The sequence below is a fragment of the Arcticibacterium sp. genome, from assembly GCF_055134445.1.
The window spans coordinates 57,378-172,720 of record NZ_JBSRVI010000083.1; the positions used below are offsets into that span (position 1 = coordinate 57,378).

Here is a 115,343-nt window from a genome sequence, read left to right on the forward strand (position 1 = left end):
ATAATAAAAGCAAGAGGTTCTCGTGGTGGGCTAGCTTTATGGTCCACGACGAGTTCTTTATTTTTTAGAATTTTAATTAACCAGAAGAGAAAACATCAACAGATAGATAGGGGTTATGGATCCCCTTTACCCATTTTACGAAAGTGAGGTGGGTTTTTTTATGAGATGATGGACAAGGTGTTGCTATTTTCCGCAAACTTCAAATATCCTTTCCTGCCTCTTTTAGAGGAGTCTGCACAAACGTAAACCTTGTCAGAGGCATTTATCATCGCTCTGCTTATTTCGGCTTCGGTTTCAGAGTTTGCCCATAAATTGTCTTCAAGGTCTATGGCATCCGCACCTATGAAGGCTTTATCTGCATGATATTGCTGGATATGGTTTACCGCCATCTTTCCATGTACAGCTTGGCGTTTAGTGTCGAGTTCTCCGCCTATGAGGTTGACTTTGACATGCGTATTTTGTAAAGCACTCACTACAGGAAGTGAATTGGTAATAACTTTAATATTCAAGTTTTTAATGTGTGAACAAATATGCAAAGTAGTGCTACCGCAATCTATGAAAATCACATCACCGTCTTGAATGTGTTGGGCTGCGGTTTCGCCAATCTTCCGTTTCTCCTTCTCATTTTGAGGGGATTTGAGGTCAAAACTGATCATCGGGCTTTCGTCTATTCTGGTAGCTCCGCCATGTGTTCGCTTGAGTAGATGTTGTGTTTCTAACTGTGCCAGGTCCCTACGTATAGTGATATCAGACACGGCAAGAAGTTCCACAAGATTGGCGGCCGTGATAAATTCTTTTTCAGCCAACAGACTTAAAATTTCTTTCTTTCTTTTTTCAAATCCCATTCTTTGAATTACATTTGGTCAAAAATAAACAAAAACAATCAAATACGTTCAAAATGGCTGCAATTAATATTATTGAAAATAAACTTCTATCAGATAATTGGTACACGCTTAGAAAGCTAACCTTTGATTATACAACAGATAAAGGGGAAGTTCAGCGACAATCCAGAGAGTGTTATGATAGAGGAAACGGAGCAGTGATTTTGCTCTATAACTTGGAAAAGGAAACAGTAATACTTACACGTCAATTCAGAATGCCTACTTATCTCAATGGAAACCAAGATGGCATGCTTATAGAAGCCTGTGCGGGACTATTAGACAATCAAAGCCCAGAAGAGTGTATCAAAAGAGAAACGGAAGAAGAGACGGGTTTTAGGATAAATAAGGTGGAGAAAATATTTGAATCTTATATGTCGCCTGGTTCTGTCACCGAGATATTATATTTCTTCATAGCGGAATATGAGCCTAAGATGAAAGTAAGCGATGGCGGAGGTCATGAAGCCGAGCATGAGAATATAGAAGTATTAGAGATACCCTTTACTAAAGCCATGGAAATGATCAAGACAGGTGATATAAAAGATGGCAAAACCATCATGCTTTTGCAGCATTTGGCCTTGAATTAAATTGTGTTTTTTGATGTAATTGGCCGATAGTCTACCTAGTTATCCACATGATGTTTGTCTAAAACGCCAAGTGGTTTCGAGTATTCTTTGAAAGTTCTAAAATTAAAATTTCATATTTAGGTTTTTATCTAGTCTTATGAGGCTTTCTGACCTCATAATCTCAGTTTTTGTAGATGTGGGAAATTAAGAGGAAAAAAATGTGGATAACTTTAGAATAGTACTATTCTAATTTGTTTTCGATTTTAAACTACTGATAATTAGGTCTTATGAAAAAAGTCTTTTGTAATATAATGTAATTGATGAAAATCCAAACAAAAATGACACTTTTTTTTACCTCATAAGCTCTATACTTTTGTACCTCAGCTAGTTAGTTGACACAAAAAACCCCCATTGCTTGGACGCCTAGGGGTTTGGTGTAAATTTTTAACCTTTAAAGGAAAAAAATATGAAAGAATTTTTTGACCGAAACGGTCAACTTTTTCAGATTCTTATTTCATTAGCGACGTTAATTTATACGATCGCACAATGTACCTAAGATTCTGTTTTGGGTATCGTTCATAGCGGGCGGTACCCTTTTTATTTAAACAAAACTAGTTCATTTCGAATTTAAATGAAAATTATATCAAGCGGAATTCAGAAACAAATTGATTTACTTAAACAGTCCCATCGGGTCTGGCTTCTTTAGAAGAAGCTCAGAGAGTAAATCGAAATTAATACCGGTATGGTTTAGTTCATAACCCTTATGGAAGTTGATCCAAGCATCATCTATTTTTCCGTCTACAAGATTGGCATGGGCTAACTGCATGTAGGCATTTACATAAGTAGGCTCTATTTGAAGGGCTTTATCTAAAAGTTGGTAGGCCTTTGGCAAATCAACTTTATGACGATTTGTGTCGTAGCAGTGAATATAAACTGTAGCTAGGTCGGTTAAAAGAGGGGCGTTATTATCATCTGATTCTAAACCCATTGACATGAGCTTAATAGCCTCCTTATGTTCGCCTTTTTGGTATTCTATTACACCAAGTCCCCAGAAAACATCAATGTTTTGTGGGTCAAGCAGGTAGGCCAAATTATATCTGTAGGTAGCCATTTCTTTGCTTCCTTCAGAGAGATATTGCCAGCCCATATCAGAAAAGAAACGACTCGCGGCTTCTCTGCTTTCAAAGTTTTTGTCGCAGTTTTCTAAAAAGGATTTGTCCTCTTCTATTTGTTGAAGGTTTTTTTGGTATCCACCAAAAAGAGCAATCTCATAAATGTTTAGATCGGCAGGAGCCATTTTTCCGACTATCACTACTTCGTGATCCATCTGAATGATGCTATTGTCTAAACTCTTAAACATGGTGGGTTCAAAAGACCTTTTAGGTTTTTCTTTGTTCTCTTCATTAAGCGTAGAACCTGTTAGTCCTATAGAGCTTGAATTCGTAGATTCGGATTTAAGAATTACATGCTGGCCAGTGGTTGGACAGTAATTCATTACTAAAATTCCTATTATTAGACTTCTTAATATCATAGCGTAAGCACCTCAAATATTGCCCTAATATAACGGGTTATACGTCATATTATTTGATACGTTAATAAAGTTGTTAACGCTTCCTCCTTTTAAAGGATCTTTTTGGTTTTTTCTCTCTAGGAAGGTTTTTTTTCTTCTTTTCGTGGAATGCTCCTTGGAAGGTTGGGTCTTCTTTTTTCTTTTGGTCGTCAATCTCTCTTAGTATGACTTGCTGCTCCTCAAAAGGCGTTTCTACCAATTCTACTTCCTTCGGAATACTTAAAACCGGTATTTTTGCTCTGATGATTTCCTCTATCTTTTCTAAGTGATATTCCTCATTAGGCGTCATAAACGTAATAGCCACACCTTCAAGGTTGGCTCTACCGGTACGGCCTATTCTATGTACGTAGTCTTCATAAATAACCGGCACGTCAAAGTTTATGACATGACTAACCGCCTGTACGTCAATCCCTCTGGCTGCAACGTCCGTAGCTACCAGTACTCTTAGTTCACCGCCTTTGAAAGCATTGATAGAGTTAATCCTTGTATTTTGACCTTTATTGGCATGGATAACTTTTACGTTTTCTTTACCAATAATTCTCCTATCCAGAAACTTGAAAACTAAGTCGGCGACCGTTTTTGTTCTGCAAAAAACCAAGGCTCTTTTTATATCTTCATGGTCTCTGAAAAGATAGCCCAGCAGGTTTAACTTGGTTTGAAAGTTAGGAGCAGCATATACTCGCTGATCTATGGTTTTGGCTGCAGTGGCTTGAGGTGTTACTTCTATACGCACTGGAGCTTCTAAAAATTCCTGAGAAAACTTTTCTACTTTCTCTGGAAATGTAGCCGAGAAAAGTAAGTTCTTCCTTTTACGAGGAATGATTTCGAGGATTTTTCTGATTTGAGGCATAAAACCCATGTCCATCATTTTGTCTGCCTCGTCTAACACCATGTACTTAATTTCTTTGGTGACAATAACGCCTCTAAGATATAAATCCATGAACCTTCCGGGCGTGGCAACTATGATATCCAGACCAGCCTGTATTGTTTCAATCTGAGTCTTAGGACCAAGGCCACCGTAAACAGCAGCATGTCTAATGTCGGTATACTTTCCAAAATCCGCTATGGCATCATTTATTTGTATGGCCAGCTCTCTAGTGGGAGCTAAAATGACGCATCTAATATGGTTTCCTTGAGCATACTTAATCTTCATTAATATGGGAAGTAAGTACGCAGCCGTTTTCCCTGTACCCGTTTGAGCGATACCCAACACGTCATGACCATATAAAAGGGTCGGTATGGCCTGTTCTTGAATAGGAGTGGGCTCTTTATATCCCAGTTCTTCAATTGCCGTTAGCAACTGTTTATTGAGTGCGAAATCTGAGAATGAGGTAGACATTTTATTTTATTTGTTCTAAGGAGTAGTCAAAAGTTGACTTAAAACCCCAAGTATACTTACTCCAAAAAGTAAGGCTTTTAATTTTTTTATTGCTTCCATTGGTTACAAACCTAAGGAAGTCCTCTTCGGTAGTCACCTTTTGACTGACCAGAATCCCACCCTTTAAAATAGGAGGAGGAATTCTAAAATTATCTTCTGTATTATCTTCATATACGACTGTGCATCTTAAATAAGGAGGTTGGAAGAATAAGCGAGCAATTTTCCCTAAAATACTGTAATGTACGTCCGCATTAAGATAAAGAGCTCCTTCGCGGGAACTTGGAATCTTTATTTCAGTGGATAGGTGGCTCTCTTCTTTTTTAATTTCCTGATACTCTGGCAATGAGATATCCGAATCACGTTTAAAAAGAAATAAATTCTCCTGTGGCATGTTAATGGTATCTTGAAGAGAATAGTTCCTTTTAAGAGCAAGATAAGCTCCTTTGTCCATCCATAAAGGATGTTGTTCTCTATAGTCGTGTAGGTTGGCGAGCACAAAATCTGGAGCCGATTTACCGTTGTATTTTTCTTCGTTATTATAGGCAAGCCAATCGCTGTTTGCTTGGTAAGTTTGAATAATTGGTCTTGGGTTATAATTCAATTGATTAAAGAAAATATAAGAGATTTCCCAAGGCATAATATCTACAGAGGCACCGCCCATTTTATCAAGAATGTCTTGCGGTAGTATTCTTATTTTGTTCAGTTCTTCCTGTTGAAAGTTCTTTTGATAATCGTAGTTTAGAAACTTTGAAAAGTAATTGTAAGGGCTTTTATACTTTAGGGTATTGGCCAAGGCAAATACATTTTGACCTTGCTTAACTTCAGAAACGACACGGTTTGGAAAGTAAAAAAGGGCGTATTCTTTTAGGTTGTATTGCCCTATGGCCAATCGAATAAACTGCGTAGAAACTATTTGAAGCAGGAGTACCACAAATACCATTCTTGCTCCGTTTTTGAAGTGCTTCGCAAAAAGGAAAATCAAAACAGCAAGAACAGGCAAGAATAGGAAAAAACCAAAAACATTATAGTGCCCAGTGGCCGTATGGGCTTGTTTGAAACATAGAAACCAGGCTAAGGCACTTAGAATGTAGAGGTATAAATTGTCAACAAAATGGGCGAGGTTTTTAAAGATGTAAACGAAGACCACACCCAGAATGATAAATTCTAGAATGAGAAGTAAGCCCAGTTCTTTAATTTTTAAAATATTAACGGCTTGTCCGTCTTGGTAGGCATCTATAATTTTTAGGCTGGCCGCTAAATAATCAGGAATGGAGACATTAAGCAGTAATGAAAAGCTAGCCGTTAGTAGTATCAAAGAAACAAGCGTCAATAAAGCGACCTGCCATGAAATGATTTTTGAGAGCCAGAAATATAGGACGGATAGTAAGAGCACCGAATAGGCAATTAGACTCAGATTTACCTTAATATAGAAAATCAAAATGGCGAGTACTACGGCCAATATTAATCCTAAAGTGCTTCTTGTTTGCTGCACATAAAGCAGCCAAAAAAGCATAAGGTAAAAAAGTGTGAAAGTAACATCGGCAAAAAAACCCCAAGGTAATAGAATGAGCACGGCCACGACTGCCGCGTGCCACCATTTTTCTGCCATTTTTAGAAACGAAAGCTTAATTATCATGAAATAGTTAAGCAGTAAAAAGGCGTGAAAAAGAAAGAGCAACCAAGGGCTTACTTTTTCTGGTAAAAGGGCGGTATTCAAAAAGCCTAAAGGCCCATAATTGAATATAAAGTCTTTACCGAAAGTAAAGTTCTGATTAATGGCCATTACCAAAGACTCCGTCCAAGAGGGGTCAATATCAATGCTGGCGTATACAAAAGGCTCCGTCGTGGAAAAAAATAGTAAGCCGAAAATAAGATAGAATAGATTTTGTTTAGCCTTTGTACTCATGGATACCGTCTTTGTAAAAGAAATAAACCCTGACAAAAATAGGCATTGTCAGGGTTTAATATGATAAAAGAGCCTTAGCTCAAAGTAATTTATAAATGGATGACCTCGCCATAAGCCATCGCTGCAGCTTCCATAATGGCCTCAGACATAGTAGGGTGAGGATGAACAGACTTCACAATCTCCATTCCTGTAGTTTCAAGTTTTCTAGCTACAACTGCCTCGGCAATCATTTCGGTAACGTTAGAGCCAATCATATGACAACCTAACCACTCGCCGTATTTTGCATCGAAAATAACTTTCACAAAACCTTCAGGCACGCCACCTGCTTTTGCTTTTCCAGAAGCAGAGAAAGGGAATTTACCAACTTTGATTTCGTATCCAGCTTCTTTGGCTTGCTCTTCGGTATAACCTACGGAAGCAATTTCTGGAGAGCAATACGTACATCCAGGAATATTACCGTAATCTAAAGGCTGCGGATGGTGACCTGCCAATTGCTCAACGCAAATGATACCTTCTGCAGAAGCCACGTGAGCCAATGCTTGACCAGGAGTAACATCACCAATGGCGAAATACCCAGGCATGTTAGTTTCGTAAAACTCGTTTACTAAAATCTTGCCTTTATCCGTAGCAATGCCTACTTCTTCAAGACCGATATTCTCAATATTGGCAGCGATACCGGCAGCAGAAAGAACCACATCAGATTCTATCACCACTTCACCATCTTTGGTTTTGATGGTAGACTTACAACCTTTTCCAGAAATATCTACCTTCTCTACAGAAGAGTTGGTTAAGATATCGATACCCATTTTCTTGTATTGTTTCGCCAATTCCTTAGAAATATCAGCATCTTCTACAGGAACAATTCTTGGCATAAATTCTACGATAGTCACTTTAGTGCCCATGCTTGCGTAAACGTATGCAAACTCAACACCAATAGCACCAGAACCAATCACAAGCATTGATTTAGGTTGCTTTTTAAGACTCATCGCCTTTCTATATTCTATAACTTTCTCGCCATCGATAGGTACATTAGGAAGCTCACGTGCTCTAGCACCTGTAGCTATGATAATGCTTTTTCCTTCAACAGTAGAAACCGTGCCATCGGCAGCAGTAACTTCAACTTTTTTACCAGTTTGAACTTTCCCGTAGCCATCAATAACATCAATTTTATTCTTTTTCATCAAGAACTGAACGCCCTTGCTCATGCCGTCTGCTACGCCTCTAGACCTGTCAATAACCGCATTAAAGTCGGCCTCGGCCTTAGTAACTTTAATACCGTAGTCTTCTGCATGTTGTATATAGTTAAAAACTTGAGCAGACTTCAAAAGGGCTTTAGTAGGGATGCATCCCCAGTTTAAGCAAATTCCGCCAAGGTTTTCTTTTTCAATTACAGCCACTTTCATCCCTAATTGAGACGCTCTAATAGCTGTTACATATCCACCAGGGCCAGAACCCAAAATCACCACGTCATATTGTGCCATAGAATTTTATGCTTTTTAATCGTTCGAAATGTTCCGCAAAGGTAAGTAAAAATGAAGATTATTTAGCTACCATGTCTTGTAACGATAGTAATTAATAATTCTCCTTATGAGACTGGGTTTAAAATAGTTTCTAATGAACGAAGTAACTTTTGGGTTAACTTCAGGTTTTTTAGGGAGTGAAATTGTGCTAACATCAAGTTCAGTGTCATACTTTGACACCTTTTGCTTAAAGTTGGTGCCAGTGCCATCTGCTCCTATGTTTTTTACTTTTGAGAAACGAGGTACTAGACAATAAGCATTATTAATATAATGATGAAAAGTCCACCTGACAGCCCAAGAGTTAATTTCACCTCTCTTTTGTTTGACTAGCATGGGGAGTTGATCTATCCCAGCATCTCTAAAAGAAGACGTTTGCACTTTATCATTTATAAAGGAATCAAAGTCACTCATACTCCAGTCCACGGTATCCCACTTTTCTTTCCAGGTACCCCATCCCCAAGAAGAAGCTCGCTTAACTAAAACCACATCTTCAGCGATTTGTAAATCTTCTAATTTAAAGGAGTAACCTGAAATGGAATAGATATTTTCTTGTTCTGCATATTTATCCAAAGTATCATTCATGAAAGATAGGAAGTCTGTGCTTACCAAAATGTCGTCTTCTAGGATAATGGCCCTTGAGTGAATATCTAAGACGTGGCTCACGCCCTGAATAATAGAAGGTGCTAAACCTTTATTAGTTTCTGCTAGATGTATAACAACGGTTTTAAAACCATCAATTGTTCTAATCGTTTGTCGAACTTGATTAACAGCATCTTGGTCTCCCGGACCTTTTGCCGCATCAGAAAACACATATAAATCGGAATTTTTTGCTAAAGCATTACTTTTGAGTGCCTCCAACGTCTGTTGTAGATGATTGGCTCTGTTGTAGCAAAAGATGATTATTGGAGCAGGCAAGGATATTTTAGAATAGTTTATCCAAAATTATCATAACCCACTGAGAATTCTTTTTTTTTGCCTAAAAACTTAATCAGGAGTCATATTAACTGAAAACCATGCACCGCCATTATAAAGGTGCAATTTACCGTCAGTGCCAAAATATATGTCTCCTTTAGCCGGATTTGCTGGTGCGGTTGATTGTGGTTCTAATCGCATTACTTCTGAGATATGTAATTGTCTTGCTGGATGATTTATTCCAATACCTACATTACCACCTTGATATTGTAGAATCAAAGGTCTTGTTTGCATCAAATCCCAATCAAAAGCTCCAATTCTACCAATATTTGAGGTTTTTTCATAATCAATGAAGGTTCCTTTTCCAGAATAAATACCTACTGGAGAGTCGCTAAAAATACCTCTTCCTGCAACGTCGAGTAATGTTCTTGGGTTTATGGTGCCAATCCCAACGCTCCCTCCTTGATATTGTAAAACCAAAGGTCGTGTTTGCATCAAATCCCAATCAAAGGCTCCAATTCTGCCAATATTTGATGTTTTTTCATAATCAATGAAAGTTCCTTTACCAGAATAAACACCTACTGGAGAGTCACTAAAAATACCTCTACCCGCAACGTCGAGTAATGTTCTTGGGTTTATGGTGCCAATCCCAACGCTCCCTCCTTGATATTGTAAAACCAAAGGTCTTGCTTGCATCACATCCCAATCAAAAGCTCCAATTCTACCAATTTTTAAGACTCTTTCATAATCAATGAAGGTTCCTTTTCCAGAATGAATACTTGTTGGAGAAGAGCTGAAAATCCCTCTGCCCGAAACCTCAAATGGAGTCATTGATGATTCAGATTCAACTATTAGTTTTCCTGTGCGTAGATTCTCAAGACTATCAACTTCTGGAATAGTCAATTCCGTTAAGGAAGATTGGCCAAAAGCGTTAATACTTATTGCTAAAAAAACTAGTTGTGCAAGACCTAAATTCTTTAGTTCTAGACTAAATAGTGTTTTCGTCATAGTGGATATTTTTAGTAAGAATACCTTTAAAGCAGTGGGATGAATAAAATTAGGATTATTGTGAAGAAGCAAAGTACAAAGAGATTCGTAAAAAGTTAAAACCTTTTTTGAAATTAACTCTAGGAGTGAATGAAATGGGTATTTCAAGAATGGGTTAAACTTCACGATAGAAATGAATATTAGAAAATGTTTTACGTCCTTTAAGATCTGATAAAGAAATAGTTTTAAACATTATTTATTAACTACTTTCTAGTTAGCACGTAAAATATAATATATCCGATTCAGTTCGAATGACAATTATTAAAAGACAAACTATTCTAGGTACCATTTATTCTTATGCTGGTGTCTTAGTAGGAACTTTTACACAGGCCTTTCTTATTCCGAATTTTTTAACGGTAGAGCAAAATGGCCTTTTGGCCATGTTAATGAGCTGGATGTTCATTCTAGTGTTTGTCGCCAGTTTGGGTTACAATAGTTCTGGTATCAAATATTTTGGGTTTTTCAGAAATGCTGAAAGAAAACATCATGGGTATTTGTTCAATGGATTGGTCGTTTTTTTTATAGGAATGCTACTGTGTTCTTTGATTTTATATCTTTTTAAAGAGCAAATCGTAAAGTCTTCTGTAGGAGATAACACCCTTTTTAAGAAGTACTTCTATTATATTATTCCTATTACCGCTTTTGTGGCTTTGTTTAATCTTTTTGACAATTACGCCAAGGGCCTTTATGATACTGTTCGGGGGAATGTTCTAAGCCAGTTTCTGCAGCGATTTCTAATTCTGTTGGCCGTTATCATATTTATTTTTGAATGGGTTGACTTCGATCGTTTTGTTCTTTTATGGGTTATTGGTATTTCATTGCCTACAGTGCTGATGTTTGTTCACATAACCAATTTGGATGGCTTCTCTTTGAAGCCTGATAAGCATTTCTTAAAGTCTGATTTTAAAGCGGAGTTTTTTCGTTTCGCAGGCTTTAGTGTGGTTACGGGTTTGTCTTCTATCGTCATTACAAAGTTAGACACTCTGATGGTTTATGATTATTTGGGTCTAGGTCAAACAGGAATCTATAACACCTGTTTGCTTTTCGGAAGCGTGATGACCATTTCTTATAACGTGAGCATGAAAGCATCTACCGCCATTGTTTTGGATGCCATGAAAGCAAACGATTTCAATAAAATCCAACAGATATTTACAAAAAGTAGTATGACCCAGCTTATTTTTGGAACCGGGCTTTTGATGCTGGTTTGGGTAAATGTGGATCTCTTATTCTCTTTTATCAAGCCAGAGTATGCGGCAGGAAAATATGTACTATTAATTATTGGACTCGCTAAACTTTACGATTTAGCTTCTGGAATAAATTCTTTAATACTGGCATATTCCAAGCATTACAAATTGGATTCTTTGTTGGTTTTAACTTTTGTAGGATTGCTATTCCTACTTAACCACGTCTTGATACCTAAATATGGACTTAATGGAGCTGCAGCGGCTGCTTTTTTGTCCATCGTTTACTATAACTCGGCCAGGAACTACCTTATTTGGCGTTTTTTCAAGGTTCACCCTTATAATTTACGATTGCTTTATATCGTGTTAATTGGTACTTGTTTGACGCTTATAGGTTACTTTTTGCCAGTTTTTACTGGCAATGTCTTTGAAAAGTTTTTAACCCTAGTTTATAGCTCTGTGATATTGGGTGGAGCCTATATCTTACTGATCTATAAGATGAACTTTTCACCAGATCTAAACAGTATAGTGGATAAGTTACTAAAGAAAGTATCATAACTTTTTAAGCTCAAAAATACCACAGCCTAATTTACAGTTGAAACTATTGGCCAAACCTTGTTCAGTCAATTCTACTTTCTGATGGAATACGTCATTATCATCAATGTATGAAAAGCTGAGAAGCTCATATTTTGTCTCAAATAGAGATAAGAGATATGATACGCTGAAAACGCGATGAGCATTAAAGGCCACCATAGACGGGCCAATTTGAGTAGAAAAGTAAAACGTACCACCCTTTTGTAAGATTTGATACATACTTTCAAGTCCTTTCAAATGACCATCAGGGTCAATGTCGTCTCCATACCTTCCAAGCCCAAAATGTTCTATGGTATGTAAACAAGAAAGAGAATCTGTGCTGTCTTTTAAGTCGGCAGCAGGTTTCATTAAGTCGGCCTGTATAAAATCAACATTTTGAATATTGGAGTTCAGCGGCCTTATATCCATGACGTCTACGTGTCTAAAACATGCAAGATGTGCAATGAAACCATCTATTCTAGAACCAATATCAATGTGTCTTTTGGGCTCAGCCTTATAAATTAAGCTTGCTACAAATAAATCTTGGTAGAAGTACTGGCCTCTGGCTTTACCGCTTTGGTCTTTTTTGTCTATAAGAATAGGGTAGTAGCTAAATTTCCAATCGGTGTATTTGCCTTTGAAACTTTTTTTAAAATCGCCTAAGTCTTTTATAAAAGAGGGAAATTGTTTTATATTTTCGAAGAGTTGATCGGGATAGAATCCTAAGTAGGCTAAAGCGAATTTGGTAAGTTTTATTATTCTTTTCATACTTCTATTATTTCTTTGGTGTCGCCAATTCGCTGTGCGGTCACCACAAAACTACTTTTTGAATTGCAGATTAGTGTGGTGCATTTCGACAATGCCAAAATATCTATTAAGGCATTTTCTATTCCAGTTTCCGAACTTCTGGATAGTTCAAAGTCTTGCGTGATGAGCTTATTTTTGAGTTTATTTTTAAAATAACCTTTTACTTCGTAGTCGTCTGTTGCCAAGTAAAAGAAGCTATCGTTATTTTTTAAGGTCTCCATTTCTATTGCTTTAGCATAGGCATCCAGGGAAGAGCTTTTAATGATTTCTACGTGGTCTGTTCTTCTTATATGAATTCCAATAAGATTTTTGGGCAGACTTAATGAATTGAGTTTCTGAAGGACATTTTCTGAAGGAACAAAATTATCGAAAGAAGGAAAAGTGAAAAACGGAAAGCAAGTGCCAATCAGAATTCGTCTCTTATTTTCCACTAGGCTTAGTAACTCTGTCTCGGAAATGTTTAAAAGGTCTTCATCGAATAAAACCAAGTCGTAAAACAGACCAAGGATAGACCTGTAAAGGGGCGTATATCTTTCTATAAAAATATGCTTTACAAATTTTAAAAAGAGTTGATACTTGATACCACTGGCAAGAGTAAATGGAAAGCCGGCACTCTTAAACAAACTAAAAAACGGTGCGTTAAGCTCTGCTTTAACCAGCCAGATGAGTTCAATCTGACATGCTGTTTTCTTCTGTAGACTTCCTACAGAATTTAAGACTCGCATTCTATTGCCCAAGCCACCAAAAGGCACAACATCAATTTTTTTAGATTTCATTTTTTAAAATGGCGAGGTAGTTGGAGTAGTTGAAATTCTCTAAACGCTCATTATATTCTCCAATTGGCTCTAGGCCGTCTTTTAAAATTCGGAACAAATTATAATTAGGAGAGAGTAAAGCATGAAAATCTTTTATAAAAATTCTAGGCTGGATTTGTGTTCCGCCGAATTCAAATTGTATTGTTTTAATTTTTCTGTTTTTAATAGTTTCAGAGGCACCTTTAAAAACATTCATTTCATAGCCCTCTACATCCACTTTCATAAAGTCTATTTTACCTATGCTGTTGTCTTTACAAAAGTCGTCTAGTGTAATGATTTCTATTTTTTCAATATTAACGGTTTTGTTTTGATCAGTTTCTCTTTGATAAGCGGACGCTAATGTTGTATTGTCACCAACAGAATACAAGTTAATCTTTTCGTTTTTGTCTCCTAATCCAACGTTAAATAGGCTCACTCTTTTGGAATTAACGTTCTTTTTGAGTGCTAGGAAGGTTTTTGGAGAGGGTTCAAAACTGAATATTCTGGCATTTTCAGGAAATTTTTTCAAGAGCGTTAAGGCATATTTTCCTACATTGGCACCTATGTCAAAAAGAACTAAGGGCTCTCTTGAATTGGACATTTCCAGGGATAGTTTTCGCAATACATTCTCTTCTCCACTGTCAACAATACCATAGTTTAAACCACGTAAACTTAGACTATAAAGTTTTTTATATAAACCTTGGTATTTTTTTTTGCCAAAGCTAAAGGAGAGAAGTTTCATTATAGTTTCAGACAGCATTTTTATAAGCGTTTAAAGTTTCTGTAGAAACCGAATTGTAATTGTAATTGTCGAGATTAACCTTATCGGTTTCAAGAGATTCTTCGTTCTCAAAAAACCACTGAAAAGCCTCCTGAAATCCATTTATGGAATAATGGTTTACTAGAAACCCATTAAGCTTATGCTTTATGAAAACAGGGATTTCACCAGTTTTATAAGCAATCACTGGTGTGCCACAAAAGGCCGCTTCAAGACAGGTGTAGGAGAAAGACTCGCTTTTGGAGGCCGAAACAAACACGTCGGCTTTATTATATGCTGCGGCCATTTCAATTTCGGAATTTATGACGCCCAGTAGCTCATATTTAAAAGGAAGGGACCTTAGGTTTTCTTCCGAAACTTTTCCTGCTATCATAACTATAATTTCTTTGTTCGGATGCTTTAGCTGAGATACGACCTCCATAAATAGAGGAAACCCCTTGAAATAGTTCTCAATGCTCACGGCAGCAAAGAGTATTCTTAATGTACCCGATTCTTTTTCAATCTTTTCAGGTTTGAAAACTTGATCATTTACGGTATTTGGTATTTGGAAATAAGGGTTTTCTTTGAAAAGAGAGCTCTTTTTAATTCTTTGTTCCATCCAGAAACTGGGAGAAATAACGTTGATTTTGTTTCTGTTTTGCCATTTTAGTTTTTGGGTCAGAATAGCATTTGACAAGTCATTTGCAGCAGGTTTTCTTAAGAAAGCGTCACAGTTGCCGCAAGAGTTCATATAGTTTTGGCATTCATAAGAATGATGGCAGCCGCCAGTCATGGGCCACATATCATGAAATGTCCAGAAAACCCTTTTCCCCTGTGATAGTAAATTCTCGATGCTTCTTAAAGAGAGAAACCCTTGATTTATCCAATGCAAGTGAATGATATCAGCCTCTAAAACAAGAGGATGCTTTGAAATGTCCGTTCCAAATTTAGCGGTGGAAAAAGCAAAACGCTCTTTTTTCGATTTCTCATAAAACAAGAAATGTGCTTTTTCTAGTAGGAAGTTCAAATAACGACCTGTTTTAAAAACGTTGGGTTTATTTTCCTTCGTTTTATGAAGTACCAGAAGGCTAATTTCTACTTCATTTTGGTATTCTTCGAAAGCTTCAATTAACCTACGACAAGCTATGGCAGCACCTCCTTGGGAGTCGCTTGTGTTTATCATTAAAACTTTCAGAGGTTTCATAAATTAAACCCAGCAGATAAATTATTCTTTTTTGAAAGTGGCAAATAGACACGCTCCAAACAATAAGACCAAACCGACAGAGGCCACAAGGTCAATCATCTTTCCAGATTCCACAGACTTAGGCTTGAACTCAAAAGTGATTTCATGTTTTCCTGCAGGAATTTCCAAACCTCTTAAAACATAATCTACTTTTAAATGTTCTACGGGCTTACCATCTATATAAGAAAACCAGTCTTTGTTACCTCTGTAGAAGATTTCAGAAAACACAGCAAATGCCTCACTACTAGAATTGGAAGCGTAAACCAATTTATTGGGAGCATAGGAAGTCAATGTTATAGAGCTGCTAGAATCTCTTTGATAAGTCTTAGTTTCTGGCATGTAATGCTCTTGTGTTACGGCTTCTTGGCCAGGCTTAAAGCCTTCTCCTAAAGCGGCAAGCTCTTCGTCTGCATTTGGAACTACTTTTAAGGTATCTACAAGCCAAGCATTACCTAAAGCGTCAGGGTTTTGCTGAGCTATTGGCGAATTTTCTGGTCCATTATTAATGAAATATTTTGTGTTCAGCATGTTTAAGACAGGCATGTTTAATCTACCATCCTTAATCATTTGATACTCATAGAGCTCTTGTATTTTCTTAAGTTTTGCTCCATGATATCCACCAATTGACTTATGAAAATAAGAGTCGCGAGCGTCAGACCAGAAGCCTGTAGTTAAGTTTATAACACGGAAATTCGGGTCTTTGTCGGCTAAAATTTGTTGATCAGCGGGTGTAGGTTGAAATATTTGTGTGTTAAACCTTTTCGTCTCAAAATCAGCATTATTGAAATAGCGTTTGTCGACAGAAATGAAATCAAACATCACAAGTACCACGGCAATAATTCCAAAAATCAAACCATTGATTTTGTTTTTCTTCCGTAAAAATACGGCTCCAATAGTTAATGCTAAAAGAATGACGCCTCTAAAGATGTCGTTTAGTGCCATGGAACTACGGTCTTCCCTTAAAGCATTTAATAGCCTTTGAGCAAAATCATTTCCTAGAGATTGCGACAGCCCAGCAACAAAGTTTTGGTCTCTTGGAGAATTGAAATCAACCATGAAATAACCCAAAAACATCAAGCCCACAATTACCCCAAATGTGGTGTAAATAGGCTTTTTTAGATTTTCCCAAGTGAATTCTATTTTTAGTAAATCAGACAGGGTGTTAGCCGCTCCCCAAACTAAAAGAAAGTGAACAAGGGTAAGAATCATGGTCACCGCCCTAAATTTATTATAACCCGGGAAGGTGTCAAAAAAGAGGTTGTTAAAGATAGGGAAATTGCTACCCCAGGATAAAATAATAAACAGGCCAGTTAAGCCAGCGATAAGCCATTTCTGTTTTCCTTTTGAGATGAAAAGTCCTAATAAGAATAGGAAAAAGACGATAATACCAGAATACGAAGGGCCGCTGGTAACGGATTGATCGCCATGATATAGTGGTAATTGCTGTATAAATTGCTTGGCGGCATTCACATCTACACCTCCAGAATTTAAGGTTTTGAAAACTTCAGAGCTTTCTGTAAGAGCCCCTGCAGAGCCACCACCCATTAAGTTGGGTACAATTAAGTTAAATGTTTCATCAATACCGTAACTCCAGCCAAATGCGTAGCTTCTATCCAGACCATCGTTTCCGGCGGTTGAAGTCTGAAGTTCTGTTTTACCTCTGGTGGTTTCCGCCGAATACGTAAGGTTATTCCAAAGCCTCATGGAGTTCATACCCACACCCACAAATAAGGCAACAGCGAAGCTCAGGATAATTTTTGGGAGAACATTAATCTTCTTTTCTTGAATAAGCTTTATAACTTCATAGATAGCATAAGCTACCAAGATGAGCATGAAGTAATAGGTAATCTGAAGGTGATTGGCATATAGTTCCAAACTAAGAAACAAAGCCGTTAAAAATGTTCCTAATATGTATTTTCCTCTGAAAACATAGATAAAACCAGCCATCAGTGCTGGGCCATAAGCCAATGCTAAAATTTTAGAAACATGTCCTGCTTCCAAAAAAAGCATATTGTATGTGCCAAAGGCATAAGCTACAGAAGCAATCACCGATACCCAGATGTTTCTTTTAAGACTTATCATAAAAATGAAAAAGCCCACCATCATCAAGAAAATAGGACTGGCAGGTAAAGGCAATAATTGATAAAAGAAACTACCAATTTTTGAAGATAGGCTGTTAGGGTAGGCACCTGCTATCATAAAACCTGGCATACCACCAAACATGGAGTTGGTCCACCATGCCCATTCGCCTGTTAGTTCATGATAATCGTTCAGTTCCTTTGCTGCTCCGCCGGCCATATTGGTGTCGTGCATAGAAAGTGTTTTCCCGTTTAGCAATGGGCTAAAGTAGCTCATTGTTAGGATTAGGAAAAAAAGGATAGCTAAAGCGTACGGGAGAGAGGAGCGAAAATCAAACTTTTTTTTCATTAGGAAAATTATTGTTGTCGGGCTGTATTAAGCCATTTCATGTATATAGCTCATATCGTGCCATTCTTTCGTTAAATAAAACCAACATCACTTGTTGAGAAATCAGTTATATTTATCCAAAGCTATGAAATTGATTTTATTTATCAATTCAGAGCAGTGCTATCGAGCCAATATTATTCAAAAACAACCCTAATGAAACAGTTTCTTCTTTTTACTTCAGCTCTTTTACTTTTCGGTTCTTGTGAAAATACAGATTACGCTAAGTGGGAAAATTATGGAGGGACCAAGGATGCATCCCGATATTCTTCATTGGAAGAGATTAATATAGAAAATGTTAAAAATTTAGATGTAGCATGGGAATATCACACAGGCGATGCCACAGAAAAGTCGCAGATTCAATGTCAACCCATCATTGTCGATAGCATTTTATATGCCACCACACCAAAACTAAGCTTAGTAGCTCTTCATGTAGCAACAGGAAAAGAGATTTGGCGTTTTGACCCTTTTGAGGTTTTGGGCGGAGAAAACTCTTGGGCAGGCACCAACCGAGGTGTCACTTATTTTAAGGAAGGCGTTACACAACGAATTCTTTTTAGTGCAGGAAGTTTTTTGATGTCCGTAGATGCTTTAACGGGTAAGCCTGATTTGAGTTTTGGAGACAAAGGAAAAGTAGACTTGCAAATAGGTTTATCTGATGACCCAGAAGAGCAATTTTTGGTGGTCTCTAACACACCAGGAATTATTTATGGAGATAAGATCATTATGGGAATGCGTCTTTCTGAAGGTCTGGATGCAGCACCTGGGCACATTAGAGCATATAATGTAAAAACGGGTAAGCAAGAATGGATTTTTCATACCATTCCTCGGAAAGGAGAGCTAGGTTTTGACACTTGGGACGAGAAGTTTGTGGATAAAATAGGTGGAGCAAACAACTGGGCGGGTTTGACACTGGATGAGGAGCGAGGCATTGTGTATGTGCCCACGGGTTCGGCCACCTATGATTTTTGGGGTGGATTCAGAAAAGGAGATAACCTTTTTGCCAATAGTTTAATAGCTTTAAATGCTACTACGGGAGAGCGAGTTTGGCATTATCAAATTGTTCATCATGATGTTTGGGACAGAGATATTCCTTCAAACCCTAATTTGGTTACCATAAATAAGGATGGTAAAAAGATTGATGCCATAGCACAAATCACAAAACACGGTTTTGTTTTCGTTTTTGATAGAGCAACTGGAGAGCCTGTTTTTCCGATTCAAGAAAAGAAAATAGTAGCAAATACAATGGATGGAGAGTTCCCTTCGCAAACGCAACCTATTCCTACGTTGCCAATGGCTTTTATGCGTCAACGTTTAGAGAAATCCGATTTGCTTAGTCTTACGCCAGAGCTAGCTGCCGAAACCAAAGAAATGATTAAGGGAGTTGAGTATGGCAATATGTGGTTGGCACCAAGCCAGCAAAGGCCCTTTTTGCTTTTCCCGGGTTTTGATGGCGGCGGAGAATGGGGGGGGGCTGCCGTTGACCCAGAAAGTGGCATTATGTATGTCAATGCCAATGAAATGCCATGGCTCATAGAAATGATTCCTAATGAGGCGGCAAAACTTAAAAAAGGGGAGATTAACGGAAGTAGCATTTATGCAAACAACTGTGCAAACTGTCATGGAGCCGATAGAAGCGGAAATGTTCCCGCTTTTCCTAGGCTTATTGGTATTTCGGGGAAATATTCGGAAGAGGGAATTCATAAGATCTTAAAAAGTGGAAAGGGTGGCATGCCAGCGTTTAGACATTTGCCGCAGCATGAAAGAGACGCCATTGTGAATTTTTTATTGGACAAAGAGGAGAAAGGCGTCAAAAAGGAAATGAGTGGAGGGAAAGAAAAGTTGATAACGCCTTATCTGATGAACGGCTATAAGAGGTTTTTGACCAAAGACGGTTACCCAGGAATAAACCCGCCATGGGGTACTTTAAACGCCATTGATTTAAACTCAGGTAAGATTCTCTGGAAAACGCCTTTAGGCGAATTTCCAGAGCTAACTGCCAAAGGAATTCCTATTACAGGAAGAGAAAACTATGGTGGCCCAGTGGTCACTAAAGGAGGTTTAATTTTTATAGGAGCTACAGAAGACGAAATGTTTAGGGCCTTTGACAAGAAAACAGGAAAGGTGCTTTGGGAAACAAAATTACCTGCGGGCGGTCATGCCACGCCAGCTGTTTACGAATGGAAAGGCAAGCAATACGTGGTGATTGCCTGTGGAGGAGGAAAAGGAGATAAAAGTGGAGATTCTTATGTGGCGTTTGCTTTGCCGGATTGATTGTCCTTTCAGTCTTAAAGTTTTGTTTTGGATAAACAAATATTGATAGTATTCTAAAACTAACAAAAACCCCTAAAGCCTGTTCCAAATATTGGAACTTTTGTTAGCTTTGTATGTTTATGAGAATAATCGCAAAGAGTACTTTAAAGAACTGTTGGGAAACGCATCCTGATTCAAAAACTGGTTTACTTTCTTGGTACGAAAAAATGAGTTCTTTTAACTACAATACGCCACAGGAGGTGATTGCTGATTTTAAAGGTGCTGATTATGTAGGAAATGAAAGAATAGTTTTTAACATCGCCAAGAACAAATTTAGGCTAATTGTTGCCTTCAATTATGAGTTTAGAGCGTGTTGGGTAAAGTTCGTAGGCACACATAAAGAGTACGACAAAATAGATGCAAAAACGATAGAACGTTACTAATATGGAAGACTTTAAAATAAAGCCAATAAAAAACGAAGTTGAGTATAAAGCAACTTTAAAGGCACTTGAAAAAGTTTGGGACGCAAAACCTAATACCAAAGAGGGTGATGTTTTTGAGTTACTTGTATTAGTGATTGAAAAATATGAAGCGGAACACTATCCAATGCCACAGCTGGATCCAATAGAGGCGATCAAGTACAAGATGGAAGAAAACAACTTGACCCAGAAAGATTTAGTGAAATATTTCGGTACAAAATCAAGGGTTTCAGAGGTTTTAAATAGGAAGAAACCATTGACGCTAAAAATGATAAAATCACTTTATAAAAACTTCGGTATTCCTGCAGAAACCTTATTGGCTTCTTGATTAAAATAAAGAGTAGTTTTTTTGAATCTGCTGAGGAGGAAAGAGCGACAAGTCGGGAGATTCTTATGTGGCGTTTGCGACGCCTAATTAGTCCTCCGGAAAAAACTTCTTAAAGCCAATTCTGCGAAGCATCTTCTTTTCAAAAGCCCAAAAGAATTTAAATTGACCAAATACCCATCCTACAAGCGGTAAGGTTAGTTGATAAATTGGGAAGATTAAGAGGATTCTAAAGAACAAATAAAGAATGTATGGCTCCGTAGTTTCTGGACTTAGGCCAAAAAATGCGGTAACAGGTTTGGCTACCCAAGTGGCAAAAGAGCCGTTAATAGAAAATACGACTATAATGGCCAATACCTGCCAGTTTGATGTTAAGCCCCAACGTTCCTTAAGTTTCTCCATGATCATAATTGTGGGGCAAAAGTACAATTTCAAAAGAAAACTAGGCTTATTTACTTTGGTTTTGTTAGAACATCATTAATTGCATTCAGAATATGATGAACAGAATACATAAACCGGGTTAAAGCATTCTGTTAAAAATTAAACCACATTCTTAATTTCTCTATTTTTGCAAAGCATCTTTAATAGCATATAATGATTTCTATCGTAATTCCGATTTTTAATGAGGAGGAAAACATCCCTAACCTCTATGCACGACTAACCGCCGCAGCACCTTCCTGGAAGGAAGATTATGAGATTGTGTTGGTGGATGATGGTTCATCTGATGGTTCGCTAGAAATCATAATAGACCTGATAGAGAAAGATGCCCGTGTGCGTTTAATCAAGCTTTCTAGAAATTTTGGACATCAGCCGGCTATTTCGGCAGGTATTCAGGAGGCCAAAGGCGACGCCGTGGTTATTATGGATGGCGATTTACAAGACCCGCCAGAAGAGCTTTATAGGTTTTTGAATAAATGGCGTGAAGGCTATCACGTGGTTTATGCCATAAGAACCAAAAGGAAAGAGGGCTTTTTCAAAAGACTGGCTTACGCGGCTTTTTATAGAATGTTGGCGGCTATTTCAGACATTGACATTCCACTTGATTCAGGTGATTTCTGTGTGATGGATAGAAAAGTCGTCAATGCGATTGTCAAAGAAATGCCGGAGCAAATCCGTTTTGTTAGAGGTTTGCGTGCCTACGCAGGTTTTAAACAGATTGGCGTTAAATACGAAAGAGCCGAAAGAGCTGCAGGAGAAGTGAAATATACTTTCAAAAAGCTACTAGAATTAGCCTTGGATGGTCTTTTTGGTTTCTCAAATGTGCCATTAAGATTGGCCACATACTTTGGTTTTATCATAGCCATACCATCGTTTATAGTAGGTTTTTTCTTCGTGCTTCACAGAATGATAGGCTTTAAAGTTTTGGGTCATACACCAGCGGAAATTCCAGGAACCACTACTTTGACCGTAGGAATGTACTTTTTAGGAGGGGTTACTTTGATTATTCTTGGAATCCTTGGAGAGTATATTGGCAGAATTTACATTGAAGTAAAAAGAAGGCCATTTTTTGTGATTGATGAAATCCTTGAGAAAAAGTAACATCGTTTTTTAATAACATGTTGTAAATGCTAAGAGTACCGTCAGAAATAGCGGCAAACCAGTTTGAGTCCCTGAAAATTCAGGAGTTGACTTTTGTGGCTTATAGAAGTGACGTGTACCCTTCTAAAAATGAAGTTTTTTTTGAGGAAAACGCGGTAATATATGTATTGGAAGGCGTAAAGAAGTTTGCCAATTCCGAATCGGACGTCACCGTAAGAAAAGGTGATGTATTTTTTATTAGGAGAGGTTATTACCTCATGTCAGAATCTATAGATGAGTCGTACAAAAGCTTAGTTTTCTTTATTGAAGATAAGCTTATCAAAGACTTTGTGGATCAAAACATTGAGCTTTTTCCAGAAGATGGCAAAACTCATTTTGACAATTCCGCCTTATTAGTACTTCATTCAGACGAAAAATTCGGGAAGTTTGCGGAGTCTGTTTTACCTTATTTTAAATCTAAAACGAAATACCTGAATCAGTTTCTGAAGCTTAAGCTACATGAGCTTTTGCTTCACCTTTTGGAGTTTGATAACAGCAATAGACTAAGAGGTTTGTTGAAGCTTATTTATAGAGGAGAAAAAGAGGATTTGGGGTATTTAATGCAGAATTACTATTTGAAACCTTTTACCATAGGCGAGTTGTCAAAACTATCTGGCAGAAGTCTTTCAGGGTTTAAAAGAGATTTTCAAGAGCAATTTCATATGTCTCCAGCTTCTTGGATTCGAAATAAAAGATTAAGCAGAGCCGCGTTTTTACTAAAAAATAGCGACAAAAATGTTTCTGAAATAGCCGAGGAGGTGGGTTTTGAGAGCATCTCTCATTTTATAAAAGTCTTTAAAGAGACGTACGGAAAAACGCCCTCCAAATATTAACTTTTCAGATAAAGTTCGTCTCCAACCAAATGAACCACCACCTTAAATTGGTCTTTTTCCAAGCAAAAAGGAATATCTTCTCCGCCTAGGCTCTTCAGTCTTTTCAAATGGCTGGCTCTTTGGAGGTATTCTAACAAATCGTTTTCTGCTGCTTTATAAGAATCTAAAGCCAAATAGGTAGAGTCCTCTTCGTTTTGGTGACTGTCTGCCAAAGATTTCACTAGTGCTCCCGCAAAAAGAATATCCTCTAAACCAGGTCTTCCTTTCCAGCCTGCACATATAACTAAAACATCTTTATCCTGACTTTTTAGATAATCAGAGGTGGGGCTTAAATTAGAAAACGAAGCGACTAAAACCTCGGCGGCAGTGGGTTTTGCCCTGTTAATGGCTAATGTCCCATTGGTAGTGGTCATCGCTATTTTTTTACCTTTAGCATCTTCGGTCATATAGCTAAAAGGAGAGTTGTCAAGGTCAAATCCTGCTATCTTTTGAGCATGTCTTTCACCACCTGCCAAGTAGCCATTTTTTTGATATTGCAGACATTCCGCTACTTCTAGAACTGGTCTAATGCACGCTACACCATTGGCGAGTCCTGCCACCATACAAGATGTGGCTCGAAATACATCCACCACAACGGCTATTTTTCCCGTTAAGTCGTGTTGGTTAATTAACTCAGGCGTAAGGCAAACATCAATGGTTCTTTTCATAGCCGCAAAAATACAAAAGCACTTTAATTTAAAACGCTAATTACCTCTGCATAACACGCGGGTTTTTCAATTCCTTGAATTTCTATGGTGGCTTCTACTATCATTTTTAAACCGCCGTTTTTAGAAATGGAGGCATATTTTAGCTGTCCAGAAAGCCTTATGTAACTATTGGCGGGAACAGGATGAAGGAATCTCACCTTTTCTGTGCCATAATTTATACCCATCTTGGAAAATGGAGCACTGTATATTCCGGCCATTAATTTAGGAATAAGGGATAGCGTTAAGTAGCCATGGGCAATCGTGCTGCCAAAAACAGAAGATTGAGCTCTGTCTTCATCGATGTGAATCCATTGTTTATCTAATGTGGCTTCCGCAAATTCATTTATCATGCTTTGAGTCACTTTTAACCATGGGCTTTTCCCAAGTGGATTGCCTACCCAAGCCAGAACCGATTGCGGACTTTGGAATGCTAGTATTTCAGTTTTTTCTTGTGATTTAGACTGCTGAGGTATAATGCTTTCGCTTTCGGTAGCTTCTTTTGGCGAGCAGGTAATTACTACCGCCTTGCCCGTCACCTTTCGGTTCATTAGGTCATTAAGGGCGTCTATTCCGTTTTCAAGAGGGTAAAGTTTGTAGATATGCGGTTTGATTTTTCCTTTCATGTAGAATACGCCCAACTCCTGAATGTTTTTTATAGAAAGAGCGGGTTGCTCTGAGGTGAATCTGCCCCAGAAAACCCCCATAATAGAGCATCCTTTAAGTAGAGGAAGGTTTAGCGGAATTTTAGGGATATTGCCTCCGGCAAATCCAACGACAAGGTAACGACCGTTCCAAGCGGTGGATCTTACTGCGGTTTCGGTCCATTTATCACCAACAGGGTCGTAAACAACATCCGCCCCTTTTCCGTTGGTTAGCTCCTGTACACGATCTTTTAGGTCTTCTTCTGTGTAATTTATAAGTTCGTCGGCTCCTTTTTCTTTACATACTTGAAGTTTTTCTGCAGTGGAAGCCGCGGCTATTACTCTTGCCCCCATTACTTTTCCTAACTCCACCGCTGCTAGTCCCACGCCACCAGCGGCTCCCAAAACCAAAAGCGTTTCTCCCTCTTGGAGTTTGGCTCTGTCTTTTAGGGCATGGTAAGAAGTACCATAATTATACATGAGAGAAGACGCCGTTACGTAGTCCATACCTTTAGGCATTGGAAAGACTCTTTTAAAATCTACTGCCACTTCTTCTGCAAAACCACCCCAGCCACATAGGGAAAGTACTTTATCTCCCTTTTTGAAACCTTTTACATCATGGCCTACTTCTTTTACAATTCCAGAAACCTCTGCTCCTGGAGAAAATGGTAATTCTGGCTTAAACTGATAAAGGTTTTGAATAATAAGCGTGTCTGGGAAATTGGCACTACAGGCCTTAACGGTAACAAGTATTTCGTTGGCTTTAGCCGTGGGTGCTTCAGTCTCTGTAAAGGTTAAGGAGTCAGGCTTACCATGTTTCTCGCATAAAATGGCTTTCATATTATTCAGGGGTTTTTGATAAAAGTGAGTTCTAGATACGAAAAATTGAACAAAATCTTCAAAGAATTCAAAAAAGGAGAGGTTTTTGTAAATAATAAAATGTTAAGAATCGTTTATAATTTCGGGATGTTATATATTTTGGGCTTTTTGGCAGTACATATAGCAGAGAACCCTAATTGTTTAAACACAATTTTGAGGTATTGAATTTTTAATTGAAAGTTAGATGTTACTTTTAATATAGCTTTCCGCTTGTTAAACCAATGGAATAGAAAATGAAGAAGAATATATTTATAGCATGTTTTGCACTGTTGATAGGTGCTTTCGGGACCTACTTTTTTAAACAGGCTAAGGCCAAAGAAGTAAAACTTGAGGCTTTAGGTTTGCTAGGTCCGCAGCAGTCTGGCTATGCTGTTGGAGATGAAGCCATCGATTTTAAATTGAAAAATGTGGATGGTAGAATGGTGTCTTTAAGTGATTTTAGCTCTGCAAAAGGCTTTATTCTTGTTTTTACGTGTAATCATTGTCCTTTTTCAAAGGCTTATGAGGAAAGGTTGGTGGCTTTAAACTCAAAGTATACACCCTTGGGTTTTCAGCTTATTGCTATCAATCCTAACGACCCAGAGGCTTATGAAGAAGACAATTATGAAAACATGAAAAAGAGAGCTACTGAAAGGGGATATGCCTTTCCTTATCTGGTAGATGACAAGGGTGTGGGTCAAAAATATGGCGTTCAGAGAAATCCACATGCGTATGTTTTACAGAAAAGTGCTGGAAAGTATATTGTGAGATACATTGGAGCTATTGACGACAGTCCGAAAAATGAAGGTTTGGTAGGGAATAAATATGTGGAGCAAGCCGTGGATAACATACTTGTTAACAAGCCTGTGGTTACACAAAATACCCGTCCTATTGGCTGTGCCATGAGCTGGAGAAATAATTTGTAATCATAGTAAAATATGTGATTTGAAAGAGGGTTGTCCATACGGGCGACCCTTTTTTATTAGATTTGAATCAAAAAAAGAGTAATATGTCAATTCCGTCTTCTCCAAAGTTATTTTCGCCAGAAAGAATGAACCAGCTAGTGGCTTTTGATAGGCTGTTAACTATCATGGACGAGCTAAGGGAGCAGTGTCCTTGGGATAAGAAACAAACGTTGGAGAGTCTTCGCCACTTAACCATTGAAGAAACCTATGAGCTTTCCGATGCTATTTTGGAGGGTGATTTGGAAGAAGTGAAAAAGGAATTGGGAGACATTATGCTCCATCTGGTGTTTTATGCCAAAATTGGCTCTGAGAAAAATGCGTTTGATATTTCAGATGTGCTTCACGGAATTTGTGAAAAACTTGTTTCAAGGCATCCCCATATTTATGGTGATGTAAAAGTAGCAAATGAGGAGGAGGTAAAACAAAATTGGGAGAAACTGAAACTAAAAGAAAAGGGCAATAAGTCTGTTTTAGGTGGGGTTCCTACTTCTTTGCCTGCCTTAGTCAAGGCCATGAGAATTCAAGAAAAGGCTAGAGGTATAGGTTTCGACTGGGAAGAAAAAGCTCAAGTTTGGGCTAAGGTAGAAGAAGAGCTTCAAGAGTTTAAAGAGCAGTTTGACACCGAAAAGTCAGAGAAAATAAATGTAGAGGAGGCGGAAGCCGAATTTGGAGATGTGCTTTTTTCATTGGTAAATTATGCTCGATTTATAGAAATAAACCCTGAAACGGCTTTAGAAAGAACCAATAAGAAGTTTATAAAGCGTTTTCAATATTTAGAATCTAAAGCCAAGGGGTCTAACAAAGAATTATCTGATATGACTTTAGCAGAAATGGACGTTTATTGGGAGGAAGCCAAGACCTTGGGTTAAAATCCAATTATTTCCTGTTACAGGAAATAGGTGATTCTCGTAGAATTGGATTGTACCTAATATACCAATACCGCTAACAGTGTGTCGTTTATCTTAAAAGACCATCCATAGCTATGAGCAACACTAAACCTTCTTTTATATTTGGTGTATTTACCCTTTCGCTCCTGTTGTTGTTATTGAACGACTTTTATTTTAAGCCGATTTTCCATAACACTTTTACCGGGAAGCTATCAGACTTTGTGGGACTTCTAATATTTCCTTGGTTTTGAAGTTTGCTCTTTAGAAAGTATGAAAAATGGATATACATCGGCACCGCCTTATTATTTGTTTTTTGGAAGTTGGAGCACTCATCTGCCCTTATTTATGCTATTAATCAGCTCTTCGGTCTAGGTTTGGGTAGGGTTTTAGATTGGACAGATTTGTTTGCTTTGTTGGTTTCACCTATTTCGTATAAGTGTTATATCATTTCTCAAAAAAGTGTTGGTGGTTTAGGCAATTTCATGAAATATGCCTTTTCTTTCTTGTCCGTTTTTGCATTTTTCGCAACTTCCCAACCCCAAATATATGTGGAACCCAATTGGGAATTTAATACGATCTATACGCTACCTTTTTCAAAAGAAGAACTGTTGACAAAAGAAATGAGATATCAAGGCATCGATACACTCGATGTTAATCCATTAGACCATAATGAATTTAGGATAAGATATGATGGTGAATTTGTTCTTGTTTTCAATGCTACCATCCAAGAGAAAGATAGCATTACTTCAGAATTGACCTTGAATAAACTTTTAAGTTATACTAAAAGAGGCGTTTCTAGTGAAAAGAAAGATGGACTGAACAAACAGCAGTTTTTGGGGTATTTCGAAAACGAGGTTATACCGTTGCTAAGCAGAGGGTTTGTGGATTATCCTAGTTTTACTTATTTAATTGTAGAGCCTTAGGCTCTCATTCTTCGATTCATACGCCTATACCTTGTTTCATTTTTACCATCTACCCTAGAAGCTACGGCCCAAAGTGCCGCTGGAAGCCACCCTATTAGGGTGAGTTGAAGAAATAAACACAGTATACCTCTGAGAATTTTACCTCTTAAGAAGAAGGAGAGCCAAGGCAAAAGAACAGCAATTAATATCATAGCTTTATAATTATAAGTCAATATTAACAGCTGTTCTTTAAATTATGGACAAGATTTTGATGAACGGTTGATTAGAGTTTTACTTCACAGCCGCCATTAGCTCCAGATTTCAAAACGGCTTCCACCACCCTGATGTCTGCCAAACCTTCCTCTCCGGGGCATAAGTAGTCAGTTTTATTTATGATGGCTAGAGCGTCGTCATCCATTTGCAAGGGTTGCTGGCGATCTATAGGCGTATAGATTTGAGTACCGTCAGACATGCTTCCTTTGTTTCCGCCATAGCCAGACTGTGGTTCCATTTTAAGCCAGCCTTTCTCGTAATTAACTTGTAGGTAATTCATGCTGACACCAAAACTAGAATGACAAGTAGCCATAGCCCCGCTTGGAAACTCTAATACATAAACGGCTGTTTCTTCTACTTCGTGATAAATGTCTGGTCTGGTGGTCATGATATGTGCCTTAACAGAAATAGGCTCTTCACCAGAAGCGAGTCTGGCTCCTTGGATGGCATAAACGCCCATGTCACCCATAACACCACCACCCATGGCTTTTTTCTGTTTCCAATGGTCTGTTCTTCCCTCAAAATATCCAGCGGCCGAGTTAATCATTCTTACTTTACCAAACTTTCCTTCCCTCATTACTTTTTGGTAAGCCTGAATATTAGGATCGTGCTGGCATCTATAACCTATGGATAAACCCACCTTGTTTTTTTTACATGCGTCTATCATGGCTTGACAATCTTTTTCAGAAGGAGCCATTGGTTTTTCACACCATATGTGTTTGCCTGTTTCGGCACCTCTTACGGTATATTCTCTATGCATGGAAGGTGGAAGAACCACATAAATAATGTCAATGTCTGGGTTGTTGGCTATTTGGTCATAGTTGTCGTAACTGTAGATGTTTTTATCAACGATACCATATTTTTGTTGCCATTCGGGTATCTTGGAGGGGGTTCCTGTTACTATTCCCTTTAGTTCACAATGTTTAGTGTTTAACAAGCCAGGGGCGATCAGATCTTTACTGTAGTATCCTAGACCCACTAAAGCTACACCGAGCTTTTCCTTTTTAGGTCTGGTGGCGGCTAGAAGTACATTGGGAGAAAAGGCGGTGGCAGATGCTGCAATGATTGTATTCCTTACGAATGAGCGACGACTTGAATTCATGTTTTTTTTTGTTTCAATTGAGTTACACTTATTTAAAGATACTGTCTATTACGCCTAATTTCAAAATTGAAACGGGAGAGGAAAAAATATTTATAAGAAAAAAGAGACAGAGGCAGACGAATTGATAAAAGTGAACTACTTTTCGATCTGAAACGAAAGAAGGATTGAAAACCATAGGAAGAAATGAATGGATAGACCTACCAGAATTAGGTCTATTTCATGTAAAAGCTAAAATAGATACAGGGGCATATACCTCTAGCATGCACTGCGAAAATATAGAAGAAAAGGAGAACAGTATTTCTTGTGAATTTCTTAATCCAGATAATCCTGAAAATGGAATTCAAAACATCATTTTTACTGAGTTTAGTAAAAAAAGAGTTAAAAGTTCAAATGGTATAGAGGAAGAAAGATATTTGGTTTCGACAGAAATAACTATTGGCTCTGAAACTTCAAAAATTAAACTCACTTTAACAAACAGAAAAGATATGAGATCGCCACTTTTGCTCGGAAGGAAATTTTTGAGAAAAAAGTACATTGTTGACGTATCTCATAAAAATATTTTAAATAAATGAAGATTGTAATTCTTTCTAGAAATGCGAATTTATATTCTACCAAGAGATTAAAAGAGGCGGGCGAACAACGGGGTCATGAGGTCTTGATTATTAGTCCGCTAAAGTGCGATCTAGTTATAGAAAAAAAGAAACCTCAAGTTTTTTATAATGGGGCTTTTATAAGCGATGTGGATGCTATTATTCCTAGAATTGGGGCTTCGGTTACTTTTTATGGTACAGCAGTGGTAAGGCAGTTTGAAATGATGAAAGTCTTTACTACCATTGAGTCTCAGGCCTTGGTAAGAAGTAGAGATAAACTACGAAGCCTTCAAGTATTGGCAAGAGCGGGATTGGGCTTGCCTAAAACTGTTTTTACGAATTACTCTAAAGACACTGAGCGGATTATTGATAAAGTAGGAGGAGCTCCGTGTATTATTAAGTTATTGGAAGGTACCCAAGGTGTAGGCGTGGTTTTGGCGGAAACCAAAAGTGCTGCTACTTCTGTTTTGGACGCTTTTCAAGGTTTACAGGCCAGGGTTATTGTCCAAGAGTTTATTAAGGAGGCCAATGGCTCAGACATTAGGGCTTTTGTGGTTGATGGCGTAATAGTTGGAGCAATGAAACGCCAAGGAAAAGAAGGTGAGTTTAGATCTAACCTTCACAGAGGAGGTACGGCAGAAGTCGTGGAACTTACCGATGAAGAAGAGAATACAGCTTTAAAGGCCGCTAGGGTTTTAGGGCTTGGAGTCGCTGGAGTAGATATGTTAAGATCAAACAGTGGTCCTAAGATTATGGAGGTTAATTCTTCTCCGGGCTTAGAGGGCATTGAAAGAGCTACAGGTAAGGATATTGCAAAATCTATTATACGTTATATAGAAAGAAACGTTGAGTAAATTACCCAAGAGCTACATCTAAAAACATCATGACGGCAAAACCTATCATAGCTCCTATGGTAGAAAGGTCTGTTTGATCTCCTGTTTGGGAAGTAGGAACAAGTTCTTCTACCACAACGAATATCATGGCACCGGCAGCAAAAGCTAGAGCATATGGAAGTATTGGTGTAACATGAAGCACTAGTAAAGCTCCTAAAACGCCAGCAATGGGTTCTACCATGCCCGACATCTGACCATAGTTGAATGCTTTTAGTCTAGAAAAACCTTCTCTTCTTAATGGAACAGAAACGGCAGCTCCCTCAGGGAAGTTTTGTATACCAATGCCTATGGTTAAGGCTATAGCACCAGTGAGAAGACCCATGTCTGGGTTAAGGGCTAATGCACCAAAAGCAACGCCCACCGCCAAGCCTTCGGGAATGTTATGAAGTGTAATGGCTAACACCAATAGAACACTCCTTTGCCATGATGTTTTTATGCCTTCTGCCTTATCCATGGAACGGTTAAGATGAAGGTGAGGAAGTGTTTTGTCTATGCCATAAAGAAATGCTCCTCCTAGTAAGAATCCCACCACTGCAGGTATCCACCCATCGGTTCCGTTTTCTTCTGCCATTTCAATAGCTGGAGCCAATAATGACCAGAAACTGGCCGCTATCATGACGCCTGCGGCAAACCCAAGCATCAGATTTAAGGCTCTTTGATCAATTTTTTTAAAGAAAAAAACGAGACTCGCTCCAAGGGCAGTAAGAGCCCAAGTGAAAAGTGTGGCGATGAGTGCCAGAAGAACGGGGTTATAATCTAGAAGGAAGGATAACTTGTCCATTAATTTAGATAAATCTAAAAATATTATTTGAAAACCCGAAGATACAAACTATTTAGAGAACTTTCATTAAAACAGCATTATAACGATATTTGAGCAACATTTAATGATATATGAAAACAATAATAACACTCTCTTTTATCTCTTTTTTAAGCCTTAATCTATCCGCACAAAACATCTTATCTCAGAATTGGTTGACGCAATCTAGACATTCAGATGTAGACATTAGTGTAGGAGGAAGAACGGCAATGTATGGTTTGACCAGTGGTGGGTCAGATGTCAATTCTAAGTACTTTTGGGAAGAAGAATTCCAAAAGGGTGCTGTTTATTTTTACCAGCAACAATATAGCGTTCCGGGTGGAGAAACGGTTGAGCTTGATAGCTTGCTTGGAGTGGAAATGAGGTTTGACCTCTGGAATAACAATGTGGAGTTCAAGTTCGGTGAAGAAATTAAAATTATTGAAACCAGCAAGGTTTCTAATATACTTAGCTTGAATGACGATGATGAGGTATCTCAATTTATTAATCCTAAAGAGTTTGAGAGCAAGAATGTGAAAGGCTTTTTCGAGCTTTTAGGTGCAAAAGATGATATTGCGTTTCTTAAGTCTAAGGAAATCACTGTGCAAAGAGGTGATTATAACGCCGCTCTGGATATTGGTAGCAAAGATCCTATTATTAACCAAAAAGAACATTTTCACTTTTGGGATGGCAAGTCTAAAACGTTAGTGCCTATTGATTCTAAAAAGGAAGCAATGGCTTTAGTGAGCTCTTTAGGGATTGATGGAAAACACTATTTCAAGAATTCGAAAAATAGGCTAAAAGAAGACGAAGACTATAAGAAGCTAGCTCATTTCATTTTTGAAACGAGTCGTTAGTAGAAAAACACTTTCTCCTTAAATAAAATTATTCGCCGCATCTCTTTAGAGTTGCGGCGTTTTTGTAGTGGTCTTACCAACCGCTTATTGGTAGATTTGACCACTTTGTCTTATTTGTTTAAGGAGAAAGTGTTCCGTAAATGGCATTCTGCTAACTTTGTCTCTCTTTATTCAAAAACGCATAAGATGAAACACTTTATAAAGCCTTCAGATGTTCCAAATATCCAAGATTTAGTAAATGAAGGAATTGCCCAGAAGGCAAATCCTTTAGCAAATCGAACTTTGGGTAAGGATAAGACATTGGTTCTTTTATTTTTTAACTCGAGCTTGAGAACACGTCTCAGTACGCAAAAGGCTGGAATTAATTTGGGCATGAATGTCATTGTGATGAACGTGGGTTCAGACAGTTGGCAATTAGAGTTTGAAGATGGCGTAAGAATGAACGGTAACAAAGCAGAGCATATTAAAGAGGCTGCTGCGGTTATTGGTCAATATGCAGACATTATAGGGGTGAGGGCATTTGCGGGTCTTACAGACGCCGAGGAGGACTATAAAGAGTTGGTTTTGGAAAGCTTTCGAGCGTTGTCAGGAGTGCCTATTGTGAACTTGGAATCTGCCACCAGACACCCATGCCAGTCATTGGCAGATTTAATTACAATAGAAGAGTTAAAAAGTAAGACAAGACCTAAGGTGGTGTTGACTTGGGCTCCACATATTAAGCCTTTGCCACAGGCGGTAGGGAACTCGTTTGCCGAGTGGCTTAACCAGACAGAATACGATTTCGTGATTGCCAACCCTGAAGGATATGACTTAGCTCCGGAGTTTGTTGGAAATGCCAGGGTAACACATAACCAAGTGGAGGCTTTTGAGGGTGCAGACTTTATCTATGCTAAAAACTGGTCTTCTTTCACAGCTTACGGTAAGGTGCTTCCAGGAAATGAGGATTGGATTATCTCTGAGGAGAAGATGGCATTGACAGATAATGCCAAATTTATGCATTGTTTACCAGTGCGTAGAGGTCTGATAGTGGAAGATGCCGTTATTGATTCCGTAAACTCTGTGGTCATTCAGCAGGCAGGAAACAGGGTTTGGTCTGTTCAAGCTGCCTTGAAGAAGATTTTGGAGGATTTGTAGAACGTTTGATTTTTTTTATAGCTATAAAACTAAAGAATCCCCTTTCTAATTTATTTAGGAAGGGGATTCTTTTATGAAAACTGGTTCGCTTTAACCCGCTTTATGCATTAGGCAATCTCCCGATTTTATCGGGACCGTAGCTAAATTGGTTCAAATCAGTACGTAAACCTATTTAAACTCAATCACCATAGCGGTGCTATGCTAATTTCCTTTAATTATCTGATTTATTGTACTTTAAAACTCATAACGATAACCCAGCATAATTCGGGTTTAAAGCTCCACAGCCACTTTATAAGTAGGATCTTCAATAATGTTTACATCGATGATGTCCTCAGCATTGGCTAAAAGCTTTCTACAGTCAGGGCTCAAATGTTTTAAATGAACTTCTTTTCCTGCTTTTTGATAGCGTTCTGTTAGTTTATTTAAAGCTTCAATGCCAGACATGTCGTTTACACGGCTTTCTTTAAAGTCTATAATCACTTGGTCCGGGTCGGAGTGAACCTCAAATTTATCGGTGAAGGCCTGGGTGGATGCAAAGAAAAGCGGGCCATAAATTTCGTAATGTTTTACGCCGTCATTATCGGTATATTTTCTAGCTCTAATTCTTTTTGCATTTTCCCAAGAAAATACCAAAGCAGAGATAACCACACCTATAAGAACTGCCAAGGCTAGATTGTGTAAAAGAACGGTAATCGCTGCTACCAGCATTCCTACCAGAATGTCATGATTTGGCATTTTACCTATCACTTTAAAGCTGGCCCATTCAAATGTACCTATGGCCACCATAAACATAAGACCAACTAGAGCTGCCATAGGCATTTGCTCAATATATTCTGCTCCAAACATTACAAACACCAATAGCATTACAGATGCCACAATCCCGGAAAGCCTAGCCCTGGCTCCTGAAGAAATGTTGATAAGACTTTGTCCAATCATAGCACAGCCACCCATTCCAGAGAAAAAGCCAGTGACCGTATTTGCTAATCCCTGAGCAATAGCCTCTTTGTTACTTCGTCCTCTTGTCTCTGTAATTTCATCAATTAGATTTAACGTCAACAAACTTTCGATAAGACCAACACCTGCCACTATCAGAGCGAAAGGGAATATGATGCTAAGCGTTTCTAGGTTATAAGGTACTTCTGGAATATGGAAAGGAGGGAAGCCTCCGCTTATAGAACTGATGTCTCCCACGGTTTTCGTCTGTAATCCAAAACCAATCACAATGGCTGTTATGACCAAAATAGCCGTAAGGCCTGAAGGGACTACTTTAGTTAGTTTAGGAAGTCCCCAAATAATCAACATCGTTAAGAGTACTAAACCCACCATTTGATACAGCTGAACCCCTTGCATCCATTCTAATGTGCCATCTAATGCTGGAACCTTAAAAGAGCTCAGTTGAGCCATAAAAATGACAATAGCCAGACCGTTTACAAAACCGAACATCACAGGATGTGGTACTAATCGGATAAATTTTCCTAGCTTAAAGAGACCGGCTGCCATTTGAATAATACCCGCAAGGATTACCGTAGCAAAAATATATTCTACGCCGTGCATTTTGGCTAAGCCCACAATGACCACCGCTATCGCCCCTGTAGCCCCAGAAATCATTCCAGGTCTTCCACCAAATACTGAGGTTATTATTCCTATGGTAAATGCGGCGTAAAGTCCTGTAAGAGGATGTAACCCTGCAATTAAGGCAAAAGCAATAGCTTCGGGAATTAAGGCCAAGGCTACAGTTAGTCCCGATAATATTTCGTTTTTATAATCAACCTTCTGTTTCAGGTCGAAAAGAGCAAATACTTGACTCATTTATTATGGTTTGTTATTTTCTATTAAGAATCTATAATTAAAATTGGCAGTTTCCATTTCACAACTTCGCACCCTGACGGACGAAAAGCTGCAAAATGAAAACTGCCAAGCTTATACTTTTTTCCTGCTATTACGCTTTTTCTATCTCTACTACCCAGTCGTCTTGCTCCACCACAGAACCTTGTTCTAGCTGTACAGAAGCTATCACTCCTTCAAAAGGAGAAGCTACAATAGACTCCATTTTCATGGCTTCGATAACAAATAGCGGCGTATTTTTAGCCACCTCATCACCTTTTTTAACCAGTATTCTAGAGATTCGACCTTGAAGCGGAGCTCCAATATCACCTTCTTTACCGATTTTCTTATTGGTAGGTTTTGTAACTTTAAGAGCTCTGTCTCTCACTCGGATTTTTCTTGCTTGTCCGTTAAGGTCAAAACTTACATTTCTTTTACCTTCTTCATCTGGTTCAGAGGTATAAAGGTATCTTACTAGAATAGTTTTACCCTCTTCTATTTTCACCATGATCTCCTGATTCTGATGCAAGCCATACCAGAATGCATGAGAAGGAATTAGACTAACGTCACCAAACTTCTCTCTGTTTTCGTGAAAGTCTTCGTATACCTTATCATAAAGTTTGTAAGATAAGAAGTCTAAGTATCCGTCACTGTTTGGGAAATCTATCTGAAATTGTTTGAACTCCCCTTCTAAGTCTAAAGGCTCCAAATGAGCGTTTGGTCTCTCTGTGTAAGGTTTTACATCCTTAAGGATAATTTTTTGTAGTTTTTCTGGGAAGCCACCATAGGGCTGACCTAGATCTCCTTTGAAAAATCCTTTGACAGATTCTGGGAAAGACATGGTATCACCTTTTTTGAAGATGTCGTCTGCGTCTATGCTATTAGAAGTCATAAACAAGGCCATATCACCCACAACTTTAGAAGAAGGCGTTACTTTAACGATATCTCCTAGAAGGTCATTTACAGTGCTATAATTTTGTTTCAATAAGTCAAACTTGTCTCCTAAACCCAATGAGATAGATTGTGATTTTAAATTTGAATACTGACCTCCTGGCATTTGATGGGTATAAACCTCCGCACTTCCAGACTTTAAACCAGATTCAAACGGATAGTACATTTCTCTTACATCTTCCCAGTAATTAGAGTACTGATTTAACTTTGCAAGATCTATCTCACACTCACGCTCGCTGCCTTTTAACATGGCCACAACAGAGTTAAAGTTTGGCTGAGAAGTAAGTCCAGAAAGACCACCAAGAGCACAGTCAATAATATCTACGCCAGATTCGGTAGCTTTTAAATAAGTAGCAGGCTGAATAGAAGCGGTATCGTGCGTATGCAAATGTATTGGCAAATTCACGGCCTTTTTCATTTCTCTAACCAGAACCTCTGCGGTATAAGGTTTTAAAAGCCCAGCCATATCTTTAATGGCAATAATATGAGCTCCTTCATCTTCTAGCTGGCGAGCCATGTCTAGATAGTATTGAAGGGTATATTTTTTCTGGTTTGGATCCAGCATTTCACCCGTGTAGCAAATTGCTGCTTCTGCCAGAGAGTTGGTTCTTTCTCTTACCGTTCTGATACTCAACTTCATGGATTCAATCCAGTTCAGCGAATCAAAAATTCTGAAAACGTCTATGCCGTTTTCAGCAGATTTCTCAATAAAGCTTTCTACCAAATTGTCTGGATATGCGGTATATCCTACGGCATTAGAACCTCTTAAAAGCATTTGAAGAAGCATGTTTGGCATGGCCTCTCTAAACTCCTGAAGACGTCTCCATGGACTTTCGTAAAGAAAACGCATGGCTACATCAAAAGTGGCTCCACCCCAAACTTCCATAGAAAATAGCTGAGGGAAGTTTTTTGCAAAACCTTCTGCCACGGCCATCATATCTGTAGTTCTAACTCTTGTAGCTAGTAAGGACTGATGCCCATCTCTAAAAGTGGTATCTGTATATAAAATAGACTTCTGCTCTTTTACCCATTGTGCAAATTTATCTGCACCCATGCTTTCTAGCCTTTGCTTATTACCGTTTGGATAGGGCTCAAAAGGATCAATTAAAGGAACCTTAGGAAGTTCAAAGTCTCTTTTTTCAACTTTCCCTAAAGTTGGATTTCCGTTCACAATCACATCTGCCAATAGGCTCATAGCTCTTGTTGAACGATCTTTAGGTTTACGAAATTCTAATAAATCTGGGCGATTCGCTATAAAAGTGACCCTTGCATTTCCTTTTTGGAATTCTAAGTCGTTGATAACATTGCTCAGGAAAGGAATATTGGTTTTAACACCCCTGATTCTGAATTCTACTAAAGCTCTTGAAAGTCTTTGAGCCGCACCTTTAAGGGTTCTTCCTCTAGCGGTCACTTTCACAATCATAGAGTCAAAGTAAGGAGAAATTTTCATGCCAGGGTAGGCACTTCCTTCGTCCAGTCTTATTCCAAAACCAGCTGCATTTCTGTAGGCTATGATAGTACCAAAGTCTGGTTTGAACCCGTTAGCAGGGTCTTCTGTGGTAATTCTACACTGGATGGCGTACCCTTTAAGAGGAACTTCATCCTGGTTGTGTATGTATATGCCGTTATCAGAAAGTTTGTAGCCCATGGCTATCAACAACTGAGTTCTTACGATATCAACGCCTGTAATTTCTTCTGTAATGGTATGCTCTACCTGAATACGAGGATTAACTTCAATGAAATATACGTTTTCCTCTTTGTCTACTAGAAATTCTACTGTACCCGCATTAGAATAGTTTACGGCCTTACCCATTTTAATGGCGTATTCGTAAAGTTTTTCACGCGTTTCTTTCTTTAGCCCTATAGAGGGAGCTATTTCAATAACCTTTTGGAACCTACGCTGAACAGAGCAGTCCCTTTCATAAAGGTGTATGAGGTTCCCGTGTTTATCACCTAAAAGCTGTACTTCAAGGTGTTTAGGGTCTATGACAAATTTCTCAAGGAATACTACGTCGTTTCCGAAAGCCGTCTTGGCTTCGTTTTTTGCTTCTGAGTAGGCTTTTGGGAATTCTTCTTCGCTGTGTACTACACGCATTCCTCTTCCTCCTCCACCAGCCACGGCTTTTACCATCATAGGGAAGCCTATTTCTTTTGCTTTTTCTAAAGCAAACTCTGGGGAAGGAATGTCTCCTCTATAATCAGGAATCAAAGGAACTCCTGCTTTTACCGCCATGTTTTTTGCAGCAACCTTGTCACCTAAAGCATCCATAGCTTCTGGTTCTGGGCCTACAAAGATGATACCCTCAGCTTGGCATTTTCTTACCAATTCCACGTTTTCCGACAAAAAGCCATAACCTGGATGAATGGCATCGATTTTTTTCAACTTGGCCAGTTGAATAATACCGTCAATATCTAAATAAGGTTGCAAAGCCTCTTCGTTTGCACCTATTTGATACGCTTCATCCGCTTTATAACGGTGCAAAGAATACCTATCTTCATAAGTATATAGTGCAACAGTGGTTATACCTAACTCTGAGGCCGCCCGCATGATACGAATGGCAATCTCTCCTCGGTTAGCAATTAATAATCTCTTTATTGGTTGTACGTAATCTTTCATCTAAGAGGATGGGGTAAAATCGAAATATATTGACGTTAATTATAGGAATTAACATTATAAAAACTAACGAAGTTAGCAGTAGCTACTAATTCTATCAATTTTTGTGTCTATAATCTAAAAGAAATCTTTAAATAATTCAATTTTGGTGAAAATTAGTTTAATCTATCCAAGAACCTTAGCGGGGTTGCCAAAAACGGTTGCGTTTTCAGGTACATTTTCAATAACCACCGAGCCCGCACCTACCCTGGCGTTTTTGCCTACGATGACACCGGATACCACAGTTACATTTGAGCCAATAAAAGCACCCTCTTCTATTTTAGCGTCGCTATTTATGACAGATCCACTTCCTATTTCCACATAATTTTCAACAATGGCTTCGGCATCAATGGTAACGGATGACCCTAAAATGTTTAAATTACCTATGGTAGCAAAGGGGCCCACCACAGCGTTTGCAGCTATCAGGTTTCCATGTCCGATGACCGCTTCCTCGGAGATAATACTGCCTTTATGAATGGCATTTATAGGCATGGTCTTGCTCTTTGTGGCAAGCATTTCTGTTAATCGCTTTCTGTCCTTTTGGTTTTTTACCGCTAAAAACGCCTCTGTCTTTTTACCAATTATTTTAATAATATTTTCGTCTTCTGTAGATCCCATCACCATCACATTTCCTACTTCGGTGTTGTGAATTTCGACTTTGTCGTCCAAAATGCCATATATAAGTACATTATTTTCATTGAAAATATCTAAGGCTATTTTACCTAAAGTTCCTGCACCGAAAATAATTACTGGATTTTCCATATTGCTAACTGTTATGATTTTTTAAGCTGGTTTTTATAAATAAGTACCCTTCCTCGGTAGCGGTCTTTGCTGTGTGAGAAAAGGATTTGTAAAGCTACTGGGATTCTTTCGGAGTTTTGCCCGCCAAACAGGCTGGTTTCTATTTCTCTTACGGCTTGACCTACGGTTTCACCAGAGGCCTTTTCTATTTCTACCGAAGAAAGCGTGTCAAAGGGTTTGTCTTCCACCCATGTCATTTGATTTCTCCACAGCGACATCACCTTTTGAAGGTTTTCTGGGCTCTGTTCAGATTTCATTAAGTGTAGAAACTTTTTATTAAAGAGCTTCTGCTTTTCCTTAAATCTGTAAAGTAGCACCTGTTTTTTTATCTTATCTTGAAAAATTAAAGTCAAGAGTCCAAGTGCTAAAAGCGAAGCTAGAATAATGGTATTAGCCACAGAGACATTGACATCTTTCTCTTTTTCTATAAACTTAATACCCGAAACGACTTCCATATTTTGTAAAAGGCTATCTGGAACAAGTTCTGAAAATGATAGGGTGTCCACATTTGACCAGAACACCGTACTATCTGAGCCAGAAATGGTCCAAACGGGTAAGGAAAGGGTTTGGTTTTTCTCTACTTGAAAGGTTCTTAAGGTGTAAACGAGGCTATCTGTACTAACGGTGTCTTTTGTGTACGTAGGAAAAAAATCGGACTTTATTAATTCAAAAGGCCTAAAGGAGTTGGAGGTATTTGGAAAGAAGACATCTTTGTTTGAGGCATGTTCATATACCAAAGAGATCTTAATGTCTTGCCCCACGGTTGCTCTTTTAGTAAGAAAGCTCAAGCGAGGGTTTTGTGCATAAGAGGCCATTGGAAATAAATACCCAAGGAGAACCAAGATTAATATGGGGCGATATTTTTGAGTCAGTACTATCATTTTCTTATTCTGAAAAGCTCAATAAGACGTGGTACAAAGTCTTCTGTAGAGGAGATGGAAAGATAAGAGGCTTTGTACTGTTTGCAGACTTTTTCAAGACTCTTTTTGTTGTCTTCAAAAGTATCTTTCATCCCTTTTCTAAAGCTCTTAGAGGAGGTATTTATCCATTGAAAGGTATCATTTTCAGCGTCTCTGATTGGAATTAGTCCCAGCTGAGGAAGGTTTACTTCTCTTTGGTCAAATAAATGAAGAACTACTAAATCGTGCTTTTTGGCTAATGCCCTTAGATTATCCTGATAATTTTCATCTTGGAAATCAGAAATCATGATGATCACACTTTTCTTTCTAAGGATATTTAGGGTGAAGCCTATAGCTTCGGCAATATTCGTTTTGTTTGAAACAGGAATGTTTTGAAATAGCTTTAAAATAAACTTGTAGGCATATTTCATTCCAGTGTTGGGCTTCAGGTAAAGCTCCTTTTGATCAGAAAAGGCATACAAGCCCACTTGACTGGATTCTTTAATGGCAGAAAGAGCCAAAACGCCACAAATTTCTTTTGCTCGGTCTATTTTTGCTCGACCCATTTCTCCTATCTTTTGCGAAGCACTCACATCTAAAAGAAAGAAAACGGTCTGCTCTTTTTCTTCTTTAAAGATTTTGACATAGGCTCCGTGACCTTTTGCGGTGGTTATCCAATCTATGGTTCTTACATCATCCCCGTATTGGTAGGTTCTTAAATCAGCAAATTCCAGTCCAGTACCTTTGAATATAGAGCTGAAGTTGCCGTGCATCTGAGAGTTGACGGCTTTTCTAATTCTAATTTCAAATTTATCCAGTCTGGAAAATATTTTTTTCACAATGCGTTAAGCTTTTTTATAAACTGCGGTACAATGAAGAACGTGGGCAATGATTACTTTTGTTTGGCAAAGTTAGTTTGTTTCTCTGATAATAATTTCCAGAGCCTATTTTAGGTTCAGCTTATCAGTCGAAAGTTTTTTTGAACCTGATTATTAAAATATTATGGTTTCGACGTTTTTGAAAATATTTTCTGTTTTTGTTATGGCATCATTTTTAGGTGCATGTGGTAATAGTGATGCTCCTGATAACCTTATCTCTGAAGATGTGATGGTGGAGTTGGTGAGTGAAAGTCATCTGATAGAGTCTCGGGTGGGCAGATTGAACTTAAACAGTTATGATTCTGCAACGGTGGCTTTTGAGTATCTCCAAAAAGAACTTTGGGAAAAATATGGGGTGGACAGCACACAGTATAATGACAGTTACGAGTATTATGCCAAATACCCCAAGTTGTTTACAGAAATATATGACAAGGTAGAGGCGAAGTTGGAAAAGGAGGAAGCAGATGCAAAGGAAATAGAAATGGCAGAACCAATAACTAGAGAATAAAGAAGGAAATGGCGGAAGAGAACCTGGTAATTATACCCACCTATAACGAGAAAGAGAATATTGAAGCTATCATTAGAAAGGTGATGAGTCTTCCTGTTGTTTTTCATGTTCTTATAGTAGATGACGGCTCTCCAGATGGAACGGCTCATATTGTAAAAGCATTGCAGGGCGAATTTGAAGGACGGTTACATATAGAAGAAAGACTTGGAAAGCTGGGGTTGGGAACCGCCTACATTCATGGTTTTAGATGGGCTTTAAAAAGAGCTTATCAGTTTGTTTTTGAAATGGATGCAGATTTTTCTCATAACCCAGATGATTTGGTAAGGCTCTATGATTCTTGCAAGAATGGAGGAAATGACATGTCGATAGGTTCCAGATATATCTCAGGGGTTAATGTCGTGAACTGGCCCATTGGTAGGGTATTGATGTCTTATTTTGCAGGTGTTTATGTTAGAATGCTTACTCGTATGCCTTTTATGGATCCAACAGGAGGCTTTGTTTGTTACTCCAGAAAAGTCTTAGAAACCATTCCGTTAGATAAGATCACTTTTGTAGGATATGCTTTTCAGATAGAAATGAAATTCAATGCCTACCTCTACAAGTTCAAAGTAGAAGAGGTGCCAATTATTTTTACAGACCGCACAAAAGGGGTATCAAAGATGTCTTCTGGCATCTTTAAAGAAGCGGTATTTGGTGTCGTGATTATGAAAATATGGAGTTGGTTTAAGAAGTTTGAAAGATAGTTCTCTTTAAAGAGAACCATCTGTTTTATATCTTATCCCAGCGTTCATTCTGGTTTCATCTAGGAGTTGTATCAGTTTAAGGCTCTGCGATAGCGGCCATAAATCAGACTCCTTTTTGCCATTCCTTAGGCACTCGTTCACTTCCTCTATTTCGTAATTATATCCCCAAGTCTCTCTTGGAAACTTAAATGTTTGTGCTTCTCCATCCTCTGGAGTAAAGACAATTTCTTTGCTTTGATGAAACATGCTCTTTATGACTATTTTTCCTTTGGTGCCATAAATAAAGGCTTCGGTATTGGTTCGGGCTCCAAAAGTGCAGCTCAGGTTTGCCATAGCTTTATTTTCGTATTGGTAGATAAACGCTGTGGTTTCATCAACACCCGTAGGTCCCATAGTGCTGGCGGCTAGAATAGATGAGGGATAATCTAATAAAAGTAAGGAGAGGAATGCGGGATATATCCCAATATCCAGGAATGCACCACCACCGAAGTCGGCATTTAAAACCCTTCTTTCTGGTTTAAATGGCGGGATAAAGCCAAAGTCTGCTTGTAAACTTTTAATATCACCTATGCCTCCAGAAGCTATTATTTCTAAAACCTTTTTGGTGCTAGGAAGGAATCTTGTCCAAAGAGCCTCCATCAAAAAAGTATCTTTAGACCTCGCAAGATCTATCATTTCTTTCACCTCTAACTCATTCATCGCAAATGGCTTTTCACAAAGAACAGCTATGCCTTTGTTTAAGCATAATTTAGTAGATACGGCATGGCTAGTATGCGGAGTGGCTATGTATATGGCGTCTAAATCCGAAACACTGAAGATTTCGTCATAAGCACTAAAGGCGTGAGGTGCCCCATATCTATCTGCAAAATCTTTTGCTCGTTCTTCGGACCGAGAAGCCACGGCTACCAGTTTTGCGTTTTTAACAGTGGCTAAATCTGTTGCGAATTTTTCGGCTATTCGCCCTATTCCAATAATACCCCAATGGATGGTTTTGCTCATAATTTTTACTTTGAGCTTCTAATTTATAAGAAAAGGGTCAATTAATTATCAGTTTTTAATAATGCGTTTAGATTGAGTTTGCTCTTTTGAAACCATTTTCAGGATATAAGAGCCTGATTTTAACTGTTTCATATTGAAAACCCACCCCGAGTTTTCTGAATAAGTAGGTGCTAAATTAATTTTCACCCCTCTTATGTCAAATAGGGAAACCTGTGCGAGTGGGTCAAATACCGAAACAAAAAGTCTATCGTTCGTTGGGTTTGGATATACAGAAAGTTCTAAGCTTTTGAGCTCAGGAGTGACTGCCAGAGGAGAAAAGTCAATGAGCAGACTAGGCCCTGAATAGGCTTTTCCATCGGTGCCAGTATATTTTAGTCTGTAATAATTAGTGCCATAGCGTAGCTGAGGGTCTACGTAGGTATAAGACTTTTTGGAAGTACTGTTTCCTGAAATGCTAAAAGTTTTAAGACTTACAAAATTTACATTATCTGCACTTTTTTCTAGTATGATTGATTTAGCCCCGTTTTCATAATTGGTTTTCCAGCTTATATCTCCTTCGTTTGCGTTATTTTTAAAACCTCTAAAGTCGGTTATGTCAATAGGAGTGGGGTTGCCAAGCTTTAAAAGCCAAAAGTCATTTTCACCATTGTTTTTATTTAAGTCGGTAGAGGAAGATCTGCTAACCCCTGCAATGGCCCAGGTCGTATCTGTTAAAATGATACCTCCGCGACCTACATCTAAATCTTCTCCGCCGTATTGGCCAGCATTTTCAATGACACCAGTACTGGTGATGGTTAGCGTTAAAACATCAGTTAAGGGGCCCTTAGAAGTTACGCCAGTGAGTCTAGAGTCACTGGTTCCAAATGCCAAATACCTGGAACTTCCGTTATAAACGATATTATAAAGGTTGTCGTTACTATCTCCACCATAAGGTTTTTTCCATTTTATGTTGCCACTGGCATCAATTTCAAGGATATAGGCATCTTTACCTCCTGCGGTCGTTGATATGTTTCCTTGAGCTGAACTCGTTTCTCCTACTAAAACGAAACCATTTTTTTGATGATTTTCAATAATGCCATGTAAGGCGTCTATGTTATTTCCGCCGTAGGCTTTTTGCCATATCATGATTCCGTTGTTGTCTACCCTCATTGCTAAAAAATCTAAGTTCCCGTTTCCGGCTCCAGGAATTTGTGCGGCGGAAGAAGTGGTACTTCCAACCATAATAATGTCTCCATTTGAGGCAATTTCTAGATTCGACATTTGTTCATCGAAGTCGCTACCGAAATATTTCTGCCAAAGCGTATCACCTGTGGGTGTCAATTTTGTAAGATAAAACTGTTTTGCTTTATAAGGAGATGAACCTATTTCATGTGTGCCTCCAATAAAAATAAAGCCGTCGTTAGAGACTTTTACGGTTGGTTTAGAAAATGAGTCGGCGTAATGATAGGTGTCTTGAGTAAACCTGCGTCCACCGGGGATAATTCTTTTTGAAACCACAGTGCCATCTTCTTTGATTCTAATCATAAGGATACCGCCGTTTGTGCCATTATAGTTGGCATCTCCATCTGTAGAGTTTGTGGAGCCCACAATAATATATTCGCCGTTTGAAGCTTTGGCGATACTGGTGGCCTCGTCATTTTCAGAACCTCCAAAGGTTTTGGACCACATCACTTTTCCATCTTTATTGATTTTTATAACCCAAAAATCACTACCGCCATTTCCTCTGAAAGCCTGGGATTCCCCTACATCGAAACTGTTTTTAGAGTTGGTTGAGCCCACCATGATAATGCCATTGTCGGCAGTTTTGATGAGATCATATGCACCATCATCTTCATCACCACCAAAGGAATATTGCCCCGCTATACTATAGGTTTGGGAAAGTGCTTTAGTGCTTATGGATATAGACAATAAAGCGAAAAGAAGCTTATATAAATTCATAGGAAAGGTCATATATCTTGAGGTATACAAAATCCATGCCTACAAAAAAAGCCCTGATTGACGAGCAATCAGGGCTTGGTTTTAAGCTGAAAATATAGCTTAAAGAGCAGCTATAATGCCATTTAAGGTCGCAGATGGTCTCATAGCAGCAGACGTTTTTTCGTCAGATGGTTGGAAGTATCCACCCATATCTACAGGCTTGCCTTGTACCTTATTAAGTTCATTAACTATTTGGTCTTCATTCTTAGTAAGCTTGGCAGAAATGTCGGTAAACAACGCTTGAAGATCTTTGTCTTCCGTTTGTTTTGCCAATTCTTGAGCCCAGTACATGGCTACGTAGAAGTGGCTTCCTCTGTTATCCAATTCATTCACTTTTCTAGAAGGAGATTTTCTGTTTAAAAGAAGCGTCTCTGTAGCCGCATCTAAGGTTTCGCCTAAGATTCTAGCTTTTGCGTTATGATCTTTTTCACCTAGGTGTTCTAAAGAAACACCAATGGCTAAAAACTCTCCAAGAGAGTCCCAACGTAAGTGATTTTCACTTGTAAATTGTTCTACATGCTTAGGGGCAGAACCTCCAGCACCAGTTTCAAAAAGACCGCCACCGTTCATTAAAGGAACAATAGAAAGCATTTTGGCAGAAGTACCTACTTCTAATATTGGGAATAAATCGGTTAAATAATCTCTTAAAACATTACCGGTTACAGAAATGGTATCTTCCCCTTTTTTTAATCTTTCAAGAGAAAAACGAGTCGCATCTTTAGGAGACATTATAGATATCTCTAAACCTTTGGTGTCGTAGTCTAGTAAGTATTTGTTTACTTTTTCAATTATCTGAGCATCGTGTGCTCTGTTTTTATCTAGCCAGAAAACGGTTGGAGTTCCAGTAGCCTTAGCTCTATTAACGGCTAGTTTAACCCAGTCTTGAATTGGAGCGTCTTTTGCTTGACAAGCTCTCCAAATATCTCCCGCTTCTACATTATGTTGTATTAAAACAGTTCCGTTAGCATCTACCACGCGAACAATTCCGTCGCTAGCTATTTGGAAAGTTTTGTCGTGAGAGCCGTACTCTTCTGCTTTTTGAGCCATAAGACCTACGTTAGAAACACTTCCCATTGTGGTTGGGTCAAAAGCACCGTGCTCTTTACAGAAGTTGATGGTTTCTTCGTAAACAGAGGCGTAGCTGCTATCTGGAATTACGGCTTTAGTGTCATGTTGCTGCCCTGCGGCATTCCACATCTGGCCAGAAGTTCTGATCATGGCAGGCATAGAGGCATCAATAATGACATCACTAGGCACATTAAGGTTAGTAATTCCTTTGTCAGAATTTACCATGGCTAAGGCTGGCCCGTTCTCGTAGCAAGCTTGAATGTCTGCTTTTATGGCTGCTTTTTCGTTTTCTGGTAGCGTTTCTATTTTATTAAGAAGGTCTCCGAAACCATTATTAACATCTATACCTAATTTAGAAATGGTGCTTGCATACTTTTCAAAAACTGGTTTGAAGAATACTTTAACCGCAAAACCAAAGATGATAGGGTCAGAAACCTTCATCATAGTGGCTTTCATATGAAGGGAAAAAAGAACGTTTTTGCTTTTTGCATCGGCAATTTGATCTTCTAAGAAAGTGATAAGAGCTTTTTTGCTCAAGACTGTGCCATCAATAATCTCACCTTCTAATAATGCAAACTTGTCTTTTAGGACCGTCACGGTTCCGTCAGTAGCTACGTGCTCTATTTTTATATCCGTAGCGGCAGAAACGGTTACTGACTTTTCATTAGAACAGAAATCGCCAGAACTCATCGTAGATACGTGCGTAGCAGAGTCTTTAGACCATGCTCCCATGCTATGAGGATTATTTTTAGCGTAGTTTTTTACAGCTTTAGGTGCTCTACGGTCAGAGTTTCCTTCACGTAAAACAGGGTTTACTGCACTGCCTTTAATCTTATTGTATTTGGCTAGTGTTGCCTTTTCTTTATCTGTCTGAGGATCTTCTGGATAATCAGGGATAGCAAATCCGTGAGATTGTAATTCTTTAATGGCTGCTTCTAACTGAGGTACAGAAGCAGAGATGTTTGGAAGTTTTATAATATTGGCTTCTGGAGATTTTGCTAATTCGCCCAATTCAGCCAAATCATCACTTTGCTTTTGGCCATCAGATAGGTATTCAGGAAAAACAGAAAGAATTCTAGCTGCTAAAGAAATATCTCTGGTTTCTACATCTACTCCAGCCTTTGAAGTAAAAGCTTTGATGATAGGAAGTAGAGAATAAGTAGCTAATGCCGGAGCTTCGTCCGTAATGGTATAAATTATTTTTGACATGAATTGTTAGTTTTAAAATCTGTTATGGGTTCTGGCCATATAAAATAATAGAATCTATTTCTTTTTTCAAAGAGCTGCAAAGGTAAGAAATTTTGGTTCAATCTAGATCCAAAAAGAGTTCTTGGAAACCAAGAACTCTTTATTTATTACCATCTGAAAAAATTGTCAATTAGTATCTTATCAATTCAGTAATTCATCAAAGGTTATAGACACATAATACATAGAACCTACTGATGGACTTCCGAAGGCTTGGATGTATGGCTTACCACCAATGTTAGAACCACCTAGTTTAACAATAGACTTAATAGAAGAAAGCTTGTAGCTCACTTGTGCATCTATGTTGTTCACCTTAGGAACAGTAGTGTTTTGGTATGGACTTAAGTTGGCATTGGTAGGAACCACAAAACTAGATTGCCACAAGAATGCGTCTTGATGTCTGAAATTCACATTAAATCCAAAATCGTTTCCTGGAGCTATTCTTCTTCCGAAGCTTAAATTATAACGATATTCTGGTGTGTTAAAACCAGCGTATTGTAATTCAGGAGACGGCGTAAATCCTTTTAATTGGTTAAAGGCAATATTACCGCCAACAGTAAATCTGTTTGGCAACGAATAGTCTAATTGAGCAGCCCAACCTTGCACCGTGATGTCTTGGTTGGTATTTGCGGGTCTAGAATACCCTAATCTTGTACTAGCACTGGCAACGCCAGATTCAATTGGAAGACCTGGGCCTGCAGCAGCAGTAGGAACAACTACAGATACACCACCAATGAAGTTAGTATACTTACTGAAGTAGTAGTAAGTGTCTAGAATTAATTTTTTGCCAATAACTCCTTTATATCCAACTTCGTATGAAAGTATTTTTTCTGGTTGTAGTTTTTTTGGCTGGTATTTTGGAAGGGCTGCAGTGGCATAGGCTGGAGCAACTTGTGCTACCACTGCTGGGGCTCTTTCTCCCACTGCGGAGGCCACTTGACTTGCTATCGTTGCTTGAATTTGCGGACTTGACATTTGGGCTGTTACTCCTGCGGTTATGGCAGCTTGAGCATCTTCTGGTTTTATCTGACCAGCCTGTACGGCCTGCTGAACTTGGGCGGTAACACCTGCTGTCACTTGCTGTTGAACTCCTTGAATAACTAATGGCGTAATAATAGGAGTAAGAGCAGCAATGGCATAATTAGTAGCATTTTGAATAATAGAACCTTGTTCTGCTGGCGAGAAGTAAGCAAGTCCTTTAGACGCAAATTCATTTAGTGTTACTAAAGAAATTCCGTTAGTAAGATTGTATCTACCTTCAAATTCAGGTAAACCACCAATAAGTGTTCCTGCTGGAGTTCTTAAATCAATGTACTGATTCTGTGTAGTTGGGATTCTAAATCCTTGCTGTACAGAAAGACGAATGTTTGAGTTTCCAAATGAAGTTACAGCAGAAGCTCTCGGGCTAAATTGACCTTCAAAATTCTCGTTTTTGTCATAACGCATGGAAGCAGTCAATTTTAAATGACCATCAAATACTTCTTTGGCCGCTTGAGCAAAACCACCCCACTCGTTAATCGGAATCGAACCAGTTCTGCCGTCTTTAGTATCCGCGAAAAGCGTTCCGTTTGAACGAAGTTGGTATTGACGAACATTGGCACCCACTAAAAGATCCATAAATGTAATCTGGTTCTTGAAGTTAAAAACGCCTTCTCCATGGTACATGTTGGTTTTCTCTAAAAAGGCTCCACCGCCGTTAACAATGTCTTTATCTCTATTGGCATCAAGTAATGTTGAAAATTCTGCAGTACCAGGTGTAGGCAGATTTCTATCCGCATAAGATCTTGCGGTTGCATGTGCAGTTGCATCAGGTGCTCCAGCAAGTTTACCGCCTAAAAACCCTTGAAGGTATTCTCCAAACCAGTTGGCATGTGGGCTTACGCTATTAAGCATGGCTACAGCGGCAAGACCTGCAGTATAAGATTGACCAGAACGCTCTTGCGTAGTATATCCTCTCAAGCTAAAATTGTCTCCTCTTAGTTCTAATTTATACTGAGCCAAATTGAAGTTTCTTAAAGAGTATCTACCAGTTCCTGTATAAACAGTTGTACCATATCCGTAATTGAACTGGCCAATAGCTTCCATTCTATCATTAAGTCTGTAGTGTAAAGCGACGTTGGTTTTAAAACTTTTTGTGTTATAGTCCACTAAGTCTCTCTCAATAAACCCTGTTCTACTAACATTGGAATTTGGCACTAAACCAGCATCTAACGCTCCTTTTAGCTGACCTTTTAAAGCATCTGGAACGGCAGGGCTAGCCAAAAGACCATTGGCCACTGTGGTTAAGTTAGCCTGTACTTCGTCTCCGTAGATGTTTGTGCCATCTGTTTCGTATGGATTGCCAGAGGCTGCATTTAGGTTGGTGTAATCCGTGGCTTGCCAGTCATCTGCCGCCAAGTAAGATAAGTTGACTTTAAAGGCGAATTTGTTATTAAATGCCTTTGCATACCTAATGGTAGCATCATAAAAAGGCGTTGTAACCTTGTCTCTATTATCTGCTACCATAACCCCTGTTTTTACATTGGCACTAAGACCTTGATACAAAAACGGACTTTTTGAATTCATTAAAATAAGGCCGTTTATGGCGTTTGGGCCATAAAGAGCAGAAGCTGCTCCTGGTAGCACCTCAACACTTTCTAGGTCTAGCTCTGGAATTCCCACGATGTTATCCATAGGGAAATTAAGACCTGGAGCGGAGTTGTCCATTCCGTCAATCATCTGAACGGTTCTTGGGTTTCCAGTAGCACCAAAGCCTCTCATGTTTAAGGAGCGGAAAAGAAGACCTTGGGTGGTCACATCAATTCCTTTCATGTTGGCTAGGCCTTCGTAAAAGCTAGCAGATGCGTTTTGTTGAATGGCTCTGATGTCCATTTTTTCTACCGTTACCGGAGATTTCATCACACTTTCTTCAACCCTTGAGGCGGCCACCACAATTTCTTGTCCTAAAATAGCCTGCTCGTCTAAAGAAATTTGAAGGTTTGTGTTGTTGCTGGTTATGTCAATTTCTTGACCTTGGTAACCAATATAAGTTATGGAAATCTGAAAAGGTGTAGGTGTTGAGGTGTTCAGCTCGAACTCCCCCTTGACATCCGTTACTGTTCCTATAATTTTGCCCTTTACTTGAATACTTACACCGATTAAAGGTTCTTTTGTGTCAGAATCTGAAATGGTTCCAGTTATCTTCGTTTGAGCATTAGAAATAAAGACTGCCAGAAATAGTAAAAGGGTTACTGGCAAAAACTTTCTTATGTTTAGTTTATACATCGTTTTGGTTTGTTAATTATTGATAAAGTTTCTTGCGGTTATAATTATGTGCAAATCAAATGTTATTATTATTCAATTCAAACTATAAATTATGATAAATATTCATTTGCGACAACTTTCTGTCTTATTATTTCTTTTTTCAGTTCTATTTACAAAAAGTACCGCTGCCCAGAAATTTTTTAGTCTTGAAATTGGCTTCGATCAGTCACCAATTCCACCTGAACCAGACTATTCCTTAGATGCTCATTGGTCCGCATTGCCGACTTTAAAAGACATGGCAGATAAGGTTCCAAAACGGTCTGGTTTAAAGGATGGTCAAGCAGATGCCAAGGCGGATGTTTTTTTTATTTATCCTACCATTTATACCTATGAGCCATCAAATGAATATAAATGGAATGCCTCTGTAGAAGATGAAGAATTGAATTTAAAAATTGATCAATTGCCAGTTTTGAATCAGTGTACGGCATTCAATGGCTCTTGTAAAATTTATGTTCCTCGTTATAGGCAAGCACATTATTCGGCTTTTACATCATCCGATGAATTTTCAACGGAAAAGGCTCTTGATTTGGCTTATGAAGATGTAAAAAGAGCCTTTGAATATTATTTAGAGCATTATAATAAAGACAGACCAATAGTAATCGCATCTCATTCTCAGGGTACAATTCATGCCGTTAGGCTTTTAAAAGACTATTTTGATGGGAAACCGCTTCAAGAAAAATTGGTAGAGGCCTATTTAATAGGTATGCCATTGAAGCCAGATGTGTTTGAGGGGATTGAAGCCAGTTCTAGTGCAGCGTCTTTTGGAGGTTTTGTGACATGGAACACTTTTTCTACCGGTTATTATCCTTCTTATTATGAGGATGGTTTGAATAAAGCCATATGTACCAATCCGCTCACATGGAAAACAGACGATTCTTATGCCGACTATAAATTGAATAGTGGAGGTGTGGGTTTGAAATTTAAATTTGTAAAAAGCCCAGTGGATGCTCAGGTTAAAGACGGACTGCTTTGGATCGGGAAGCCGAATATTTTAGGAAGTGGCTTGATCAAGTCCAAAATATGGCATAGGGCGGATATAAATTTATATTGGATGAATATCCGAGAAAATGTAGATTTGCGTATAGCTAGTTACATACATAAAAACAGAACGAATGAAAGATAATTATTTGGTTATAATGGCAGGCGGAGTTGGAACAAGATTTTGGCCTTTCAGCCGCCAGACTTTCCCTAAACAATTTCATGATGTTCTCGGAACAGGACGCACACTTATACAACAGACAGCGGACAGATTTGAAGGCGTTTGTCCAAAAGAACACATATACGTCGTTACGGGGCATGAGTACAAAGAATTAACTTTAGAGCAGTTGCCATTTTTGTCGGAAGACCAAATATTATGCGAGCCTGGCAGAAGGAATACAGCACCATGTATAGGATATGCCTGTTATAAGATTCAGAAGATGAATCCTCACGCCAACATCGTAGTGGCACCTGCCGACCATATTATTCTAAAAGAAGAAGAGTTTAAGAAGAAAATAAACGTAGCCATAGATTACGCTAAAAATAACGATGCTCTGGTAACGCTAGGCATAAAACCGACGCATCCGAATACAGGTTACGGTTACATACAATTTAACGATGCAGAGGAAGAGGTAAAAAAAGTCAAGGCCTTTACGGAAAAGCCAAATTTAGAATTGGCAACCATGTTTATTGAAAGCGGTGATTATACTTGGAATGCAGGGATTTTTGTATGGTCTGCGGCCTCTATAACCTTGGCTTTTGCTAAGTATTTGCCAGAAATGGCGGACGCCTTTAATGCGGCCCAAAAGGATTTTTACACCACCAAGGAGAAAACATCTTTAGAGGGAGCCTATTCTAGATGTAGAAGTATTTCCATAGATAACGCCATTATGGAAAAAGCCGACAACGTCTTCGTGGTTAAAAGTGACATTGGCTGGTCAGATCTAGGGACGTGGCGTTCGGTTTACGATAACTCTAACTTAGATGAAGAGTCCAATTCTATTGACGGAAACGTCCTTATATATGATACGGAAGGGTGTGTTGTTAAAACGCCAAAAAATAAATTAGTGGTGATAAATGGACTGAAAGGGTTTATCGTTTCCGAGTTTGACAATGTTTTGATGATTTGCAAATTGGAAGACGAGCAAAAAGTGAAGCAGTTTGTGTCGGATGCTAAAAACGTGGGAGAGGAGTTTATTTAGGAGTATATTCTAATAAATATCTTCCCAGCTCTCCAAGGAAAGGAAGCCCTAAACTGTCGTACTCATAAGTGTCGTCGTTTAGGGTTTCGTTTTTATTGACATATATCACTGCAGATAGTATCATGGCTTTGCCTGAGTTTTTATCCTTTATAAGTGCGTTATCCATCAAAAAACCATATGCCCCACCTATTTTATTAAAGATTTTAATATTATCTGGAATCCTTCCATTCTGGTCTCCAAAAACAAAAAACTTACCGAAGTTATCTGGAAAGTTGGTTTCGTTATAACCAGCATTTCGTGGCATTCTGCTCATATAGTCTTTCACGAAGCTAAGTTGGGGTTCTGTGAGATCAAAGTGGGCTTTTGCTTCAATAGATTCCGGGAAAAATATGGAGAGGAGCATTCGGTGCTGGTCCAGTAAGTCAAACTGATTTTTAGCAGCGAAGTCCATGGGTTCATGAATGGTTTCGTCCCCTTTGATGTACATTTTTCCAAGAGGTATTTTTTTGGAGCTCTGATAGGAATGAGTGGATATTTTAGGTTCTTGATAATAATGCTGACCTAAGCCTACTTTAGGGGTAGCTTGGTTTTCTTCTTGACTTAGACTGACCGAAAGTCTGTGATTAATTCGGGTATTTAAGTAGCCCTTTTTAGCCAATTTGTCATTGAAATCATTCGTTCCTAAAAAATCATAAAGTCTATTGAAGGCATCGTTGTCACTTACCAAGAGTATTTTTTTGATGTAATTAGATATACTTTCCTTGGCTGAAGTTTCTACAGAAGGGTAATTCTCAATGTTTGAGAAACTGGTGTAAGTTGCTTTCCTGTCAATTTTTAATTCATTTAATTTTTCGAGACTTAGCAGTACGGCAGGCAGTTTCACGGTACTTGCAGGGTAGAAGTAATGATGGGGCGAATAATGGAAGTATTTTGTTTTACCTATCTTATTTCCATTTATGGGAGTGTATATTATCTGTATCCTGTAATTTTGAGCATCCTTTAATAAAGGCCTTAGTTTATCATTCTTAAAAAGGGCTCTCTTAAAGGAAGCGTGGGTCTTTTGACCTTTTAAAGAAAAAGAGCAGATTAAAAGAAATAGAATCGTTACAGATTTAATATTCATGTTACATCAATTAGTCAAATTCCTCCTGGTTTTTTCTGCATGGTCACTGGTTTCTTGCAATGGAAATATTGAGCGTCTAGATACCTCTAGCTTAAAAGAGGAAATGGAAAACAGAAAAATAAAGAAAATTTCTGAGTCGGATATTACTTTGTCGGTTAATAAGAAAGGTTCTGAAATAGAAAAGATGCTATCGATAGAAGATTGCAAGAGGATGACCGAGAGATTGGATTCTTTAAAGGCCATAACAAGCTTTAGCTTGGAGTCTTTAGATATGATGACCTATAGCTCTGACATAGAAAAAGAAAAGGAAATTTTGGAGGCCCTCAATTATGCTATGGAGAACGGGGGTACTTTTCCTTCCACCTATCAAAAACTCTCGGATACACTATATGCGTTTTATTTTCCTTTAAACAGTGCTAATTGCCAACTCTCTTCTGAAAAGGAGAATGGGAGTTTAGGTAAAGTAAGTTTCAAAAAAGGCGATATTATTAGAGCTTTTTAAACTCATTTTTGGTCATCTAAAAGTTGTCGACAACGAAATATGGCATATTTATTGATTTTTTTTGATAAAAGATTGTAGATTTGCCGCTTATATATGAAACAAAACCGTCTTATTATTAGAGCGTTTGGCGTTATCATGAGCATTTTTATGCTCAGTGCCGTGCTATCTAAAGACCTGATAAAACATCAGGTTGTGACGGAATCTACTGTTCAAACAGGGCAAGGAGATGATGATTCTGGAGATAAGCAAACTTACTTAAGTGAGTTTTCGTCTCAAGTAGTTATTCCTTCCCATGCTTTTAGTTTTACAAATGACATTCTATTTCTGGTAAGCCCGGAAATTAAAATTTTGCCTTTGGCAGAATGGGCTAATAGTTTCATTCAGCCTGTTTTTAGGCATTCCTATTTCGATAAGCTTTTCGAACTACACATAGCCATTAATGCACCCTGATAGTGCTTCTTAAACGATTGTTTATTCTAACAATTCGTTTTCAGTCCAGATTTTATTAAAAAACATTCATTCCAGGAATCCGAATGCCCCGTGGTTTCCTAAACAAAAAAAAGTCTTTCAAATGGGGCGAGACAATTTAACAATATGAGAAATAAAGGTGGAGTATTGACGCTGGTGGCCATATTCATGGCGGTTAGTATCTATTATTTGGTGAGGACCTACAAGGCCAACAGCATAAGAAACGACGCAGAGGCGTATGCAATGGACGCGGACGGTAATGTAAACAGACAAGAGAAACAAAGATATTTGGATTCTCTTTGGAAGCAGCCAGTATTTTTTGGAACTACTTTAGAGGATCTTACAAAGCAGGAATTAGGTTTAGGTCTTGACCTTCAAGGTGGAATGCACGTTATTCTTGAAGTTTCTCCTAATGATATCGTGAAGTCATTGGCTAGTGGTTCAAGAGACCCACGAGTGGCTCAGGCTATTGAAAATGCCACGGTGAAGGCAGTGACAAGTTCAGATCACTTTGTAAATATTTTTGCTAGTGAGTTCAAAGCTTTAGCACCTAATGTTTCTTTAGCGAGAGTATTTTCAAATTCTTCTAATAGAGGCGAACTTGGCCTTAACTCTTCAGACGGGGAAGTTATCAGATACATTAGAGATGAGGTGGACGGTGCTTTTGACAGAGCATTTAATATTATTCAAACGCGTGTAGATAAGTTTGGTGTAGCTAACCCAAATCTTCAGAGACTTCCAGGAACAAACAGAATTCAAGTAGAGCTTCCTGGTATTGATAACCCGCAACGTGTAAGAAAATTATTATCTGGTGCTGCTAAATTAGAGTTTTGCGAAGTTTACGAGCCACAAGAAATTGGATCTTCTTTTGAGGCATTCTCTGCTTACTTATCTCAATTAGACTTAGAAGCACAAACAAGCAAACTTTCTGAGTTCGTAAATAAAAAATCTGCCAAGGCTGCTAGCACAGACACTACAAGTGGAAATGATCTAGCTTCTCAGTTATCGGGAAGTGCAGATAGCACAGGATTGCCTTCAGACTCTTTATTGGCAAATAGTACTTTCAGTAACTTGTTTATTGGAGGTCAAGGTGGCTTAATGATTAGAACTAAAGATACCACAAGAGTTAATGAGATTTTGCACAGACCGGTGGTTCGTCAGTTATTTCCTGCGGATTTAAGTTTCTTATATGATGTGAAGCCATTTATGAATGAGGGCACTAACGAGGAGTTGGTAAGCCTTTATATGGTGAAAGACTTAGGTAATGCACCTTTAGAAGGAGATGTGATTTCAAATGCTCGTCAGGATTATGATCCTACTACAGGTCAGCCAGATGTAAGCATGCAAATGAACGCTACGGGTTCTAGAAAATGGAGAGATTTGACCGCAGCAAATGTGGGTCAGCGAGTAGCCATTATTTTAGATAACTATGTATATTCTGCACCAAATGTGAATCAGGAAATTACGGGTGGAAACTCAAGTATTTCTGGAAACTTCACGCTAGAAGAAGCAAGTGACTTGGCCAACGTTTTGAAAGCCGGTAAGCTTCCTGCACCTACACATATCATTGAAGAAGCTATTGTAGGAGCTTCTGTTGGAGAGAGTGCCGTAAATGCTGGTGTTATTTCTTCTTTGGTAGGTTTGTTGGCAGTTTTGGTTTTTGTAATGATTTATTACAACAAAGCTGGCTGGATTGCTAACCTTGCATTGATCATTAACCTTATTTTATTATTAGGTGTGATGGCCTCTTTTGGTGCGACGTTAACCTTACCGGGTATTGCCGGTATCGTACTTTCTGTGGGTATGGCCGTGGATGCCAACGTACTTATATATGAGCGAATAAAAGAGGAACTGGACGAAGGAAAGCCATTTGCTACTGCGGTAAGAAACGGTTTCAAATTTGCGATGCCATCTATTATTGACTCAAACGTTACCACTTTAATTACCGGTGTTATCTTATTTATCTTCGGTACTGGTTTGGTTTTAGGTTTCGCTACAACCTTGTTGATAGGTATTTTCACTTCTCTTTTCTGTGCCATTTTCATCTCTAGATTGGTGTTTGAGCATTATATCAAGAAAGGTAAAACCATTAGCTTCTTTACTTCTTGGACAGAAAAGATGTTTAAAGACACTAACATTGATTTCGTGAACAAGCGTAAAATCTTCTACATGATTTCTGGTGGTATTATTATTGCGGGTGCTATCTCTATCGGAATTAGAGGTTTTGGTTTAGGAGTAGATTTTAAAGGAGGTAGAACATACGTAGCCAAGTTTGAAAATTCTGTAAAAACAGAAGACGTAAGACAGGCGATGGAAAATGCAGGCTTTAACGCAGAAGTGAAAACTTTTGGAGGCTTTGATCAAGTTAAGGTTACTACAGCTTACGAGATTGACAATACAGACCCAAATGTGGAGCTTCAAATTCAGGAGCAAATAGCTTCGATAGTTGCGGATATTGACGGTAATAAAGGTGAAGTAGTAAGCTCTTCTAAAGTTGGGCCTACTATTGCTAACGATACCATCTGGAACTCTTTAAAAGCCATTCTGTACTCATTGATATTGACCTTTATATATATCTATTTGAGATTCCGAAGTGTGGCCTTTAGTTTTGGAGCCGTTGTTGCGGTATTCCATGACGTTTTGGTAATACTTGGTATCTTCTCTATCTTCAATGGTATCCTTCCTTTCTCTTTAGATGTTGATCAGGCTTTTGTGGGTGCGGTATTAACACTTATGGGTTATTCAATGAATGATACGGTCGTTGTTTTTGACCGTGTTCGTGAGTACCTAAATGATAAGAGCAAAGCCAAAGAGGATATTGTTAAAGTTATCAATAACGCCTTGAATAGCACTTTGAGTAGAACGGCCGTAACGGGTATTGCTACTTTGTTAGTATTGCTTATTCTTTTGATTTTTGGTGGAGAAACTATCCGTGGATTTATCTTCGCCATGTTCTTAGGCGTAATTGTAGGAACATATTCTTCACTATATATTGCTGCTCCTATCGTAGTTGATGCGATGCAAAGACAGCTTTTAAGAGAAAAAGATGCGGGACTTAAAGCTGCGGAAGTAGCTGTAGTTGGTAAGAAATAAGAAGAATTCGTATTTGATATTAGGCGGCCTGTGTTGATATTATCAATGCAGGTCGCTTTTTTATTGGAGCAAAACCTTATGAGCACACTTTCTAAAAAGGTATCTTTGTAGCTCAACGAAAATAAAAAATCCCTATGAGCGAGTTTCCACCATGTCCTAAATGTAAATGCGAGTATACGTATCCTATGGACAGTTTATTAGTTTGTCCAGAGTGTTTTCATGAGTGGAATCCCTCAGAGCCGTCAGAGGAAGAGTTGGCGAGTCAGATTCTTGATTCCAATGGGAATGTTCTTCAAAATGGAGATAGCGTGGTGGTAATCAAAGATTTGCCAGTAAAAGGTGCTCCAAAGCCTGTAAAGGCGGGAACTAAGGTTAAAAATATTCGTATTACAGATGGCGACCATAACATTGCTTGTAAGATAGATGGTTTTGGTGCTATGGGACTGAAATCAGAGTTTGTAAGGAAAGCTTAGAAAAGCCTATAAATAAAAGACTCCCTTCCATGCAGGAAAGGAGTCTTTTGTGTTTTGTTGAGTTCTGACTTATTCGGCAGTATGGAACGATTTGGTTTCAGACCAGTCGCTCCAGTTAAGGCTTTGGTCTCTGTATCTTACTCGCCAAAAATACTTTTTATTAGGACTAAGTCTTTTGGTTTTTTCATCTGTTAAATCATCATTTTTCTGACGATTCTCTAAATAATACCAGTTCTCAGATTGTTTCCAGCTGTCAAAAATTGGGTTTTCGAAGTTTTCGTTGTCGGCTATTTGCCAATTGGAAGCGGCATGTGTGGCGGTTTCAAAAGTGCTTTTAAAAGGGCCTGCTTTTAGCAATGTTCCTGTAATGGCTACGGTCTCATTATTTGGAGATAAGGCCATAGGTGCTGAAGGTTTTCTTTCTTTCTTGTAGATCGTTATTTGATCTGTTTTCTCATTGTCTCTTAGCAGATCTTCGTTTCCTCTACTAATTCTTTTAATGGTGAATTTTGGATTTTCTTTATCTCCGTCTATTTCCACCATTACAAAGCCGTATTCGTCTTGAGTGACGGTAAATTCATCATAATCTCTACCTTCAAATTCACCCCAATTGTCAATGGCACCGCCGGCGGATGCTACGTTTATCCAAAGGTGTTTGTGATCTTTAGATTGCCCTCTAGAATAACCATGCGTATGCCCAAAAAAGTGAATACTTGGCTTACCCGTTTTGGTTGAAAAGTTTTCTAGCATTTTAACCACTTTGCCACTAAAATCTTCTTCACCAGGAATCCAAAGTTCAGATTTGAACGGATGGTGCAGCTGGGCGAAAACAAAGTCAATAGCCTCGTTTTTGGCGGTTTCTTCTAATAGTTTCTGCAGCCATTCATATTGCTCTTTACTATCTCTGTAGCCGTCGTTGGAGTTTAACCCTATTATTCTTGTGTTACCATAATCTTTAAACCACCAGTGTTCTGAATATCCAGGGGTGCCGTTTTCCGGAAGACTAAAATATTTGAAGTAGAATGTGGCGTTTCTTTCATGATTTCCTAGGACTGGATAAACCGGAACTTCGGAAAAAAGCTTTTCCGCGGGGTTAAAGAAATCATTTTTCCATTGCTCGTAGACTGTTCCCCTATCCACCAGATCTCCAGGTATTAAAACCATGGCCAGGTTATTTGGAAGGCTGCCATCAAATTCTTTGTTGAGATATTGAAGGATACCATCGTTAACCACTTCTAAAAACTTGTCTGGGTTCTGGTTGTCTTTTTGCATATCGCTCATGGCAATGATATTGAAGGACTCATTGTCAGAAGGGAATGGAGGTGTTTTGAACTGGTATATATCCGATACCAGTTTTCCCGTTTTCACTCGGTAATAATAGGTGGTAAAACGCTTGAGTTCTTTTAACTTGACTTCATGTATTCTGGATTCACCAAAATTCACATCGAAGGCTATTCCTGTGGCTTTGCTGCCCAGTTTAGGAGTGATCCCATATTCTACGATGCTTTCTTCGCCCGAAGACGTTTCCCACATTATTTTTATGGAGTTGGGCTCTGCATCTTGCAAAAATGGTTTTACCAGAAAACTAGGATTGTTTGTTTGGGATATCCCTAAAAAGGGAATAAGTAGAAGGAGTATTAAAAAGCTTTTTGTCTTCATGAAGGTTTTGGGTCTTGTATATATGAGCCCAATTTACAGCTTTCTGTCCTTAAAATCGAAGTAGAGATGTGCTAGGGTGTTAAATTTAGGTAAAGAAACTACACGAGCTAATCTTCTTAGCGTAAATAATACTGATTCACAAGCACCATGTACCTGTGAATCAGTATGTTAGGATTAGTTAACAGGGAAACTAAGCCCAAGGTTCAAACCAAGGTTTTGGTTTTTAATATTGATAATATCCGTTTTGTAAATATTAGCAAAACTACCACCGAAATAGAATTCTGTATTTAACCACATTTTAGGATTAAGCTTCCAGTTAAAACCTGCAGCGGCTTTACCTCCAATATCTACGCTCTTAAAGTTTTCTTTAGAGAAGTTGTTTCCACTGGTGTTTGAGCCAGAAGCTCCTGCTAAAAAGCCTAAATATGGACCAACCATAATTTTAGGACGGAAGTCGTTTCCTTTATCATTTAGATACCAGACACCATAAACAGGTACTTGAAAGTAATGCATCTCTATTTGATCTACTTTGTTTTCAAAATTAGATCCCATTTGCGAATAGAATGCCTCCACTTTAAGTCCTAAGTGTTCGTGTTTAGAATGATTCAAAAAAACCCCTAGGTTGGCTCCTGTTTTGAATGAGCTAAGCGGAAAGTTGGGAATACTAGATCCATTAACACCTATCATTGGCCCCCACGAGGTGTCTTGTGCTACAGCATATTTTGGTAAAGAAATTAGCGTTATCAGAACGGCAGCCATAGAAAATAGCGTTTTCATAATATGTTTTATTTTAGTTTGAAAAGAATCCCTAAATGTTTGTTCCCAGCCCAAAAAGCAGGGAAGTGTAGAAATTGTGACACAACTATCAACTTTTTTGAGATGCCAAAGCTTTAAGAAACCTTAGTGCACTCAAGCGTATTTGGCTTTGCACTAAATAAATCTCATCATAGCAGACTAAACAATTAAAACTTACCTTCGCCTTTTCAGGAAAATATTGAAGTGTTTTTTTGCATACAACATGAATATCTACCTCAATTATAATAATTGTTACACCGTATTCTTGAAGCGGAATTATCCCGTCATTAAGGGTTCTTAATACCAAGTCAAGCTTTTAAAATTACTAATGGAGAAAGAAAGGGTTTTCACTCGCTATCAGGTATTCATGATTGCTATTTTGGCCTTTATACAGTTTACTGTCATTTTAGATTTTATGGTATTGTCGCCTTTGGGTGCCATTCTTATACCAGAAATGAATATTACTACTGCTCAGTTCGGTTGGGTAGTATCTGGTTACGCTTTTAGTGCAGGTATTTCAGGTATTTTAGCCGCAGGTTTTGCTGATAAATTTGACCGGAAAAAGTTACTTCTCTTCTTTTATGTCGGCTTTTTGATTGGAACAGCTTTATGTGCCTCTGCAAATACCTATCCCATGCTTCTTGCCGCTCGCATTTTCACCGGAATTTTTGGTGGTGTAATTGGCTCCATAGGTTTCGCTATCATCACCGATATATTCGAGCTTAAAGTACGTGGAAGAGTAATGGGTTTTACCCAAATGGCTTTTGCAGCTTCGCAAATTCTAGGCTTACCCATAGGGCTATATTTAGCAAACAATTATGGCTGGCATTCTAGCTTTTGGATGATTGTTATAGTGGGAATTTTGGTAGGAATAGTCATGGTTTGGAAAATTAGACCAATAAACACACACTTAGAAGCCAATAAAGGTCAAAACCCAATTAAGCATTTATTCAATACCATTTCAAACCCAGATTATATCAAAGTCTTTTTGGCTACTACTTTGCTAGCCACAGGTGGCTTTATGCTCATGCCTTTCGGCTCTACTTACGGAATTAATAATCTCGGAATCACTTTGGAAGAGCTGCCTTTGCTTTACGGAGTAACAGGCGTTTTTACCATAGTTTTTGGCCCAATTCTAGGCAAAATGTCAGACAAGTACGGAAGACTCAAAGTCTTTATATTTGGGACGGTTTTAGGCATTATCTTGGTGGGAATTTACACCAACTTAGGGGTGACATCTTTCTGGGTAATTTTAGTGCTAAACATCATTCTGTTTTTAGGCATTAACGCCCGAATGATAGCATCATCATCACTTATAACCGCCATTCCAGATTTAAAAGATAGGGGAGCATTTATGAGTATTAACTCATCCGTTTCTCAAATTTCTGGAGGAATAGCTTCCGCCATAGCAGGTATGATAGTGGTTCAGCGTGCCGATGGTTTTGTAGAAAACTATCCCTTGTTGGGCGGCGTAGTGATAGTATCCATGATAGCCTCGGGAGCTCTAATGTTTGGTATTAATAAGTTAGCTGAGAAACGTACTAAGGAGCAGTTGTAGGTTATACTTCTCTAAAGAGACGGAATTTGTTCCGTTCTCGGATTATGCAAGTATTTCTTTTGTTTCATTTAGTATATCAATTTAGCCTTTAGTTAGATATTCTATTGCAGTAAGTAGGCGGTCTAAATCATTAATGCTGGTATAAACATGAGGTGTTACTCGTGAGCCATTGATGTCAATCTTTGTTCTTTGCGTGGTATGTATTTTATACTTGTCAAAGAAGGTTTTTGCTATTACTCGACCCATTAGCCCTTCAATACCAACTACGGCCAAAGCACAGGAAAATTCTTTGGAAAGTGAGGTTTGAATGGAAACGCGGTCACTAATGGCTAAAGCATTTTTAGCCCAATAATCTCTCAAATATCTAAGCCTAGCTTCTTTTCTTTCATTGCCAAGGGCATATTGAAAATTCAGAGCCTCACCTATGGACTGCTCTATCATGAAAGATCTTGTTCCTAGGTTTTCAAATTTTCTGATGTTGTCGGTTTTTGGGTCAGGGTTTGGCAAAAGAGGATATACATTGGCTATTTTCTCTTTTTTCATCCACAGAAGACCATTACCAATAGGAGCCCCTAACCATTTATGTAAACTAGTGCCAAAATAGTCGCATCCTAAATCGGGGATTTTAAAGTCTATGTGGGCAAATGTGTGTGCCCCATCACAAACTACTTCAATTCCTTTTTTGTGAGCCAAATCCGAAATTTCTTTCACAGGCATTATTTGACCATTATAATTAATCATGTGGGTAACATGAATAACCTTGGTTTTGTCGGTGATTGCATCAATGTAAGGTTGAGTCAAAGCTTTTTTGTCGTCCGAAGGCAATTTGAGGTCAATCCATTTCAGGACTATTCCATCTCGCATTTCTCTTTGTCGCCATGCATTTAACATGTTTGGGTAATCATATTCACACAAAATAACTTCGTCACCTTTCTGTAGAGGCATGCCCAAAATTATAGTATCTAGTGCCTCTGTGGTATTTCTGTTAAAGGCAATTTCTTCAGGGGAGACCCCAGCAAATTTTGCAATGTTTTCGCGAAGGGGCTCTCTTCCTTGGTCCATAATGCCCCACATATAGTAGGAAGGGCACTCATTAGCATAATGATTTAGCCTTTCCAGAGAATCTTGAACGGGTTTTGGTGATGGACTTACCCCGCCATTGTTTAGGTTGATTATTTGCGGAGATACGGTATAAGATTGTTTGATGAAAGACCAAAAGTCTTCGTCTTCTGCTAGTTCAGTGGGCGACTTCTTCAAAGCTTCTTTTTGAATTTCTTCAAGCCTTGGTTGTGTCAGACTAACAAAGGAACTAAGCGTTGGGATAGCACTTATGGCGGTGGCTTTTCTAATAAACGATCTTCTTGAATTCATGGCGATAGTTTTTTTGTAAGCTAATTTACACGAATGTGACAACTTTTCAACTGCAGAGTTAAAAGTCTACAGAATTTTGTTTTTAAAATGCTATTTGTTTGAGTAATAAATTTGGTAAGGTTTTTTATGAGCTTGTTAAAGCTCCCTCAAATAAACCCCAGGATTCTCCAAAAAGCTCTTAGTCAATTGATAATGCTCTGTCTCCTCGTATGCAATAGGAGCTATTTTACCATCTTTAAAATGTAGTATTTCGGCTTCTGGGGTGGCCATGATGATGGGGCTTTTTTATGTTATTGAGGATGGCACATCTTTTGTTTTAATAATTCTTTGAAATGTCTATCATTTTTTTTGAATTAACATTTTAGTGTCAAAGGGGTGTTTATTTAATCCAATGTTGTCTGAAAAAACTAATCGATTAACTTTGTGAAACAGAAATGCATAATAAATATCCACAAACCACTTTTCAGTAGAAAAATAAATTCTGGACAGCAAATGTTTAGATAAAGCACTCCCCGAAACTTTAATGAATCATTATGACAACCCAAGTTTACCCCATTTTCCTTTAAGGCTATATGGGATTGTTGACATGTTTTAGTAGGCATCTAGGCCTTTCTTTAAAATTTAGTATCCTTTTTAATAAAATAATAATAAATGAAATTCAGATTTTTAACTGTAGTTGTTATACTGACTTTTTTAACTTCAGTAAATGCTCAAAAGAGAATAGGCGTATTGAGAGTTCAAGGCTATTCTTCGTCACTGAAGATGTATAAAAATTTAGCCTTAGCTGGAATCTCAACGCAGGGCATGGTGTCTAAAATAGTAGACTTTTATTCTAGTAATCCAGCTTTTATAACAATTGATAGACAAAACTTACAATTAATTAATGATGAAATGGAACTTCAAAAAAGTGAAGATTTCATGGATGGTTATGTGGTGTCTCAGAGTAAGAAAGAAGGCCTTGATTATATCGTGGCGAGCAAGTATGATATTGCAGAAAGTGTGTTGACTATTGGGATATTTGATGTTCAGGAGGCAAAAAATATTGGCTCAGTATCGAGAAAACTTGATGCAAACTTTTGGGGAGTTAAAAATATGGATTTGCAGCTTTTGGTTCTGCTGTTAGACTTGAATGCAAAAAGTTTTGATGAGCAGATTCCAGTACTAAGAGCTACTAAATTGAAAAAAGATAAGGCAAAGGAGCTATTGGTGGCAGCGGGTAAAAACTTAAATGTGAGAGAAGGGTATCTTTTTGAGATTTATGAAAATGTAGAGGAAAAAGTTGGTGCAAAAGTACTTCAAAGGCAAAACGTAATTGGCTTAGCTCAAGTGATAAGTGTGGAGGACGACAATTTTTGCACAATGGAGGTGGAAGAAGGAGAAGAATCAATAATGAAATCGTTAAATGACAAGACTGCTGTTTTTGGAAGATTAATAATAGACTAATGATGAAGAAATATATACAAACATCCCTACTCCTTTTTTTGATAAGCTTTACTTCAATTGCTCAGAAGCAAGGTTTGGCCGTTTTAATTTCGGCAAACGAAAATTCAAGTTTTAATTCCATTATTACAGATGATTTTAAAGCTTTTAAACGTCTTAATTCTAATCAAGAAATGTTTTATTATGATTGGGAAGAAGGCAAGAAACTTACACCAGTAGGGAATGACGGAACTAACCCTGTAGACAAATTAATGTTTATTGAACTTTACTCTGAAGTAGAAAGCCGTCCTAATTTACAGTTGGTTACAGACTCAACAGGAAAAACCGTTTCTGCTTTCTACCCAATAAGGCCAGAGCTTGACTTGAAGCTTAAAATAGTTGATTTAAAATCAACCGAAATTCTATACTTAACGCAATTTGCTTTAAATACATCGTCGGATGAGCTTATGGCTTCCAATAGAGGGAGCGGAAGATTTGATGTTTCGATTAACTTTAAAGAGGCTTTTAGTGCAGACCCATCATTTATGCGTCTTAATAACAAGGGTTTTGAAGAAGCTGAGAAAAAAGCGTTTGAGAAATATAAGCAGAAAATTTATGAGAGAAAGGTTGCTGCTTTTAAAGAGTATTCTTCGTACTGCGTAAGAAGGTTTTATTATGCTCAGGAGGTTCTTGACCACAAATACTTCACTATTAAAAAGGATGGTATTGTTGAAGATAAAGTAAAATTCGTTAAGTCGGATTTAAGTACAAAGGATGGCTATTCGACTAGTGATTATATCGACTTTTATGAAATACAAAAATTTGGAGAACATGTTTCTTATGATAAAGGATATACTTTTAAAGTTGAAAGCATTGATTCTACTGGCTCAGAACTTAAGTTGGCAATGTTTGGGAATCAAAAAAGACTTGCAGAATTAATATTGAACGACGCCCAAGTCATTATTACGAATAATGAGTCGGTCTTAAATAATAAAGTTAGGGAAATTGGAAATGCGGAAATTCAAACTGTAGCGGTAAAAAAGAAATGCATTAACTGCTTTATGAACTTAGAATTAAATTTAGCAGCGGTACCTTCAATTAGAGTTTTGGAAAGAGCAGACTTTGAATTTCGTTATTTCAGAGAGTTGTTGAAATCAGAAAAGAACATCGACAATTTTTCAAACGACGATTATTATAAAATGCTTGGAGTGAGATATTTATTTTCAATTGAGGACGATAAGTTAACCAGCACAGATATTGAGACCGGAAGGATAATTGGGGCAGAGTCTAAAGAAGGTAAAATATTAGGGTTTAAGTTTTCAGCGTCAACTTCGCCAGTTGTCATAAAAACTATTTTTTTAAACACGTTTAATAAAGAGATGGAAATCTTTGAGTATACCAATGTAAAAAAGAAGACTGTCAAAGAAGTTCGTGTTTACAACCCTTTTGGGGTGATTCTAGGAGAAAGAATTTTAATTTATAAGCAGCAAGAAGAGACGGTGGGTGGCAAAAAAATGTTGAGAAATATTTTAGTAGGAGAAGGATATATTAGGTCAGAAGTAAACAAGCACCTAGGCAACCTTTATGTTCAAAAAGGAAACAAAGAGTTATTGGAAATGAAAAATTCTGGAGCTAAGGTAGTTCTGGAGTATAATTTATAAGAGGAATGAAAAAAGAAATAATCTCATTTTGGTTTGTCCTTTTTTTGCTAAATATGTCTTGCTCGAAAAAAGTTACATCGCAAAAAAGTATTGAGTACAGTAGAAATGGGAAGGTAAGCTATGTGGCGTCTAAAGGGTTGTTGCAAAGCTTTAATAGCCAGAATTTTGGTTCGAGTACGCAAGACGCAGCTTACTTTGCGACAGTATCTGCGATTGAAAATTTGTTATATAAAGGAGTCGCAAATTCGCCATCAGAGAATCCTTTAATAAAAAACGAATTAGAGAGTAAACTTGCTTTTGAAAATACCCTAAATGATCTAGCTTTTCATTTAGGGCCAGAGAGGTTTATCACTAAGTCTTTAATTGTTGACGACGAAAGTGGTTCTGGAGGGCATTTAGTAACGGTCGAGGTAGAGGTTGATGTGAAAGCACTTAGGAAATATTTAGAAGAGAATGAAATTATTAAAAAATTCGGATTATGAGATTTAAAATATTCCTTGCTTTAGTTTTATGTGTAGCAAGTGTTGGGTTTGCCCAAGATGACAGTCAAAGTAATTTACAACCAACAATAATGGTAATTCCCTTTACTCCTAAGGGGTCAGATCTTAGAGTAAATTATGAGCACAATGAGTGGCTGAGGGTGGCCATTACCAAGGTGAAGGATGCTTTTGATCAACGAGGTGTAAATACGATAGATTTCAGAGCTAAATTAAAGCAATTGGGTAATGCAGAGGCTTTACAGTCCGAACAGAAAACGTCTCTTAAAGATGATATAATTGCAATTTCTGGAGCAGATATTTACATAGAAGTAGAAGCAAACATAAACAGAAGTAATTCTGGAAATAGTGTAACCGTTTTGATGTCAGCTTTTAATGCTTTTTCTGGTGAATCCTACGCAAATAAGGTCTCAATTTCTCCAAAATTTTATACCGAAAATTATGAAAAGCTTATTGTCAAGGCTGTAGATGAAGAGGTGCCAAATCTTTTGACTACTATATCAGAGAAGTTTGAAGACATAAGGGAGAATGGACTTACTATTACTTTAAATGGAGGAGTGAGTGAAGAGTCTGACTTAAAAATGGACACAGAAGTGGATGACATGGGAAGTCTTTTAAGTGACCTACTAGAGGAGTACATTGCCGATAATGCTTATAAAGGAAACTATCATCTACAAGGTGTAAGTGACACAAGAATAACCTTCGATCAAATAAAAGTACCTTACAAAGACGATAATGGAAACTCTTTTCGTAGCACCAAATTTGCTTTGGATTTGAGAAGGTTTTTGAGAACTAATGAAATTAAAGCCTCAACTACCGTTGTAGGAAATAGCATTACTTTAACAATACAATAATGACTAGACTTTTAACTCTTTCTTTATTTTTATTATTGTCAACAGCAAATGCCCAGAAGACTATAGACTATGTCAAAATGGCAACAAATACAGAATTTTACGATGGGTATGTCAATACATTTTTAAATACGGAGATAGCGAAGGAATACAAGCTAGACTCTAAATCAACGGTTGAGATAAAACCCACGATGGATTACTCGAAAGTTTATAGTATTGAAGGTATAAACTTGCTATATAAAGGAGTGGTAAAAGTGTCCTTTGAATTTGGACTTCGCTCTTCGAAAAAAGACACAATTGTTACTTATGAAATTCCTGTATCTGCTTCTAATAAGTATGAAATAGTAAAAGACCTGATTTTAGAGATGGCAGAAATGGGTGTGGTAGGTATGGCTTTAGAAGAGCTGACGGTATTTAGTGAGAGATATTCTGGATTAAATTGTGATGTTATTCTCACTAGGTATCAAGATGAGGTAACCATAGAAGGGATTATGAGGCTTAATGAAGCTATATCTCAAACAAGTGATAAAAGTTGCAAAATAAAATTGGAGGCCGCAAAAGAGAAAATCCTAGTTGAATACGGCAATAAGTACTGTGATGAAAATTTTAATAAGTTAAAAGTATTAAGCGTTTCTGGTGTTGAATTTCAGATGATTAAGGCAGTAAACATTTTATCTAAAATACCTCCAAATTGCAAATGTAGTGAGGAAGCAATAATGATATCGAAGGGTATTGGTGAATACTTTTTAAAGAGGTCTAATAAGGAACTTAATATAAAGGCCGAAAGAATTAATCACTTCTTACTCGTAGGTGATTACGACTCTTGGAGTCAACTGAATAATCATTGATTTCACAACTCCCTAAAATAAACCTCAGGATTATCCAAAAAACTTTTAGTTAACTGATAATGCTCCGTTTCTAGATAAGCAATAGGAGCTATTTTCCCATCTTTAAAATGTAATATTTCGGCTTCTGGGATGGCCATGATGATGGGGGAATGTGTGGCTATTATAAATTGAGCATCCACATCATTTACTTTTTGACGGATAAGTGAAATTAAAGATAGTAATCGCGTAGGAGAGAGAGCAGCTTCTGGCTCATCTATGAGGTAAACACAGGTTCCGGTTATTCTAGAAAGGAAAAATTTAAGGAAACCTTCGCCATGGCTCATGGCATCTAAGTTTTCACCGTAGCGGTCTATAAGTTCTTGGCGTTCTTCTTTGATGTATTTGGTTGCTAAGTTGATGTCCCCGACGGTCCAAGTATCTTCTATTTCTGTTATTTCGGAAGTAAGCTCGGCTATTTGTCGCTGGATACTTTTAACAAAGCCTATGAAGTCTTCGGCCCTAAGAAAGAATCCTCTGGATGATTTTGTAGTTTGTCTAATGCTGAGGTATTTACCCAGTTTTCTGGCATTTTCCAGCATGGGGTCTAGTTCCACGCTCGCAGTACCTGCTACGGGCACATTAAGTTTATAGGCTATGGCCTCTAGTATGGTAGATTTTCCAGCACCATTTTCTCCGACAAAAAACGTGATGTTTTTGTTGAATATTATAGGCTCCAAATCTTTGATAAGTGGGAGTGTAAAAGGAAATTCTTCTTCTTCTGGGAGGTTTCTTAAACTTACAGACTGTAAGTGTGGCATTTTAATCTAGACTGCCGTTTTTACAGTTTCCATTTCAAGGCAAGCTCTTTTGATCCCGTCTTGGTCAAAACCACATTCGGCTTGAAGTTCTTCTTGCTCTCCATGCTCCACTAGTCTATCAGGAATACCTAGTCTTTTTACCTGAGCAGTATAACCATGGTCTATCATAAACTCCAGTACCGCAGAGCCCATGCCTCCTTGTAAGCAGCCATCTTCTACAGTGATCACTTTTGAGAACCTACTGAACACTTCGTGTAAAAGGGCTTCGTCAAGCGGTTTAACAAAACGTAAGTCGTAATGAGCGACAGACAGTCCTTCTTTTTCCAATTCATTGGCAGCAGCTAAAGCTTCATTACCAATATGACCTATACTTAAAACAGCGATATCTTCACCATCTTTTACTTTTCTACCTTTTCCCACTGCTATTTCTTGCATTGGAAGTTTCCAGTCTACCATCACTCCTTTACCTCTTGGATATCTGATGGTGAAGGCCTCTTTACCAGACTGAATCTTGTCAGACTGAGCCGTAAACATTAGGTTTCTCAGCTCTTCTTCGTTCATAGGAGCAGATACTATCATGTTTGGTATACAACGCATGAAAGCCAAATCATAAGCTCCATGGTGTGTAGGGCCATCTGCACCCGCAAATCCAGCTCTATCTAAACAGAAAATAACGGGTAAGCCTTGTAAACATACATCGTGTATGACTTGGTCATAGGCACGCTGCATGAATGTAGAATATATATTACAGAAGACCGTCAGTCCTTTTGTGGCCATTCCGGCAGAAAAAGTAACGGCGTGCTGTTCTGCTATAGCGACATCAAAAGCCCTATCAGGCATGGCGTCCATCATGATGTTCAGGGAAGAACCCGATGGCATAGCAGGTGTAACACCTACAATTTTACTGTTCTTTTCGGCTAGTTCCACTATTGTTTTACCAAAAACCACTTGATATTTCGGCGGTTGAGGTGTAGGAGAATTTACTTGTTTTATTTCACCTGTCAGCTTATCAAAAAGACCTGGAGCGTGCCATTTTGTTTGGTCTTTCTCCGCTGGCTCGTAGCCTTTGCCTTTTTTGGTGATACAATGTAAAATTTTAGGACCTGGAATGTTTTTTAGGTCTTCCAGAACATGCACCATGTGGTCAATGTCATGACCATCTATTGGCCCAAAATATCTTAAATTTAATGCTTCAAAAAAGTTGCTGTTGCCTAGAACAGCTCCTTTCATGGCATTTTCTATTTTCTTTACGATTTCTCTGGCACTCTTACCAAAGTGGCTCATTTTACCTAATAGATTCCAGACCTCTTCTTTGACTTTGTTATAAGACTTAGAGGTGGTAATGTCTGTCAAATACTCCCTAAGAGCACCCACGTTGGGGTCAATTGACATGCAATTATCATTTAGGATAATGAGTATGTTGGCATCTTTTAAAGAGCCAGCATGGTTCATGCCTTCAAAAGCCAAACCCGCAGTTAGGGCTCCATCTCCAATTACCGCAATGTGCTGAGCATTTTTATCGCCATTGAGATTAGATCCTACAGCCATACCTAAGGCAGCAGAAATAGAGGTAGAAGAGTGGCCTACGCCGAAAGCGTCGTATCTACTTTCTGAGATTTTAGGAAAACCAGATAAGCCTCCATACACACGGTTGGAATAAAATTTATCTCTTCTTTCTGTAATGATTTTGTGGCCATAAGCCTGGTGACCAACGTCCCAAACGAGTTTGTCGTCAGGGGTATTGAATACATAGTGTAAGGCTGCGGTAAGTTCTACCACGCCCAGACTCGCACCAAAGTGTCCTCCGTTTATAGAGACCGTATCAATAATGTATTGACGAAGTTCATCACAAAATTGTGGTAACTGGTCTTTGCTTAGCTTCCTGAGTTCCTCAGGGCTATTTACGGTAGATAGTAATTTGCCGGGTTTAATAAACATAAGGGGTCTTAAACCTTGTAACCGTTTTTATGGCTACATTTTAGTTGTGCCAAATGTACGAAGAAACCCTAGTATTTGGATGTCATAGAATAAAAAAGGCTAAAGCTTGTCGCTTTGTGACGCTTTGTAAAGCCTTTCTTTCTCTTCTAAGGTTAAGCTTTTGTAGCCAGAGATGCCAATTTTATCTAGTAGAGCGTCTACCTCTTCTTGTTCTGTGCTGAAATCTCTCTCTTCGTTTTCGTAAGACAGAAAAGTGCCTACAGTAGAATGGCTGAATTTTTTTGCCGTAAATGGCTTTTGTGGTTTTGGTTTTGAAAGTCTATTAAACCAGTCTTGAACCGCCTCAAACGGAGAGCCTAAGTCTATACCTGTTCTTAGTAGTTTAATATAAAGGTAGCCCAAAAAAGCTCCTCCTAAATTCATGAAGCCATTGGCGGGGTTTATAAAAGAGAAAATTAAGAAGATAACCGCCAGATATTTTATTTTAATACTGAGCCTTCGGAATAAGAACAGTTCATAGTCGGGGATGAGTGTGATGGTGGCAAACATTACGGCGTAAACGGCGGCGGTGGCACCTGAGGCTAATGGAGCCATGTTTACGGAAGCCTTTGTCATGCCTACGAGGTTAAAAATGCTTATGTATGAAATTCCAGCAAAAATATAGCCTAACAAATAGATATTGATAAGCTTTCTATTTCCCAGAAAGTCTTGAATTAAAAAGCCAAACCAATAAAGTGCAATACAATTAAATAAGAAACTGAAAAACGAACCGTTTACAAAACCAAATGTAAAAAGACTCCAAGGGTGAAGAACTAACTCAGGGAGATTGGCATTTAAGTAAATGTTTTGGTCAATAGTAGCGACAATACCACTGGTTTCATCGGACATAGACAGGATAAGCTTTACTGCGAAGTAAGCCACAAACACGAACAGATTTATCAGTATAAGCTGTACACTGGAGCTGTTTCCTTTGCCAAAAGCTTGTCTTATATCATCCTTGATGCTTCCCATTTCTTGTCATAAATCGCTTTATTACCACCTACGAAAATTTTGCCCTTCCTTTTCATCGAATCCAAAAAGTTTCAACAGGACTAAACCTGTAATCAATCCACCGATATGGGCAAAGTGAGCCACTCCCTGCTGAAGTCCGGCAGTACCGGCATATAGTTCGTAGAGACCATATAAAATTACAAAATATTTTGCTTTAATAGGCACTGGGAAAAATAAAAGCATTAATTCCACATTTGGGAAGAGTACGCCGAAGGCCACAAGGATTCCGAATATGGCACCAGAGGCCCCAACCATCGGTGTTACGGCTTGTCTCCAGTAGGGCTCTGAGTTAGCCAATAATTGAGACATTTCGTATGTGTTTAGCATGGAATTTAAAACCGCCGCTCCTATTCCTGTAATGAGGTAGTAGATTAAAAATTTCTTGGAGCCCATGAATGTTTCAAGTGTAGACCCAAAAATAAAAAGACCAAACATGTTACTAAACAAGTGACCAAGACCACCATGCATAAACATATAGGTCAATACCTGCCAAGGTTTGAAGTTTGGATTGAAAAGCTGTTCGTTGTTTGGAAGTATGGGGTTAAAAAAAGCGAAGTTGGAGTAAAAAAACTGCTCCGCCAGATTTGATATAATAAATACAACTATGTTAATTATGAGTAGCTGTTTTACTATCGGTGTAATTCTATCAAACATATTTTTTTCTTTTTTTAAAAACCATCAGAGCTAGAAATGAGTTCGCTTAGTCGCTCTAGTGTAATTACATTCATTATTTTTTGCCCATCTGGGGTGTAAGATGGCATAGATGTTTCAAAAAGACGATTTATAAGCACATTTATTTCTTTTTTGTCCATTTTTTTTAGGTTCCTGCCAGCAGTTCTTTTGGCCAGTGTTTTGGCTAGATTTTTAGTTTTATCAAGCTTAAGTTCCGTGTCATGTTCTATAGATTCCTTGAGTAAATCTTGTAAAAGAGCAGAGCCTTCATCGTCGGTCGTTTCCATTGGAATTCCGTTGATAATAAGACTGCTGGTACCAAAGACCTCAAAGCCAAAACCCAGGGCATGTATTTCGCTTTTAAGCGTGAGGGCCAGCTCAAATTCCTCTGGTCTAAGGTTCAGCGTTTTTTGAAATAGCAGCTGCTGCGAAGCCCCAGATTTGTTCGCCAAATTTTTCTCAAATTTCTCGAACAAAATACGCTCCCACGCCGCTTTTTGGTCGATGAGTAGCATACCGCTTTTGACTTGTAAAGCGATGTACTTCAAGTGAATTTGAATGGCGTCTACTTCATCTAAATCAGGTTTTAATTTACTTTCTAATCCAGCGTTTACCTTGGAGCCCATAGATACCACCTCTTCTGAGGTAGAAAAATTGGCGGCACTTTCTAAACCCTCATATAGCTTACGCCAATCTTTATTTTCAGGTTTTTGGCCGTCAAATGACCTTCTGGATTGTTCAAAGTTCGAAATAGAAGAGCCGGCCCTTTCAAATGCGGAAGGTTGCTTTTCTGGCATTTGATGATTGGTAAGGTTGCCAAAATTAATATCCGATTCAAAGTCAATGGTTGGCGTTAAATTGTAAACACCTATGGCTTGCCTTACGGCCGAACGCAGAATACTATAGACGGCTTTTTCATCGTCAAATTTAATTTCAGTTTTCTGAGGATGAATGTTAATATCTACGTTAGATGGGTCTATAGAGATGTTAAGCACATAGAAAGGATAATGCTTTTCTGGAATAGTACCCTCAAAGGCCATGGTGACGGCATGGTGTAAATAGGGGCTTTTGATAAATCTATTATTGATAAAGAAGTATTGGTCTCCCCTCGATTTTTTTGCCGATTCTGGTTTACCAACATAGCCTTGTATATTTACATATGGTGTGTTTTCTTCACATGCAGCCAACTGTTCGCGATAGCTTTTCCCAAAAAGGTCAACAATTCTTTTAGAAAGTTTGGCAGAAGGTAGTTTATAAACTTCGATGTCATTATGATAGAGTTCAAATCCAACCGCTGGGTTTGCCAAAGAGATCCTTTGAAATTCATCCAGAATATGTTTCATTTCCACTGGGTTAGACTTTAAGAATTTGCGTCTAGCAGGAATGTTATAGAAAAGGTTTTTAACAATGAAACTTGTTCCAGTTGGCGTAGAAATAGGTTCTTGGCTTTTTACTTCCGACCCTTCTATAATGAGGTGTGTGCCCAGCTCGTCTTCCTCTCGTTTGGTTTTTACCTCTACTTGGGCCACTGCTGCTATCGACGCCAGTGCCTCTCCTCTAAAACCCATTGTTCTGATGGCAAAAAGGTCTTCCGATTTGCTTATTTTAGAGGTGGCGTGCCGTTCAAAGCTCATTCTACAGTCTGTGACAGACATGCCTTTGCCATTATCAACTACTTGAACTAATGTCTTTCCAGAGTCTTTGATAATAAGCTTAATCTCTGTAGCTCTAGCATCTATGGCGTTTTCCATGAGCTCCTTTACTGCTGAAGCGGGTCTTTGTACCACTTCACCAGCGGCAATTTGATTTGCGATGGCGTCAGATAGAAGATGTATAATGTCCATAGAAAGTAGAATAATGTGCCCTACAAAGGTGACTATTCCATTATGCAAATCCGATTGAATGGAGTTTGAATTTTTTCAACAATAAAGATGTTGATAAGGTGTTCACTAAAATATACCTAAAACTTTAGCTTATGAAGAAATTTATAAAAATTACCCTACTCGTATTTGTTGTTTTGGCAGTATTGTATGTTGTGTTTAAGAATTGGACTAAGAGCCATAGCCCAACAGATACGGCCGAGATGACTTCTGGAGAATTGACGGTTTCGGTAACCTATTGCCAGCCTGCTGTAAAAGGGAGGGTTATTTTTGGAGAGCTCGTTCCATTTGACAAGGTTTGGAGAACGGGAGCTAATGAAGCCACCATAATTAAATTTAATAAAGACGTTAAAATAGCTGGAAAGTCTTTGGCTGCAGGAGAATATTCATTGTGGACTATTCCTAGAGAGGGAGATTGGAGTGTGATTTTTAACTCACAGACCGGTCAGTGGGGAACGAGTTATGATGAAGAAGGCGATGTATTAAAAGTAGAAGTGCCCGCAATTCAAACCACAGAGACTACTGAATTACTAAAGATTAGCTTTGCAGATGTAGATTCTGCTGGCGTTGTGATGAGCATTAATTGGGATAAAACTTTGATAGAAGTACCGATAGACTAAAAGTTTCACGGAAAAAGAAAGACCTCATTTCTAGTTTAGAGATGAGGTCTTTTTTATGGGTATTAATTAATTTCTGCTAAATAATCCTCCATTCTCTCACTCTTAGAAAATCCAATTAAAAGTTCTTTTTTAGGAATAAAATAGTCTTCTTCCTCTTCAGAGTCAGCTACCAAGCCTTCTTCTTCTGCTTCGACGTCCATATATTTCCAGTCTTCACAAGTAACATCAAAAAGGTCTAAAAGTGATTTGACATTTTTTTCGTTACGTTCATTGATTAAAAACTCAGAGGAGTTTTTGAAGTAAATTACAATACGCTCATCTTCTATCCATGAGAGGTCATTTAGGACCTCATCTAGAGAGTCCATGTTGGCTTCAAAATAATCGGGGAAGTGTAGCTTTTCGCCTAGGGTCTCATAAAACTGAGCCATTGACTTACATAATTTAGCATCTACAGTTATTAAGGAATAGTCAGTCAATTCCTCGGGACTTTCAGTGATAAAAAGGTTGTTCATTAGTGAAACAAAAGAGATTTCATGTTTAGATTGTTTATAAAAATAAGAAAATTAAGGCTCTAATTTAGTAAAACTAACATAGTGATCCGCAGTATAGTAGGCATTTCCGTCAGAACTAGTCACTAGTCTTTCGGCTCCTCTATTTTGCCCCTTCTTTTTAGGGTAAATATACCACTCACGGTATCTTAATGTTTTTTGGTCTGCGGTCTTTTTAGGTAATAGTTGTTCATAATTGCCAAAACGTCTGCCGCCTACATATCCCTTTGGAGCTTTATCGTTTTTTTGGATATAATCCCAAGTTTCATAAGCAGCCTTAGGAACCGTTTCTTTTTGATTGTCTGTAAACCTACAGGATAAAAAGCTAAAGGAAAATAGGGTTATGAAAATAAATGAACGAAGCATCCCTAATTTAAGGAGAAGCCGGGCACGTGGATAGCCCCAGCATGGTTAAACATAAGTTCTGTAATAACGTAAGGCATCTGTTCAATCAACGGAAATTCATTAATAACATCTAAAACACCAAAGTCACTTTCTGCATTAATGATTGCCCAAAATCTTCCCCTGTCTATAGAAAGAGCATACGAAGCTATTCTGCCGTCTTCCATGAGCTCGTCTACCATTATTTTTTGCATAGGTATTTTAGCCACGAAACTAGGTGGAAACGGAATTGGAAGGTCAAACTCTACCATGAACTGAGCCATAGGTTCTTGTTTAAATTAAACGGATTAAAAGAATTGTACAATTTGTGTGCCAATTACTATTAATATACTAACAAATTAACGTAAACGATTCGGAATCCGTTTACCTTTATGAGATAATTATCAAAAGGGGTGCCTTTTTATTTGAAAAGGCTGAGATTATACCCATAGAACCTGATGCGGCTAGTACCGACGAAGGGATTTGAGCCCAGCTTTCTGCTGTTCAGCCGAAAGTTCTCTGTCTATGGACATTTAAATGAACCAATCATAGGTGATTTTTACCCCTTATTTGCCTCTGTACAAATAAGTAGAAACTTGAAAAAAGTAGTCCAAACTTCCGTATTAATTTTTCTTTTTTGCTCCTTGCAATTAGCTTTTGCTCAGTCAGATACGCTTGATTTAAGTGAAGTAGTAGTAAAGGCGACAAGGGCCAGCCAAAAGACAGGGATGGCTTACAGCACGCTTGGTGAAGCTGCGATTGCGAAGCAAAACCTAGGACAGGATATCCCTTTTTTACTCAATCAAATGCCTTCCGTTGTAGTTACTTCAGACGCAGGGGCAGGGGTAGGTTATACGGGTATTAGAGTAAGAGGCTCTGATGCCACCAGAGTGAACGTTACCATAAACGGCATTCCTTATAATGATTCTGAATCTCAAGGCGTGTTTTGGGTAAATATGCCAGATTTCGGCTCATCTGTAAGCAGTATACAGCTACAAAGAGGCGTGGGTACTTCCACAAACGGTGCAGGAGCTTTTGGAGCTAGTATTAATGTGAGTACTTTAAAATATTCTCAAGAGCCTTTTGCTGAAATAAACACCTCTTTAGGTTCTTTTAATACCGTAAAAACGAACGTCATGGTATCCACAGGTATGATGAATAATCATTTTGTGTTGGATGCACGTCTTTCTAGAATAGCGTCAGATGGCTTTGTAGATAGGGCTTCTTCAGACCTAAAGTCTTTCTATGTCTCTGGCGGATTTTACGACAAACAGAATTTCATCAGATTCAATGTTTTTTCCGGAAAGGAAAAGACCTACCAGTCGTGGTATGGTATTCCACAAAGCTTAGCAGAGGGTGACGAGAAAGGGTTTCAAGACTTTATTGATAGAAATTACTACGACGACGCTTTTAAAAACGAACTATTGGCTGGAGGTAGAAGATACAACTGGTATCAGTACGAAAACGAAGTAGATAATTATCAGCAAGACCATTATCAATTGGTGACATCATTTAAATTGGGCAATAACTGGCGTTTCAACCCGACCTTGCATTATACGTATGGAAGAGGTTATTATGAGCAATATAAAGATGGTAGGGCCTTTGCAGATTACGGTCTAGAAAACGTAACCGTAGGAGCAGAAGTGATAGAAGAAACTGATTTGATTCAAAGGAAGTGGTTGAACAATCATTTTTATGGAGGCGTATGGTCTTTAGACTATGAAGGTGCTGGTAAATTGACAGGTTCTTTTGGCGGTGGACTGAACAAATATTACGGAGACCACTATGGGGAGGTTGTTTGGGCTCAATACGCATCTAATGGAAATATCAGACAACGGTGGTATGACAACACAGGTATCAAGACCGATTTCAATATTTATGGAAAGGGTTTTTATCAGTTCACCGAAAGCTTTAATGCTTATTTAGATGTACAATACAGAAATGTCGGTGTTGAAATTGACGGAACCACAGAAATACTTCAAAGTTTAAAAACAGACGATAATTATAGTTTCTTTAATCCAAAATTGGGTTTTAATCTAGCTATAGATAAAGCAAACTCTGCGTACGTTTCTTATGCGGTGGGTAATAAAGAGCCAAGCAGGCAAGATATCGTGGATGCCACCTTTTCTTCTAGAGCGAAGCCAAATGCTGAAAACCTTCAAGACATAGAGCTGGGCTATAGATTTTTGGCGAAAAATACCCAGTTTCAAGCCAACGGTTATTTCATGTCTTATAAAGACCAATTGGTGCTAACGGGTGCTATCAATAATGTAGGTGAAGCCATAAGAATTAATGTGCCAGATAGCTATAGAGCAGGTTTGGAACTACAAGTAGCACAGCAATTGGGAAGTAAGTTTTTGTTAAGTGCCAATGCCACAGTAAGTAGTAATAAGGTGAAGTCTTTTACAGAGTTTATTCCTAGCTACGACGGCGAAACGCCAGATGCTCTTAATGAGTTTAAAGACACAGACATTGCTTTTTCTCCAAATATGATTGCCGGAGGTAGCTTGAGCTTTACCCCTCTAGATGGATTAGAGTTGGCATTATTGCCAAAATATGTAGGGAAACAATATTTGGATAACACCGCTAACGAGGAAAGGTCTTTGGACGCCTTTTTCGTTAATGATTTAAGAATTAATTACAGCTTAAAGCCAAAGGGTTTGAAGAATTTGACAGTGAGTTTGCTGGTCAATAACTTGTTCAATACAGCGTATTCATCTAACGGTTATACTTACAGCTATTTATATTATGGCTTAATAACAGAAAACTTTGTTTATCCACAGGCCGGAACTAATTTCTTGGCGGCTTTGAAGGTGAGAATGTAATCCGTGAAAAGTCTTAAGAAGAAAAAAATATAGCTTTTTGAAACAGAAAGCTATATTTTTGAATCAAAATTCACTATTAATTAATGTTTGGATTTCCGAAAATAGAAAGAACAAATTCTAAAGCGTATAAACACAATTTTTTACGCAGTGTAATATTTCAATTTAAATTCAAGAGCAATAATGAGGTGGTTCTTCAAAAGGAACTTTTAAAAGAACTGTTTATTTCTGTTCTTCCTCGATATAGCGAGAGGAAAGAACAGGGTGTTGAGTTGAAGTTCTCTGGCAATAATCAGACCCCTATGGTTCAATCTATACCGTCTGATAATTTAGGTTTTGAATTTAAATCAAATGATGGGAAATCAGTTTTAGTTTGTCTAACTGACTCGATAACCTATACGGTTTCAGGAGATATATATAAGGATTTTAGAAGTCAACACGAGATACTTGAAAAGATTCTACATTTTTTGAAAAGTTGCAATGCGGATGTCTTAGAAAAAGTTGCGATTCGAAAAGTTAACTTGGTGGAGTATGAAATGGTGGAGAACACCTCTGAAGAGCCATTTGATATTTTATCAAATTTGATAAATCAAAATATTTTAAGTAATAAATCGTATTTCCCAAGTAGCAACTCTGTAGCTCAACATATGTACAACACAAGCTATAGTGTTACAAATTATTACTTGAATTTAATTTATGGTTTAATTGTTTCAAAAACGGAAAAAGGAAAAGGACAGGTCGTTTTAGATATTGATGTTATTAGAAACTTTAATATTGAATTGGATTTGGTGCAAGATGAATTGAACAAAATTAATGATGAGGTTTTTAATATATTTAATTGGGCAATTTCGGAAAATGCAAAGGAAATGTTAAAGAGTTAATTACCATGAATAAAGAAAATTCTTTGAATAATTTTAAGGTAAACACCAATTTCGAGTTGGATGCGGTATATGATATTACCAATTCAATAGGAACTTCTTTTCGTTTAGATTATCTAGATACTGAAGAGAATCTTCCTTCTCAGAAGAAAACAAAAAAGTCCCTTTACTCGGCAGCGGGGGCAACAGTTTGTGTCTTGTTTTTTGCAGGTAATCTGAGTGCTTCACCTTCTTTTAATATATCAAAGGGAGGAGGACTTGTGGGAAGTGATAGTTATTGCTATTCTACTCATGCTACCATAGAAGATGTTAGGTCCAAATACTCTAGGGCTATAAAAAGTGCTGATTTTCATGGCCCAAGTTTAAGTGATTTGATAAGGAAAATTATTTCTTTTAAAGCATTAGAATATAGCTGGGATGGTTATGGAGCAGTTCCACTTGAAGTAGAATCAGCGTCAAATGCAATAAAGGTGCTTACAATATTAGGGGATAAAATGGTTGAATCAATTTCTGATATTTATCCCAACCCAAATGGTACGGTTTCCATAGACTTTGAAAATGATAGCAATGAACGCATTGCTGTTGAAATTGGTAATCTATCATTTTCGTATTACGTTAAGTTTAATTCCCAATCCCCCATTTTTTATGAAAATATTGAAATTCGGGAAAAAGATCTTTCACAACTTATTTCGGAGATTGGAGCACTCTATTGAAAATACTATACTTCCTACTCACGTTGAGGATGACGAAAAAATTGTTCGAGCAATTTTTAGCCCTGCAAATATTTCTAAAAAAGAAAATACTTTAAAATATACAGCATTTCGAAGTCCCGCTGATATTGATGAGGTTTCCGTTACAAGGCTTAAGTATTCCAATGCTAATTTTTGTAAATCCCACGCTCAACGTATTAAGAGAAATAACGATAAATACTTCGGTCTTGCAGTATTGGATGTGTTTGAAGTCAGGAGCGAAGATGTCAAAGGTGATGTTTTGGCGTCTCCTCAAGAAAATAATCCAGCCCATGCAGATATTGTGATTGGGTTTAAAAGTGTGAAAGGAGTTCAACTGCCCCCACAAATAAAGTTTCGCTTAGATCAACTTGCCGAAAAGGCTCGTCTTTATAAGGATTCCAATCCAGACAGTAAGTCTTGGGGTAGTAGCTTAGATTAAAATGAGTTTTATCTCCCCAGCATCATTCCTGCCCAAATAGCTACCAGACAAACCACCATATTAAGCCCTACATTCATCATGGCACTGCCATATTCGGCGTTTTGAAGCATTTTAAAAGTTTCAAAACTAAAAGTAGAAAATGTGCTAAAACCACCGCAGAAGCCAATGGCCAGCATGGGTTTCCATATGTGTTCCGATTGGAAAGACTTGGCGGCTAGGTAACCTAAGATAAGGCTGGCCAAAATATTCGCTAAAAAGGTACCGTACGGAAAGCCTGATCCGAAAGTGTTTATACTGAATTTGCCAATGAGATAACGAGCGATGCTTCCAAAGCCTCCGCCCAAAAAGATATAAAGGAGTGTTTTCGCCAATGTTTTTATACGATATTTGTCATCAAAGATACACCATTCCAAATTTTGACAAACAAAGGCTCTAAACAAAACGAACTGCTAAAAATCCTCGGCGTGGGTTTTGGTATTGCTGTGACCGTAGGTGGGACCATCGGCACAGGTATTTTACGAACTCCAGGAACGATAGCTGCTGAATTAGGAGACCCTGTTTTGATTATGGGGGTATGGATAGCGGTCAGCTTGTATGCCTTCTTGGGCGTTTTGTGTGCTATTGAGCTAGGTGTTTCTGTTCCCAAAGCCGGTTCTTGGTATGTGTACGCTCAGCGTGCATTTGGAGATTATTTAGGTTTTCTAACGGGCATTACCAGCTGGCTTGGTACGGTTGCTTCTTTGGGATTTGGTGCTTATACTATCTCAGAATATCTGACTCTTATTTTTCCTTTCCTTGAATCATATGTTGTTGTCATCGCTATTGTTTTTTTAGTTATTCTTACTGGTTTTCACTTGGTTGGTACAGCCGTTGGTGGTCGTTCTCAAGAAATAATGTCGGTTATTAAGGGGTTAGGTCTTCTTGCTTTTGTGCTCGTTTGTTTTTCATATGGAAGCGAAAATTCGGGGCAGTTAAGTTCAGGCGGAATCAGAAGGTTGACTGAAGGTTCGCTACTCATAGGGATTATTGCGGCATTGCAGGGTATTTTCTATACTTTTGATGGCTGGCACACCGCTGCATATTTTACCGAGGAAAATACCGATGCTACCAAGAATTTGCCCAAGGCCATGATTTCTGGAGTGATAAGTATTATTGTGATTTATCTGTTGGTAAATCTGGCCATTTTGTATGTTTTACCTATGGAGGAGTTGCAGGTTTCTAAATTAGCCGCAGCAGATGCCATGGCTCATATTTTTGGAGAAAAGTCGGGTAAGGTTATTACGATCTTCCTTTTGGTGTCTATCATGGGAATTATGAATACCCAAGTGATGATGACGCCTAGAACGTTATACTCCATGTCTAGAGATGGACTCTTTTTCAAAGGTGCCCAAATCGTAAATAAAGGTGGTTCTCCGGCATTTGCTCTGTTATTGACTTGCTCACTTTCTGTCATGTTGATTTTTATTGGCAAAGAAACCTCAAGTAGATTATTAGATATAGCTACATTTTATTTTGTTTTTGCCTATGCTATGGGTTTTGCCTCTTTATTGATGCTTCGCAAAAAAGAACCCAATTTACCTAGACCTTATAAAGTGCCGTTATATCCTTTCTTGCCCTGGTTAATGCTTATTTTATCTATCGCTTTTTTGGTGGGAGCTGTATATAGCGACAGTCAAAATAGCCTATACGCGGTCATTGTTTTGGCGTTAACTTACCCTGTTTATCGTTTTATAAAAGTTAAGAACAAGTCTTAAATGTTAAATAAATTCCTTGCTCATATTCAATCCGAAGTAGCTCTTTTATCCTACGGCGAAAAGCCTAAAGAGCTTTACGAACCCATTTCTTACTTGATGAATTTGGGAGGAAAAAGACTTCGTCCGGCTTTAACGCTGATGGCGTATAACCTTTTCAAGGAAGACTGGCAAATAGCCACTAAGCCAGCACTGGCGGTAGAGGTTTTTCATAATTTCACACTCATGCATGACGATATTATGGATGAGGCTCCTATTAGGAGAGGCCAGCCTACGGTTCATGAAAAATGGAATAGAGATGTGGCTATTCTTTCGGGAGATGTGATGTTGGTGGCAGCGTATGAGTTGTTATCAGAGGTGCCAGATGCTCGACTGAAAACGGTTTTAAAAAGGTTTAATAGAACTGCAGCCGAGGTTTGTGAAGGTCAACAGTATGATATGAATTTTGCGACTCGTGACGATGTGACCGAAGAAGAATACATAGAGATGATTCGTTTGAAAACCTCAGTTTTGTTAGGTTTTGCATTAGAGTTGGGAGGTTTGGCGGCAAATCAAGATGTCGTAATTACCAATCAACTATTTGAGATAGGTGAGAATTTTGGATTAGGCTTTCAGCTCAAAGACGATATGCTAGACGTGTATGGCGACCCCGAGAAGTTTGGCAAGCAAGTAGGAGGAGATATTATTGAGAATAAGAAAACGTGGCTCATGCTAAAGGCCATAGAAAAAAGTATTGGCAAGCCAGAGGAAGCAGAACTAAAGGATTGGCTGACGAAGAAAGTTTTTAAATCAGAGAAGAAGGTAGCTGCCGTTACCGCCATATATGATAAGCTAGGCATACAAGAATTGGCAGAAGCAGAAATGAATGCCTATTTCAAAAAGGGCTTTGACGGCATAGATGGTTTCCCTGTAGCAGAAGAAAGAAAGACTACCCTTAGGGAGTTTGGGGAGTATTTATTGGCCAGGGATAGGTAGGATTGACTTTTGAAGTTTAAATCATTTTCTTAAATGGTGAATATCACTTAAATCCTTCAATCCTTTTCGTGATTTTTATATGAACCAAACTCATGAAAAAAAAAGAGCTTCGTATTTTTCATAATGTTTTATTCTTTGATCGAACATTTCTTTTTGATGGCTAGGAATATTTTTTTGATGTGCGTACAAATATTTACCTATTAGGTTTAAGAATCCCTTGAATATCTTATCCCATTTTTCTAAATCATTTTCTATTCGTGTTAAGAAATCATCAAGATTTACACTAGCCTTTGAATTTATGCATTCCCTGCTAAGATGATGAATAAAGGTGTTTCTGTCTTGTAAAAAATTATCTAGACCTTCAAACTCCCCTAAATCAATGTCCCTTTTTAGAACTTCAAATAGTTCGCCCAAGGTTTGTCTTCTTTTAGACTTATCTTCAGGTTTAATTGATACCATTACCTCTGGAGTAAGATGTTTGAATTTCTTAAATTTAGAAATTTTGCTTTTATCTACAAAGGAAACACAACCCTGAATAAGGAATTCTAAGTTTTGCAAAAGCAATAAAATCTTGCCAATTCGTGCTAGTGTCTGGTTTTCTAAACTATTCATATATGGGGTTAATAACAATCTGAACTAATATTGATGTGAGAATACTACTTTGAGGTTTATGATAACTTTCTAAAAGAGTTAAAATAGGTTGGGATATCAAAATAGGGTAAAAAATATTACTTAATACTATTTAGAAAATTAGGTAGGAGTATTTGTGGTGAGTATGTCACATAAAAAGCCCCACCGAAGGCAGGGCTTTTTGATTCATATTGGAATTGTTGTAATTTCTAAGCGTAAAGCTCAGCTCTTTGCTTCTTAACTGTGGCATCTGTAAGATATTCGTCAAAGCTCATTAATTTATCTAAACAGCCATTTGGCGTTAACTCTATAACCCTATTGGCTACCGAGTGTGTTAATTGATGATCATGGCAAGTGAAAAGGATATTGCTATCATACTCTTCCATTCCTTTGTTCAGAGCTTGAATAGACTCCAAGTCAAGGTGGTTGGTAGGTTCGTCAAATAATAAAACGTTCGAGTTAGAAAGCATCATTTTTGAGAACATACAACGCTGCTTTTCTCCTCCAGAAAGAACCGTACATTTTTTCAAGGCTTCTTCCCCTGCAAAAAGCATTCTTCCTAAGAAACTTCTTACAAAAGTCTCGTCTTTATCTTCAGAGTACTGACGAAGCCAGTCTACCAAGTTCAAGTCTGGATCTGAGAAATACTCGGTATTGTCGTTAGGCAGGTAGTCTTTCGTAATGGTTACACCCCATTTGAATGAACCAGAAGTCGGTTGTTTCTTACCCATCAAGATGTCAAAAAAGGCAGAAACAGCCAGACCGTCTTTGCTTAAGAAAGCAATCTTGTCTTTTTTCATCACTTGGAAAGAAAGGTCTTTGAAAAGATACTCGCCTTCGTCGTTTTTGAAGCTTAAGTCTTCCACCATTAGCATCTGATCTCCCACTTCTCTTTCTGGTTTAAAACCAATATAAGGGTATCTTCTCGAAGATGGCTGAATGGCCGTGATGTCTAGTTTGTCAATCATTTTCTGACGAGCCGTGGCCTGCTTAGACTTGGCTACGTTGGCAGAGAAACGACGAATAAAGTCTTCCAACTCTTTCTTTTTCTCTTCTGCTTTTTTGTTCTGGTCGGTACGCTGACGTGCAGCTAATTGGCTAGACTCATACCAGAAGGTATAGTTACCACCGTAAAGATTGATTTTCTTGAAATCTAAATCGGCGATGTAAGTACAAACGTTATCTAAAAAGTGTCTATCGTGAGAAACCACTATTACGGTGTTCTTGAAGTTCATCAAGAAGTTCTCAAGCCATAAGATAGACTCAATGTCCAAGTTGTTGGTAGGCTCATCTAATAAGAGAACATCAGGATTACCAAAAAGTGCTTGAGCCAAAAGAACTTTCACCTTTTCAGATAAATTCAAATCGGCCATCAATGTATGGTGATACTGCTCTTTTACACCAAGACCTGAAAGTAAAGAAGCGGCGTCTGATTCGGCTTCCCAACCATTCATTTCAGCGAATTCTGCCTCTAAGTCGGCTGCACGGTTTCCGTCATCTTCTGTGAAATCTTCCTTCATATAGATGGCATCTTTCTCATGCATCACCTCTATAAGACGTTCGTTGCCACGCATGACAGTTTCTAAAACAGGATACTCATCAAAAGCATTTTGATTCTGACTCAAAACCGACATCCTTTCTCCCGGGTCTAAGCTAAATGAACCTGAGGTAGCATCAATTTCGCCGGAAAGAATCTTTACGAAAGTAGACTTACCTGCTCCATTAGCACCTATTAGGCCATATACGTTACCAGGGACAAACTTAAGATTGACATTGTCAAAAAGTACCCTTTTACCAAACTGAAGAGAAATATTAGAAACTGTTAACATAACTGTATTATTATTCTGCTGAAATCGGCTGCAAAGGTAAGGTTTTTTGATGGCAAAGTGAAGCCTTATATTTTTCCTGTGAATCTAATTCAATTTAGCCTTGAAATAGAACAATTTAAATAAGCCAAATGACTTAACTATTTGATAATGACCGTAATTAAATCATGCTTGTTTTCAAAGAAACTTCCGGGCTTATGTTTTTCAATGAAATCGCTTAATTCTGGAACAGTTGGGTAGTCGTTTGTGCCATTAAAATATCTTGCGTCATCTATTAATAATACATGATTAAACGGTGAGCGGAAAATGGCTCTAAGTTCTCCAAAAATGGGACAATCTTTTTCTCCTTGGGCAGTTTCTCCAGAAGAAAAATGTCCATCCAGCCAAAAAAGAGCTACACCTTTCAGTTTGTCAATTATCTCTGGCATCAGTTCTCCACTATCACCAAAATGCAAGTGGACGTTTGTTTCGTTTTTAAATTTATTAACCGCCTTTTTATAATATAGGGGAGACAGCTCCACGCTAATGAGGTTTTTGAAATAACTCTTTAGGGCAAAAACCATATCTCCTTTATAAGTCCCTGTCTCTATGAAAGTATCGCAATGGTATGCTTTCTGGAGCTCATGAATTTTGAAAAGCTTTACCACTTGCGGTGGCGGTATTGGCTGACTATTTCTGGCCCAACTATCGAACTGCCTTTTTCTGAAGGCATGTTGAATTTGCTCTGGAAGTAAATGAAAACAGTCCTTGATGAAATCTCTTAACATGTGTATATATGGATATGAAAATCAAAATTAGGACTTTTTGTGCTTTTAGAAAACTGATACTATTTAAGCATATTTTGAGCCCTGTTAAATGGATTTAAGAAGCATGTATTTTCTGTTTTAAACCATTGAGGACGTGATGATATCGAAGTGCATTTATGTCGTATATTTCTAATTTGGCAGGGTAAGAAAGAGCTTGGCCAAAATCACCAAAAGTACTTTTGAGGCAAAAAGGGGGCATTTGTTACTATAAAATGATAGGATAGGAGCATTCTTAGAATGCAGCAGTTTTCGGGCAAAACTTAACCATTGCTTAACCTAGAGTCAACAAAGACGTAACATGAGATTCGTTCTTTTGCGGCTTCAAACCGATCACTTATACTACATTTAAACTTATGCTAAAAAACTATTATTTGAAATTGAAATACATCGTTGGTTTTTTGTTTTTGAGTTCTTTGTTTATTCAACAAAACTCATTTGCAAGCACATCGATTAATGAGAATGTTCGCCAAGTTATGGGAACAGTAAACGACGAAACGGGTTCACCTCTTCCAGGAGTATCTATTGTGATAAAGGGTTCTGCTATCGGAACTATTTCTGATGGAGACGGTGCATTTTCCTTAAATGTTCAAAACGAGAATGCCGTTTTGGTTTTCTCTTTTGTAGGTTATTTTAACCAGGAGGTACTGGTAGGGAACCAATCGGACATCAAAGTACAATTAGTGCCTAACGCCACGGCCCTAGAAGAAATGGTGGTGATTGGTTATGGAACGGAGCGTAGAAGAAACATTACGGCGGCCGTAGCTTCTATTGACCCCGACGAGATCAAGTCTTTGCCAAAATCTAATGTTGTAGAAATGTTGGATGGTAGACTGCCTGGTGTGCAGGTGATGAGTGATAACATTCCTGGTGGCGGAACATCTTTAAGAGTAAGGGGTTTCAGTACCATTAATGATAACGACCCATTGGTGATAGTGGATGGACTTCCTGTATCTAATGGCATGAATAGCATTAATCCAACGGATATCGCTACCATGCAAGTATTAAAGGATGCGGCTTCTGCATCTGTTTATGGCTCTAGAGCGGCAAATGGTGTGGTGATAATTACCACTAAAACTGGCGGAACAAAAGACGTATTCAATGTGAGCTTAGATGCCTATTCTGGTGTACAGGCACCATTTAACCAGCCAAGAATGCTGAACGCACAGGAATATGGTGACGCTTTATGGCAAGCGACTAAAAATGACGGTCAAGTTCCTGCCAGCGATATTTATGGCAATGACCCAAACCATCCGACGATACCGGCTTTCTTAGATGCGGCACAAACTATCCCTAGTGCAGATACGGACTGGGTGAAAGAAATAATGCAAACGGCTCCAATTAATTCTTATAACCTTACGCTTTCAAAAGGTGGGAAGAAAGTTCAAAACTCTTTGAGTCTTGGATACTTTAACCAAGAAGGTATTATTAGGAATACTGGTTTTGAGCGTTACTCGGCAAGATTCAACTCAACTTACAAGCTGACAAACTTCTTAACTATTGGAGAGAACTTAGGTTTATCTTATAGAGACCAAGTTTCTGTAAACACAAATTCTGCTTTGGGTAGCATTATTTACAATGCATACAAATTTCCTTCTATCGTTCCTGTTAAGAATACCAACGGTGAATTTGCTGGAAACCCATTGAACGATATTGGAAACCCATTAGGTTCTTTGGACAGAGGGAAAGGAAACAATCAAAAAAGAATTCAGGCTCTTGGTAGTGCTTTTGCCAGTGTAAACGTTGACAACTTTGTTTTCAAATCTGTCATTGGTCTTGATTTTCAGAATTATAATATCAGAAGTTTCTCTCCAATTTATGATGAGATTTTGGCAAGCAACGCCACCAACTCTTTAAGTACCTCAAATAGCTTTAATTATCAGTCGACGTTCTCTAATACCTTGACATATAATAATAGTTTCGGAAAGCATAACTTTGACGTCTTATTAGGTCAAGAGGCCATTAAATATTATGGAGAAAGCTTTTCTGCCTCTAGAAGTACTTTCGCTTATGAAGATGATAGTTTCAAGTATCTTTCTTTTGGTTCTGAAAATCAGTTGAACTCAGGTTCTGCCAATGGCTGGGCTCTTAATTCTTATTTCGGAAGGGTTAATTATAACTATGATTTGAAGTATCTTTTTAGTGCAACGGTAAGAAGAGACGGTACTTCAAGATTGGCCAATAATAAGTATGGCACTTTCCCTGCTTTTTCTGCGGGTTGGAGATTGGATAGAGAAGCCTTTTTTGACTTTGGAAACACGTTAACTTCGTTCTTATTAAGAGGTAGCTGGGGACAAACAGGTAACCAGAGTATTTCCTCTTATGCTACGGTAGATAGTTATACAAATAATAACGCCAATTCAAATTACGCTATTGACGGTTCTCAAGGCTCGGTTTATCCAGGTTTGACGCAGTCCAGAGTTCCAAACCCTAATTTAAAATGGGAAACGACGAATCAACTTTCTATCGGTGTTGACTTGGGTTTCTTTAATGACAAGTTGAGTATCACGGCAGATTACTTCGATAAAGTAACCAAAGACATTTTGGTTTATAACTCTGTGCCTTTGACTTATGGTGGAACCAACGACGGCCAGTGGATTAACGATGGTAAAATGAGAAACCATGGTGTGGAAATAGATTTGAGCTATGCCGACCAAATAAATGAACTAGGTTACCGTGTTGGCTTTAACTTGACAGGCTTGAAAAATGAATTGACAGAGCTTAATAATGTTACTTATTTAGGTATTCCTAGTTCGGCCCTACACGCTGTAAACTTTGACCAAGAGGTTACAAGAAGTACCGTGGGTCAGCCTATTGGTTCGTTCTTTGGTTATGAAGCAGATGGCCTTTTTAGAAATGTGGGTGAGGTAGAAAGCCATGGTATTCAGCCCAATGCCGTTCCTGGTGATATCCGTTTCAAAGACGTCAACAATGATGGCGTTTTAGATGATAATGACAGAACTTACATTGGCTCGCCTCATCCTTCTCTGCTAATGGGTTTAAACCTAAACTTCAATTACAAGGATTTTGACTTAGGGCTTTTCTTCAATGCAAGCTTGGGCAACGACATCTATAATTTGACGAAGTTTAACAGCGAGTTTTTTAACCAAGCAGCTTATAACAAAGATGTAAGTGTTTTGAATGCATGGACAGAAAGTAATGTGGATGCTACTATTCCAAGACTTTCTTTGGATGATGCCAATAATAACATCAGACCTTCTTCTTATTTCCTAGAAGACGGTTCTTATCTAAAACTTAATAATCTTCAACTAGGATACACAATTTCGGCATTGAAACAAAAAGGCACAAGCCTTAGGGTTTATACCCAAGTGAGTAATGTGTTTACCATTACAAAATACTCAGGACTTAATCCTCAGATTGGTCTTCAGAGTTATTCTTCTAGCAATAGAAACTTGGATATCGGTGTAGACAGAGGTCTTTATCCTCCATCAAGAACCATCATGCTAGGTGTTAATTTGAACTTCTAATAAACAGAAAAATGAATTTTAAAATAAAGAACTTAATAAAAACCGCAGGTCTTTTTTCTTTGGCTGTCATGAGTATTTCATGTAGCGAAGATTTCTTGACAGAAGTGCCTTACGGAGAAGTTTCTCCATCAGAAATTACAAAACCTGAGAACATAGAGCGTGCCATCATTTCTGCTTATAGTGTTCTTAACGGCCAGATAGATGGGTCAAGTAATGCTTATAACTCTCCTGCTTCTAACTGGAGCTTTGGAGATGTGGTGTCTGACGACAGCTACAAAGGTGGCGGAGGTACTGGTGACCAAAACAACATTCACCAGATGGAAATCTTTAATACTGCCGCTACCACCATTGACATCAAGCGTAAATGGATGGCTTTATATGAAGGCGTAAAGCGTACCAATGAGGCCATGAAGTTGCTTAAAAACACAGAAGATTTTGACGCCACTTTAAAAGCTAAACGTGAAGCAGAGTTACATTTTTTACGCGGCCACTTTTACTTTGAACTTAAGAAAATATATAACAAAATTCCTTATATAGACGAGACCGCAGAAACAGCAGAAGACTACGCTAAGTCTAATGTAGAATTTACTTCAGAAGAGCTTTGGGGTAAGATTGAGAAGGATTTTGAGTTGGCCATTAGTGGATTGCCAGAAACACAAGTAGACCGTGGAAGACCAACAAAAACGGCGGCAAGAGCATATTTGGCTAAAACGGCTTTGTTTCAAAAGAAGTGGCAGCAGGTGTATGATTTGAGTTCGGAAGTAATGGCGGGTAACCATGCTTTATTACCAGACTTTCAAAGTGTGTTTCTTCCTGAAAACGACAACAGCGAAGAGGTTATTTTTGCGGTACAATATTCTGTTTTAGATGGCCAGCCAAGTAACTATAACGGCAGTATTGGTGACCGTTTAACAGCTCCAGGAGGTCCTTTTTATTCGCAATATGGTTTCCATAGACCATCTCAGAACCTTGTGAATGCCTTTAAAGTAAGTGCAACGGGTCTTCCAATGGAAAGTAATACCAACCTAACGAACGCAGATGTGGTAGATCCAAGATTGGATGTTACCGTAGGTCGTCCAGGTATTCCGTACAAAGATTTGGGTGTTATTTACGAAGAGAGCTGGGCTCGCGACCTGTCAACTTATGGGCCATTTGCTCCTAAGAAGAGAATTGTCTCTGCCAAATCGCCTTTTCATACATTAACTTGGCCATATGTAAACGCCATGAATTACTACGTCATCAGATATGCGGAAGTGATTTTATGGAAAGCAGAGGCAGCGGTAGAATTAGGTAAATTAGAAGAAGCAAGAACTTTGGTAAACCAGATTCGTACAAGAGCTAAAAACTCTACTTATGTTAAAACTTTAGATGGTACGCAAGATGCTGGAAAGTATGCCATTGCTACTTATGAGGCCGCCTGGACGAGTGCAGCTTCGGCTAGAGAAGCAGTAAGAACAGAAAGTAGATTAGAGTTAGCCATGGAAGGCCACCGATTCTTTAACTTGGTTCGTTGGGGTGTGGCAGATAAGGTTATTAATGACTATTTAGCCGTAGAGAAAACTAGAAGAACCCATTTAACCAATGCGAACTTCATTCAAGGGAAAAACGAGTATTTCCCAATTCCTCAGGAGTATTTAGATAATGTAAAAGATAAAGAGGTAGTTCAAAACGACAACTACTAAACGCTTTTAAGAGTAGGAAGGAAAGGTCAACTGATAATCGGTTGGCCTTTTTTCTTTTCTATTGTTTTACCAAATCTTCCAAACGAAAAATAGTGGAATCCGACCTTAACGTAGGGACTAGATAATTCCCTGAATCCAAAACCGTATTGGGAAACAAAGTCTTTATGCTGTCCCATTTATCAAGGTCAATTTCGGTGCGGAATAGGTACAGACTTCTAAGCTTTTGCAAGACCTTAAGATGGTCTAGACCAGTGGTCGAAATTTTATTATTGGTTAAGTTGAGAACCCGAAGTTCTGATAGGTGAGCTATGTTTTGCAGAGCATCATTGTCTACATTAGAGCTGCTTATGTCTAAGATTCTCAGGTTTTTAAAACTGACTAAGATCTTCCACTTGGCTGGATTAAAATTGGTTCTATCTGCTTTTAAAGAAACTATGTTTTCAGAAATACTTTCTAAGCTTTGCCAAACACTATCTTCTAAAGTCTTTCCTAGTAAATTGATTGTAAGGTAATTTGAGTTCTGTGCCACGGGCACTATTGTGATTCGGCTTGCCTTTAACCTTTCAATGACCTCAACATTAGCGGCCTCTATTTTCTCAGTGGGCATATCAGACACCATCTTTTTTTCTTCCTGATGTTCCAGACGTTTTAAGATGGATTTGATTTCCGGACTTTGGTCTAGTTCTTTTACTTTTTTATTAAAATCAACACCAGCATCTATCCACCAAGCCACCAGCTTAATTTGGTCTTCGCTGAGTTGAGGTTTTCTAGAAGGCGGCATGTGGTCGTCGTCATTTGTATCCATGACCAGTCTTTGGAAAAGGTCACTTTCTGCACTTTTATGGGGGATAAATAAGTCGCCAGATTCGCCACCTTCCATTATCCATTTTTCGCCATCAAGCCTAAGCTCGCCTTTTTGTTTTTTTGCAGCATGGCAGGCCCAGCATTTTTCTGCAAAAATGGGTTCTATGATATCCGTATAAACCAAAGCCTCGTCCACGTTTTCTATGATGGGTTTTTCATAGATTTTATTGCTAAAACTAAGGTAGTCTTCACCGTGGGTAAGGCTGCCGCCCCAATGTCCCGTTATAAAAAGTATAGGAGCAGAGGCTATCCAAAGTCCATGCTGAAACTTTAGAGAGAAATCCTTTTTAATAAGCCAGAAAAGCATGCCCGAAATAACAGTAAGGGCTATTCCTGCTAGTTTATGATTATTAACAAGTTCCTCTTCATAAGCTCCAGAGAGCGACAAAAGATAGCCACTAAGCGACGTGAAAAAAGAACTGACAAAAATGACAAGAAGTAAAACAGGTAAAGCTTTCTCATAAACGGATTCCTCTTTTTTCAGAGAAATCCATTTAAATAAATACGCAATAGTCCATATTCCGATAGGCAAATGGAGAATGAGCGGGTGAAATTGACCAAAAAACTGACTCATTAAGATTTTAAAAATGTTGTTTTACGGGTTGTTTTTATGCGAAACATCTCTTCACTAAAATATTCTAAATTGCCTTTTCTATGCTTTTCAAGTAGGTCATTTATCATTAATTTATATTCTGTGGAAAGAGTATTTTTAGTATCGTTTTCTAAGAATCCCTTTTCGCTATAATTTATGTTTTTCTTCATATGAAATGGCTACCTCTATTAAATTTAAATTCCTTTGAATCAAAATACTTTCTGAAATACAGTCAAATTTGAATTACATAAAACATTTACAAGTAGTCAGTCAAAATAAATTTGACAGTACAAGTTTATTTTGATGTGTTTTTTTTCGTCGTTTTTTTTCAAAAAAAATGACGGTCTTGCTGGCAAGTAATCCAAAGAATTAGCTTTTTGGGTAATAGTCTTATCAAGCTATTATATCTTTAATAACATGACCTTCCACATCCGTCAGTCGGAAAGGCCTGCCTTGAAAATCGTAGGTTAATTTTTCGTGGTCAAAACCGAGTTGGTTAAGAATGGTGGCTTGTATGTCGAAAGGGCTCACTTTACCACTTAAGGCACCATAGCCGATTTCGTCGGTTTCGCCATAACTCGCTCCTTTTTTTATGCCACCGCCAGCCATCCACATCGTGAAGGCATCTGCATGATGGTCGCGACCTTTAAAAGCATTTGGTTTTCCTTCTCTGTTTTCTGCCATAGGTGTTCTGCCAAATTCGCCACCCCAAACCACCAAGGTTTCTTCTAAAAGACCTCGCTGTTTTAAGTCTAATAAAAGGGCGGTAACAGCTTTGTCGGTTTCACGGCATTTATTCACTAAACCCACATCTATAGAGCCTCCCTCGCTGGTGCCGTGAGTATCCCATCCCCAATCAAATAATTGAACAAAACGAACCCCTTTTTCCACCAGTTTTCTAGCTAAAAGAGCATTATTAGCAAAAGCCGCTTGACCCGGTTGAGTACCATACATTTCATGAATGTAGGCAGGTTCATCGTTGATGTTCATCACTTCTGGTACAGAGGTTTGCATCCTAAAGGCCATTTCGTATTGGCTTATTCGGCTGAGCGTTTCTGGGTCACCGTATTCATCAAACTCGGTTTGGTTTATCTTATTGATGGCATCTATCGACACTTTTCTAAGGTCACTACTTATATTTTCAGGGTTGTCTAGAAACAAAATAGGGTCACCGACTGAGCGGCATTGCACACCTTGATACACGGAAGGGAGAAAACCACTTCCCCATATACTTTTTCCTGCGTCGGGGTTACTTCCACCAGATGTTAAGACCACAAAGGCGGGTAAATCGAAATTTTCTGTTCCTAAGCCATACGTTACCCAGGAGCCCATGCTTGGTCTACCTAATCGGGCACTTCCGGTTTGCATCAATAGTTGTGCAGGGGCATGATTAAACTGGTCAGTAGTTACGGCTTTTAGGAAGCTAACCTCATCCACCACCGACTGAAAATGTGGCAAATAATTACTCACATAATTGCCAGATTCGCCATATCTATTGAAAATGGCCTGAGGGCCTAGCATTTTAGGTACACCACGTATAAAAGCAAACTTCTTACCTTCTAAAAAAGAAGGCGGGCAGTCTTGACCGTCCATTTTTTGAAGCTCAGGTTTAAAGTCGAAAAGCTCTAACTGAGAAGGTGCTCCTGCCATGTGGAGGTAAATAACCGACTTTGCTTTGGGAGCAAAATGCGGAGCTTTAGCCGCTAAAGGATTGGCGGGGTCAAAGAGATTGACGGACTTTGTTTCCAAAGAACTGCCGCATGAGCCTAGCATAGATCCCATGGCCAAACCACCTAATCCCATAAAGGATTCTTTAAGAAAATTCCTTCTCGTATGGTTTAACAGTTTCTTTTGAACCGCCTCTCTAAATATTCTTTCGTTATTATGGCTCATTAGCTTTTGGTTAGGACTTCGTCTAGGTTTAAAACGGCGTTAAATACCAGAATCATGGCATCTTTTTGAGGTAAGCTTGACTTGCTTTCTTGATAGCTTTTAAAGGCGGTTTCGTATAAGTCTAGAAGTGTTTTTGTTCTTTCGGCGTTTATGGTTCTTCCTGTCAGGTTTTGATAGGCCACGGCAATATTTTCTTTCGGTCTTTCAAAGCCTATTTGCTCGGCCATTTGTATGGCTATGTCTATGTAAGCTTTGTCGTTTAGGGTGGTAAGAGCCTGTAAGGGTGTGTTGGTTCTTATCCTTCTTGAGGAGCACACTTCACGGCCTACGGCGTCAAAGGTGAGCATAGAAGGATAAGCACTTGTTCTTTTCCAGTAGGTGTAAACCGCTCGTCTGTATTTTTCTGTGCCCTCACTTTCTATCCATTTGGCACCACTATATGGTGAAAACCAAATGCCTTCTGGCTGTGGCGGCATTACAGGTGGGCCAAACATCTTTGGATTTAAAATTTTGGTGGCGGCAAGGGCTTGGTCACGAATTTGCTCTGCACTCAATCTTATTCTTGGGCCTCTGGCCATCCATCTGTTATTTGGGTCGCGTTCCATTTTTTCTGGAGTCATTTTAGAGTCCTGTTGATAAGCGGCACTCATAAGCATTTCTTTTAACAGCGGTTTTAATTTCCAATCATATTCATGCATGAGCTTCCAACTCAAATGATCTAAAAGAGCCTGATTAGATGGTGTTTCGCCTTGCGTTCCCAGATCTTCCAGTGTTTCTACAATGCCGATGCCCCAAACCTGTTCCCAAAGTCGATTTACGATGGTTCTGGCCGTCAATGGGTTTTCTTTTGCGGTCATCCATTTGGCCAAGCCAAGTCTGTTTTTGGGATATTCGTCCGAGAAGTTATTGAGTAGTTTCGGCGTACCTGGGTTTACTTTTTCACCCAAGGAAAGCCAGCTGCCCCTTTCAAAAACACGCGTTTCACGACTCATAGAAACGGTATTATCTACCATGACAGGCGTACTTTCTGTCTTGGCAGTCAGTAAATTCCAGAAGGTCTTTTTACTGCTATTGTCAGGGAAAGTGTTTGTAAAATGAAAGAAGTTGAATGTAACACCCGTGGTTAAATTGTCTTTAAGGTTTGGATTCAAATAAGTAATATACAAGTCCTCGATCTCATTGATGGGCTCTAGGCTCACTTCTGCAAATTCCCAACCTTTTGATTTATGATTCAAAACCATTTGGCCAATAACAGGTCCTTTTGGGCTGCCTTGATGGAAGAGAAGCTTCCCTCCAGGCTGTTTTGAAGCGTAACTCATTACCAAATTATTGACACCCGTCCATGGCACATTTGGGATTCTTGCAGCGGAATTATTCCGCATCGCCAGCCACTTGGTATCGCTTAATTCAGCATTCACAAAATGGTCAGACTCCAAAGAAGCAATAGAGGGCTGCAGTGTTTTAATGAACCGGATTATTTTCTGAGTCTCCGCCTCACTTGTTTTTTGTTTTAACCTATTGGCCAGTTCTTTTAATTCAGCCTTTTGACTGTCGTCAAAATGACGTATCCACGGATATTCTTCATAGGAATCTACGTCACGAGTATTATTAAAGAAACCCATAAACTGATAATACTCTTCATGTTTAAAGCCATCATATGGGTGGCTATGGCACTGCACACAGGCAAAGGTGGTACCCATGAGGGTTTCCCAAGTTGTGTTTACCCTGTCCATAACGGCTGCCACACGAAACTCCTCATTGTCGGTGCCGCCCTCGTCGTTGGTCATGGTGTTTCTATGAAAAGCCGTGGCAATGTACTGATCCTCCGTAGGGTTTGGGAGTAAATCACCTGCGAGCTGCTCGGTCAAAAACCGGTCGTAAGGCATGTCCGCATTGAAGGCATTGATGAGCCAATCTCTGTATCGCCAGATATTTCTAGGGCTATCTCTTTCGTAGCCTTTAGTGTCGGCGTATCTGGCTAAATCTAACCACATAGAAGTCCATTTTTCTCCATAGTGGGGTGAGTCTAGTAGCTCGTCTACCAGTTTTTCATAATTCGCATTCGTTGGATTATTGAGATAGGCTGTTTGGGTAGGAGAAGCCTTTTGAAAACCTATCACATCTAAAGAAAGTCTTCTTGCCAAGATTTCTGGTTTGGCAGCTGGCGAAATTTCTAGGCCATTTTCAGTTGCTTTTTGAAGTATAAAACGGTCAATGTCGTTTTGTGCCCAATCAGAATTAATGGATGGTACTGTCGTTTTTTCTACTTTTTGGTAGGCCCAATGTTCTCCCCATTTGGCACCTTCTTTTATCCATTGAGTCAATAATTCAATTTCTTCTGCTGGCAAAGCCTCATGCTCAAAAGGCATTCGCTCTTCTGGGTCGTCGAGGCTCAGTCGGCGAATCATTTCGCTGGCTTTTGCATCGCCAGGGACAATCGCATATTTTCCTGACTTTAGTTTGGCTTTAGCCTCTTCCTCAAAAAGCAAGGAAAAACCACCTTGTTTTTTGACACCACCATGGCAGGCAATGCACTTTTTGTTAAGAATGGGTTTTATCTGCGTACTGTAATCAACAGTTTCCTGTGTTTTACAAGAAGTAACCCAGCACATGATAAAGCACAGCATTCCTGTTGTAAACCAGAGCAGGGTTTTCTTAAGCATTTTCTAATTTCAATAGGTTTGGAATATGAAATTAGCTGATTTAAGTTGAGGTTCAAAAGGGGAGGGCAACTTACAGCGTTTACAATTGATTATTGCCAGCCAAAAGTGGGACAAAAAGTATAGTTTTGGCTGCGAATAGTTTTTTATTGCCAGCTTAAAGTGTTGCAAGAAGTACAATTTTGGCATCATATGTTTTTTCCTTAGGTCAATCTATAAACTACGAGTTCTTAATTTTTGGTTCTATGCGATTCATGCTTTGACTCCATATTAATCTGCAGCGTTACGAGACAAAATAAAGTCACCTTGCTGTATAAGCATTTCAAGAATTGCTTGTTATAAACAAATATAATTTGTCAGGAAACGCTATTTGTCTGTTTATTAGGTAAGTATATGAGGATAGTGCAGGATGGTGAGGGGCTATTTAGAGGATAGCTTTGAAAAATAATACCTAAATAACAAAACCAAATTAAAACAGGCCATGAATCTAAAGCACCAGACCTTAGGCGAATTCGTCATTGAAAATCAAACAGCTTTTCACAATTCCACAGGAGAATTTTCAAAACTATTAAATGGCATAGGCTTAGCCACAAAGCTGGTAAACCATGAGATTAATAAAGCAGGCTTGGTAGACATTCTTGGCGGCGTAGGAGACATTAATGTACAGGGTGAAGCACAGCAAAAACTCGATTTAGTAGCTAATGACATGTTTATAGATACCCTTACTAAAAGGGAGATTGTTTGTGGAATTGCTTCTGAAGAAGAGGAGAGCTTTATCAGCATAAATAGCCTAGACTTTCAAAATAAAAACAAGTATGTGTTGTTGATAGACCCACTGGATGGTTCAAGTAATATTGATGTCAACGTTTCTGTAGGTACTATTTTTTCTATTTACAAAAGAGTTACGCCAGAGGGCTCTCCTGTGCAGCTTGAAGATTTTCTGCAAAAGGGTAGTGAGCAGGTGGCGGCAGGTTATGTGATTTATGGCAGCTCTACTATGTTGGTTTTCTCTACAGGACATGGTGTTAATGGTTTTACTTTAAACCCTGCCATTGGTACCTTTTACCTCTCGCATCCAAATATACAACAGCCAGAAGACGGAAGTATCTATTCCGTTAATGATGGAAACAGAGACTTCTTTTCCGATGGTATGAAAAAATATATTCGTTACTGTCAGGCAGGAAATGACGATAAAGAACCTTATAAAGCCAGATATGTGGGTTCATTGGTGGCGGATTTTCACAGAAACTTGATCAAAGGAGGCATTTATATGTATCCATGCTCTGCCATGGATAGAAAAGGTAAATTAAGATTGCTTTACGAGTGCAACCCCATTGCCTTTTTGGCCAAACAGGCTGGTGGCGGAGAAAGCGACGGAAAGCAGTCTGTATTAGACATAAAACCTACCGAACTACATCAAAGAGTACCTTTCTTTACAGGAAGCAAGAATATGGTTAAAAAGCTAGAATCCTTTTTGGAGGGGGAGTGATCACCCCACCCTAACAATATGATTCTTCTTGCCTTTACCTATTAAAAGGTATTTGTCGTTTAGTAGAGCCAATTCTGAAACTGTTATCTTTTCGTCTTTTGATGGGTTAAGTGTGATTTAGGGCCAAATGAATACCAGACCGCAAAAATGACATTGTCCAAGCTGATTTTGAAGTTAAAATGGATAATGTTTTTTTTAGAACGAGGGGGGATTGAAAGGATTGAAACTCACAGGCTTTAGTCTTTCAAATTACAATTATTCTATCGATTTTTAGGCACGTATACTAACTATGATACTATCAAACATGACTTTCAATACCCTTAAAAACCTCCTATTTTTTTCTTTTATTTATAGTCTCAACGTTTCAGCACAATTAGTAACTCCCGAATTTTATCTAAAATCTGATAATGGGAAAAAGGAATATAATTTAACAGGGAAGAAATTAACAGTAGAATTTTTTGGGGAAAATAAGAGCCCAGATTTGTTAAATAAAACTTCAGTAGAGGGTGTAATTCTTAATAAGACGGAAATTTCAATATCCCTTGATCTTACTCATTCTCATGTCAGAATTTATGAGGGCGAGAAAGTATTAGAGCAATATCTTATCTACCGTAATGGGGAAGACAATATGATAAGGATGTCTGTACCACTTAATAAGATTGATTATGTTAGGATTCCATACCCCAAATTGGAGCCGGTTGACAAATTTGGGAGATTTCTTTTTTTCTCGGGCTTAATAGGGTTGGGGTCTTTTGGAGTAATTTCAGCAATTAAGAATGACAATGTCCCTAAGTATGCCGCAAAGGGTCTGGGCTATTCTTTAATTAGTATAGGGGTAGGTCTAAGTGTTGGCTCAATGGTTTTTGACGGCAAAAAAATCTCTTTCAAAAAAGGTGATTCATGGCGTATTATTCAGAGGTAAGTTTTAATCACCCCACCCTAACAATATGATTTTTCTTGCCTTTACCTATCAAAAGGTATTTGTCATTCAGTAAAGCCAATTCCGAAACTGCCAGTTTTTCGTCTTGCAGTTTTGTTTTATTGACGCTTACAGCGTTTCCTTTTAGAGCTCTTCTGGCTTCGCCTTTTGATGCGTAAATATCACCGTTGGTGGTAACCGAAATTAAATCTAACAGCGACTCACAGGCGTCGTAATCGGCTTTTGAGATGTTGGATTGCGGTACGCCGTCAAATATGCTGGTAAAGGTTTTTTCGTCCAATTCTTGAAGCGTTTCTAGTGTAGCTTTTCCGTAAAGCACTTGAGAGGCTTTAACGGCTAAGTCATATTGCTCTTGGCCGTGCACTCTTACGGTTACGTCTTTTGCTATGGCATGCTGCACCACTCTTAAGTGAGGAGCTTCGGCTTGTTCTGCTTCTAGTTTTTCTATTGCCTCTTGAGAAAGAAGCGTGAAAACACGAATAAGTTTCTTACAGTCTTCATCGGCCTGGTTAATCCAGAATTGGTAAAACTGGTATGGGGAAGTCAAATCAGCATCTAACCACACGTTTCCTGCTTCAGATTTACCAAACTTGGTACCATCAGCCTTAGTAACCAATGGCGTAGTTAAGGCAAAAGCGGTATAGTCTGCAGACTCTGCATCAGCGTCTGCATTTTCTTTTCTTCTGATAAGTTCTGTACCCGTAGTGATGTTTCCCCACTGGTCTGAACCACCCATCTGAAGGCGAATGTTCTTGTTTTTGTACAAATGGTAGAAATCGTACCCTTGTAATAATTGATAAGTAAACTCGGTATAAGAAATACCTGTTGTCAATCTCGTTTTGACAGAGTCTTTACTCATCATGTAGTTCACAGAGACGTATTTTCCTACTTCTCTCAGGAAGTCGAGGAAACCAAACTCTTTAAACCAATCGTAATTATTGACCATTTCTGCAGCGTTTTCGCCGCAGTCAAAGTCTAAAAATTTTTCTAATTGAGCTTTAACGCCTGCCTGGTTTTCTTTGAGTACGTTTTCATCTAAAAACTGTCTTTCGGCAGCTTTTCCTGATGGGTCGCCAACCATACCTGTGGCACCTCCTACTAAAGCGTAAGGCTTATGCCCAGCTCTCTGAAGGTGTACTAAAAGCATCACGGTGGCTAGGTTTCCTATATGAAGTGATTTTGCGGTAGGGTCAAAACCTATATAAGCGGAGGTCATTTCTTTTTGAAGTTGCTCTTCTGTACCTGGCATGGTTTGATTTAACATGCCTCTCCACTTTAATTCTTCTATAAAATTCATGATTGTAAATAGCTATGAGCTTGCCCAGGGGGGCAAATTATTTCTTCTTCTTATCGCCGTATTTTTTCCACCATTTGTAGTACTCAGAAAAGTTGTAGGTAATACCTAACTGTACGGTTCTATTTCTGAAAGATGTGCTGCTGTTCAAATCTGTTCCACTAGAAGTGACGTCATCTAGACCATGTACGTATCTGATATTCACACTAAACATAGAAAACATGTCTAAAAGGTCTATTCTTGTCCCTAAAACAAGAGCTTTGTCTGTCTTGGTGTCTGGGCCAAACTGCTGCACGCCGTCTTTTTTCCACCCTTGATTCAGAGCCCAGCTAAATTCTGGTCCTATCTCAAAAGTCAGACCTTTTAGTGGCTGGATTCCCAGTAGTATTGGCGTACTAAGGTATCTGTAGGTGTGTTTTTCGTCTGGTGAGCTTAAAGAAGAACCTTTGATTTGGAAAATAGCTTCTGGCTGTAGACTGAATTTTCCCATGTTAAGTCTTGCAAAAAGGCCAGCGTGATATTGCAACGAAAGCTTATTGCTGATATCGGTTTTATTGTTATATATTTTCAAGTTATTGGCCTGAACCCCTATTTTAGGGCCAAAAACAAAAGCACTGGTCTTCATCTGAGAGAAGGCCATTTGAGAAATTAACAGGCTTATAAAAAGTAATTTATATTTCATTCTTTTTTATTTCTATAACGAAACGGACAACCCGTTTTGTCTAAAGAGGGGCAAAAATACGGAAAGGGTAACTCAGGACAAAGGTTCCAGTGGGTTGTCTTGGTTAATTTTCCTTAAAGCACAGACAAAAGGTGCTTTTGATTTTCATTTATAACAACTAAAACACCCTTCAAAATGCTTGAAAAAAGAGGGGTATTTTAGTGAAAGGAATGATGTTATTTGCCAAATTCAAACTTTAAAGATGCATTAACGCCAAAGTTCTTGGAAGGCACAAAATAGTCGGCCCGTCTAAAAGCAAAATCAAAATATGGCGTTACCTGACCTACAAAACCTTTGTATTGATATTGTAAGCCCATTCCGTAAAATAAGTTATTAAAAGTTTTAGGTTTTGCTTTGGCTTCAAATCTGTTTCTGGTTTGAAACCCTAAGGGACCACTAAAATATCCAACGTCTTGGTATACAGAGAGGTCTAGTTTTGTTCCTGCGGAGATAAGGAAATTAAACCTACTCCAAGTATTGATATAATAATTAAAATAAAGGGGGAGTTTGACAAAAGATGTTTTGATAGAGATATCTTCAATATGCTCCGTCCTTTCGTCCACAAAGGGTTTGTACTCATTATCAAAGTCTTTTCCTGTCATTTTATTAAAATCTTTAGCAAAAGGGTGGGTGGTTTCAACCTGCCCAGAGAAAATAGCAGAGGCATTAAAGCTAAACTTATCCGTAATAAAAACTTCCGCAGCAGGGCCTGTGGATAAAACCTTTAGTCCTAAGTAATCTGTATTGATACCAAAACGCATTTTGGGCCAATTGACTTTCTTTTTAGGCTTTTCTGGTGTAGTTCTCTCTATTTGTGCAACTATTTCTTTCTCATCTTCTACAATGGACTTCATCGATTCATCGACGACATCTTTAGCTAAAGTAACCTCTTCGGAAACTTCCGTTTGGTTTTCTGGCAGTGAACCTATGTTTTGCTGAAGTATACCATCATCTGAAGACTTATCGAATGATGGTTCAGAAGGCGTATCAGAGCTCTTATTATCTGCTACTGCTAAAAACTCTTTTTGGCTTTCGCTTAAAGACGCATTTCCATGTAAAAGCTCGCTAGTCTTTTGAGCTAATTGTTCTTTTCTTAACACATCAATCTCAGATTGAAGATATGCGATGTCTTTAGATGCATCTGCATATCCTTTTTCTATTCCGGCTTGGAAAGATTTTTCTTCTGAAATGGCTACTCTTATGTATTTATTAACCTCTTGAGTGATATAAACGGTATCCGTTTGTGCCAGAGCGTTAGCATCGGCTGGAAGTATCTCGTTTTTAATCTCAATCTGATTTTTTAGCGTAGAAATCTCGTCATTCAGTAACTCGTTTTTTGTGTTAGTTAGATATATCGTAAAAAGTAAAGCGGAAGTGCTCAAGCCGCCAATTACCCATCCCAAGTTATTCGTAAATAGTTTGGTGTACCACGGGGCGGGCAGCAACTTGCTGAAGTTTTGCCACGCTCCTGAGTCATATTTGGGTATATGGTTAACGAGCTTTTCTCGTATTTTTTTATCAAAGTTTTCGTTAGACATTTTTGTAATGGTTTATGTCTGAAGTGTATTTTTTAACCAACTCTTGCATTTTTACACGTGCTTTAGAAAGATTGGATCTAGAGGTGCCTTCATTTATATTTAACATCTTGGCGATTTCTCCATGGCTGTAGCCCTCCACTATAAATAGGGAGAAAACGGCTTTGTACGATGGCGGAAGATGTTTCATCAAATCAAGAATCTCTTCTGCATTTAACCTTTCTAATAGATGGTCTTCATAAGATAAGTAATGGAGCTCGTCGATGTCAACTAGGCCAACTTTTGAATGGTTTTTTCTATAATAGTCAATGCACGTTCTAACCATTACGGTTTTAAACCATGCTTCAAAAGACTGTTCTCTGTCGTATAAATCCAGTTTTGAGAAAATTTTCAAGAAACCATCATTCATCATTTCTTGAACTTCATCACTAGCTGAAGCATAACGCAAAGCAATGCTCTTAGCAAATCCATAGAATCGCTCGTAGAGCTGCTTCTGGGCAGAAGGCCTATTTCTAAGGCATCCATCCAAAATTTCATCCAAGCTTATATTTTTCTTCTTTCTCTGAAACACGAAAAAGGCTTTGAGTGAGTAAACTAAACTTTTTTTCCTACTTGTAATTACGAAGAACGGCATTAAAACCGTTGCCTCGTAAAAATATTTCATTTTAAGGCAACGGTTCAACAAACTCTTGTCGTATGATATTATGTAAACACGAACGGGATATTCTAAACTTTTTTCCTAAAAGACCTGGTCGTACTAACCTATAAAAGAGATAGATATGAATTGATATTTACATGTAAGCGGTGCTTGCCATTAATCTATTTTCAAACATTAAAATTTAAAAAAAGATGAGAAATTTAAAATTTGCTTGGGTATTTGTTATTGCTATAATGTCTGTTTTGACATCTTGTGATAAAAATGAAGTGGACGCATCTTCTGACATTGACGGCGTCTCTTCTGTGATGGATATGATGTTTTTAGCCACAGCCGAAGACTCAACAGGAGCCGTTATTGGCCACAAAGGAAAATGTAATGTAACAGAAGTAGCTGTAGAAGACCTTTCTGCTACCATTACTGATTACATCACCGCAAACTACGCAGGTGCTACTATTAACAGAGCAGGTACAAGGGATGAAAATGCCCAAACCTATGTGAAAATTACGCTAAGTGATGGTTCGCATGCAGGCTTGGTTTTTGACGCCGATGGCAATTTTGTGGAAGAGAGAACGCATGGTTCTAAAGGAACAAGTGTGGATGCGGCAGATTTGCCAGCAGCTATTACAGATTATATCGCAGCTAACTATGATGGAGCTACGGTTCATAAGGCCATTTTAAATTCAGATGGAAACTATGGTGTGTTGCTGATTTTGGTAGACGAAACTTACCAAGCAGTCGGATTTGATGCTGATGGTGTTTTTCTAGCGGAGTTTAGCATGAAAAACAAAGGCGGACAAAAACATGGTCCTGGTAAAAGGAAAGGTCACTAATTGAATTAGTGAGAGACAAATTGACGTTTAAAAAGTTATATATAGTTTAGCAAATGGCCTCGAGTTTTCGAGGCCTTTTTGTTTGCGAAGCGGTTTGATAGCCACTAAAAAAGCCCAAATCAATTAAGACTTGGGCTTTTTTACATTATTTAAAAATTGGCTGTACCAAAGTGGTGTTCTAAATCATGAATTACTAACTCTCCATTATTTAAACGGAGTGTGTCCAAACCAGCTGTTTTGTCCACAAAAACAAAATCAAATTCAGCTCGCATTTCTTTTTTGGATAGACTTTTTATCTCTAGTCTGCCTTCGTCAAAAAGGTAATTCCCTCCACTAACCCCCAAACTTTTGGCAGAACTATCAGAAATGGTAAAGGCGGAAAGTGCTAGGTTTTCTTTATCGAATAAAGTAGCATCCCTATCAAAAGACTCTGTTCTTATGTATATCAAACAACAGTCATCAAAATGCGACCCCGTAAACAAATAGCGGTACTTCTCATCATCATTTGCACTACTTCTATCCGTATAAAACTGTCCTTGAATATCTCCAGCAAACATCTTTTTTTCTTCAAAAATGTCATAAGAAATTTCACCACTAGATAATACATAATCCTTTATACACGCAGTCAAGCCTATCATACACAAGGTTATAAGGAGTAAGTGTTTTCGTTTAGTTTTTAAAATTTTAAGAAATGTCATCTCAGTTGTTGGTTTAGTTTTAAAAAGAAAGGCGAGAGAAGGTTTAACGTATGCGGCATGATTGGATAAATGTTATCTGTGTGAAACTTGTTTATACTTTCTACTAGTAAAGATACAATGGATGCCAATTATGGTCAAAAAGAATATACAAAAAGTTGATTTATAGGGATGTAGTCTGATGTTTACAAAGATAAAAGCCCAAGTCAATTAAGACTTGGGCTTAGATTTAACAAGAGCGGTTTTCGTTTTATAAATTCCCCTTCTTCATTTCTTTCACTGCGTAATCTACCGCACGAGCCGTAAAGGCCATATAACTCAATGATGGATTCTGGGTAGAAGTAGAAGTCATCATAGCACCATCCGTTACAAATACGTTTTTACATTCATGCAGTTGATTGTATTTGTTTAACAATGATGTTTTAGGGTCTTTACCCATTCTTACACCACCCATTTCATGAATATCAAGTCCTGGAGCTTGTTTTGAATCTGAGGTACGGATATTAGTAAAGCCCGCTTTTTCAAACATGTCTACTGTATTTTCTAAATAGTCTTTCACCATTTTCTCATCATTGTCGTCATAATCTAGGTCAAAATGAATTAATGGAATACCCCAATCATCCGTTTTAGACTTATCAAGGGTAAGTTTACTAGACGCTTTCGGAATTGTTTCGCCCATCATATGTGAGCCTACGTGCCATGGCCCAGTTTGGCGATTCATTAAATTATCCTTTAAGTCGGCTCCTACGCCATCTCTTCCAAAACCTTCGCCTCTTCCTGTTGAGAATCCAGCAGCATAACCACGGATAAAGTCCGTTTCTTGCTCGTAAAGGTTTCTCCATCTTGGCATATAACTGCCACCTACTCTTCTTCCGGAGGTTGTTTTATCCGCGAAACCTTCATACGAACCACTTACACGAGCTCTATAATTATGAAATGCAATGTGTGTTCCCATGAGTTCATTATCGTTTCCTAAACCATTTGGGAATCTGCTAGAAGTACTGTTGAGCAGTAATGCCGTGGTATTCATGGCAGCGGCATTCACAAAAATGATGTCAGCGAAGAAATCAATTTCTTCTTTGCTAATTCTGTCAATGACTTTCACGCCAACAGCTTTGCCTTTTTTCTCATCATAGATGATAGACTGTACCACAGAGTCGGCTCTTAAAGTACAGTTGCCTGTATTTAAGGCCCAAGGAATGGTAGAAGCATTACTGCTGAAATACCCACCGTAAGGGCAACCTCTCTGACAAAGGTTACGGTGCATGCACTTGGCTCTGCCTTGCTGCGTATGAATGTCTTGTGGGTCTGTGATGTGTGCCTTGCGGGCTATGATAGCTCTACGGTTTTCGTAGTTTTTTTGAAGAAACTTATCAAAATATTCTTCCACACAGCTTTGCTCAAATGGCTTCATAAATTCACCATCAGGCAAACTTTCTAGGCCGTCTCTATTTCCAGTAATACCTGCAAATTTTTCAACATAGCTATACCAAGGTGCTAGTTCATCATAGGTTACTGGCCATTCTACCGCAAAACCGTCTCTAGCAGGTCCCTCAAAGTCAAGGTGACTCCATCGCTGAGTTTCACGAGCCCAAAGTAATGACTTACCACCAACTTGATAGCCACGAATCCAGTCGAAAGGCTTGTCTTGAACGTATGGATGTTCTTTGTCTTTCACGACAAAATGTTTCGCATCTTCATTGAAAATGTAACATTTAGAAGCGATTGGGTTTTCCTCTCTTTCCTTGAGCGGGAGCTTAAGTCCGTGCTCAAAATCCCACGGCATCATCATGGTGGTGGGATAATCTATAATATGTTTTACGTCTGGTCCACGCTCTAATATCAAGGTTTTTAAGCCTTTTTCTGCAAGTTCTTTTGCCGCCCAGCCGCCACTAATTCCAGAGCCTATGACAATGGCGTCATACTTTCTTTTCTTTGATGATTTATCTTTATTCGTCATTGTTTGTCTCTAATTATTGTTCAACATCCACACATCCAAAACCATATCCAGGGGCGTATTCATATCCAGCTTTTTCTGTCATATACCACTCAGAGCCGGTATAGCCTTGTATGCTGTAGTTTTTCAATGTTTTGAAAAAGCTGCTCAACTCTTTGTTCTCATTGACCTCTATCATACCTAAACATTCTGTTTTTTGATTGGCCGAAAGGCTAGAGAATGCTGAACCGTATTTCCTTTTTGCAAAAGCATCAACCGCTGGAATCTGAGCATAAAATGCTTTTTGGTCTTCTTCGGTATGCATGGTATCTACCATGGCTTTGACAAATTTTTCAACACCGAGTTCTATAGCACCTGGAGTATCTGTTTTAGGAATTAAAGTATCAATAATATTGGTAAGCAGGGCCTCATCTGAAGGGGCTAATACTCTACCTATAGGCAGGTCACTTTTAGACCAATTTTTTGCCCATGCGGGTATGGCAACCATTGCTGCTGTACCGAGGGTTAGGTTCTTTAATAAATCTCTTCTTTTCATATTTTATATATTAAGTCCCCTTTCACACGGGAGAGGGCGGAGGGTGAGGTTAGTTCTGATGAAAGGTATCTGAAATAAAGCCCAAAACTTCTGGTAATGCAGAACGCCAATAGGACCATCTGTGGCCACCATCTCTCACTCTGTATTCATGCGGGATTTCTTTCTTTCTCATTTCTATATGCATAAGGGCGTTTCCTTCGTAAAGGAAATCGTCATCACCACAGTCGATATACCATTTTACACTTTTTACTTTTTCTACATCTGCTTTCGCCAATAAGTTTAGGGCATTATAATTTTCAAAGTAGCTGTCTGCTTGGGCGGCGGTGGCATTTGGAAATTGTCTTTTAAACCTTTCGTTGTTTTGTTCTTTGGTCATAGGGCCAACATAGGCACTCAATGGGCAGGCCGAAGAAAACAATTCTGGATGACGCAGGGCATACATAAATGTGCCACCACCTCCCATAGAAAGCCCAGCCACGGCACGGAAACGTTTCTGTGACTTTATTCTGTACTTCTCCTCAACGTGAGGGATGAGTTCATTGATGAAAAAATCCTCATAATTATAATCAGGTACATTAAAATAACCCATCACCTTAGTGTCGGCATCTGGCATGATGATAATCATAGGTGTGGCTTTCCCTTCTTTTATGGCTTTGTCTGTGATATGTAAAACTTCACCAAACTGTACCCAGCCTGTATGGTTATCTGTGGCACCATGAAGTAAATAAAGTACAGGGTAAGAACGTTCAGAAGTTTCATATCCTGGGGGTAAATAGACGGCATAGTTACGTTCCATTTTCAGGATTTTGCTGTCCATTTTCATATTGTCCATCACTTTTCCGGTTTGAGCGGAAAGGAGAATAGGACATAATAGAGCGATGAGTACGAGTAGTTTTTTCATTAGAGGGTTGTAATGATGAAAGGTCTGCAGCTTTTTTATGTTTTCAAAAAACGCATCAGTTAGCTATCCAAATTTAGTAAGAAAACCATTGGTTTTGATAGCATGGCGAGCAATGTCGTCTTATGAGTGTATAAAGTGGATAAAATAGGATATAGTGTGAGTAGCTTGATGAAGATAGAAAGGCTAAATTTCATCAAGTCTTAGAACACCTCTCTGGCGGAGGTCTTGAATTAGGTCTGGCAACTTTTCATGGTTTATGAGGTGGTCTTTGGTGTAATATACCCAGTCCACCAGTTGCTCGTAGCTTCTTACAGAAGGACTCTCTATTAAGCCTCCTCCTAAAAACCATATATTGAAACTAATTCTCATTTCCTGTTCTGGATAAAACCTTTCGGTGTGGGTGGCTTTTAATTTGCCGTCAATGTAATACTTGATTTCATTATTAGTCACGGTTGCACTTATAATGTGCCATCCTTCAAAACTTTCGTTGATTTCATCAGATTGTGAGTCTTGAATCCAAGGCGACTCTTGGTAGGTTTCCCATGAGGTCATCCAGAAAGTAGCACCTTCTGTACCCCAACCACCATTTGGGAGGTATTCCGCAAAATCTAGTTCGCTATAATTTGGTGCTAAGGCGGAGTCTAGTCCTGAGATTGCAAAAAACGTTTGGTTTATTCTGTCTCCTTCTATATCGCCTGAGGCTGGTGAATCCGAAAAGTAAATTTTTGCCGCATAGGTGCCCTCCCAATAGGCGATTTTATGAGAGATTTCGGACTGGTAAGTTCCCTTTCCTTTTCCATTTGTGGAAGCGGTAAGCTTCATTAATTTATTGGTAGAAAGGGTTGGGTCAATGATAAAACTTACATTTTCTTTCAACCATGACCTTCCTGGTTCTCCTGGGCCACCATTTCCTGATCTAACCTCCCAGCCAAAGTTTTTAAGAGCTATGTCTGAACTGCTTTCGTAGTTGAAGTCGTCAAACATTATTTTGGCCTGTTGAGCAGTTATACCATCTTCTTCAGCACAGCCGAATAATAGAAGAATTAAAAACAATGAAAACTTTGGCAATGACTTTGAATTTAGGGTTGGTCAAATATAGGATACCTGAATTTAGGTAAGCAAAAATTTAGCCAACGATGGTTTTATTAAATATGTAGTTGTCATGATGTAAGCTCAAAATTGAATCAAGCTCAAAGCGAAAAGACCGCAATAGTGGTTTGGAGGCAAACCATTTAGTCGAAAATATTCTAACTACATTTTGGTAAAACATGGCTTTGATTCATTAAACCACCCTGGCTAAACTGCTAAATACAAACACCTTTTAGAGACTCCTTATATCATTCCAGAATATTTTATGAAAGAAATATTAGAAAGGCAAAGGTGTGTTGTTGTCTGAACATCAGTTGCTTATAATCTTTATTCTTCTGGGTTTTATTCTTTCGCAAGAATCTACCGCAAGTTTTTTTTAGGAAAGGTCTCTAAGTAAGAAGAGAATAAAAAATTAATAAAGAGAAATGAGAAATTTTGTAATAACCACTGCTGTTGCCCTTACGGGTTTGTTTATTTTTTCAGGCTGTGATAACGATAGCTCTGAAGATCCTATTGCAGACGTAACGAGCTCACTTAGTGCTGCTTTTGCCGAATTTGATGAAGACAATACCGACATTTATTTAGATGGCTCTAAGGTGGTTATTGAAACCAATGGCTTGCCAAATCATACATCGCCTTATTGGGGAGTAGGAAATGCTTTATATGTAGCTCCGCAAGATGGTTTTGTGGCTACCCCAAGTTTGCTTACAGGATATGATGGCTATGCGACACTCACTGTTTCTGCCAATCCAACTAAAGCTTCAAAAACAACCGCAACTAGCTTAGGAGCTATCGGAATTGCGATAAGTGGAGCGGCTATTTTTAACGACCAAGAAGGAAATGGGGCTTTAAGTCAGGCAGCTGTAAGTTTGGATTATTCTGGTGCTCATATTGGACCAGCGGAATATCACTACCATACAGAGCCAGAAGCCTGGACGAAAGACGACGAAAAACTTGTAGGGATTATTGCTGACGGTTTCTTTATATACGGAAGAAAGTGTAATTCTACAGGCACTTACCCAACAGATTTAGATGCATCGGGTGGTCATACAAGCACTACGCAGCATTCTACAGAGGCTGTTTATCATTACCATATCGAAAACGAGCTTTATATCAACAAGTATTACATCATTTTCCCAGGAGCTTATCAGGGAACACCAAGTTCAATAAGATAATTATGTATTCAATATTTTCATTGTGGGTGCTTTTGGGATGCCAAAGTTTATCTTCCAGTATTTCAATTCCAAACATTGAAATTGATGAGAGTAAGTTGGTGCTGAACGCCAATACTGGTCAATGGTTATTAGACAGCAAAGCCTTCAGTGGTTTTGCTGTTAAGTACTTTCCAGACGGTACTGTTAGAGAGAGCAAATCTTTCTACAAAGGGAAAAAGGAAGGCTTGGCACAAAAGTGGGATGGGGCAGGCACACGGAGATATGAGGCTAAATTCAGTTCAAACAAAAGGGAAGGAGTGTCAAAAACATGGTCTGCAGAAGGGGTTTTAGTTTCCGAGTCTAACTTCGTTAAGGGTGTGGTACACGGTGTTCAAAGGAAATGGTACCCAAGTGGTAAAATTTTTAAAAAGATGAATATTGTTAATGGAAAAGAGGAAGGCATGCAGCAAACGTGGTGGGAAAATGGGAAGCTTTATGTAAATTATGAAGCTAAAAATGGAAGGATTTTTGGGCTGAAACGCTCTGCTTTATGTTATGAATTACAAAATGAGATTGTTCAGAAGTAAATATATTATACTCACATTTTTGGGCTTATGGTCTTTAAGTTCTTGTGAAAACAATGAGGAGCAAAATGAGAGCAGGGTAGAGGAGTTGCCATATTTTGATGAAGCTTCATTTACGCCCCAATGGATAAGTGTGGATAGTGATTCACTTAATGGGTTTCATATTATTCCGGAATTTTCTTTAATAAATCAGGATGGAGATTCTGTTACACAAAGCTCTCTGGAAGGGAAGATTTATGTAGCTAACTTTTTCTTTACCACTTGCCCGGGTATTTGTCCGCAAATGAGCGATAATATGGGCATACTCCAAGACGAGTTTATGGATGACGATGAGGTTATGCTTATTTCTCATTCTGTTACTCCAGATAGAGATTCTGTGGAGAAATTGGCGGGTTACGCAAAAAAAAGAGGCATAAAAAGTAAAAAGTGGAATTTGCTTACGGGAGACCGGGCTCAAATCTATGCTTTAGGAAGAAATGCATATTTCATAGAAGAAAATATGGGCATTGAAAAAACAGTTGACGATTTCCTGCATACAGAAAACTTTGTACTTGTTGATCAAAATAAACACATAAGAGGAATCTATAATGGCTTAAATAAGACTTCTGTTAATCAGTTGATTGCTGATATTAAGACACTTAAATTGAAGGAATAACGGTGTCGCTATAGGTTACATTGATGCGGTAGTTTCTTATAATAAAATCGCATCCAGAAACTGCGGCAAAAGTAAATTCTAAATTACTTCCATTTATTCGATAAGAATATTCTCTGTTGTTATACCTATCGCCTGGCCCATACCATTCACTGCCAGCGTTTACCAAGACACTTACTGCCATTATTCTGCTAGCATTTATTCCGAGTGCTATACTGGTGGTTTGATTGTTGCTACAATTGCTCGAGCTCGTTCCTGTAACAAACTTGTTTTTAAAAACGCCTGAGTTTTCCCCAAGTTTAGTATACCCATTTACATCCAAATCGGCATCAGGG

The 115,343-nt window shown here is 38.4% G+C and carries 103 protein-coding genes and 1 riboswitch (2 of these 104 cut by a window edge); of the genes, 44 read left to right on the plus strand and 59 right to left on the minus strand.

Features of this window, described 5'->3' with window-relative positions:
• Positions 1–4, plus strand: the 3' end of a protein-coding gene (locus ACTBZY_RS10730; protein ID WP_463046336.1) for a hypothetical protein. The gene continues 374 nt to the left of window position 1, outside the view; the window shows 4 of its 378 coding nt (coding positions 375–378); the start codon falls outside the window, past its left edge; its stop codon occupies positions 2–4.
• Positions 5–158: 154 nt separating this feature from the next.
• On the opposite strand, the gene ACTBZY_RS10735 is transcribed toward ACTBZY_RS10730, so the two are convergent.
• Complete coding sequence (locus tag ACTBZY_RS10735; RefSeq protein WP_463046337.1) at positions 159–845, minus strand: DeoR/GlpR family DNA-binding transcription regulator; 687 nt, start codon at positions 843–845, stop codon at positions 159–161.
• Positions 846–898: 53 nt separating this feature from the next.
• Between ACTBZY_RS10735 and nudK the strand changes: the two genes are divergently transcribed.
• Positions 899–1,465 (plus strand): GDP-mannose pyrophosphatase NudK, encoded by a 567-nt coding sequence (gene nudK / locus ACTBZY_RS10740; RefSeq protein ID WP_463046338.1) that lies wholly within the window; start codon positions 899–901, stop codon positions 1,463–1,465.
• A 649-nt stretch (positions 1,466–2,114) separates the two neighbouring features.
• On the opposite strand, the gene ACTBZY_RS10745 is transcribed toward nudK, so the two are convergent.
• The 6 genes from ACTBZY_RS10745 to ACTBZY_RS10770 form a co-directional block, all read right to left on the minus strand.
• Positions 2,115–2,939 (minus strand): tetratricopeptide repeat protein, encoded by an 825-nt coding sequence (locus ACTBZY_RS10745; RefSeq protein WP_463046339.1) that lies wholly within the window; start codon positions 2,937–2,939, stop codon positions 2,115–2,117.
• 109 nt (positions 2,940–3,048) lie between these two features.
• Positions 3,049–4,353 carry a DEAD/DEAH box helicase gene (locus ACTBZY_RS10750; RefSeq protein WP_463046340.1) on the minus strand — a complete coding sequence of 435 codons (1,305 nt, stop codon included), beginning with the start codon at positions 4,351–4,353 and terminating at the stop codon, positions 3,049–3,051.
• A gap of 1 nt (position 4,354) precedes the next feature.
• Entirely contained in the window at positions 4,355–6,298 is a 1,944-nt protein-coding gene (locus ACTBZY_RS10755; protein WP_463046341.1) for a hypothetical protein, read from the minus strand.
• Positions 6,299–6,387: 89 nt separating this feature from the next.
• Entirely contained in the window at positions 6,388–7,779 is a 1,392-nt protein-coding gene (lpdA, locus tag ACTBZY_RS10760; RefSeq protein WP_463046342.1) for a dihydrolipoyl dehydrogenase, read from the minus strand.
• A 66-nt stretch (positions 7,780–7,845) separates the two neighbouring features.
• Positions 7,846–8,676, minus strand: a complete 831-nt coding sequence (locus ACTBZY_RS10765; RefSeq protein ID WP_463046343.1) for a sugar transferase — start codon at positions 8,674–8,676, stop codon at positions 7,846–7,848.
• Positions 8,677–8,802: 126 nt separating this feature from the next.
• The gene (locus ACTBZY_RS10770) at positions 8,803–9,738 is read right to left on the minus strand and encodes a hypothetical protein (RefSeq protein WP_463046344.1); all 936 of its coding nucleotides are present in this window, start codon (positions 9,736–9,738) and stop codon (positions 8,803–8,805) included.
• Positions 9,739–10,028: 290 nt separating this feature from the next.
• Between ACTBZY_RS10770 and ACTBZY_RS10775 the strand changes: the two genes are divergently transcribed.
• Complete coding sequence (locus tag ACTBZY_RS10775; protein ID WP_463046345.1) at positions 10,029–11,516, plus strand: lipopolysaccharide biosynthesis protein; 1,488 nt, start codon at positions 10,029–10,031, stop codon at positions 11,514–11,516.
• Here ACTBZY_RS10775 and ACTBZY_RS10780 read toward each other — a convergent pair.
• The 5 genes from ACTBZY_RS10780 to ACTBZY_RS10800 are packed head-to-tail and all read right to left on the minus strand — an operon-like array spanning position 11,511 to position 17,487.
• Positions 11,511–12,299 (minus strand): DUF268 domain-containing protein, encoded by a 789-nt coding sequence (locus ACTBZY_RS10780; RefSeq protein ID WP_463046346.1) that lies wholly within the window; start codon positions 12,297–12,299, stop codon positions 11,511–11,513. The two genes, ACTBZY_RS10775 and ACTBZY_RS10780, sit on opposite strands and share 6 nt — an antisense overlap.
• The gene (locus tag ACTBZY_RS10785; protein WP_463046347.1) at positions 12,296–13,114 is read right to left on the minus strand and encodes an O-fucosyltransferase family protein; all 819 of its coding nucleotides are present in this window, start codon (positions 13,112–13,114) and stop codon (positions 12,296–12,298) included. Before ACTBZY_RS10785 ends, ACTBZY_RS10780 begins: the two co-directional genes overlap by 4 nt.
• Positions 13,104–13,892, minus strand: coding sequence for an FkbM family methyltransferase (locus tag ACTBZY_RS10790; RefSeq protein WP_463046348.1), 789 nt, complete (start codon positions 13,890–13,892; stop codon positions 13,104–13,106). The genes ACTBZY_RS10785 and ACTBZY_RS10790 overlap by 11 nt, the downstream gene beginning before the upstream one ends.
• Positions 13,882–15,072, minus strand: coding sequence for a glycosyltransferase (locus ACTBZY_RS10795; RefSeq protein WP_463046349.1), 1,191 nt, complete (start codon positions 15,070–15,072; stop codon positions 13,882–13,884). The genes ACTBZY_RS10790 and ACTBZY_RS10795 overlap by 11 nt, the downstream gene beginning before the upstream one ends.
• A 42-nt stretch (positions 15,073–15,114) precedes the next feature.
• Entirely contained in the window at positions 15,115–17,487 is a 2,373-nt protein-coding gene (locus ACTBZY_RS10800; RefSeq protein WP_463046350.1) for a hypothetical protein, read from the minus strand.
• 264 nt (positions 17,488–17,751) lie between these two features.
• On the opposite strand from ACTBZY_RS10800, the gene ACTBZY_RS10805 reads away from it, so the two are divergent.
• From ACTBZY_RS10805 to ACTBZY_RS10815, 3 genes are all read left to right on the plus strand, one after another.
• Positions 17,752–19,869 (plus strand): outer membrane protein assembly factor BamB family protein, encoded by a 2,118-nt coding sequence (locus ACTBZY_RS10805; protein ID WP_463046351.1) that lies wholly within the window; start codon positions 17,752–17,754, stop codon positions 19,867–19,869.
• A gap of 119 nt (positions 19,870–19,988) precedes the next feature.
• Positions 19,989–20,291 carry a type II toxin-antitoxin system HigB family toxin gene (locus ACTBZY_RS10810; protein WP_463046352.1) on the plus strand — a complete coding sequence of 101 codons (303 nt, stop codon included), beginning with the start codon at positions 19,989–19,991 and terminating at the stop codon, positions 20,289–20,291.
• Position 20,292: 1 nt separating this feature from the next.
• On the plus strand, positions 20,293–20,655 hold the full coding sequence (locus tag ACTBZY_RS10815) for a helix-turn-helix domain-containing protein (protein WP_463046353.1): 363 nt from the start codon (positions 20,293–20,295) through the stop codon (positions 20,653–20,655).
• A gap of 87 nt (positions 20,656–20,742) precedes the next feature.
• On the opposite strand, the gene ACTBZY_RS10820 is transcribed toward ACTBZY_RS10815, so the two are convergent.
• Positions 20,743–21,054 (minus strand): DUF6787 family protein, encoded by a 312-nt coding sequence (locus tag ACTBZY_RS10820; protein ID WP_463046354.1) that lies wholly within the window; start codon positions 21,052–21,054, stop codon positions 20,743–20,745.
• Positions 21,055–21,246: 192 nt separating this feature from the next.
• On the opposite strand from ACTBZY_RS10820, the gene ACTBZY_RS10825 reads away from it, so the two are divergent.
• Both ACTBZY_RS10825 and ACTBZY_RS10830 read left to right on the plus strand, forming a co-directional pair.
• The gene (locus ACTBZY_RS10825; RefSeq protein WP_463046355.1) at positions 21,247–22,191 is read left to right on the plus strand and encodes a glycosyltransferase family 2 protein; all 945 of its coding nucleotides are present in this window, start codon (positions 21,247–21,249) and stop codon (positions 22,189–22,191) included.
• Between the two features lie 26 nt (positions 22,192–22,217).
• Positions 22,218–23,063, plus strand: coding sequence for an AraC family transcriptional regulator (locus ACTBZY_RS10830; protein ID WP_463046356.1), 846 nt, complete (start codon positions 22,218–22,220; stop codon positions 23,061–23,063).
• Here the strand turns inward: ACTBZY_RS10830 and ACTBZY_RS10835 are convergent.
• On the minus strand, positions 23,060–23,770 hold the full coding sequence (locus ACTBZY_RS10835; RefSeq protein ID WP_463046357.1) for a 2-phosphosulfolactate phosphatase: 711 nt from the start codon (positions 23,768–23,770) through the stop codon (positions 23,060–23,062). The two genes, ACTBZY_RS10830 and ACTBZY_RS10835, sit on opposite strands and share 4 nt — an antisense overlap.
• Before the next feature lie 23 nt (positions 23,771–23,793).
• Positions 23,794–25,290: a zinc-binding dehydrogenase gene (locus ACTBZY_RS10840; RefSeq protein ID WP_463046358.1), complete on the minus strand. Its 1,497-nt coding sequence runs from the start codon at positions 25,288–25,290 to the stop codon at positions 23,794–23,796.
• A 272-nt stretch (positions 25,291–25,562) separates the two neighbouring features.
• Here ACTBZY_RS10840 and ACTBZY_RS10845 point away from each other — a divergent pair, with 272 nt between their 5' ends.
• The 3 genes from ACTBZY_RS10845 (at position 25,563) to ACTBZY_RS10855 (ending at position 28,083) form a co-directional block, all read left to right on the plus strand.
• Entirely contained in the window at positions 25,563–26,234 is a 672-nt protein-coding gene (locus tag ACTBZY_RS10845) for a thioredoxin family protein (RefSeq protein ID WP_463046359.1), read from the plus strand.
• Between the two features lie 83 nt (positions 26,235–26,317).
• Positions 26,318–27,142 (plus strand): nucleoside triphosphate pyrophosphohydrolase, encoded by an 825-nt coding sequence (mazG, locus tag ACTBZY_RS10850; protein ID WP_463046360.1) that lies wholly within the window; start codon positions 26,318–26,320, stop codon positions 27,140–27,142.
• Positions 27,143–27,414: 272 nt separating this feature from the next.
• Positions 27,415–28,083, plus strand: coding sequence for a hypothetical protein (locus ACTBZY_RS10855; protein WP_463046361.1), 669 nt, complete (start codon positions 27,415–27,417; stop codon positions 28,081–28,083).
• On the opposite strand, the gene ACTBZY_RS10860 is transcribed toward ACTBZY_RS10855, so the two are convergent.
• Both ACTBZY_RS10860 and ACTBZY_RS10865 read right to left on the minus strand, forming a co-directional pair.
• Positions 28,080–28,274, minus strand: coding sequence for a YqaE/Pmp3 family membrane protein (locus tag ACTBZY_RS10860; protein WP_463046362.1), 195 nt, complete (start codon positions 28,272–28,274; stop codon positions 28,080–28,082). The genes ACTBZY_RS10855 and ACTBZY_RS10860 overlap by 4 nt on opposite strands.
• A gap of 71 nt (positions 28,275–28,345) precedes the next feature.
• Positions 28,346–29,437, minus strand: a complete 1,092-nt coding sequence (locus ACTBZY_RS10865; RefSeq protein WP_463046363.1) for a Gfo/Idh/MocA family protein — start codon at positions 29,435–29,437, stop codon at positions 28,346–28,348.
• Positions 29,438–29,601: 164 nt separating this feature from the next.
• Between ACTBZY_RS10865 and ACTBZY_RS10870 the strand changes: the two genes are divergently transcribed.
• Together ACTBZY_RS10870 and rimK are read left to right on the plus strand one after the other, a co-directional pair.
• Positions 29,602–30,009, plus strand: coding sequence for an ATP-dependent zinc protease family protein (locus ACTBZY_RS10870; protein ID WP_463046364.1), 408 nt, complete (start codon positions 29,602–29,604; stop codon positions 30,007–30,009).
• Complete coding sequence (gene rimK, locus ACTBZY_RS10875; RefSeq protein ID WP_463046365.1) at positions 30,006–30,881, plus strand: 30S ribosomal protein S6--L-glutamate ligase; 876 nt, start codon at positions 30,006–30,008, stop codon at positions 30,879–30,881. The genes ACTBZY_RS10870 and rimK overlap by 4 nt, the downstream gene beginning before the upstream one ends.
• Position 30,882: 1 nt before the next feature.
• Here the strand turns inward: rimK and ACTBZY_RS10880 are convergent, their stop codons facing one another.
• Positions 30,883–31,701 (minus strand): ZIP family metal transporter, encoded by an 819-nt coding sequence (locus tag ACTBZY_RS10880; protein WP_463046366.1) that lies wholly within the window; start codon positions 31,699–31,701, stop codon positions 30,883–30,885.
• Positions 31,702–31,811: 110 nt separating this feature from the next.
• On the opposite strand from ACTBZY_RS10880, the gene ACTBZY_RS10885 reads away from it, so the two are divergent.
• Entirely contained in the window at positions 31,812–32,573 is a 762-nt protein-coding gene (locus ACTBZY_RS10885; RefSeq protein ID WP_463046367.1) for a hypothetical protein, read from the plus strand.
• 186 nt (positions 32,574–32,759) lie between these two features.
• The gene (locus ACTBZY_RS10890; protein ID WP_463046368.1) at positions 32,760–33,707 is read left to right on the plus strand and encodes an N-acetylornithine carbamoyltransferase; all 948 of its coding nucleotides are present in this window, start codon (positions 32,760–32,762) and stop codon (positions 33,705–33,707) included.
• A 270-nt stretch (positions 33,708–33,977) separates the two neighbouring features.
• On the opposite strand, the gene ACTBZY_RS10895 is transcribed toward ACTBZY_RS10890, so the two are convergent.
• From ACTBZY_RS10895 to ACTBZY_RS10915, 5 genes are all read right to left on the minus strand, one after another.
• A complete protein-coding gene (locus tag ACTBZY_RS10895; protein ID WP_463046369.1) occupies positions 33,978–35,516 on the minus strand; it encodes a SulP family inorganic anion transporter in 1,539 nt (512 codons plus the stop codon).
• A gap of 130 nt (positions 35,517–35,646) precedes the next feature.
• Positions 35,647–39,099, minus strand: coding sequence for a pyruvate carboxylase (locus tag ACTBZY_RS10900; RefSeq protein WP_463046370.1), 3,453 nt, complete (start codon positions 39,097–39,099; stop codon positions 35,647–35,649).
• 162 nt (positions 39,100–39,261) lie between these two features.
• Complete coding sequence (locus ACTBZY_RS10905) at positions 39,262–39,897, minus strand: NeuD/PglB/VioB family sugar acetyltransferase (RefSeq protein WP_463046371.1); 636 nt, start codon at positions 39,895–39,897, stop codon at positions 39,262–39,264.
• An 11-nt stretch (positions 39,898–39,908) separates the two neighbouring features.
• Positions 39,909–40,817: a hypothetical protein gene (locus ACTBZY_RS10910; RefSeq protein WP_463046372.1), complete on the minus strand. Its 909-nt coding sequence runs from the start codon at positions 40,815–40,817 to the stop codon at positions 39,909–39,911.
• The gene (locus tag ACTBZY_RS10915) at positions 40,814–41,674 is read right to left on the minus strand and encodes a DUF58 domain-containing protein (RefSeq protein ID WP_463046373.1); all 861 of its coding nucleotides are present in this window, start codon (positions 41,672–41,674) and stop codon (positions 40,814–40,816) included. Before ACTBZY_RS10915 ends, ACTBZY_RS10910 begins: the two co-directional genes overlap by 4 nt.
• A 163-nt stretch (positions 41,675–41,837) precedes the next feature.
• Between ACTBZY_RS10915 and ACTBZY_RS10920 the strand changes: the two genes are divergently transcribed.
• Positions 41,838–42,221: a DUF4296 domain-containing protein gene (locus ACTBZY_RS10920; protein ID WP_463046374.1), complete on the plus strand. Its 384-nt coding sequence runs from the start codon at positions 41,838–41,840 to the stop codon at positions 42,219–42,221.
• 8 nt (positions 42,222–42,229) lie between these two features.
• Complete coding sequence (locus ACTBZY_RS10925) at positions 42,230–42,964, plus strand: polyprenol monophosphomannose synthase (protein ID WP_463046375.1); 735 nt, start codon at positions 42,230–42,232, stop codon at positions 42,962–42,964.
• 6 nt (positions 42,965–42,970) lie between these two features.
• Here ACTBZY_RS10925 and ACTBZY_RS10930 read toward each other — a convergent pair whose 3' ends face one another.
• The 4 genes from ACTBZY_RS10930 to ACTBZY_RS10945 all read right to left on the minus strand — a co-directional run bounded on the left by ACTBZY_RS10930 (position 42,971) and on the right by ACTBZY_RS10945 (position 51,517).
• Positions 42,971–43,963 (minus strand): Gfo/Idh/MocA family protein, encoded by a 993-nt coding sequence (locus ACTBZY_RS10930; protein ID WP_463046376.1) that lies wholly within the window; start codon positions 43,961–43,963, stop codon positions 42,971–42,973.
• A gap of 48 nt (positions 43,964–44,011) precedes the next feature.
• Entirely contained in the window at positions 44,012–45,901 is a 1,890-nt protein-coding gene (locus tag ACTBZY_RS10935; RefSeq protein WP_463046377.1) for a T9SS type A sorting domain-containing protein, read from the minus strand.
• Between the two features lie 99 nt (positions 45,902–46,000).
• A complete protein-coding gene (locus ACTBZY_RS10940; protein ID WP_463046378.1) occupies positions 46,001–48,217 on the minus strand; it encodes an NADP-dependent isocitrate dehydrogenase in 2,217 nt (738 codons plus the stop codon).
• A gap of 180 nt (positions 48,218–48,397) precedes the next feature.
• Entirely contained in the window at positions 48,398–51,517 is a 3,120-nt protein-coding gene (locus tag ACTBZY_RS10945; protein WP_463046379.1) for a TonB-dependent receptor, read from the minus strand.
• A 91-nt stretch (positions 51,518–51,608) separates the two neighbouring features.
• Between ACTBZY_RS10945 and ACTBZY_RS10950 the strand changes: the two genes are divergently transcribed.
• Both ACTBZY_RS10950 and ACTBZY_RS10955 read left to right on the plus strand, forming a co-directional pair.
• The gene (locus ACTBZY_RS10950) at positions 51,609–52,679 is read left to right on the plus strand and encodes a DUF3089 domain-containing protein (RefSeq protein WP_463046380.1); all 1,071 of its coding nucleotides are present in this window, start codon (positions 51,609–51,611) and stop codon (positions 52,677–52,679) included.
• Complete coding sequence (locus tag ACTBZY_RS10955) at positions 52,669–53,736, plus strand: mannose-1-phosphate guanylyltransferase (protein WP_463046381.1); 1,068 nt, start codon at positions 52,669–52,671, stop codon at positions 53,734–53,736. The genes ACTBZY_RS10950 and ACTBZY_RS10955 overlap by 11 nt, the downstream gene beginning before the upstream one ends.
• On the opposite strand, the gene ACTBZY_RS10960 is transcribed toward ACTBZY_RS10955, so the two are convergent.
• Positions 53,729–54,859 carry a serine hydrolase gene (locus tag ACTBZY_RS10960; RefSeq protein ID WP_463046382.1) on the minus strand — a complete coding sequence of 377 codons (1,131 nt, stop codon included), beginning with the start codon at positions 54,857–54,859 and terminating at the stop codon, positions 53,729–53,731. The genes ACTBZY_RS10955 and ACTBZY_RS10960 overlap by 8 nt on opposite strands.
• Between ACTBZY_RS10960 and ACTBZY_RS10965 the strand changes: the two genes are divergently transcribed.
• The 4 genes from ACTBZY_RS10965 to ACTBZY_RS10980 all read left to right on the plus strand — a co-directional run bounded on the left by ACTBZY_RS10965 (position 54,858) and on the right by ACTBZY_RS10980 (position 59,395).
• Positions 54,858–55,361, plus strand: coding sequence for a hypothetical protein (locus ACTBZY_RS10965; RefSeq protein ID WP_463046383.1), 504 nt, complete (start codon positions 54,858–54,860; stop codon positions 55,359–55,361). The genes ACTBZY_RS10960 and ACTBZY_RS10965 overlap by 2 nt on opposite strands.
• A gap of 93 nt (positions 55,362–55,454) precedes the next feature.
• Positions 55,455–55,811 carry a hypothetical protein gene (locus ACTBZY_RS10970; RefSeq protein ID WP_463046384.1) on the plus strand — a complete coding sequence of 119 codons (357 nt, stop codon included), beginning with the start codon at positions 55,455–55,457 and terminating at the stop codon, positions 55,809–55,811.
• A 144-nt stretch (positions 55,812–55,955) separates the two neighbouring features.
• Positions 55,956–58,922, plus strand: a complete 2,967-nt coding sequence (gene secDF / locus ACTBZY_RS10975; protein ID WP_463046385.1) for a protein translocase subunit SecDF — start codon at positions 55,956–55,958, stop codon at positions 58,920–58,922.
• A 134-nt stretch (positions 58,923–59,056) separates the two neighbouring features.
• Complete coding sequence (locus tag ACTBZY_RS10980) at positions 59,057–59,395, plus strand: zinc ribbon domain-containing protein YjdM (protein ID WP_463046386.1); 339 nt, start codon at positions 59,057–59,059, stop codon at positions 59,393–59,395.
• Positions 59,396–59,464: 69 nt separating this feature from the next.
• Here the strand turns inward: ACTBZY_RS10980 and ACTBZY_RS10985 are convergent, their stop codons facing one another.
• Both ACTBZY_RS10985 and ACTBZY_RS10990 read right to left on the minus strand, forming a co-directional pair.
• Positions 59,465–61,054 carry a purple acid phosphatase family protein gene (locus ACTBZY_RS10985; RefSeq protein WP_463046387.1) on the minus strand — a complete coding sequence of 530 codons (1,590 nt, stop codon included), beginning with the start codon at positions 61,052–61,054 and terminating at the stop codon, positions 59,465–59,467.
• Positions 61,055–61,228: 174 nt separating this feature from the next.
• The gene (locus ACTBZY_RS10990; protein WP_463046388.1) at positions 61,229–61,831 is read right to left on the minus strand and encodes a porin family protein; all 603 of its coding nucleotides are present in this window, start codon (positions 61,829–61,831) and stop codon (positions 61,229–61,231) included.
• Positions 61,832–62,177: 346 nt separating this feature from the next.
• Here ACTBZY_RS10990 and ACTBZY_RS10995 point away from each other — a divergent pair, with 346 nt between their 5' ends.
• Positions 62,178–63,407, plus strand: coding sequence for an MFS transporter (locus tag ACTBZY_RS10995; RefSeq protein WP_463046389.1), 1,230 nt, complete (start codon positions 62,178–62,180; stop codon positions 63,405–63,407).
• A gap of 81 nt (positions 63,408–63,488) precedes the next feature.
• Here the strand turns inward: ACTBZY_RS10995 and ACTBZY_RS11000 are convergent, their stop codons facing one another.
• Positions 63,489–64,778 (minus strand): aminotransferase class V-fold PLP-dependent enzyme, encoded by a 1,290-nt coding sequence (locus ACTBZY_RS11000; RefSeq protein ID WP_463046390.1) that lies wholly within the window; start codon positions 64,776–64,778, stop codon positions 63,489–63,491.
• 135 nt (positions 64,779–64,913) lie between these two features.
• Positions 64,914–65,048 carry a hypothetical protein gene (locus tag ACTBZY_RS11005; RefSeq protein ID WP_463046391.1) on the minus strand — a complete coding sequence of 45 codons (135 nt, stop codon included), beginning with the start codon at positions 65,046–65,048 and terminating at the stop codon, positions 64,914–64,916.
• Positions 65,049–65,429: 381 nt separating this feature from the next.
• Between ACTBZY_RS11005 and ACTBZY_RS11010 the strand changes: the two genes are divergently transcribed.
• From ACTBZY_RS11010 to ACTBZY_RS11030, 5 genes are read left to right on the plus strand one after another with little or no spacing between them, the layout of a single operon-like run.
• Positions 65,430–66,221 (plus strand): hypothetical protein, encoded by a 792-nt coding sequence (locus ACTBZY_RS11010; RefSeq protein WP_463046392.1) that lies wholly within the window; start codon positions 65,430–65,432, stop codon positions 66,219–66,221.
• Entirely contained in the window at positions 66,221–67,858 is a 1,638-nt protein-coding gene (locus tag ACTBZY_RS11015; protein ID WP_463046393.1) for a hypothetical protein, read from the plus strand. Before ACTBZY_RS11010 ends, ACTBZY_RS11015 begins: the two co-directional genes overlap by 1 nt.
• Before the next feature lie 5 nt (positions 67,859–67,863).
• Positions 67,864–68,340 (plus strand): hypothetical protein, encoded by a 477-nt coding sequence (locus ACTBZY_RS11020; protein WP_463046394.1) that lies wholly within the window; start codon positions 67,864–67,866, stop codon positions 68,338–68,340.
• The gene (locus ACTBZY_RS11025) at positions 68,337–69,209 is read left to right on the plus strand and encodes a DUF6175 family protein (protein WP_463046395.1); all 873 of its coding nucleotides are present in this window, start codon (positions 68,337–68,339) and stop codon (positions 69,207–69,209) included. Before ACTBZY_RS11020 ends, ACTBZY_RS11025 begins: the two co-directional genes overlap by 4 nt.
• Complete coding sequence (locus ACTBZY_RS11030) at positions 69,209–70,054, plus strand: hypothetical protein (protein ID WP_463046396.1); 846 nt, start codon at positions 69,209–69,211, stop codon at positions 70,052–70,054. Before ACTBZY_RS11025 ends, ACTBZY_RS11030 begins: the two co-directional genes overlap by 1 nt.
• Before the next feature lie 2 nt (positions 70,055–70,056).
• Here ACTBZY_RS11030 and ACTBZY_RS11035 read toward each other — a convergent pair whose 3' ends face one another.
• The 5 genes from ACTBZY_RS11035 to mutL form a co-directional block, all read right to left on the minus strand.
• A complete protein-coding gene (locus tag ACTBZY_RS11035) occupies positions 70,057–70,851 on the minus strand; it encodes an AAA family ATPase (RefSeq protein ID WP_463046397.1) in 795 nt (264 codons plus the stop codon).
• A 6-nt stretch (positions 70,852–70,857) separates the two neighbouring features.
• Positions 70,858–72,789, minus strand: coding sequence for a 1-deoxy-D-xylulose-5-phosphate synthase (gene dxs, locus ACTBZY_RS11040; protein ID WP_463046398.1), 1,932 nt, complete (start codon positions 72,787–72,789; stop codon positions 70,858–70,860).
• A gap of 99 nt (positions 72,790–72,888) precedes the next feature.
• Positions 72,889–73,800, minus strand: a complete 912-nt coding sequence (locus ACTBZY_RS11045; protein WP_463046399.1) for a rhomboid family intramembrane serine protease — start codon at positions 73,798–73,800, stop codon at positions 72,889–72,891.
• A 21-nt stretch (positions 73,801–73,821) separates the two neighbouring features.
• Positions 73,822–74,493 carry a rhomboid family intramembrane serine protease gene (locus ACTBZY_RS11050; RefSeq protein ID WP_463046400.1) on the minus strand — a complete coding sequence of 224 codons (672 nt, stop codon included), beginning with the start codon at positions 74,491–74,493 and terminating at the stop codon, positions 73,822–73,824.
• Positions 74,494–74,507: 14 nt separating this feature from the next.
• The gene (mutL, locus tag ACTBZY_RS11055) at positions 74,508–76,355 is read right to left on the minus strand and encodes a DNA mismatch repair endonuclease MutL (protein ID WP_463046496.1); all 1,848 of its coding nucleotides are present in this window, start codon (positions 76,353–76,355) and stop codon (positions 74,508–74,510) included.
• A 131-nt stretch (positions 76,356–76,486) separates the two neighbouring features.
• Between mutL and ACTBZY_RS11060 the strand changes: the two genes are divergently transcribed.
• Complete coding sequence (locus ACTBZY_RS11060; protein WP_463046401.1) at positions 76,487–77,011, plus strand: DUF2911 domain-containing protein; 525 nt, start codon at positions 76,487–76,489, stop codon at positions 77,009–77,011.
• 62 nt (positions 77,012–77,073) lie between these two features.
• Here the strand turns inward: ACTBZY_RS11060 and ACTBZY_RS11065 are convergent, their stop codons facing one another.
• The 3 genes from ACTBZY_RS11065 to ACTBZY_RS11075 are packed head-to-tail and all read right to left on the minus strand — an operon-like array spanning position 77,074 to position 78,224.
• A complete protein-coding gene (locus ACTBZY_RS11065) occupies positions 77,074–77,523 on the minus strand; it encodes a barstar family protein (RefSeq protein ID WP_463046402.1) in 450 nt (149 codons plus the stop codon).
• 51 nt (positions 77,524–77,574) lie between these two features.
• Positions 77,575–77,925: a guanyl-specific ribonuclease gene (locus ACTBZY_RS11070; RefSeq protein ID WP_463046403.1), complete on the minus strand. Its 351-nt coding sequence runs from the start codon at positions 77,923–77,925 to the stop codon at positions 77,575–77,577.
• Between the two features lie 2 nt (positions 77,926–77,927).
• Complete coding sequence (locus ACTBZY_RS11075; protein WP_463046404.1) at positions 77,928–78,224, minus strand: hypothetical protein; 297 nt, start codon at positions 78,222–78,224, stop codon at positions 77,928–77,930.
• Between the two features lie 115 nt (positions 78,225–78,339).
• Positions 78,340–78,439: riboswitch (TPP riboswitch) on the plus strand.
• A gap of 97 nt (positions 78,440–78,536) precedes the next feature.
• Here ACTBZY_RS11075 and ACTBZY_RS11080 point away from each other — a divergent pair.
• From ACTBZY_RS11080 to ACTBZY_RS11095, 4 genes are all read left to right on the plus strand, one after another.
• Positions 78,537–80,765 (plus strand): TonB-dependent receptor, encoded by a 2,229-nt coding sequence (locus ACTBZY_RS11080; RefSeq protein ID WP_463046405.1) that lies wholly within the window; start codon positions 78,537–78,539, stop codon positions 80,763–80,765.
• An 83-nt stretch (positions 80,766–80,848) separates the two neighbouring features.
• Entirely contained in the window at positions 80,849–81,643 is a 795-nt protein-coding gene (locus tag ACTBZY_RS11085) for a TIGR04255 family protein (RefSeq protein WP_463046406.1), read from the plus strand.
• A 5-nt stretch (positions 81,644–81,648) separates the two neighbouring features.
• Complete coding sequence (locus ACTBZY_RS11090) at positions 81,649–82,353, plus strand: hypothetical protein (protein ID WP_463046407.1); 705 nt, start codon at positions 81,649–81,651, stop codon at positions 82,351–82,353.
• Positions 82,337–82,810, plus strand: coding sequence for a hypothetical protein (locus ACTBZY_RS11095; protein ID WP_463046408.1), 474 nt, complete (start codon positions 82,337–82,339; stop codon positions 82,808–82,810). The genes ACTBZY_RS11090 and ACTBZY_RS11095 overlap by 17 nt, the downstream gene beginning before the upstream one ends.
• A gap of 8 nt (positions 82,811–82,818) precedes the next feature.
• Here the strand turns inward: ACTBZY_RS11095 and crcB are convergent, their stop codons facing one another.
• Positions 82,819–83,181, minus strand: a complete 363-nt coding sequence (gene crcB, locus ACTBZY_RS11100) for a fluoride efflux transporter CrcB (protein ID WP_463046409.1) — start codon at positions 83,179–83,181, stop codon at positions 82,819–82,821.
• 45 nt (positions 83,182–83,226) lie between these two features.
• On the opposite strand from crcB, the gene ACTBZY_RS11105 reads away from it, so the two are divergent.
• Both ACTBZY_RS11105 and ACTBZY_RS11110 read left to right on the plus strand, forming a co-directional pair.
• The gene (locus tag ACTBZY_RS11105; protein ID WP_463046410.1) at positions 83,227–84,564 is read left to right on the plus strand and encodes an APC family permease; all 1,338 of its coding nucleotides are present in this window, start codon (positions 83,227–83,229) and stop codon (positions 84,562–84,564) included.
• Complete coding sequence (locus ACTBZY_RS11110; RefSeq protein ID WP_463046411.1) at positions 84,565–85,536, plus strand: polyprenyl synthetase family protein; 972 nt, start codon at positions 84,565–84,567, stop codon at positions 85,534–85,536.
• 90 nt (positions 85,537–85,626) lie between these two features.
• Here the strand turns inward: ACTBZY_RS11110 and ACTBZY_RS11115 are convergent, their stop codons facing one another.
• The 4 genes from ACTBZY_RS11115 to ACTBZY_RS11130 all read right to left on the minus strand — a co-directional run bounded on the left by ACTBZY_RS11115 (position 85,627) and on the right by ACTBZY_RS11130 (position 88,997).
• Positions 85,627–86,148, minus strand: coding sequence for a hypothetical protein (locus ACTBZY_RS11115; RefSeq protein WP_463046412.1), 522 nt, complete (start codon positions 86,146–86,148; stop codon positions 85,627–85,629).
• Positions 86,149–86,375: 227 nt separating this feature from the next.
• Positions 86,376–87,995, minus strand: coding sequence for an ABC-F family ATP-binding cassette domain-containing protein (locus ACTBZY_RS11120; RefSeq protein WP_463046413.1), 1,620 nt, complete (start codon positions 87,993–87,995; stop codon positions 86,376–86,378).
• A gap of 137 nt (positions 87,996–88,132) precedes the next feature.
• Positions 88,133–88,759 (minus strand): class I SAM-dependent methyltransferase, encoded by a 627-nt coding sequence (locus ACTBZY_RS11125; RefSeq protein ID WP_463046414.1) that lies wholly within the window; start codon positions 88,757–88,759, stop codon positions 88,133–88,135.
• A 94-nt stretch (positions 88,760–88,853) separates the two neighbouring features.
• Positions 88,854–88,997: a hypothetical protein gene (locus tag ACTBZY_RS11130; RefSeq protein WP_463046415.1), complete on the minus strand. Its 144-nt coding sequence runs from the start codon at positions 88,995–88,997 to the stop codon at positions 88,854–88,856.
• A gap of 154 nt (positions 88,998–89,151) precedes the next feature.
• Between ACTBZY_RS11130 and ACTBZY_RS11135 the strand changes: the two genes are divergently transcribed.
• Together ACTBZY_RS11135 and ACTBZY_RS11140 are read left to right on the plus strand one after the other, a co-directional pair.
• Positions 89,152–92,283 (plus strand): SusC/RagA family TonB-linked outer membrane protein, encoded by a 3,132-nt coding sequence (locus tag ACTBZY_RS11135; RefSeq protein ID WP_463046416.1) that lies wholly within the window; start codon positions 89,152–89,154, stop codon positions 92,281–92,283.
• Positions 92,284–92,294: 11 nt separating this feature from the next.
• Positions 92,295–93,965, plus strand: a complete 1,671-nt coding sequence (locus tag ACTBZY_RS11140; RefSeq protein WP_463046417.1) for a RagB/SusD family nutrient uptake outer membrane protein — start codon at positions 92,295–92,297, stop codon at positions 93,963–93,965.
• Between the two features lie 58 nt (positions 93,966–94,023).
• Here ACTBZY_RS11140 and ACTBZY_RS11145 read toward each other — a convergent pair whose 3' ends face one another.
• From ACTBZY_RS11145 to ACTBZY_RS11160, 4 genes are all read right to left on the minus strand, one after another.
• Entirely contained in the window at positions 94,024–95,403 is a 1,380-nt protein-coding gene (locus ACTBZY_RS11145) for a c-type cytochrome domain-containing protein (RefSeq protein ID WP_463046418.1), read from the minus strand.
• A complete protein-coding gene (locus ACTBZY_RS11150) occupies positions 95,403–95,591 on the minus strand; it encodes a hypothetical protein (protein WP_463046419.1) in 189 nt (62 codons plus the stop codon). The genes ACTBZY_RS11145 and ACTBZY_RS11150 overlap by 1 nt, the downstream gene beginning before the upstream one ends.
• A gap of 223 nt (positions 95,592–95,814) precedes the next feature.
• Positions 95,815–97,314 carry a DUF1501 domain-containing protein gene (locus ACTBZY_RS11155; protein WP_463046420.1) on the minus strand — a complete coding sequence of 500 codons (1,500 nt, stop codon included), beginning with the start codon at positions 97,312–97,314 and terminating at the stop codon, positions 95,815–95,817.
• Positions 97,314–99,977: a DUF1553 domain-containing protein gene (locus ACTBZY_RS11160; RefSeq protein ID WP_463046421.1), complete on the minus strand. Its 2,664-nt coding sequence runs from the start codon at positions 99,975–99,977 to the stop codon at positions 97,314–97,316. Before ACTBZY_RS11160 ends, ACTBZY_RS11155 begins: the two co-directional genes overlap by 1 nt.
• A gap of 478 nt (positions 99,978–100,455) precedes the next feature.
• On the opposite strand from ACTBZY_RS11160, the gene fbp reads away from it, so the two are divergent.
• Together fbp and ACTBZY_RS11170 are read left to right on the plus strand one after the other, a co-directional pair.
• The gene (fbp, locus tag ACTBZY_RS11165) at positions 100,456–101,463 is read left to right on the plus strand and encodes a class 1 fructose-bisphosphatase (RefSeq protein WP_463046422.1); all 1,008 of its coding nucleotides are present in this window, start codon (positions 100,456–100,458) and stop codon (positions 101,461–101,463) included.
• A 289-nt stretch (positions 101,464–101,752) separates the two neighbouring features.
• Positions 101,753–102,385, plus strand: coding sequence for a hypothetical protein (locus ACTBZY_RS11170; RefSeq protein ID WP_463046423.1), 633 nt, complete (start codon positions 101,753–101,755; stop codon positions 102,383–102,385).
• A gap of 7 nt (positions 102,386–102,392) precedes the next feature.
• Here ACTBZY_RS11170 and tyrS read toward each other — a convergent pair whose 3' ends face one another.
• The 4 genes from tyrS to ACTBZY_RS11190 form a co-directional block, all read right to left on the minus strand.
• Positions 102,393–103,700 (minus strand): tyrosine--tRNA ligase, encoded by a 1,308-nt coding sequence (gene tyrS, locus ACTBZY_RS11175; RefSeq protein ID WP_463046424.1) that lies wholly within the window; start codon positions 103,698–103,700, stop codon positions 102,393–102,395.
• Between the two features lie 37 nt (positions 103,701–103,737).
• Positions 103,738–104,379: an outer membrane beta-barrel protein gene (locus ACTBZY_RS11180; protein WP_463046425.1), complete on the minus strand. Its 642-nt coding sequence runs from the start codon at positions 104,377–104,379 to the stop codon at positions 103,738–103,740.
• 215 nt (positions 104,380–104,594) lie between these two features.
• On the minus strand, positions 104,595–105,956 hold the full coding sequence (locus ACTBZY_RS11185) for a hypothetical protein (RefSeq protein ID WP_463046426.1): 1,362 nt from the start codon (positions 105,954–105,956) through the stop codon (positions 104,595–104,597).
• Positions 105,949–106,617: an RNA polymerase sigma factor gene (locus ACTBZY_RS11190; RefSeq protein ID WP_463046427.1), complete on the minus strand. Its 669-nt coding sequence runs from the start codon at positions 106,615–106,617 to the stop codon at positions 105,949–105,951. Before ACTBZY_RS11190 ends, ACTBZY_RS11185 begins: the two co-directional genes overlap by 8 nt.
• A gap of 185 nt (positions 106,618–106,802) precedes the next feature.
• Here ACTBZY_RS11190 and ACTBZY_RS11195 point away from each other — a divergent pair, with 185 nt between their 5' ends.
• Positions 106,803–107,441: a PepSY-like domain-containing protein gene (locus tag ACTBZY_RS11195; protein WP_463046428.1), complete on the plus strand. Its 639-nt coding sequence runs from the start codon at positions 106,803–106,805 to the stop codon at positions 107,439–107,441.
• Positions 107,442–107,590: 149 nt separating this feature from the next.
• Here the strand turns inward: ACTBZY_RS11195 and ACTBZY_RS11200 are convergent, their stop codons facing one another.
• The 5 genes from ACTBZY_RS11200 to ACTBZY_RS11220 all read right to left on the minus strand — a co-directional run bounded on the left by ACTBZY_RS11200 (position 107,591) and on the right by ACTBZY_RS11220 (position 112,597).
• Positions 107,591–108,139, minus strand: a complete 549-nt coding sequence (locus tag ACTBZY_RS11200; protein ID WP_463046429.1) for a hypothetical protein — start codon at positions 108,137–108,139, stop codon at positions 107,591–107,593.
• Positions 108,140–108,386: 247 nt separating this feature from the next.
• A complete protein-coding gene (locus ACTBZY_RS11205; RefSeq protein ID WP_463046430.1) occupies positions 108,387–110,096 on the minus strand; it encodes a GMC oxidoreductase in 1,710 nt (569 codons plus the stop codon).
• Positions 110,097–110,109: 13 nt separating this feature from the next.
• Positions 110,110–110,628 carry a gluconate 2-dehydrogenase subunit 3 family protein gene (locus ACTBZY_RS11210; protein WP_463046431.1) on the minus strand — a complete coding sequence of 173 codons (519 nt, stop codon included), beginning with the start codon at positions 110,626–110,628 and terminating at the stop codon, positions 110,110–110,112.
• A gap of 49 nt (positions 110,629–110,677) precedes the next feature.
• Positions 110,678–111,529 carry an alpha/beta hydrolase gene (locus ACTBZY_RS11215; RefSeq protein WP_463046432.1) on the minus strand — a complete coding sequence of 284 codons (852 nt, stop codon included), beginning with the start codon at positions 111,527–111,529 and terminating at the stop codon, positions 110,678–110,680.
• A 183-nt stretch (positions 111,530–111,712) separates the two neighbouring features.
• A complete protein-coding gene (locus ACTBZY_RS11220) occupies positions 111,713–112,597 on the minus strand; it encodes a glycoside hydrolase family 16 protein (protein ID WP_463046433.1) in 885 nt (294 codons plus the stop codon).
• 446 nt (positions 112,598–113,043) lie between these two features.
• Between ACTBZY_RS11220 and ACTBZY_RS11225 the strand changes: the two genes are divergently transcribed.
• Genes ACTBZY_RS11225 through ACTBZY_RS11235 form a run of 3 tightly spaced genes read left to right on the plus strand, consistent with a single transcriptional unit; the run spans position 113,044 to position 115,011 of the window.
• On the plus strand, positions 113,044–113,793 hold the full coding sequence (locus ACTBZY_RS11225) for a YHYH protein (RefSeq protein WP_463046434.1): 750 nt from the start codon (positions 113,044–113,046) through the stop codon (positions 113,791–113,793).
• Between the two features lie 2 nt (positions 113,794–113,795).
• On the plus strand, positions 113,796–114,359 hold the full coding sequence (locus tag ACTBZY_RS11230) for a toxin-antitoxin system YwqK family antitoxin (RefSeq protein WP_463046435.1): 564 nt from the start codon (positions 113,796–113,798) through the stop codon (positions 114,357–114,359).
• Positions 114,340–115,011 (plus strand): SCO family protein, encoded by a 672-nt coding sequence (locus ACTBZY_RS11235; protein ID WP_463046436.1) that lies wholly within the window; start codon positions 114,340–114,342, stop codon positions 115,009–115,011. The genes ACTBZY_RS11230 and ACTBZY_RS11235 overlap by 20 nt, the downstream gene beginning before the upstream one ends.
• Here ACTBZY_RS11235 and ACTBZY_RS11240 read toward each other — a convergent pair.
• On the minus strand, positions 114,995–115,343 hold the 3' end of the coding sequence (locus ACTBZY_RS11240; RefSeq protein ID WP_463046437.1) for a hypothetical protein. The gene runs 545 nt beyond the window's last position; the window shows 349 of its 894 coding nt (coding positions 546–894); its start codon lies beyond the right edge, outside the window; it ends in the stop codon at positions 114,995–114,997. The genes ACTBZY_RS11235 and ACTBZY_RS11240 overlap by 17 nt on opposite strands.

Excerpts from the sequence above, each read along its gene's own strand:
- ACTBZY_RS11010 (WP_463046392.1), top strand. The coding sequence starts at position 65,430 with ATGAAATTCAGATTTTTAACTGTAGTTGTTATACTGACTTTTTTAACT.
- secDF (WP_463046385.1), top strand. The coding sequence starts at position 55,956 with ATGAGAAATAAAGGTGGAGTATTGACGCTGGTGGCCATATTCATGGCG.
- lpdA (WP_463046342.1), bottom strand. The coding sequence starts at position 7,779 with ATGGCACAATATGACGTGGTGATTTTGGGTTCTGGCCCTGGTGGATAT.
- ACTBZY_RS10770 (WP_463046344.1), bottom strand. The coding sequence starts at position 9,738 with ATGACGAAAACACTATTTAGTCTAGAACTAAAGAATTTAGGTCTTGCA.
- ACTBZY_RS11225 (WP_463046434.1), top strand. The coding sequence starts at position 113,044 with ATGAGAAATTTTGTAATAACCACTGCTGTTGCCCTTACGGGTTTGTTT.
- ACTBZY_RS11110 (WP_463046411.1), top strand. The coding sequence starts at position 84,565 with ATGTTAAATAAATTCCTTGCTCATATTCAATCCGAAGTAGCTCTTTTA.
- ACTBZY_RS10925 (WP_463046375.1), top strand. The coding sequence starts at position 42,230 with ATGGCGGAAGAGAACCTGGTAATTATACCCACCTATAACGAGAAAGAG.
- ACTBZY_RS10930 (WP_463046376.1), bottom strand. The coding sequence starts at position 43,963 with ATGAGCAAAACCATCCATTGGGGTATTATTGGAATAGGGCGAATAGCC.
- ACTBZY_RS10910 (WP_463046372.1), bottom strand. The coding sequence starts at position 40,817 with ATGATAGTACTGACTCAAAAATATCGCCCCATATTAATCTTGGTTCTC.
- ACTBZY_RS11145 (WP_463046418.1), bottom strand. The coding sequence starts at position 95,403 with ATGAGTCAGTTTTTTGGTCAATTTCACCCGCTCATTCTCCATTTGCCT.
- ACTBZY_RS11150 (WP_463046419.1), bottom strand. The coding sequence starts at position 95,591 with ATGAAGAAAAACATAAATTATAGCGAAAAGGGATTCTTAGAAAACGAT.
- ACTBZY_RS11210 (WP_463046431.1), bottom strand. The coding sequence starts at position 110,628 with ATGAAAAGAAGAGATTTATTAAAGAACCTAACCCTCGGTACAGCAGCA.
- ACTBZY_RS11045 (WP_463046399.1), bottom strand. The coding sequence starts at position 73,800 with ATGGGAAGCATCAAGGATGATATAAGACAAGCTTTTGGCAAAGGAAAC.
- ACTBZY_RS11020 (WP_463046394.1), top strand. The coding sequence starts at position 67,864 with ATGAAAAAAGAAATAATCTCATTTTGGTTTGTCCTTTTTTTGCTAAAT.
- ACTBZY_RS10805 (WP_463046351.1), top strand. The coding sequence starts at position 17,752 with ATGAAACAGTTTCTTCTTTTTACTTCAGCTCTTTTACTTTTCGGTTCT.
- rimK (WP_463046365.1), top strand. The coding sequence starts at position 30,006 with ATGAAGATTGTAATTCTTTCTAGAAATGCGAATTTATATTCTACCAAG.
- ACTBZY_RS10750 (WP_463046340.1), bottom strand. The coding sequence starts at position 4,353 with ATGTCTACCTCATTCTCAGATTTCGCACTCAATAAACAGTTGCTAACG.
- ACTBZY_RS10980 (WP_463046386.1), top strand. The coding sequence starts at position 59,057 with ATGAGCGAGTTTCCACCATGTCCTAAATGTAAATGCGAGTATACGTAT.
- tyrS (WP_463046424.1), bottom strand. The coding sequence starts at position 103,700 with ATGAATTTTATAGAAGAATTAAAGTGGAGAGGCATGTTAAATCAAACC.
- ACTBZY_RS11190 (WP_463046427.1), bottom strand. The coding sequence starts at position 106,617 with ATGAAATATTTTTACGAGGCAACGGTTTTAATGCCGTTCTTCGTAATT.
- ACTBZY_RS11120 (WP_463046413.1), bottom strand. The coding sequence starts at position 87,995 with ATGTTAACAGTTTCTAATATTTCTCTTCAGTTTGGTAAAAGGGTACTT.
- mutL (WP_463046496.1), bottom strand. The coding sequence starts at position 76,355 with ATGGACATTATACATCTTCTATCTGACGCCATCGCAAATCAAATTGCC.
- ACTBZY_RS10780 (WP_463046346.1), bottom strand. The coding sequence starts at position 12,299 with ATGAAAAGAATAATAAAACTTACCAAATTCGCTTTAGCCTACTTAGGA.
- ACTBZY_RS10840 (WP_463046358.1), bottom strand. The coding sequence starts at position 25,290 with ATGAAAGCCATTTTATGCGAGAAACATGGTAAGCCTGACTCCTTAACC.
- ACTBZY_RS10945 (WP_463046379.1), bottom strand. The coding sequence starts at position 51,517 with ATGTATAAACTAAACATAAGAAAGTTTTTGCCAGTAACCCTTTTACTA.
- ACTBZY_RS11070 (WP_463046403.1), bottom strand. The coding sequence starts at position 77,925 with ATGCTTCGTTCATTTATTTTCATAACCCTATTTTCCTTTAGCTTTTTA.
- ACTBZY_RS11030 (WP_463046396.1), top strand. The coding sequence starts at position 69,209 with ATGACTAGACTTTTAACTCTTTCTTTATTTTTATTATTGTCAACAGCA.
- ACTBZY_RS10960 (WP_463046382.1), bottom strand. The coding sequence starts at position 54,859 with ATGAATATTAAATCTGTAACGATTCTATTTCTTTTAATCTGCTCTTTT.
- ACTBZY_RS11155 (WP_463046420.1), bottom strand. The coding sequence starts at position 97,314 with ATGAGCCATAATAACGAAAGAATATTTAGAGAGGCGGTTCAAAAGAAA.
- ACTBZY_RS10795 (WP_463046349.1), bottom strand. The coding sequence starts at position 15,072 with ATGATAAACACAAGCGACTCCCAAGGAGGTGCTGCCATAGCTTGTCGT.
- ACTBZY_RS11200 (WP_463046429.1), bottom strand. The coding sequence starts at position 108,139 with ATGACATTTCTTAAAATTTTAAAAACTAAACGAAAACACTTACTCCTT.
- ACTBZY_RS11170 (WP_463046423.1), top strand. The coding sequence starts at position 101,753 with ATGATACTATCAAACATGACTTTCAATACCCTTAAAAACCTCCTATTT.
- ACTBZY_RS10830 (WP_463046356.1), top strand. The coding sequence starts at position 22,218 with ATGCTAAGAGTACCGTCAGAAATAGCGGCAAACCAGTTTGAGTCCCTG.
- ACTBZY_RS11160 (WP_463046421.1), bottom strand. The coding sequence starts at position 99,977 with ATGCTTAAGAAAACCCTGCTCTGGTTTACAACAGGAATGCTGTGCTTT.
- ACTBZY_RS11185 (WP_463046426.1), bottom strand. The coding sequence starts at position 105,956 with ATGTCTAACGAAAACTTTGATAAAAAAATACGAGAAAAGCTCGTTAAC.
- ACTBZY_RS10900 (WP_463046370.1), bottom strand. The coding sequence starts at position 39,099 with ATGAAAGATTACGTACAACCAATAAAGAGATTATTAATTGCTAACCGA.
- ACTBZY_RS10835 (WP_463046357.1), bottom strand. The coding sequence starts at position 23,770 with ATGAAAAGAACCATTGATGTTTGCCTTACGCCTGAGTTAATTAACCAA.
- ACTBZY_RS10985 (WP_463046387.1), bottom strand. The coding sequence starts at position 61,054 with ATGAAGACAAAAAGCTTTTTAATACTCCTTCTACTTATTCCCTTTTTA.
- ACTBZY_RS11215 (WP_463046432.1), bottom strand. The coding sequence starts at position 111,529 with ATGAAAAAACTACTCGTACTCATCGCTCTATTATGTCCTATTCTCCTT.
- dxs (WP_463046398.1), bottom strand. The coding sequence starts at position 72,789 with ATGTTTATTAAACCCGGCAAATTACTATCTACCGTAAATAGCCCTGAG.
- ACTBZY_RS11050 (WP_463046400.1), bottom strand. The coding sequence starts at position 74,493 with ATGTTTGATAGAATTACACCGATAGTAAAACAGCTACTCATAATTAAC.
- ACTBZY_RS10810 (WP_463046352.1), top strand. The coding sequence starts at position 19,989 with ATGAGAATAATCGCAAAGAGTACTTTAAAGAACTGTTGGGAAACGCAT.
- ACTBZY_RS11195 (WP_463046428.1), top strand. The coding sequence starts at position 106,803 with ATGAGAAATTTAAAATTTGCTTGGGTATTTGTTATTGCTATAATGTCT.
- ACTBZY_RS11180 (WP_463046425.1), bottom strand. The coding sequence starts at position 104,379 with ATGAAATATAAATTACTTTTTATAAGCCTGTTAATTTCTCAAATGGCC.
- ACTBZY_RS11115 (WP_463046412.1), bottom strand. The coding sequence starts at position 86,148 with ATGAATAGTTTAGAAAACCAGACACTAGCACGAATTGGCAAGATTTTA.
- ACTBZY_RS10775 (WP_463046345.1), top strand. The coding sequence starts at position 10,029 with ATGACAATTATTAAAAGACAAACTATTCTAGGTACCATTTATTCTTAT.
- ACTBZY_RS10895 (WP_463046369.1), bottom strand. The coding sequence starts at position 35,516 with ATGAGTCAAGTATTTGCTCTTTTCGACCTGAAACAGAAGGTTGATTAT.
- ACTBZY_RS11125 (WP_463046414.1), bottom strand. The coding sequence starts at position 88,759 with ATGTTAAGAGATTTCATCAAGGACTGTTTTCATTTACTTCCAGAGCAA.
- ACTBZY_RS11130 (WP_463046415.1), bottom strand. The coding sequence starts at position 88,997 with ATGCCCCCTTTTTGCCTCAAAAGTACTTTTGGTGATTTTGGCCAAGCT.
- ACTBZY_RS10890 (WP_463046368.1), top strand. The coding sequence starts at position 32,760 with ATGAAACACTTTATAAAGCCTTCAGATGTTCCAAATATCCAAGATTTA.
- ACTBZY_RS10935 (WP_463046377.1), bottom strand. The coding sequence starts at position 45,901 with ATGAATTTATATAAGCTTCTTTTCGCTTTATTGTCTATATCCATAAGC.
- ACTBZY_RS10940 (WP_463046378.1), bottom strand. The coding sequence starts at position 48,217 with ATGTCAAAAATAATTTATACCATTACGGACGAAGCTCCGGCATTAGCT.
- ACTBZY_RS11135 (WP_463046416.1), top strand. The coding sequence starts at position 89,152 with ATGCTAAAAAACTATTATTTGAAATTGAAATACATCGTTGGTTTTTTG.
- ACTBZY_RS10745 (WP_463046339.1), bottom strand. The coding sequence starts at position 2,939 with ATGAATTACTGTCCAACCACTGGCCAGCATGTAATTCTTAAATCCGAA.
- ACTBZY_RS10965 (WP_463046383.1), top strand. The coding sequence starts at position 54,858 with ATGTTACATCAATTAGTCAAATTCCTCCTGGTTTTTTCTGCATGGTCA.
- ACTBZY_RS10815 (WP_463046353.1), top strand. The coding sequence starts at position 20,293 with ATGGAAGACTTTAAAATAAAGCCAATAAAAAACGAAGTTGAGTATAAA.
- ACTBZY_RS10905 (WP_463046371.1), bottom strand. The coding sequence starts at position 39,897 with ATGGAAAATCCAGTAATTATTTTCGGTGCAGGAACTTTAGGTAAAATA.
- ACTBZY_RS10790 (WP_463046348.1), bottom strand. The coding sequence starts at position 13,892 with ATGCTGTCTGAAACTATAATGAAACTTCTCTCCTTTAGCTTTGGCAAA.
- ACTBZY_RS11000 (WP_463046390.1), bottom strand. The coding sequence starts at position 64,778 with ATGAATTCAAGAAGATCGTTTATTAGAAAAGCCACCGCCATAAGTGCT.
- ACTBZY_RS11035 (WP_463046397.1), bottom strand. The coding sequence starts at position 70,851 with ATGCCACACTTACAGTCTGTAAGTTTAAGAAACCTCCCAGAAGAAGAA.
- ACTBZY_RS10735 (WP_463046337.1), bottom strand. The coding sequence starts at position 845 with ATGGGATTTGAAAAAAGAAAGAAAGAAATTTTAAGTCTGTTGGCTGAA.
- ACTBZY_RS10950 (WP_463046380.1), top strand. The coding sequence starts at position 51,609 with ATGATAAATATTCATTTGCGACAACTTTCTGTCTTATTATTTCTTTTT.
- ACTBZY_RS11025 (WP_463046395.1), top strand. The coding sequence starts at position 68,337 with ATGAGATTTAAAATATTCCTTGCTTTAGTTTTATGTGTAGCAAGTGTT.
- ACTBZY_RS11230 (WP_463046435.1), top strand. The coding sequence starts at position 113,796 with ATGTATTCAATATTTTCATTGTGGGTGCTTTTGGGATGCCAAAGTTTA.
- ACTBZY_RS10995 (WP_463046389.1), top strand. The coding sequence starts at position 62,178 with ATGGAGAAAGAAAGGGTTTTCACTCGCTATCAGGTATTCATGATTGCT.
- ACTBZY_RS10990 (WP_463046388.1), bottom strand. The coding sequence starts at position 61,831 with ATGAAAACGCTATTTTCTATGGCTGCCGTTCTGATAACGCTAATTTCT.
- ACTBZY_RS11015 (WP_463046393.1), top strand. The coding sequence starts at position 66,221 with ATGATGAAGAAATATATACAAACATCCCTACTCCTTTTTTTGATAAGC.
- ACTBZY_RS10755 (WP_463046341.1), bottom strand. The coding sequence starts at position 6,298 with ATGAGTACAAAGGCTAAACAAAATCTATTCTATCTTATTTTCGGCTTA.
- ACTBZY_RS11235 (WP_463046436.1), top strand. The coding sequence starts at position 114,340 with ATGAGATTGTTCAGAAGTAAATATATTATACTCACATTTTTGGGCTTA.
- ACTBZY_RS11205 (WP_463046430.1), bottom strand. The coding sequence starts at position 110,096 with ATGACGAATAAAGATAAATCATCAAAGAAAAGAAAGTATGACGCCATT.
- ACTBZY_RS10865 (WP_463046363.1), bottom strand. The coding sequence starts at position 29,437 with ATGAATTCAAGTCGTCGCTCATTCGTAAGGAATACAATCATTGCAGCA.
- ACTBZY_RS11140 (WP_463046417.1), top strand. The coding sequence starts at position 92,295 with ATGAATTTTAAAATAAAGAACTTAATAAAAACCGCAGGTCTTTTTTCT.
- ACTBZY_RS11005 (WP_463046391.1), bottom strand. The coding sequence starts at position 65,048 with ATGGCCACCCCAGAAGCCGAAATACTACATTTTAAAGATGGTAAAATA.
- ACTBZY_RS11090 (WP_463046407.1), top strand. The coding sequence starts at position 81,649 with ATGAATAAAGAAAATTCTTTGAATAATTTTAAGGTAAACACCAATTTC.
- fbp (WP_463046422.1), top strand. The coding sequence starts at position 100,456 with ATGAATCTAAAGCACCAGACCTTAGGCGAATTCGTCATTGAAAATCAA.
- ACTBZY_RS10860 (WP_463046362.1), bottom strand. The coding sequence starts at position 28,274 with ATGATATTAATTGCTGTTCTTTTGCCTTGGCTCTCCTTCTTCTTAAGA.
- ACTBZY_RS10955 (WP_463046381.1), top strand. The coding sequence starts at position 52,669 with ATGAAAGATAATTATTTGGTTATAATGGCAGGCGGAGTTGGAACAAGA.
- ACTBZY_RS10920 (WP_463046374.1), top strand. The coding sequence starts at position 41,838 with ATGGTTTCGACGTTTTTGAAAATATTTTCTGTTTTTGTTATGGCATCA.
- ACTBZY_RS10845 (WP_463046359.1), top strand. The coding sequence starts at position 25,563 with ATGAAGAAGAATATATTTATAGCATGTTTTGCACTGTTGATAGGTGCT.
- ACTBZY_RS10800 (WP_463046350.1), bottom strand. The coding sequence starts at position 17,487 with ATGAGCTACTTTAGCCCATTGCTAAACGGGAAAACACTTTCTATGCAC.
- mazG (WP_463046360.1), top strand. The coding sequence starts at position 26,318 with ATGTCAATTCCGTCTTCTCCAAAGTTATTTTCGCCAGAAAGAATGAAC.
- ACTBZY_RS10785 (WP_463046347.1), bottom strand. The coding sequence starts at position 13,114 with ATGAAATCTAAAAAAATTGATGTTGTGCCTTTTGGTGGCTTGGGCAAT.
- ACTBZY_RS11075 (WP_463046404.1), bottom strand. The coding sequence starts at position 78,224 with ATGGCTCAGTTCATGGTAGAGTTTGACCTTCCAATTCCGTTTCCACCT.
- ACTBZY_RS10880 (WP_463046366.1), bottom strand. The coding sequence starts at position 31,701 with ATGGACAAGTTATCCTTCCTTCTAGATTATAACCCCGTTCTTCTGGCA.
- nudK (WP_463046338.1), top strand. The coding sequence starts at position 899 with ATGGCTGCAATTAATATTATTGAAAATAAACTTCTATCAGATAATTGG.
- ACTBZY_RS11060 (WP_463046401.1), top strand. The coding sequence starts at position 76,487 with ATGAAGAAATTTATAAAAATTACCCTACTCGTATTTGTTGTTTTGGCA.
- ACTBZY_RS10885 (WP_463046367.1), top strand. The coding sequence starts at position 31,812 with ATGAAAACAATAATAACACTCTCTTTTATCTCTTTTTTAAGCCTTAAT.
- ACTBZY_RS10970 (WP_463046384.1), top strand. The coding sequence starts at position 55,455 with ATGAAACAAAACCGTCTTATTATTAGAGCGTTTGGCGTTATCATGAGC.
- ACTBZY_RS11065 (WP_463046402.1), bottom strand. The coding sequence starts at position 77,523 with ATGAACAACCTTTTTATCACTGAAAGTCCCGAGGAATTGACTGACTAT.
- ACTBZY_RS10825 (WP_463046355.1), top strand. The coding sequence starts at position 21,247 with ATGATTTCTATCGTAATTCCGATTTTTAATGAGGAGGAAAACATCCCT.
- ACTBZY_RS10820 (WP_463046354.1), bottom strand. The coding sequence starts at position 21,054 with ATGGAGAAACTTAAGGAACGTTGGGGCTTAACATCAAACTGGCAGGTA.
- ACTBZY_RS11085 (WP_463046406.1), top strand. The coding sequence starts at position 80,849 with ATGTTTGGATTTCCGAAAATAGAAAGAACAAATTCTAAAGCGTATAAA.